This is a genomic window from Pseudomonas sp. GM79 (assembly GCF_000282495.1).
GTDB lineage: Bacteria > Pseudomonadota > Gammaproteobacteria > Pseudomonadales > Pseudomonadaceae > Aquipseudomonas.
Map to the genome: position 1 here is coordinate 1 of NZ_AKJE01000078.1, position 115,343 is coordinate 115,343.

100 protein-coding genes and 10 pseudogenes (1 of these 110 running past the window's edge) are annotated in these 115,343 nt (G+C 59.0%); 68 read left to right on the forward strand and 42 right to left on the reverse strand.

From position 1 onward, the window contains the following. The 5 genes and pseudogenes from PMI36_RS09110 to PMI36_RS09090 all read right to left on the reverse strand — a co-directional run. Window positions 1–182: pseudogene (locus PMI36_RS09110) on the reverse strand (electron transfer flavoprotein subunit beta/FixA family protein); the annotation flags it as partial. 37 nt (window positions 183–219) lie between these two features. After that, complete coding sequence (locus PMI36_RS09105; protein WP_008073699.1) at window positions 220–1,422, reverse strand: CaiB/BaiF CoA transferase family protein; 1,203 nt, start codon at window positions 1,420–1,422, stop codon at window positions 220–222. 19 nt (window positions 1,423–1,441) lie between these two features. Next, window positions 1,442–2,605, reverse strand: coding sequence for an acyl-CoA dehydrogenase family protein (locus PMI36_RS09100; RefSeq protein ID WP_008073701.1), 1,164 nt, complete (start codon window positions 2,603–2,605; stop codon window positions 1,442–1,444). 65 nt (window positions 2,606–2,670) lie between these two features. Further along, a complete protein-coding gene (locus PMI36_RS09095) occupies window positions 2,671–3,267 on the reverse strand; it encodes a thiamine pyrophosphate-dependent enzyme (protein ID WP_008073703.1) in 597 nt (198 codons plus the stop codon). Next, window positions 3,255–3,794 carry a thiamine pyrophosphate-binding protein gene (locus tag PMI36_RS09090; RefSeq protein WP_007896342.1) on the reverse strand — a complete coding sequence of 180 codons (540 nt, stop codon included), beginning with the start codon at window positions 3,792–3,794 and terminating at the stop codon, window positions 3,255–3,257. Before PMI36_RS09090 ends, PMI36_RS09095 begins: the two co-directional genes overlap by 13 nt. Window positions 3,795–4,359: 565 nt before the next feature. Between PMI36_RS09090 and PMI36_RS09085 the strand changes: the two genes are divergently transcribed. After that, window positions 4,360–5,664, forward strand: coding sequence for a dicarboxylate/amino acid:cation symporter (locus tag PMI36_RS09085; protein ID WP_008073707.1), 1,305 nt, complete (start codon window positions 4,360–4,362; stop codon window positions 5,662–5,664). A gap of 556 nt (window positions 5,665–6,220) precedes the next feature. Here PMI36_RS09085 and PMI36_RS09080 read toward each other — a convergent pair. After that, window positions 6,221–7,597 carry an MFS family transporter gene (locus PMI36_RS09080; RefSeq protein ID WP_008073708.1) on the reverse strand — a complete coding sequence of 459 codons (1,377 nt, stop codon included), beginning with the start codon at window positions 7,595–7,597 and terminating at the stop codon, window positions 6,221–6,223. Window positions 7,598–8,094: 497 nt separating this feature from the next. Here PMI36_RS09080 and PMI36_RS09075 point away from each other — a divergent pair, with 497 nt between their 5' ends. The 7 genes and pseudogenes from PMI36_RS09075 to PMI36_RS30845 form a co-directional block, all read left to right on the forward strand. Next, the gene (locus PMI36_RS09075) at window positions 8,095–9,036 is read left to right on the forward strand and encodes a LysR family transcriptional regulator (protein WP_008073710.1); all 942 of its coding nucleotides are present in this window, start codon (window positions 8,095–8,097) and stop codon (window positions 9,034–9,036) included. A 135-nt stretch (window positions 9,037–9,171) separates the two neighbouring features. Beyond that, a complete protein-coding gene (locus PMI36_RS09070; RefSeq protein ID WP_008073711.1) occupies window positions 9,172–10,281 on the forward strand; it encodes an MFS transporter in 1,110 nt (369 codons plus the stop codon). 165 nt (window positions 10,282–10,446) lie between these two features. Continuing rightward, window positions 10,447–11,256 (forward strand): annotated as a pseudogene (locus PMI36_RS09065) (CaiB/BaiF CoA transferase family protein); the annotation flags it as partial. Next, window positions 11,184–11,621: pseudogene (locus tag PMI36_RS0129750) on the forward strand (hydroxymethylglutaryl-CoA lyase); the annotation flags it as partial. The pseudogenes PMI36_RS09065 and PMI36_RS0129750, both read left to right, overlap by 73 nt. Continuing rightward, window positions 11,618–11,779 (forward strand): annotated as a pseudogene (locus PMI36_RS09060) (VOC family protein); the annotation flags it as partial. The pseudogenes PMI36_RS0129750 and PMI36_RS09060, both read left to right, overlap by 4 nt. A 14-nt stretch (window positions 11,780–11,793) precedes the next feature. After that, complete coding sequence (locus tag PMI36_RS32095) at window positions 11,794–12,111, forward strand: hypothetical protein (protein ID WP_238543585.1); 318 nt, start codon at window positions 11,794–11,796, stop codon at window positions 12,109–12,111. A 78-nt stretch (window positions 12,112–12,189) separates the two neighbouring features. Then, window positions 12,190–12,389 (forward strand): annotated as a pseudogene (locus tag PMI36_RS30845) (hypothetical protein); the annotation flags it as partial. Between the two features lie 159 nt (window positions 12,390–12,548). Here the strand turns inward: PMI36_RS30845 and fdhA are convergent. Then, entirely contained in the window at window positions 12,549–13,748 is a 1,200-nt protein-coding gene (fdhA, locus tag PMI36_RS09055; RefSeq protein WP_008073719.1) for a formaldehyde dehydrogenase, glutathione-independent, read from the reverse strand. Between the two features lie 387 nt (window positions 13,749–14,135). Between fdhA and PMI36_RS09050 the strand changes: the two genes are divergently transcribed. The 3 genes from PMI36_RS09050 to PMI36_RS09040 all read left to right on the forward strand — a co-directional run bounded on the left by PMI36_RS09050 (window position 14,136) and on the right by PMI36_RS09040 (window position 17,996). Then, window positions 14,136–15,398, forward strand: coding sequence for a serine hydrolase domain-containing protein (locus PMI36_RS09050; protein ID WP_008073721.1), 1,263 nt, complete (start codon window positions 14,136–14,138; stop codon window positions 15,396–15,398). A 117-nt stretch (window positions 15,399–15,515) separates the two neighbouring features. Beyond that, window positions 15,516–16,853: a hypothetical protein gene (locus PMI36_RS09045; protein WP_008073723.1), complete on the forward strand. Its 1,338-nt coding sequence runs from the start codon at window positions 15,516–15,518 to the stop codon at window positions 16,851–16,853. Between the two features lie 39 nt (window positions 16,854–16,892). Further along, window positions 16,893–17,996, forward strand: coding sequence for a polyamine ABC transporter substrate-binding protein (locus PMI36_RS09040; protein WP_008073724.1), 1,104 nt, complete (start codon window positions 16,893–16,895; stop codon window positions 17,994–17,996). Between the two features lie 91 nt (window positions 17,997–18,087). Here PMI36_RS09040 and PMI36_RS09035 read toward each other — a convergent pair whose 3' ends face one another. Continuing rightward, window positions 18,088–18,699 carry a TetR/AcrR family transcriptional regulator gene (locus PMI36_RS09035; RefSeq protein ID WP_032830547.1) on the reverse strand — a complete coding sequence of 204 codons (612 nt, stop codon included), beginning with the start codon at window positions 18,697–18,699 and terminating at the stop codon, window positions 18,088–18,090. Window positions 18,700–18,982: 283 nt separating this feature from the next. Between PMI36_RS09035 and PMI36_RS31515 the strand changes: the two are divergent. Together PMI36_RS31515 and PMI36_RS0129755 are read left to right on the forward strand one after the other, a co-directional pair. Continuing rightward, window positions 18,983–19,204 (forward strand): annotated as a pseudogene (locus PMI36_RS31515) (DUF1329 domain-containing protein); the annotation flags it as partial. Between the two features lie 152 nt (window positions 19,205–19,356). After that, window positions 19,357–20,514, forward strand: coding sequence for an MMPL family transporter (locus PMI36_RS0129755; RefSeq protein WP_008073729.1), 1,158 nt, complete (start codon window positions 19,357–19,359; stop codon window positions 20,512–20,514). Window positions 20,515–20,644: 130 nt separating this feature from the next. Here the strand turns inward: PMI36_RS0129755 and mhpT are convergent, their stop codons facing one another. Further along, entirely contained in the window at window positions 20,645–21,862 is a 1,218-nt protein-coding gene (gene mhpT, locus PMI36_RS09025) for a 3-(3-hydroxy-phenyl)propionate transporter MhpT (RefSeq protein ID WP_008073731.1), read from the reverse strand. Window positions 21,863–22,197: 335 nt separating this feature from the next. Here mhpT and PMI36_RS09020 point away from each other — a divergent pair, with 335 nt between their 5' ends. Continuing rightward, window positions 22,198–23,508 (forward strand): OprD family porin, encoded by a 1,311-nt coding sequence (locus tag PMI36_RS09020; RefSeq protein WP_008073732.1) that lies wholly within the window; start codon window positions 22,198–22,200, stop codon window positions 23,506–23,508. A 57-nt stretch (window positions 23,509–23,565) separates the two neighbouring features. Here the strand turns inward: PMI36_RS09020 and PMI36_RS09015 are convergent, their stop codons facing one another. Beyond that, complete coding sequence (locus PMI36_RS09015) at window positions 23,566–24,054, reverse strand: MarR family winged helix-turn-helix transcriptional regulator (protein ID WP_008073734.1); 489 nt, start codon at window positions 24,052–24,054, stop codon at window positions 23,566–23,568. A gap of 212 nt (window positions 24,055–24,266) precedes the next feature. Here PMI36_RS09015 and PMI36_RS09010 point away from each other — a divergent pair, with 212 nt between their 5' ends. The 5 genes from PMI36_RS09010 (at window position 24,267) to PMI36_RS08990 (ending at window position 30,735) form a co-directional block, all read left to right on the forward strand. Continuing rightward, the gene (locus PMI36_RS09010; protein ID WP_007895816.1) at window positions 24,267–25,097 is read left to right on the forward strand and encodes a p-hydroxycinnamoyl CoA hydratase/lyase; all 831 of its coding nucleotides are present in this window, start codon (window positions 24,267–24,269) and stop codon (window positions 25,095–25,097) included. 127 nt (window positions 25,098–25,224) lie between these two features. Beyond that, window positions 25,225–26,673: an aldehyde dehydrogenase gene (locus tag PMI36_RS09005; protein WP_008073737.1), complete on the forward strand. Its 1,449-nt coding sequence runs from the start codon at window positions 25,225–25,227 to the stop codon at window positions 26,671–26,673. A 143-nt stretch (window positions 26,674–26,816) separates the two neighbouring features. Continuing rightward, window positions 26,817–28,700: a feruloyl-CoA synthase gene (locus tag PMI36_RS09000; protein WP_008073738.1), complete on the forward strand. Its 1,884-nt coding sequence runs from the start codon at window positions 26,817–26,819 to the stop codon at window positions 28,698–28,700. After that, window positions 28,697–29,938, forward strand: coding sequence for a thiolase family protein (locus PMI36_RS08995; RefSeq protein WP_008073740.1), 1,242 nt, complete (start codon window positions 28,697–28,699; stop codon window positions 29,936–29,938). Before PMI36_RS09000 ends, PMI36_RS08995 begins: the two co-directional genes overlap by 4 nt. Before the next feature lie 83 nt (window positions 29,939–30,021). Beyond that, window positions 30,022–30,735, forward strand: a complete 714-nt coding sequence (locus PMI36_RS08990; protein WP_008073742.1) for a GntR family transcriptional regulator — start codon at window positions 30,022–30,024, stop codon at window positions 30,733–30,735. A 10-nt stretch (window positions 30,736–30,745) separates the two neighbouring features. Here the strand turns inward: PMI36_RS08990 and PMI36_RS08985 are convergent, their stop codons facing one another. Continuing rightward, window positions 30,746–31,696: a PDR/VanB family oxidoreductase gene (locus PMI36_RS08985; RefSeq protein ID WP_008073744.1), complete on the reverse strand. Its 951-nt coding sequence runs from the start codon at window positions 31,694–31,696 to the stop codon at window positions 30,746–30,748. After that, a complete protein-coding gene (locus PMI36_RS08980) occupies window positions 31,693–32,739 on the reverse strand; it encodes an aromatic ring-hydroxylating oxygenase subunit alpha (RefSeq protein ID WP_008073745.1) in 1,047 nt (348 codons plus the stop codon). Before PMI36_RS08980 ends, PMI36_RS08985 begins: the two co-directional genes overlap by 4 nt. Window positions 32,740–32,986: 247 nt before the next feature. On the opposite strand from PMI36_RS08980, the gene pcaQ reads away from it, so the two are divergent. From pcaQ to pcaG, 3 genes are all read left to right on the forward strand, one after another. Next, complete coding sequence (gene pcaQ, locus PMI36_RS08975) at window positions 32,987–33,916, forward strand: pca operon transcription factor PcaQ (RefSeq protein ID WP_008073747.1); 930 nt, start codon at window positions 32,987–32,989, stop codon at window positions 33,914–33,916. Between the two features lie 103 nt (window positions 33,917–34,019). Further along, window positions 34,020–34,739: a protocatechuate 3,4-dioxygenase subunit beta gene (pcaH, locus tag PMI36_RS08970; protein ID WP_008073748.1), complete on the forward strand. Its 720-nt coding sequence runs from the start codon at window positions 34,020–34,022 to the stop codon at window positions 34,737–34,739. 11 nt (window positions 34,740–34,750) lie between these two features. Further along, complete coding sequence (pcaG, locus tag PMI36_RS08965; RefSeq protein ID WP_008073752.1) at window positions 34,751–35,356, forward strand: protocatechuate 3,4-dioxygenase subunit alpha; 606 nt, start codon at window positions 34,751–34,753, stop codon at window positions 35,354–35,356. Between the two features lie 104 nt (window positions 35,357–35,460). Here pcaG and PMI36_RS08960 read toward each other — a convergent pair whose 3' ends face one another. From PMI36_RS08960 to PMI36_RS08935, 7 genes and pseudogenes are all read right to left on the reverse strand, one after another. Continuing rightward, window positions 35,461–37,884: a glucose/quinate/shikimate family membrane-bound PQQ-dependent dehydrogenase gene (locus tag PMI36_RS08960; RefSeq protein ID WP_008073753.1), complete on the reverse strand. Its 2,424-nt coding sequence runs from the start codon at window positions 37,882–37,884 to the stop codon at window positions 35,461–35,463. Window positions 37,885–38,129: 245 nt separating this feature from the next. Then, window positions 38,130–38,300, reverse strand: a pseudogene (locus PMI36_RS31520) (alginate O-acetyltransferase AlgX-related protein); the annotation flags it as partial. A gap of 35 nt (window positions 38,301–38,335) precedes the next feature. Further along, entirely contained in the window at window positions 38,336–38,554 is a 219-nt protein-coding gene (locus tag PMI36_RS08955) for a hypothetical protein (protein ID WP_008073754.1), read from the reverse strand. A 345-nt stretch (window positions 38,555–38,899) separates the two neighbouring features. Beyond that, window positions 38,900–39,100, reverse strand: a pseudogene (locus PMI36_RS30850) (methyl-accepting chemotaxis protein); the annotation flags it as partial. Window positions 39,101–39,267: 167 nt separating this feature from the next. Continuing rightward, complete coding sequence (locus PMI36_RS08945; RefSeq protein ID WP_008073758.1) at window positions 39,268–40,599, reverse strand: OprD family porin; 1,332 nt, start codon at window positions 40,597–40,599, stop codon at window positions 39,268–39,270. Between the two features lie 62 nt (window positions 40,600–40,661). Next, window positions 40,662–42,206 (reverse strand): MFS transporter, encoded by a 1,545-nt coding sequence (locus tag PMI36_RS08940; RefSeq protein ID WP_032830549.1) that lies wholly within the window; start codon window positions 42,204–42,206, stop codon window positions 40,662–40,664. 10 nt (window positions 42,207–42,216) lie between these two features. Further along, window positions 42,217–43,425 carry an aspartate transaminase gene (locus PMI36_RS08935; RefSeq protein ID WP_008073760.1) on the reverse strand — a complete coding sequence of 403 codons (1,209 nt, stop codon included), beginning with the start codon at window positions 43,423–43,425 and terminating at the stop codon, window positions 42,217–42,219. A gap of 310 nt (window positions 43,426–43,735) precedes the next feature. Here PMI36_RS08935 and nac point away from each other — a divergent pair, with 310 nt between their 5' ends. The 12 genes from nac to PMI36_RS08875 all read left to right on the forward strand — a co-directional run bounded on the left by nac (window position 43,736) and on the right by PMI36_RS08875 (window position 53,504). Continuing rightward, window positions 43,736–44,641: a nitrogen assimilation transcriptional regulator NAC gene (nac, locus tag PMI36_RS08930; RefSeq protein ID WP_008073761.1), complete on the forward strand. Its 906-nt coding sequence runs from the start codon at window positions 43,736–43,738 to the stop codon at window positions 44,639–44,641. Between the two features lie 114 nt (window positions 44,642–44,755). Beyond that, on the forward strand, window positions 44,756–45,184 hold the full coding sequence (locus tag PMI36_RS08925) for an acetyl-CoA carboxylase biotin carboxyl carrier protein (protein WP_008073763.1): 429 nt from the start codon (window positions 44,756–44,758) through the stop codon (window positions 45,182–45,184). 31 nt (window positions 45,185–45,215) lie between these two features. Beyond that, on the forward strand, window positions 45,216–46,568 hold the full coding sequence (accC, locus tag PMI36_RS08920) for an acetyl-CoA carboxylase biotin carboxylase subunit (protein WP_008073764.1): 1,353 nt from the start codon (window positions 45,216–45,218) through the stop codon (window positions 46,566–46,568). After that, window positions 46,565–47,236: a 5-oxoprolinase subunit PxpB gene (pxpB, locus tag PMI36_RS08915; RefSeq protein ID WP_008073765.1), complete on the forward strand. Its 672-nt coding sequence runs from the start codon at window positions 46,565–46,567 to the stop codon at window positions 47,234–47,236. Before accC ends, pxpB begins: the two co-directional genes overlap by 4 nt. Beyond that, window positions 47,233–48,204 carry a biotin-dependent carboxyltransferase family protein gene (locus tag PMI36_RS08910; protein ID WP_008073766.1) on the forward strand — a complete coding sequence of 324 codons (972 nt, stop codon included), beginning with the start codon at window positions 47,233–47,235 and terminating at the stop codon, window positions 48,202–48,204. The genes pxpB and PMI36_RS08910 overlap by 4 nt, the downstream gene beginning before the upstream one ends. Before the next feature lie 12 nt (window positions 48,205–48,216). Next, window positions 48,217–48,621 carry an acetyl-CoA carboxylase biotin carboxyl carrier protein gene (locus PMI36_RS08905; protein ID WP_008073767.1) on the forward strand — a complete coding sequence of 135 codons (405 nt, stop codon included), beginning with the start codon at window positions 48,217–48,219 and terminating at the stop codon, window positions 48,619–48,621. Between the two features lie 19 nt (window positions 48,622–48,640). Continuing rightward, the gene (locus PMI36_RS08900) at window positions 48,641–49,408 is read left to right on the forward strand and encodes a LamB/YcsF family protein (protein WP_008073768.1); all 768 of its coding nucleotides are present in this window, start codon (window positions 48,641–48,643) and stop codon (window positions 49,406–49,408) included. Between the two features lie 131 nt (window positions 49,409–49,539). Beyond that, window positions 49,540–50,292 carry an SDR family oxidoreductase gene (locus tag PMI36_RS08895; RefSeq protein WP_008073769.1) on the forward strand — a complete coding sequence of 251 codons (753 nt, stop codon included), beginning with the start codon at window positions 49,540–49,542 and terminating at the stop codon, window positions 50,290–50,292. A gap of 118 nt (window positions 50,293–50,410) precedes the next feature. Further along, window positions 50,411–51,112, forward strand: a complete 702-nt coding sequence (locus PMI36_RS08890; RefSeq protein WP_008073770.1) for an amino acid ABC transporter permease — start codon at window positions 50,411–50,413, stop codon at window positions 51,110–51,112. Between the two features lie 6 nt (window positions 51,113–51,118). Next, window positions 51,119–51,862, forward strand: coding sequence for an amino acid ABC transporter permease (locus PMI36_RS08885; protein WP_008073771.1), 744 nt, complete (start codon window positions 51,119–51,121; stop codon window positions 51,860–51,862). A 23-nt stretch (window positions 51,863–51,885) separates the two neighbouring features. Beyond that, complete coding sequence (locus PMI36_RS08880; protein ID WP_177319499.1) at window positions 51,886–52,614, forward strand: amino acid ABC transporter ATP-binding protein; 729 nt, start codon at window positions 51,886–51,888, stop codon at window positions 52,612–52,614. Window positions 52,615–52,670: 56 nt separating this feature from the next. Next, a complete protein-coding gene (locus tag PMI36_RS08875) occupies window positions 52,671–53,504 on the forward strand; it encodes an ABC transporter substrate-binding protein (RefSeq protein ID WP_008073773.1) in 834 nt (277 codons plus the stop codon). A 119-nt stretch (window positions 53,505–53,623) separates the two neighbouring features. On the opposite strand, the gene PMI36_RS08870 is transcribed toward PMI36_RS08875, so the two are convergent. From PMI36_RS08870 to PMI36_RS08860, 3 genes are read right to left on the reverse strand one after another with little or no spacing between them, the layout of a single operon-like run. Next, window positions 53,624–54,547 (reverse strand): sugar ABC transporter substrate-binding protein, encoded by a 924-nt coding sequence (locus tag PMI36_RS08870; RefSeq protein WP_008073774.1) that lies wholly within the window; start codon window positions 54,545–54,547, stop codon window positions 53,624–53,626. A gap of 48 nt (window positions 54,548–54,595) precedes the next feature. Beyond that, window positions 54,596–55,750 carry a phytanoyl-CoA dioxygenase family protein gene (locus tag PMI36_RS08865; RefSeq protein WP_008073775.1) on the reverse strand — a complete coding sequence of 385 codons (1,155 nt, stop codon included), beginning with the start codon at window positions 55,748–55,750 and terminating at the stop codon, window positions 54,596–54,598. Further along, window positions 55,747–56,595, reverse strand: a complete 849-nt coding sequence (locus PMI36_RS08860; RefSeq protein ID WP_008073776.1) for an SDR family oxidoreductase — start codon at window positions 56,593–56,595, stop codon at window positions 55,747–55,749. The genes PMI36_RS08865 and PMI36_RS08860 overlap by 4 nt, the downstream gene beginning before the upstream one ends. 136 nt (window positions 56,596–56,731) lie before the next feature. Here PMI36_RS08860 and PMI36_RS08855 point away from each other — a divergent pair, with 136 nt between their 5' ends. Then, complete coding sequence (locus PMI36_RS08855) at window positions 56,732–57,757, forward strand: LacI family DNA-binding transcriptional regulator (RefSeq protein ID WP_008073777.1); 1,026 nt, start codon at window positions 56,732–56,734, stop codon at window positions 57,755–57,757. Window positions 57,758–57,767: 10 nt separating this feature from the next. On the opposite strand, the gene PMI36_RS08850 is transcribed toward PMI36_RS08855, so the two are convergent. Genes PMI36_RS08850 through PMI36_RS08845 form a run of 3 tightly spaced genes read right to left on the reverse strand, consistent with a single transcriptional unit; the run spans window position 57,768 to window position 60,137 of the window. Next, window positions 57,768–58,835, reverse strand: coding sequence for a maleylacetate reductase (locus PMI36_RS08850; protein ID WP_008073778.1), 1,068 nt, complete (start codon window positions 58,833–58,835; stop codon window positions 57,768–57,770). Between the two features lie 4 nt (window positions 58,836–58,839). Continuing rightward, window positions 58,840–59,253, reverse strand: coding sequence for a nuclear transport factor 2 family protein (locus PMI36_RS30855; RefSeq protein WP_008073780.1), 414 nt, complete (start codon window positions 59,251–59,253; stop codon window positions 58,840–58,842). A 38-nt stretch (window positions 59,254–59,291) separates the two neighbouring features. Then, window positions 59,292–60,137 (reverse strand): dioxygenase, encoded by an 846-nt coding sequence (locus PMI36_RS08845; protein WP_008073784.1) that lies wholly within the window; start codon window positions 60,135–60,137, stop codon window positions 59,292–59,294. A gap of 171 nt (window positions 60,138–60,308) precedes the next feature. On the opposite strand from PMI36_RS08845, the gene PMI36_RS08840 reads away from it, so the two are divergent. The 11 genes from PMI36_RS08840 to PMI36_RS08790 all read left to right on the forward strand — a co-directional run bounded on the left by PMI36_RS08840 (window position 60,309) and on the right by PMI36_RS08790 (window position 72,760). Then, a complete protein-coding gene (locus PMI36_RS08840; protein WP_008073785.1) occupies window positions 60,309–61,223 on the forward strand; it encodes a LysR family transcriptional regulator in 915 nt (304 codons plus the stop codon). Window positions 61,224–61,442: 219 nt separating this feature from the next. Continuing rightward, on the forward strand, window positions 61,443–62,780 hold the full coding sequence (locus tag PMI36_RS08835; protein WP_008073788.1) for a carbohydrate porin: 1,338 nt from the start codon (window positions 61,443–61,445) through the stop codon (window positions 62,778–62,780). A gap of 166 nt (window positions 62,781–62,946) precedes the next feature. After that, complete coding sequence (locus PMI36_RS08830) at window positions 62,947–64,380, forward strand: sugar porter family MFS transporter (RefSeq protein ID WP_008073789.1); 1,434 nt, start codon at window positions 62,947–62,949, stop codon at window positions 64,378–64,380. 78 nt (window positions 64,381–64,458) lie between these two features. Then, window positions 64,459–65,355: an intradiol ring-cleavage dioxygenase gene (locus PMI36_RS08825; RefSeq protein ID WP_008073791.1), complete on the forward strand. Its 897-nt coding sequence runs from the start codon at window positions 64,459–64,461 to the stop codon at window positions 65,353–65,355. Window positions 65,356–65,406: 51 nt separating this feature from the next. Continuing rightward, window positions 65,407–66,279 (forward strand): sugar phosphate isomerase/epimerase family protein, encoded by an 873-nt coding sequence (locus PMI36_RS08820; protein ID WP_008073794.1) that lies wholly within the window; start codon window positions 65,407–65,409, stop codon window positions 66,277–66,279. A gap of 68 nt (window positions 66,280–66,347) precedes the next feature. Further along, complete coding sequence (iolG, locus tag PMI36_RS08815; RefSeq protein ID WP_008073796.1) at window positions 66,348–67,343, forward strand: inositol 2-dehydrogenase; 996 nt, start codon at window positions 66,348–66,350, stop codon at window positions 67,341–67,343. Between the two features lie 12 nt (window positions 67,344–67,355). Continuing rightward, on the forward strand, window positions 67,356–68,483 hold the full coding sequence (locus PMI36_RS08810; protein ID WP_274517748.1) for a Gfo/Idh/MocA family protein: 1,128 nt from the start codon (window positions 67,356–67,358) through the stop codon (window positions 68,481–68,483). 105 nt (window positions 68,484–68,588) lie between these two features. Then, window positions 68,589–69,659: a multiple monosaccharide ABC transporter substrate-binding protein gene (chvE, locus tag PMI36_RS08805; RefSeq protein WP_008073799.1), complete on the forward strand. Its 1,071-nt coding sequence runs from the start codon at window positions 68,589–68,591 to the stop codon at window positions 69,657–69,659. A gap of 39 nt (window positions 69,660–69,698) precedes the next feature. Then, entirely contained in the window at window positions 69,699–71,234 is a 1,536-nt protein-coding gene (gene mmsA / locus PMI36_RS08800; RefSeq protein ID WP_008073801.1) for a multiple monosaccharide ABC transporter ATP-binding protein, read from the forward strand. After that, entirely contained in the window at window positions 71,231–72,421 is a 1,191-nt protein-coding gene (gene mmsB, locus PMI36_RS08795) for a multiple monosaccharide ABC transporter permease (protein ID WP_008073803.1), read from the forward strand. Before mmsA ends, mmsB begins: the two co-directional genes overlap by 4 nt. Window positions 72,422–72,457: 36 nt before the next feature. Further along, on the forward strand, window positions 72,458–72,760 hold the full coding sequence (locus PMI36_RS08790; protein WP_008073804.1) for a Dabb family protein: 303 nt from the start codon (window positions 72,458–72,460) through the stop codon (window positions 72,758–72,760). An 820-nt stretch (window positions 72,761–73,580) separates the two neighbouring features. Here PMI36_RS08790 and PMI36_RS08785 read toward each other — a convergent pair. The 8 genes and pseudogenes from PMI36_RS08785 to PMI36_RS08760 all read right to left on the reverse strand — a co-directional run bounded on the left by PMI36_RS08785 (window position 73,581) and on the right by PMI36_RS08760 (window position 80,975). Beyond that, window positions 73,581–74,963 (reverse strand): LLM class flavin-dependent oxidoreductase, encoded by a 1,383-nt coding sequence (locus tag PMI36_RS08785; protein WP_008073806.1) that lies wholly within the window; start codon window positions 74,961–74,963, stop codon window positions 73,581–73,583. Between the two features lie 231 nt (window positions 74,964–75,194). Then, window positions 75,195–75,341 (reverse strand): hypothetical protein, encoded by a 147-nt coding sequence (locus PMI36_RS31525; protein WP_157214967.1) that lies wholly within the window; start codon window positions 75,339–75,341, stop codon window positions 75,195–75,197. A 59-nt stretch (window positions 75,342–75,400) separates the two neighbouring features. Beyond that, a pseudogene (locus PMI36_RS32100) lies at window positions 75,401–75,499 on the reverse strand (methyltransferase domain-containing protein); the annotation flags it as partial. 54 nt (window positions 75,500–75,553) lie between these two features. Next, on the reverse strand, window positions 75,554–76,492 hold the full coding sequence (locus PMI36_RS08780; RefSeq protein ID WP_008073808.1) for a carbohydrate kinase family protein: 939 nt from the start codon (window positions 76,490–76,492) through the stop codon (window positions 75,554–75,556). Between the two features lie 131 nt (window positions 76,493–76,623). Continuing rightward, window positions 76,624–77,262, reverse strand: a complete 639-nt coding sequence (locus PMI36_RS08775; RefSeq protein WP_008073810.1) for a nucleoside triphosphate hydrolase — start codon at window positions 77,260–77,262, stop codon at window positions 76,624–76,626. A gap of 164 nt (window positions 77,263–77,426) precedes the next feature. After that, window positions 77,427–78,353, reverse strand: a complete 927-nt coding sequence (locus PMI36_RS08770) for an ABC transporter substrate-binding protein (RefSeq protein WP_008073813.1) — start codon at window positions 78,351–78,353, stop codon at window positions 77,427–77,429. A gap of 43 nt (window positions 78,354–78,396) precedes the next feature. After that, window positions 78,397–79,419 carry an ABC transporter permease subunit gene (locus PMI36_RS08765; protein WP_008073815.1) on the reverse strand — a complete coding sequence of 341 codons (1,023 nt, stop codon included), beginning with the start codon at window positions 79,417–79,419 and terminating at the stop codon, window positions 78,397–78,399. After that, the gene (locus tag PMI36_RS08760; RefSeq protein WP_008073817.1) at window positions 79,416–80,975 is read right to left on the reverse strand and encodes a sugar ABC transporter ATP-binding protein; all 1,560 of its coding nucleotides are present in this window, start codon (window positions 80,973–80,975) and stop codon (window positions 79,416–79,418) included. Before PMI36_RS08760 ends, PMI36_RS08765 begins: the two co-directional genes overlap by 4 nt. 517 nt (window positions 80,976–81,492) lie before the next feature. Between PMI36_RS08760 and PMI36_RS08755 the strand changes: the two genes are divergently transcribed. From PMI36_RS08755 to PMI36_RS0129760, 4 genes are all read left to right on the forward strand, one after another. Further along, window positions 81,493–82,503 carry a LacI family DNA-binding transcriptional regulator gene (locus PMI36_RS08755; RefSeq protein WP_008073818.1) on the forward strand — a complete coding sequence of 337 codons (1,011 nt, stop codon included), beginning with the start codon at window positions 81,493–81,495 and terminating at the stop codon, window positions 82,501–82,503. Window positions 82,504–82,917: 414 nt separating this feature from the next. Then, on the forward strand, window positions 82,918–84,582 hold the full coding sequence (gene pgi / locus PMI36_RS08750) for a glucose-6-phosphate isomerase (protein ID WP_008073819.1): 1,665 nt from the start codon (window positions 82,918–82,920) through the stop codon (window positions 84,580–84,582). A 231-nt stretch (window positions 84,583–84,813) separates the two neighbouring features. Then, window positions 84,814–86,040: a maltoporin gene (locus PMI36_RS08745; RefSeq protein WP_008073820.1), complete on the forward strand. Its 1,227-nt coding sequence runs from the start codon at window positions 84,814–84,816 to the stop codon at window positions 86,038–86,040. A 234-nt stretch (window positions 86,041–86,274) separates the two neighbouring features. Further along, a complete protein-coding gene (locus tag PMI36_RS0129760) occupies window positions 86,275–86,484 on the forward strand; it encodes an NIL domain-containing protein (protein WP_177319498.1) in 210 nt (69 codons plus the stop codon). 7 nt (window positions 86,485–86,491) lie between these two features. Here the strand turns inward: PMI36_RS0129760 and PMI36_RS08740 are convergent, their stop codons facing one another. Next, window positions 86,492–87,730, reverse strand: a complete 1,239-nt coding sequence (locus PMI36_RS08740; RefSeq protein ID WP_008073821.1) for an acyl-CoA dehydrogenase family protein — start codon at window positions 87,728–87,730, stop codon at window positions 86,492–86,494. Between the two features lie 392 nt (window positions 87,731–88,122). On the opposite strand from PMI36_RS08740, the gene msuE (PMI36_RS08735) reads away from it, so the two are divergent. The 8 genes from msuE (PMI36_RS08735) to PMI36_RS08700 all read left to right on the forward strand — a co-directional run bounded on the left by msuE (PMI36_RS08735) (window position 88,123) and on the right by PMI36_RS08700 (window position 96,066). Then, window positions 88,123–88,686, forward strand: coding sequence for an FMN reductase (gene msuE / locus PMI36_RS08735; RefSeq protein ID WP_008073822.1), 564 nt, complete (start codon window positions 88,123–88,125; stop codon window positions 88,684–88,686). 45 nt (window positions 88,687–88,731) lie between these two features. Next, window positions 88,732–89,832: a dimethylsulfone monooxygenase SfnG gene (gene sfnG / locus PMI36_RS08730; protein ID WP_008073823.1), complete on the forward strand. Its 1,101-nt coding sequence runs from the start codon at window positions 88,732–88,734 to the stop codon at window positions 89,830–89,832. A 15-nt stretch (window positions 89,833–89,847) separates the two neighbouring features. Beyond that, the gene (locus tag PMI36_RS08725; protein ID WP_008073827.1) at window positions 89,848–91,011 is read left to right on the forward strand and encodes an AMP-binding protein; all 1,164 of its coding nucleotides are present in this window, start codon (window positions 89,848–89,850) and stop codon (window positions 91,009–91,011) included. 14 nt (window positions 91,012–91,025) lie between these two features. Then, a complete protein-coding gene (locus tag PMI36_RS08720) occupies window positions 91,026–91,817 on the forward strand; it encodes an ABC transporter ATP-binding protein (RefSeq protein WP_008073828.1) in 792 nt (263 codons plus the stop codon). A gap of 69 nt (window positions 91,818–91,886) precedes the next feature. Then, complete coding sequence (locus PMI36_RS08715) at window positions 91,887–92,768, forward strand: branched-chain amino acid ABC transporter permease (RefSeq protein ID WP_008073829.1); 882 nt, start codon at window positions 91,887–91,889, stop codon at window positions 92,766–92,768. 11 nt (window positions 92,769–92,779) lie between these two features. Then, window positions 92,780–93,847, forward strand: a complete 1,068-nt coding sequence (locus PMI36_RS08710) for a branched-chain amino acid ABC transporter permease (RefSeq protein ID WP_008073830.1) — start codon at window positions 92,780–92,782, stop codon at window positions 93,845–93,847. Window positions 93,848–93,925: 78 nt separating this feature from the next. Then, window positions 93,926–95,251, forward strand: a complete 1,326-nt coding sequence (locus PMI36_RS08705) for an ABC transporter substrate-binding protein (RefSeq protein ID WP_008073831.1) — start codon at window positions 93,926–93,928, stop codon at window positions 95,249–95,251. Between the two features lie 44 nt (window positions 95,252–95,295). Further along, window positions 95,296–96,066 carry an ABC transporter ATP-binding protein gene (locus PMI36_RS08700; RefSeq protein ID WP_008073832.1) on the forward strand — a complete coding sequence of 257 codons (771 nt, stop codon included), beginning with the start codon at window positions 95,296–95,298 and terminating at the stop codon, window positions 96,064–96,066. Between the two features lie 13 nt (window positions 96,067–96,079). Here the strand turns inward: PMI36_RS08700 and PMI36_RS08695 are convergent, their stop codons facing one another. The 3 genes from PMI36_RS08695 to msuE (PMI36_RS08685) are packed head-to-tail and all read right to left on the reverse strand — an operon-like array spanning window position 96,080 to window position 98,952. Then, window positions 96,080–97,183, reverse strand: coding sequence for a sigma-54 interaction domain-containing protein (locus tag PMI36_RS08695; RefSeq protein WP_008073833.1), 1,104 nt, complete (start codon window positions 97,181–97,183; stop codon window positions 96,080–96,082). Between the two features lie 8 nt (window positions 97,184–97,191). Beyond that, window positions 97,192–98,379, reverse strand: a complete 1,188-nt coding sequence (locus PMI36_RS08690) for an acyl-CoA dehydrogenase family protein (RefSeq protein WP_008073834.1) — start codon at window positions 98,377–98,379, stop codon at window positions 97,192–97,194. Between the two features lie 9 nt (window positions 98,380–98,388). Continuing rightward, on the reverse strand, window positions 98,389–98,952 hold the full coding sequence (msuE, locus tag PMI36_RS08685; RefSeq protein ID WP_008073835.1) for an FMN reductase: 564 nt from the start codon (window positions 98,950–98,952) through the stop codon (window positions 98,389–98,391). Window positions 98,953–99,844: 892 nt separating this feature from the next. Here msuE (PMI36_RS08685) and PMI36_RS08680 point away from each other — a divergent pair. Further along, window positions 99,845–100,471: a polysaccharide deacetylase family protein gene (locus tag PMI36_RS08680; RefSeq protein ID WP_238543587.1), complete on the forward strand. Its 627-nt coding sequence runs from the start codon at window positions 99,845–99,847 to the stop codon at window positions 100,469–100,471. An 88-nt stretch (window positions 100,472–100,559) separates the two neighbouring features. After that, window positions 100,560–100,918 (forward strand): annotated as a pseudogene (locus PMI36_RS30860) (Nramp family divalent metal transporter); the annotation flags it as partial. 71 nt (window positions 100,919–100,989) lie between these two features. Here the strand turns inward: PMI36_RS30860 and PMI36_RS08675 are convergent. The 4 genes from PMI36_RS08675 to PMI36_RS08660 form a co-directional block, all read right to left on the reverse strand. Next, the gene (locus PMI36_RS08675) at window positions 100,990–101,946 is read right to left on the reverse strand and encodes a 2-hydroxyacid dehydrogenase (protein ID WP_008073837.1); all 957 of its coding nucleotides are present in this window, start codon (window positions 101,944–101,946) and stop codon (window positions 100,990–100,992) included. 32 nt (window positions 101,947–101,978) lie between these two features. Next, entirely contained in the window at window positions 101,979–102,737 is a 759-nt protein-coding gene (locus PMI36_RS08670; RefSeq protein ID WP_008073838.1) for an SDR family oxidoreductase, read from the reverse strand. Between the two features lie 42 nt (window positions 102,738–102,779). After that, a complete protein-coding gene (locus PMI36_RS08665) occupies window positions 102,780–103,472 on the reverse strand; it encodes a fumarylacetoacetate hydrolase family protein (RefSeq protein ID WP_008073839.1) in 693 nt (230 codons plus the stop codon). A gap of 99 nt (window positions 103,473–103,571) precedes the next feature. Next, a complete protein-coding gene (locus tag PMI36_RS08660) occupies window positions 103,572–104,921 on the reverse strand; it encodes an MFS transporter (protein ID WP_008073840.1) in 1,350 nt (449 codons plus the stop codon). 585 nt (window positions 104,922–105,506) lie between these two features. On the opposite strand from PMI36_RS08660, the gene PMI36_RS08655 reads away from it, so the two are divergent. The 8 genes from PMI36_RS08655 to PMI36_RS08620 all read left to right on the forward strand — a co-directional run bounded on the left by PMI36_RS08655 (window position 105,507) and on the right by PMI36_RS08620 (window position 115,078). Further along, window positions 105,507–106,439, forward strand: a complete 933-nt coding sequence (locus PMI36_RS08655) for a helix-turn-helix transcriptional regulator (RefSeq protein ID WP_008073841.1) — start codon at window positions 105,507–105,509, stop codon at window positions 106,437–106,439. 332 nt (window positions 106,440–106,771) lie between these two features. Further along, complete coding sequence (locus PMI36_RS08650) at window positions 106,772–108,049, forward strand: cystathionine gamma-synthase family protein (RefSeq protein WP_008073842.1); 1,278 nt, start codon at window positions 106,772–106,774, stop codon at window positions 108,047–108,049. Between the two features lie 150 nt (window positions 108,050–108,199). Continuing rightward, the gene (locus tag PMI36_RS08645) at window positions 108,200–109,630 is read left to right on the forward strand and encodes an amino acid permease (protein ID WP_008073843.1); all 1,431 of its coding nucleotides are present in this window, start codon (window positions 108,200–108,202) and stop codon (window positions 109,628–109,630) included. Window positions 109,631–109,688: 58 nt separating this feature from the next. Next, a complete protein-coding gene (locus PMI36_RS08640) occupies window positions 109,689–110,579 on the forward strand; it encodes a LysR substrate-binding domain-containing protein (RefSeq protein WP_008073844.1) in 891 nt (296 codons plus the stop codon). Between the two features lie 16 nt (window positions 110,580–110,595). Then, window positions 110,596–111,975 carry a threonine synthase gene (gene thrC / locus PMI36_RS08635; protein ID WP_008073845.1) on the forward strand — a complete coding sequence of 460 codons (1,380 nt, stop codon included), beginning with the start codon at window positions 110,596–110,598 and terminating at the stop codon, window positions 111,973–111,975. A 22-nt stretch (window positions 111,976–111,997) separates the two neighbouring features. Beyond that, complete coding sequence (locus PMI36_RS08630) at window positions 111,998–112,435, forward strand: Lrp/AsnC family transcriptional regulator (RefSeq protein WP_008073846.1); 438 nt, start codon at window positions 111,998–112,000, stop codon at window positions 112,433–112,435. Between the two features lie 176 nt (window positions 112,436–112,611). Beyond that, on the forward strand, window positions 112,612–113,655 hold the full coding sequence (locus tag PMI36_RS08625) for a homoserine dehydrogenase (RefSeq protein WP_008073847.1): 1,044 nt from the start codon (window positions 112,612–112,614) through the stop codon (window positions 113,653–113,655). Window positions 113,656–113,665: 10 nt separating this feature from the next. Then, the gene (locus PMI36_RS08620) at window positions 113,666–115,078 is read left to right on the forward strand and encodes an aldehyde dehydrogenase family protein (RefSeq protein WP_008073848.1); all 1,413 of its coding nucleotides are present in this window, start codon (window positions 113,666–113,668) and stop codon (window positions 115,076–115,078) included. 121 nt (window positions 115,079–115,199) lie between these two features. On the opposite strand, the gene PMI36_RS30865 is transcribed toward PMI36_RS08620, so the two are convergent. Continuing rightward, window positions 115,200–115,343, reverse strand: partial view of a LysR substrate-binding domain-containing protein gene (locus PMI36_RS30865; protein WP_274517747.1) — the end only. It continues 180 nt past the right edge of the window; the window shows 144 of its 324 coding nt (coding positions 181–324); its start codon lies off the right edge, out of view; its stop codon occupies window positions 115,200–115,202.

A 115,343-nucleotide genomic window follows, 5' to 3' on the forward strand; every position in this document is an offset into this window, starting at 1 on the left:
ACGACGACGATTTCAGTCGCAATACCGTTCTCTTTCAGGCGTACGGCTTCTTCCACGGCGATTTCGCAGAACGGGTTCATCGACATCTTGACGTTAGCGAGGTCGACACCGGAATTGTCCGCCTTGACGCGAACTTTCACGTTGTAATCGACCACGCGTTTCACAGCTACCAGGATCTTCATTGGGCAGTGTTCACTCGAAAATAGTTGATCGTTGCTGTCAGATAGCCCCGGCTGCGCGCATTTGTTCAATGCGGTCCGTCCCCAGCCCCAGTTCCCTGAGCACCTGTTCGGTGTGTTGGCCAAGGCCCGGCACAGCATCCATACGCGGTTCAAAAGCGCTGTTGCTGCCGGGCGGTAGCAGACTTGGGACGCTGCCGGCAGAGGTCTCGACTTCCCGCCAGCGATCACGTGCCTGGAGTTGTGGATGGTCCCAAACACCCTGCATGTCGTTGACCCGGGCATTGGCGATCTGCGCATGCTCCAGCCGATCGAACACGGCATCGAAGTTGAGCGTGGAGAACGTTTCAACGATGAGTTGTCGTAGCGCGTGACGGTTTTCGACACGTTTGAAGTTGGCCGAGAAACGCTCGTCTTTGGCCAGTTCGGGCGTAAGGAGCACTTTCTCGCAAAACAGCTGCCATTCACGCTCGTTCTGCAAACCCAGCATCACGGTAGTGCCGTCGCCGATAGGGAAGGGGCCGTAGGGATAAATAGTGGCGTGCGCGGCGCCGGCGCGAGGTGGTGGAGGGGCGCCGTCGTAGGCGTAGTACATCGGGTAGTTCATCCACTCGACCAGGCTTTCCAGCATCGACACATCCAGGTGACTGCCTTCGCCGGTACGTTCACGCAACAACAGCGCCGACAGAATTGCGGTGTAGGCGTACATGCCGGCCGCGATGTCGGCGATCGAGCAACCGGCCTTGGCCATTTCTTCCTCGCCCGGGCCGCCGGTCACCGACAGAAAACCACCTTCGCTCTGAATCAACAGGTCGTAGGCTTTCTTCTTTTCATAGGGACCACCGACGCCATAGCCGGAAATGTCGCAGACAATCAGCCGCGGAAAGCGCTGATGCAAAGCCTCGAATGACAGCCCCATTCGCGCGGCCGCACCGGGTGCCAGGTTCTGCACGAGCACATCGGCGGTGGCCAGCAAACTGTCCAGTACCTCGGTGGCCGAGTCTTGCTTCAAATCCAGGGTCACACTTTCCTTCGAACGATTGGTCCAGACGAAGTGCGAGGCCAGGCCGTTGACGCGTTGGTCGTAACCCCGGGCGAAATCGCCTGTGCCGGGACGTTCGACCTTGATCACGCGGGCGCCAAGGTCGGCCAGTTGTCGGGTGCAGAAGGGTGCTGCAATGGCATGCTCAAGGCTGACGACGGTAATGCCATCGAGCGGGCGGGTGCCTTTGGGCTGGCTCATGGTGTTATCTCTCTTGTTATTAGAAAGAGCGCGGCAGCTCGAGCAGGTGTTCGGCTACGTATGACAGGATCAGGTTGGTGGAGATGGGCGCGACCTGATACAGCCGGGTTTCACGGAATTTGCGCTCGACGTCGTACTCGCAGGCGAAGCCAAAACCGCCGTGGGTCTGCAAGCAGGCGTTGGCGGCTTCCCATGAGGCTTTTGCCGCCAGGTACTTGGCCATGTTGGCGCTGGCCCCGGCGTTGATGCCGCTGTCGTATTCCTCGCAGGCACGCCAGCGCATCAGGTCGGCCGCTTCGATCTCGATGTGCGCTTCAGCGATCGGGAACTGCACGCCCTGGTTCTGTCCGATCGGGCGCCCGAACACCTCACGGTCGCGGGCATAAGCGCTGGCCTTCTCGATAAACCAGCGACCGTCACCAATGCATTCGGCAGCGATCAGGGTGCGTTCGGCATTCAGGCCGTCGAGGATGTACCGAAAGCCTTTGCCTTCCTCGCCGATCAGTGTGTCAGCGGGGATTTCCAGGTTGTCGAAGAACAACTCGTTGGTCTCGTGATTGACCATGTTGGCGATCGGCTGCACGGTCATGCCGTTGCCGATGGCCTCGCGCAGGTCCACGAGGAAGATTGACATGCCTTCGGATTTTTTCTGTACGTTGGCCAACGGTGTGGTGCGCGCCAGCAGGATCATCAGGTCGGAATGCTGGATGCGCGAGATCCATACTTTCTGCCCGTTGATTACGTACTTGTCGCCTTTGCGTACGGCGGTGGTCTTGATTTTGGTGGTGTCGGTTCCGGTGGTGGGCTCGGTCACGCCCATCGATTGCAGGCGCAGTTCACCGCTGGCGAGTTTCGGCAGGTAGTAGCTTTTCTGCGCTTCGCTGCCGTGTCGCTGCAGGGTGAACATGTTGTACATCTGCCCGTGAACGGTGCCGGAGTTCCCGCCGCAGCGGTTCACTTCTTCCAGGATCACAGAGGCCTCGGCCAACCCAAGGCCAGAGCCGCCATATTCGGTCGGGATCATCGCGGCCAGCCAACCGGCGTCGGTCAGGGCCTTGACGAAGGTTTCCGGAAAGCCTTTTTCTTCGTCGACTTTACGCCAGTAGGCGGCATCGAATTCCGCACACAGGGCGCGTACGCCTTCGCGGATGGCATTGAGTTCTTCAGCGTTGCGGTCGGTCATTATTATTCTCCTCAGTGCGTCACGCACGGCTTTTGCCCTGCGTGACCGGGTCCGGCATAGAGCAATCAGATCGGGTTGAAACCCAGGGCAGCACGAAAGCGATTCTTGATGTAGTGACCATCGCGCGGAGGCAGCACCCGCGGCGGGTTTTCCGCTTTGATCTTGATCGTTGCGAGCTTGACGCCATCGCGGGTTGCAAAGCGCTCGCGCAAGTTGTGTAGGCCTTCCATGTCGCGGATTTCATCGGTCCAGCTGAAGCCGCAAGTCTTCGCCACCTGGTCCAGGGAGATGCCAAATCCGGCGTGGCTGACCTGCATGCCGGTTTCGCCAAAGTGACCGTTGTCCAACACAGCAATGGTCAAGTTGGCGGGCTTTTGCAGCGCGACGGTCGCCAGTGCGCCGAAGCCCATGAGCAACTCACCGTCACCCGTGACGACCACCACCGACTTGTCCGGCTGGGCATTGGCCAGGCCCAGGCCCACCGTGATCGCACTGCCCATAGCGGCCCAGAGGTAGTAGTTCAGATCGTTGTCACCGGCCGCCATGACGTCATAGGACGCCGATCCCAGGCCGGTCACGACCAGCACGTCTTTGCGGTCGGCCAGCAAGGCCTTGACCACTTCGCGACGGCACAAAGTGTGGTTTGCGCTTACTTGACCCATTTCTTTTCTCCAATCAGGCGCTGGCCGAGCAGCAGGGCAGTGGCGGAATCACCGTTGAAGGCCATGGTCGCGGCACCGTGCAGCAATGGGGCGACGTCTTCGGGAACGTCGGCACGCCAGGTCATGACTTTCATCAGGTTCAGGGAGGCTTCGGTGGCCTGACCCATGGGGTTCTGCCACGCGTTGAATTCGGCCCAGTCACCGCGCATGGTGACCACCATCAACAGCGGAAAACCGGCACAGACTTGAAGGGCCAGAGTGTTGATGCAGTTACCGACACCGCTGGACTGCATCAAGAGGGCGCCGCGCTCACCGCCCAACCAGGCGCCAGCGAGGTAGCCGATGCCTTCTTCCTCAGTGGTGAGGACAACGGCCTTGATGTCCGGGTCTGCGTACGACATGCGGATCGCCGCCGAATGGCCTGCATCCGGTACGAAGACCACGTGTTTGACGTCGTGGGCCTTGAGCACGCGGAACACGTCCTCCTGCCAATCCTGCCCCACGGTTTGTTCAGCTTCTGTTGACATGCCTATCTCCCAAGCAGTGCTGCTTTTGTGTTTTCACTCATTCTGGGAGTGCTGGAGGAGAACGACGACTACCGTTTTTGTCTTTGAGATATGCCCGTTTTGTATAGCTGGACGGCGGATGCGTGCACAGCAGTGAGCGGCGATAACTGCGAATTATGGGAAGAGGAAAACTGAGTGTTTGCCATTCACGAAAACGCTGAGCTTGAGCACGGCGCCATAGCTTTTGGGCATATCTGGTAGAGCGCGATCGGCTCTTATTGGGGAAACAGGACTAGCGTAGTTTTCCGGTTACGTCGGTACAGCGCGTAACCGACGCAACCACAACTATAAGATCCGAGGATTGCACCTATGTATGACAGCTTCCTGCAGTTGGCTTGCCCCGTCCTGTCCTCTGTCCATGACCTGTTCCACCCGCATCCATCCTCGACCTGCCGTTACAGGCACTTTGCACTTGCCTTTTTCATTCCGTAGCACGGCGGCTGACCCTGCGTTTTTCAGCGCCATCGCGTGATCACGCGGGCGCTTGTCCAGGCTACTTTCCAGAAAATACGACAACAGGTGCGTTATGAAAAACAGGCTACCGGCTGCGGCAGGCATCTTGATCGCCATGCTGCTGGGGATCGTTATCGGCTACATGATTTTCCTCAACTTCCCGGACAAAGCGGCGGCGACCCGAGTCGCCGGTTACATCTCGATCATCTCCGATATTTTTCTACGTCTGATCAAAATGCTCATCGGCCCCTTGGTGTTTTCGACGCTGGTGGTGGGCATCGCTCACATGGGCGACGCAAGCGCTGTGGGCCGGGTCTTTTGCAAGGCGCTGGGCTGGTTCGTCACCGCGTCGTTGATTTCGCTGTCGGTGGGGTTGGTCATGGCCAACCTGCTGCAACCCGGTCACAACCTGGGCTTGCCATTACCAGAGGTGACGAGTGCGACCAACCTGCAAACGTCAGTGTTCACCCTGAAGGATTTCGCGACGCATTTGGTGCCCAGGTCTTTCGCGGAGGCCATGGCCACTAATGAAATTCTGCAGATCGTGGTGTTCTCGCTGTTTTTTGGCGTGGCGTTGGCCTCTCTAGGCAAGAAGGCCCAAGGACTGATCAATGTCATAGAGGATTTGTCTCACGCGATGTTGAAAGTCACCGGTTACGTGATGAAGCTCGCGCCGCTGGCGGTGATGGCGGCCATGGCCGCGACCGTGGCGGTCAACGGACTCTACATTCTGGTGAAGTTCGCGGTCTTCATGCGTGACTTCTATTTCGGGCTGATCGTGCTCTGGGCAATGCTGATGTTTGCCGGTTGGATGTTCCTGGGGCGGCGCGTGTTCAAACTGGTGGTGCTGATCAGGGAAGCTTTCCTGCTGTCTTTCGCCACGGCCAGTTCCGAGTCGGCTTACCCGAAGATTCTTCATGCGCTGGATCGTTTTGGGGTCAAGCGCAGGATCTCGAGTTTCGTCATGCCCATGGGTTACTCCTTCAACCTCGACGGCTCGATGATGTACTGCACGTTTGCCGTGCTGTTCATTGCTCAGGCCTACGGCATCGAGATGTCCATCGGTACGCAGATCACCATGTTGTTGACGTTGATGCTGACCTCCAAAGGCATGGCCGGCGTGCCGCGCGCTTCGCTGGTAGTGATTGCCGCGACCCTGACCCAGTTCGATATTCCTGAAGCCGGTTTGCTGCTGATTCTGGGAATCGACACCTTCCTCGACATGGGCCGCTCGGCCACCAACGCGGTGGGCAACTCCATCGCCACGGCGGTGGTGGCCAAATGGGAGGGCGAGTTGGTGAGTGAGGACGAGGCTGAGCGTCATGCCGCTGCGCTGGATGTTCAGGGTGACACAGGAGAAAAACCGCTGACGGTCTGACCTGTTATCGGTGAGTCTTCAAGATCAAGGGGTGAGCATTCACACACGTGGCTGCTCACCCTTTGTCGTTTATTCGAACGTAAGGGGCGGCCACTTGTTTCGCAAAGGCGCTGGATGCAACAGCACATAAAAAACCGGGCTGGGTACCAATGCCGGTAAGTTAAGACGCAGAACCTGTGGGAGCGTGGCTTGCCCGCGAAGAACGATGACGCGCAGTACCTGAAAGACCGCGGTGCATTCTTCGCGGGCAAGCCACGCTCCCACAGGATTTCGTCGCGTCTTAACTTACCGGCATTAGGCTGGGGGACCGCTTGGATGGCGCTGTGGAGTCTGTGCGGAAAGTGATTTGCGAAGGTGTCAGTTCGCCAGGCTGGCCTTTTCCAGCACCTTGTCCAGCCATGACTGGTCGATGGCGCCAGCGATCATCACTCGGGCTCAGTTGAGAAAAAGTGCTCCATTAATGACTAAGAGCATCGAGTTAGCGCGACTGACAAACAGCAAAACCCGGCCATGGCCGGGTACCCGATGGGTGCTTTTCAATCTGCTGTTGTAATGGTCAGACCCTGGCGGCACTCGGTTTTGAACAACTCTTTAGCCCTGTGCGCTCTTCGATCTCACCGCTACCGCTGATGTACCCATAGCGAGACAGATTCGGCATCAACATCGCAGCGATGAAGGTGATGGTCACTACCGCCGCAACATAGAAGAAAAAATACGCCTCGACACCCTGTGATCGGAGCGACAGGGCCACGTACTCGGCAGTGCCACCGAATGCCGCGTTGCCGACGGCATACGGAAAGCCTACGCCCAGCGCACGCACCGCAGGCGGGAACAGTTCAGCTTTGACGATCCCGGCAATCGGGGTGTAGAGCGACGCAATGGCCAGGCCGCCAAACACCAGCAGGAACGCCGTAAACGGGCTGCTGACTGACTGCAGCGAATAGAGCAGGGGGATCACCAGCAGCATGGCCAATCCGGAAAACATCAGCATGTGCGCTTTGATCCCGATACGGTCAGCGAGCAAGCCAAACAGTGGCTGGCAGAACATGAAACCGACCAGGGCTGCCGTCATGATGAAGCTGACTGTTTCCGGGCTGAAGCCAGCGGAGATCACCAGGAACTTCTGCATGTAGGTGGTGAAGGTGTAGAAATACAGCGAACCGCCGATGGTGAACGCCACGACCAGGGCGACCGCCCGTTTGTGTTTGAACATGCCGCGCAGAGAGCCGGCGTCTTTGCGGTTCATGTCTTTTTTGGTCGCGGTTTCATGCATGGCGCGCCGCAGATACACCACCACGATCGAGCTCAGGGCGCCGATGAAGAACGGAATCCTCCAGCCCCATTCGCGCAACTCTTCGCCGGTCAGGGTTTGCTGGAGAATGACCACAGTCATCAAGGCCAACAACTGCCCGGCAATGATGGTGAAGTATTGAAACGATCCATAGAAACAGCGGCGGCCCGGTGTCGCGATTTCGCTGATGTAGGTGGCGCCGGTGCCGTACTCCGCACCGACGGACAGGCCCTGGATCAGCCTGGCCACCACGAGCAGAATCGGTGCCGCGACCCCTATAGTCGCGTAGGTCGGCATGACGGCGATCAGCAGCGAGCCAGCGCACATCATGAACACCGAGATGATCATGGAAACCTTGCGGCCGCGAGTGTCGGCGATCCAGCCGAAAATCCAGCCACCGAGCGGGCGCATGAAAAAGCCGACGGCGAAAACCCCGGCAGTTGCCAATAGTTGGCTGGTGGTATCCCCCTTGGGGAAAAACGAAGCGGCAAAGTAAATGGCGGTGTAGGCGTAAATGAAAAAATCGTACCACTCCACCAGATTGCCCGAGCAGGCACCCATGATGGCTTTTACGCGGTTTGGCGCTTTCATCGGAGCGGTTTCGGCGGTGTGATCTTTGGCGTCTGTGATTGATGCGGACATGCTGTTCACCCTTTCTTCAAGGCGAGGCGATACGAGGAGCACGCTGATGCGCGTCCGACGTGACTGGCTCGATGGGTTGTTGGGCTTAACGAAGAGGCGTGAACCCGCCCACGGCCGGTTTTTCGGAAGAGAAGGGGGAGGGAGGATGCACGAGCGTGGCGAGCTGTACGTGGCCCGGGGAAATCGGACTGGTCAGGTAAGACGAAGCGTTGAATATCATGGCACGAGCCCTCGAATCTTATTCTTGTAGTGAGTCGAGCGCTCTTTGGCGTCGACGTTGATTGCACGCTACCGCAGAGTGAGGAGGGTAATAAGCCGTCAGGCAGGCCTAACTGATATACCTAAATTCTATAGCTTGGCGTGCAGCCCCGGCGGGCTGGGGCATACAGGCAGCTCGAAAGCCTTGAGGCCTCACGACACGCGGTTCGCGGGGCATTCCAAGGTGCGCAAATGCGATTACACTCACAGCACTTTCGACGCATATCGCGCCGACCTCGATGCTGACTGGCCTGGTAATGGATGTCGTTCAACTCAAAACCCTGATTCATGTGGCCGAACTCGGCAGTCTCAGCAAGGCCTCGGATCGGCTTCACATCGCGCAACCGGCCCTTAGCCGACAAATCAGAATGTTGGAGAAAGAGCTCGGCGCCTACCTGTTCGAACGACACGGGCGCGGGATGGAAATTACCGACGTCGGTCGGGAAGTGCTGGCTCATGCCACCCGAATCATGGAGGAAATGGAATCCATCAGAAGCTCGGTTGTCGGTGGCCGATCGTCTTTTCGTGGAACGGTGGTCATCGGTACGACGCCGACGGTTGCCGAGATTGTCACCGTACCGTTGGTGCGCAAGATCCGCGAGGCGCATCCCAATCTGGCCGTCCGATTTTCCTCGGCCTACAGCGGCTATCTGCTGGATTGGGTGCAGCGCGGCGAATTGGAACTGGCCATTTCCTACGATCCGCAACCCCTGCATACGCTCAGGATTGTGCCGGTGATGATGGAAAACCTGATGCTGGTCGGCCCCGCCAGTGCCAACCTGCGCATCGACACGCCGGTAACCTTTGCCTCCCTGGCCGAGCAGCAACTGGTATTGCCAAGCGCCCGACATGGCCTTCGGGTCATTCTGGATAACTGTGCCAGAGAAGTCGGGATCAAGCTCAAGACCAGTGTTGAGGCCGACTCGTTCGGCGCGATGATCGATCTGGTCCGCAATGGCTTCGGTATGACGGCGTTACCACTGGCGTCGATTTACGCCCAAGTCGAAGCCGGCGTGCTGTGTGCGGCGCCGCTGATCGATCCGGTGCCCATGCGCAAACTGGTTCAGGTTTTTCCGGCGGACAGGCGCGTCAGCCCGGCTGCCAAATTCGTCGGAGACGCCTTCATCGAAATTGCTGCCGACCTGGTCAATCGCAAGATCTGGGCTGGACACCTGCTTTGAACCATTGGCCAATCGGTTAACCCCTACCCGTAGTTGCGCAACTGCTCACGACTTCTGCTTTTTCTCACCACTGATGACACTGTCTTGAACCATCAAACGCGACTGCCAAGCGTATTCGGCATTTTTGTATTGGGGATGCTGCAAGTGCTGGTCTGGGGAGGTTCGTTCTTCCTGATGGCCGTCATGGCCGATCCGATCATGAGAGAGACCGGTTGGGCCAGCCAATGGGTGTATGGCGCGCTGTCGCTGAGCATCCTGGTTTCCGCGATGCTGGCGCCATTGACCAGCCGGCTTATTGCTCGCTATGGCGGCCGCCCCATCCTGGCCAGTAGCGGCCTGGGCGTCGCCATCGGGTTGTTTCTGATGGCGAGTTCGACCTCGTTGCCGATGTTTCTTTTGTCTTGGGCAGTGATTGGCGTCGGTATGGCGTTGGGGCTGTATGAAGCGCTATTCGCCGCTTTAGGTTCTCTCTACGGGGAGCGGGCGGGCAGTGCGATTACCGGGATCACGCTTATTTCAGGGTTTGCGACAACGCTGTCATGGCCTGCGGTCGCGCTGGTCATCGAGCACATTGGCTGGCGCGCGACGTGCGTGGCTTATGGGGGGCTATTGGTCATTGCCGTGGCACCGCTTTATCTCTGGGTGCTGGCGCCTGGCGCGGGGCAACTCGCAAAAAGCCATGCCATGAGTGATGAAAACCTCTCTGTCGACCGGCGGATCTACCTGTTGCTCACGCTGATTTTTGCGTTGGGTGCAGTGATCATGACGGCGATATCTGTCCAGCTGATTTCATTGTTACAGGGGCAGGGCTACTCGCTTGCAGCCGCCATCGGACTGAGCGCCTTGCTCGGTCCGAGCCAGGTCGGCTCACGCGTTCTACAAGTGTTTTCGCGAAAGCGACACCCTATCTGGACGACGTTGATCAGCGTGGTATTCGTGGCAATCGGTCTGTTGCTGGTGACCATCGCGCCGGCAATGACTGCGCTGGGGCTGGTGATCTACGGCGCGGGTAATGGTTTGCGGGCGATCGTGCGAGGCCTGCTGCCACTGGCCCTGATGTCGTCCACCCATTATGTTTTGCTGATGGGACGCATGGCTCGGCCTTCGCTCATTGGACAAGCCTTGACTCCCCTCGCGGGCGGTTATCTGTTGCAGACCTGGGGCGCTAGCGGTGTGCTAGCGGGCCTGAGTTCGCTGGCCGTATTGAATGTGCTTTTGGTGTTTTTGCTCATTCGGCTGGTGTGAAAAGAACAGCGCTGCCCCTGCGACAGTATCAGCCATGCACGCTGGTCAGATACTCAAACAGCTTGGCCGCTTCCGGCGCCAGTTGCGCCTGACTTGCGACCCCCACGAACAAGGTGCGATGAGCCCAGTCATCGCTCAAGTCGACAGCGATCAGGCGGGTGCCGAGCAGTTCGGCAGCTGCGGCATCTTTCCGGCGAGCCCGGGCGCACGCCGGTCAGGGTGGGCGTTTCCATTGGCGACTCGTTGTCGGCCTTGCACGGGGTGATCGGCATTTTGCTTGCCCTGCGTCATCGCGAGCAGAACGGCGGTGACGGCCAACAGATCGACGTGGCGCTGTACGAGTCGGTATTCAACATGATGGAAAGCCTGTTGCCCGAATACTCGGTGTTCAATGCCGTTCGTGAGCCCGCCGGCAGCAGTTTGCCGGGTATCGCCCCGACGAATGCCTATCGCTGCCGTGACGGTGGTTTTGACTTGATCGCCGGTAATGGCGACAGCATCTATCAGCGCCTGATGGAAGTGATTGGTCGCCGTGATCTGGGGGCCGATCCCGAGCTCGCGCAGAACCACGGCCGAGTGCTGCAGGTCGAGCGCATCGATGCCGCCATCTCCGAATGGACCGCGCGGCTCAGCCTCGACGAAGTCTTGTCGATCCTGACCGAGGCGCGCATTCCGGCCGGCAGGATTTACAACGCTGCCGACATTGCCCAGGACCCGCATTACCGGGCGCGCGACATGCTGCTCGATAGCCAGCTGGACGACGGCACGCCGGTGACCTTGTCCGGCATCGTCCCCAAGCTGGGTACCACGCCTGGCAGCGTGACGCGCTCGGCGCCGACCCTTGGCCAGCATACCGCCGAGATTCTTGGTGAGCTTGGCATCGACGCTGCGCAGCAAGCCGTGGCATGGCGTACCCAAGTCAGGTCGAGGCGCTGTCCCGGGCAGTCCGTGAGCGTTTTCCGGCGCTGCAACTGACCCTGCATTTCCACAATACCCGTGGCATGGGCCTGGCCAATGCGCTGGCGGCCATCGAGGCCGGGGTCGATCGTTTCGATTCGTCCCTTGGCGGCCTGGGCGGTTGCCCTTATGCGCCGGGGGCCAGCGGCAATGTGTGTACCGAAGACCTGTTGCACATGCTGCAGTTGATGGGCTTCAACACCGGGGTAGATCTGGACCGGGTGCTGGCAGTTGCCGCGCAGTTGCCGGGTTTGGTCGGCCACGACATTCCCAGCCAGATCCTCAAGGCCGGCAAACGACTGGACTTGCACCCGATACCCGCCCACGTCGCCAGCCTGGAAAAACAGGTGCCGTCGGCCCGCACCCCGGAGCTGCACCCATGATCGATCATCTCGACCACCTGGTGCTGACCACTATCGACCCTGTGGCTGCCGAGGATTTTTACGTGCGGGTCATGGGCATGCAGGTGCAAACCTTCGCCGGTGGGCGCAAGGCGTTCGCTTTCGGTCAGCAGAAAATCAACTTGCACGTGCGTGGCCACGCGACAGCCTGCCCGTGAGCATTGCTCGCCCGGCCTGGGTCACGGACTGGCAGGACCGCCCCGACACGACGCCGGAACAAGTGGTGGACGCCGCCCGGGATGCCGATGCCGTGATCACCAACAAGGTGCGTATTGGCCGGGCCGAGCTTGAGCAACTGCCGAACCTGCGATTCATTTGCGTCGCGGCCACCGGTTACCCGGTTTATTTCCGAGGGCGGGGCGTTGATCAACGTCATCGGCAACGGAGTTGCCACGCTGTTCATTGCCAAGTGGGAAGGGGCGCTGGACGAAGGGAAGCTGGCGGCCGAATTACACAAGGGGTGTGCCCGTGAGCTAGAGGCACAACACTGAACGAGTTGTCGCAAGACAGCCCCAAGACCACTCAGTCCACGAAAGCTGAGTGGTTTTGGGTTTCTAAAGAGCTGCCGGGCGCGGAGTTGAAGGTGTGCCTCGAAAGGACAACTGCTGCACCGCTGCCTCGAAACTGCAAGGGCAAATCGAGCTTGCCCGGTTGAATCTGGAGCAGGGGCGTGAACATCCATTGTTCATCTGCGCCCGGCAGCGCGATCAATCCCGAGTCTGGACCTCGGCGCTGTTTCTTACGTTATAAGCGCTCACGCCCCGCGACGTTTTCCTCGAATGTTCGGCGACTGCTTACTGATCCCATTGGGGTGCATGACATAGGTCTCCCGTCCTGAAACAGGTTCAGGACGGGACACTCGGCCATAAACAAGGGCAGCTCAAGGCTGCCCTTTTCCCAACCTGTTCCCTAGGCCGCGGTAAACAGCTTGTGCGGATCCATGACGAATTTCTTCGGCGCCCCGGCATCGAACTCGTGGTAACCACGCGGCGCGTCGTCCAGGCTGATCACCTGCACGCCGACGACCTCGGCAATGTTGATCCGGTCCCACATGATCGCCTGCATCAGCTGACGGTTGTACTTCATCGTCGGGGTCTGGCCGGTGTGGAAGCTGTGGGATTTGGCCCAGCCGAGGCCGAAACGGATGTTCAGGCTGCCATGCTTGGCGGCTTTGTTGACCGCACCCGGGTCTTCGGTGACATACAGACCGGGGATACCGATATTGCCGGCGACCCGCACCACGCCCATCAGCGCGTTGAGCACATCGGCCGGGGCCTCGTGCTGCGCGCCGTCATGGCCGTGGCCGCGGGCTTCGAAGCCGACCGCATCGACCGCACAATCGACTTCCGGCTCACCGAGCATGTTGGCGATTTGCTCGTGCAGCGGAGTGTCCAGGGTCAGGTCGGCGATCTCGAAGCCCTGGGCCTTGGCATGCGCCAGACGCAGCGGATTGACGTCGCCGACTATCACCACCGCCGCACCCAGCAGACGGGCGGAGGCGGCAGCAGCCAGTCCGACCGGGCCGGCACCGGCGATATACACCGTGCTGCCAGGGCCGACGCCGGCGGTCACCGCGCCATGGTAGCCGGTCGGCAGGATATCGGAGAGGCAGGTCAGGTCGCGGATTTTCTCCATTGCCTTGTCGCGGTCGGGCAGCTTCAGCAGGTTGAAGTCGGCATACGGCACCAGTACGTATTCGGCCTGGCCGCCAACCCAGTCACCCATGTCCACATAGCCATAGGCCCCGCCGGGGCGCGCCGGATTGACCGTCAGGCAGACGCCGGTGTGCTGTTCCTTGCAACTGCGACAACGGCCACAGGCAACGTTGAACGGCACCGATACCAGGTCACCGATCTGCACGTTTTCCACGTCACGGCCCTTCTCTATGACCTCGCCGGTGATCTCATGGCCAAGCACCAGCCCGACCTGGGCCGTGGTCCGGCCACGTACCATATGCTGGTCGGAGCCGCAGATATTGGTCGAAACCACGCGCAGGATCACGCCATGGTCAATGCGCTTGCCGCGCGGGTCTTCCATTTTTGGATAGGGGATGGTCTGCACCTCGACCTTGCCTGCGCCGAGATACACGACACCACGATTACCAGACATGATTTCACCTCGCTTTTGTTGTTGTGAGAACACGGCCCTTGTACTGCGAAGGGTCGCGCGGCCTTACAGTGCGGCGGTAAATGTCTTGCGTTTGCGCGTGAATGCAGATTGGTTGGAAGTCACCTTCCAACGACGCGTGATTAGCAGTCATCGTATCGATCCTACGCCTGGTATCAGTACTCCGCGAGGGCATCTAGCGCCCAATCACCATCCCGGTTGGCAGGGCTGGCGCAGGAGCAACGGGCGCTGAGTGCCGTGTTTGCCCCCATCAAAACACAGTGGTAATAATTTTAATCTGCAAAAAAGTTTTATTGACTAAAAAATAATACCGAGTAATTATTTCCCTGCATCTGCTTTCACGCAGAGTCATTTTGCAGGGGAAACCCGATGAGTCAGAACACCGTGCCGTTGCTGGCCAGTCTTTATATCGAGACGAATGAATCGTCACTCGACAGGCGCTTGGCGCCTTTGTTTATGCAGGGCTTTCCGGCCGAGCCAAAACGCCGCGTCACCTGGAACAACTGGATGCGTCCACCGTTCAATCAGTGGGGGTTCCGTAATCTGGCGCGCCTGCGTCCCTCCATTGATGTGGAGGCGGGTAGCGGACCCGTCAGTGTCCTGAAGGAAGCTCCGCAAGCGCTGGATGAACTGCACTTCGACAGTGAATGTGGTCTGAGCGTCAGTGTCATCGATCACCTGGTGGCCAGTCAGACCGACGCCTTCTTGGTGATGCAGGGCGACACCGTGCTGTTCGAGCGTTACTTCAACGGCCAGCGTCCCCGCGACCGGCACGTCATGTTTTCGGTGACCAAGTCGCTGATCGGCACCCTGGGGGAGCAACTGGTCTGCGATGGCATCCTCAATCCGCAATTGCCGGCGGCGTATTACGTGCCCGAACTGTTGGGCAGCGCGTTTGGCGATGCCACGGTGCGCCAGCTGTTCGACATGGCCGTGGGCATCGACTACAGCGAAGTCTATGACGATCCCAACTCTGAAAGTTCGCAGTACGGCTACGCCTGCGGTTTCCAGCCGGCACCTGCGCAGTACGCTCAGTTCGAGTCGCTGTATCAGTACCTGCCGTCGCTGAAAAAACGCGGCAGCCACGGCGGCTTTTTCCATTACGTGACCGCCACCACCGAAGCCCTGGCCTGGGTCATGGAGCGCGCCTCGGGCAAGGCCTGCAATCAATTGCTGCAAGACCTCTGGAGCCAGTTGGGGTGTGAGCGCGACGGCTACTTCATGGCCGACCCTTGGGGGCGTAGCGTTGCCGGTGCCGGTTTCAACGCCACCTTGCGAGACATGGCGCGGTTCGGTCGGCTGCTCGCCAACGACGGTCGTCATGATGGGCTGCAGTTGCTGTCGACCGAGACGGTTGCACGCATCGCCGCCGGCTCCGATCCGGCGATCTACGCCAAAAACTCCGAATTCTCCGGCTGGACCCCCGGCGCTTCCTACCGCAGCCAGTGGTACGTCTTCAACGACCACAGCCAGGCGGTCATGGCCGGTGGCATTCATGGCCAATACCTGTTCGTCGATAAGCCGTCCGGTGTGGTGATCGTCAAGCAGTCATCGCTGACCGAGGCCGTCAGCCTGTTCGATGCTGACAGCGTGCGCATGCTGCGTGCTATCGCCGCGCATCTTAGCCACTGAAACGCCCCATAAAGACAAGAATTTTGCGTCCTTTTCACCTGGCTCGGCCAGGTGTTGGCGGCGCTCTGCGCCGCCATTCACTGCCCTGTAACAACAATAATCACACAGGAGCTTCATATGGTTTTCATGACGCGTTTCTCTCGAGCGCTCTTAGCGGTCGGCTTACCCCTGACCGCCCAAGTCGCGCTGGCGGGCTACACCTTCGAGGATGGCAACCTCAAGGGTGAGGTCAACTTCACCGCCGGCGGTGCGACCCTTTCCACCCGTAACGTCAACTTCGGCAGCGGCCGCGTCGATGCGCGCAGTGGCAAGAATGGCGGTACGAAAATCGACTGGCAGGAGTTCTACGTCAAGCCCGGCGTCAAGCTGGAATACGCCCTGCAGCCAGACTTCAGCCTGTTGGCTGGTGGCTCGCTGGTGGCGGCAACCACCTTTGGCGATGGCGATGCCGGCGGCTTCACCCGAAGCTCTGATGGCGACGTGGCCACCGAAGAACTCTACGGCGGTTTCCGGGCCGGCGAGTGGACGCTGACTGCCGGTCGCCAGAACTACATGATCGGGACGGGCTTCATCGTCATGGACGGTAACCTCGACCAACTCAAGGACGGCGCCTACTGGCTTGGCCCCAGAACCGCCTTCAAGGATTCGGCCATTCTGGCCTGGGATCATGGCGCGTTGAAGACCCAGGCCTTCACCTTGCGCACCGACGACGATCTGGGTGATTTCCGCATGACCGGCGTCAACCTGGATTACAACCTCGACGATCAGGTGACGCTGGGGGCCATGGCGATGAAGGTCAATGCGCTGGGGCCCAAGGGCAGTACACTGCCACGACGCCGGGACGGGATGCAGGTGTACAACGTGCGTGCGTTGAAGGCCAAAGTACCGGGCGTGCCGGACCTGACGCTGAATGCCGAATACGCCGTGGAGCGGGGCAGTGGTGAAGGCGTGGATTACGATGCCAACGCCTGGTACGGCCAGGCGGAATATGCCTTCAACACGTTACCGCTGACCCCGGTGCTCGGCTATCGCTACGCTAGTTTCTCCGGCGACGACAACCTCACCGACAACCGGCAGAAAGCCTGGGACTCGCTGAGCAAGGGCTTCGTCGACTGGAGCACCTGGCTGGTGGGGGATGTCGTCGGCAACTACCTGCTGTTCAACAGCAACGAAAACGTTCAACAGTTCTCGCTCAAGACCCACCTCAATGAAACGCTGACTCTCGGCGCGATCCACTATCAGTTCTGGCTGGACGAGAAAAACTACATGGGGGCACCCGTCAGCGATCGACGCTTTGCCGATGAGAGTGTGGTTTTCCTCGACTGGACCCCGACGCCGTCGTTCTATACGTCGCTCTCCTATAACTGGGTCAAGCCACTGGCCGCTGCCAAGCAGGTGTTCGGCGATGACCAGAATTTCAGTGCGCTGGAACTGTATTTCACCTACCGCTATTAAGTGCCGCGAGCCTTCGCGGCCGCGCAGGAGTGCTTAACCATGAACACGTTTTTGCGTAACACCTTATTGGGCGCTGTAGTGTCGTTGCTGGCCAGCGGTGTGTGCCTGGCTGAAGAACGCACGGTGCGGATCTACAACTGGATCGAGTACCTGCCACCTGAAGTGCTCAAGAGCTTTCAGGAGGAAACAGGCATCCGTCCGATCTACGACGTTTTTGACAGTGTCGAAACCCTGGAGTCCAAACTGCTGACCGGCAATTCCGGGTATGACGTGGTGTACCCGGGCAGCGCCAACCTGAGTCACCTGATCGCCGCTGGTGCGGTCCAGCCGCTGGACCGCAGCCAGCTGCCGAACTGGCAGCACCTGGACCCGGAATTCATGAAAACCCTGGAAGCTGCGGGTGACACGGGCAACCGCTACGCGGCACCGTACTTGTGGGGCACCACGCTGATTGGCTACAACGTCGACAAGGTTCAGCAAGTCTTGGGCGCCAATGTGCAGATGAACACGTGGGACATGATCTTCAAGGAAGAGAACCTCGCCAAGCTGGCCAGTTGCGGTGTCGGTTTCCTCGACGCGGCCAACGAAATCGTGCCCATCGCCTTGCATTACAAGGGCCTCGACCCTAACAGTCAGAAGCGCGAGGACTACCCGCAGGCTCAGGCGGTGATGATGAAGATTCGCCCGCACATCACCTACTTCAACTCCTCACGCTACGGCATGGACCTGGCCAACGGTGACATCTGCGTAGCCGTGGGCTGGTCTGGGGGCATCGCGTTGGCCAAGCAACTGGCCGATGCCGCTGGCAAGGGCGTCAAGGTGGAGATGGCGTTACCCAAGGAAGGCGCGCCGATGTGGTCGGACGTGATGATGGTGCCGGCCAACGCCCCCCATACCAAAGAGGCCTATGAGTTCATCAACTACATCCTGCGCCCTGACGTCATTGCCCGGATCAGCAACAAGATCGGTTACCCCAATCCGAACAAGGACGCCACCGCGCTGGTGAACGCCGACATCCGGAATAACCCCAACATGTATGTGCCGGACGAAGCGCGCAAAACACTGTTCGCTCTGCAGCCCATGCCGGCAGCCGTGGAGCGGATCCGCACCCGCACCTGGACCACCATCAAGACCAACCGCTGATCATCGTGGCCCGGCGTCGTGACGCCGGGCTCGCCAGCAACGACCCGTCTCGGCTAGAGCATGAAGCCAGTCTGGGAGGAGGCTGGCGTTCTCAGGCCTGCATTCCGTAAAAGAGCAGCTCGGTGATACGCCTTACCTGAGCGGAGTGTGACTCGATGTCCGGCTGTTCCTGGTTGACCAGCCTGAACAACTGCAGGTGTGAGTAGTCGTTCAACAGGAAGGCGGCCAGTTCGACGTTGAGGTCGGCGCGCAGCTTGCCGGCCTGTTGCAGTTCTCTGAGCAAACCGCTGATTTCGGCCCTGAGCGCATCGTTCATGGCCCGATAACCTTCGGGCAGTCCGTTATCACCACCAAACAGAATCAACGGCAGCAGTTCACGCCAAAGACTGGGATGCATGACTTCCAGGGCGTAACCGGTCAGCAGGCGTTCCAGGTAGCACAGGGCGTCGACCGGATCCTCAATTTCAGGGATCTGGTTGCGGGTGTCCTTGAGGGCGCGCTGGTCGGCGTCGTGCAGGATTTCCAGGATGATTTCCTGCTTGTTGCCGAAGTACTTGAACACGGTGGGCGCCGACACCCCAGCCTGGTTGGCGATCTGTTCGATGGTGGTGTTCTGGAAACCTTGACGCTCGAACAGTTCGATCGCCGCCTTGCTGATGGCTTGGCGTCGTTCGACTTTCTGGCGTTCACGCAGTCCGCTCACGGTAGATCCCTTGTCGCTATGAATAAAGGGGGCGCATGTCGCCCAATCATCCATGCAAAATACTTAATCGGGTAAAATTTTTAAAGCGCTAATTTCTGTAGTGCGCTTTTATCCCGGAAGCGAGAAGTCTCGTTGACGGGTGGCGAGAGTCCTCAGGCTTTATAGTTAATTTTATTAATCTTTTGCGCGCTGTTCAGCGTGCATTGGTCCGCCTGAATCAAGCCGATGCCTGTCGGTATTTTTTCAGTCGATAAGCAAACTGCGCACGACTCAACCCCAGCAGTCGCGCGGCAAACTGGGTCGGCAGATGTATTCGCTGACGCTGTTGGCACCGGACCTGCCGGCACTCACTGCGCAAGTCATGTGGGGCAGCTACAACCTCGATACCGGCGCCTACTTCCTTAACTCTTCGAGCAACGATCTGGCGGTCCAGTACCAGACGATCGCAAAACCTTCGGCTTCCTTTTACACACCGGATGCCATGGCCAACGAAAACATGCGTTGAACCATGGAGCGCCGTGACGAGCGAAAAACTCGTCGCGGTCGCTGGCGATTTTCCAGGCGGGATAAATACATGAACGTTGAAAAAATCTTTGCGAGTACGGTCTGCGATGGAGTGCCTGCGCGCTGGCGTTGTGTCTGTTGGTGAGCACGTCCATGGTTGCGCAGGCCGCAACGTTTGCTGTGCTACAGCAGCCGGCACTGTCGGCCGCCAAGGCCGCGCGCGCGGTATTGCTTGGGCTGGCCCGGGCTGGCGAGCGCCTGGTGGCGGTCGGCGAACGCGGCATCGTGTTGCTCTCGGATGACTTTGGAATGACTTGGCGCCAGGCCCGTGTGCCGGTCAGCGTCAGCCTGACCGCGGTACAATTCGTCGATGCCGAGCAGGGCTGGGCGGTCGGTCATCTGGGGGTGGTGTTGCACACCGAGGACGGTGGCGAAACCTGGCACAAGCAACTCGACGGTGAGCGTGCCGCCGCGCTGGCAGCGCTGAGCAAAATCGCCACGGCCGGTTACAACGAAGGCAACTTCAAATGGTATGAGCTGATCCCTAATGACGGCGCGCTGGGCGCCGTGCAGACCCGTGCACCGCGAGAGCTGTTCAATCAGGGCTGTTCGATGCTGTCGCTGTACGTTTACCTGTCTGATCACAAGGCCGATACCTTGAATCGGGTGGTGCAGGCCAGTGAGAAATTCATCAGCGAGCATCAGGTGCCAGAGGTCAAATTCATGCTGGCCGCCGGCAGCGCCGGTATCGAAGCCGCGACCAATATCGTGGTGAAAAAATCCATGTACGAGATGCTGTTCTGGGTCTACGGCGCGGTCAGCCTGCTATGCCTGCTGACTTTCCGTAGTTGGCGTGCAACCCTTTGCGCAATGCTGCCGCTGATGCTCACCTCGATTCTGTGCGAGGCGCTGATGGTGGGTCTGGGAATGGGAGTAAAAGTGGCGACACTGCCGGTCATCGCGCTCGGCGTGGGCATTGGCATCGACTACGCGCTCTATGTCTTGAGTGTGATTCTGGCTCGAATGCGTGCCGGTGACACCCTGGCCCAGGCCTATTACCAAGCGCTGTTGTTCACCGGCAAAGTGGTATTGCTGACCGGCATGACACTGGCGGTCGCGGTATCGACCTGGGCCTTCTCACCGATCAAATTCCAGGCCGACATGGGCATCCTGCTGGCCTTCATGTTCTCGGTGAACATGCTTGGCGCCTTGATCCTGCTGCCGGCACTGGCCTGGCTGCTGCTGCCGCAGAAGGTCTTCGCAAAAAAGCCTGAGGCGAGTTTGCTTGTGGAGTGGGTCAAGGAGGGCTGAAGGGCTGTAGGGCTCGGCACGCCGGACCCTGTGGGAGCGGGCTTGCTCGCGAAGACGGAGTGTCAGACGACATCAATGTTGCCTGTACCGCCGCCTTCGCGAGCAAGCCCGCTCCCACAGGTCTCGCACATCAGGCCTTGGCCTTTTCCATCAATACAGCCAGTGGGGCCGACCGGGCAATCACGCTGATGATGGTCAGTGCTGCAATCACCAACCCGGGGGAGGTCGCCAGCAATACGCCGGTGGTGCCGGCCCCGGCCGCCAGAATCTGCCCAGCGGCCAAGGGCCCGGCGACTGATCCCAGGCGCCCGATGGCCACTGCCGCGCCGACGCCGGTGGCGCGCACCGAGGTCGGGTACGACGGCGGTGCCAGGGCATAAAGCACCAGTTGCGCAGCCATCACAAACAACCCGGCAGCAAACCCGGCGATGCCCATTGGGACAATGCCCACCGACAGGCCGACTCCGGCCAGCGCCACCAGCAACCCGGCATAGACAAACAGCACCACCTTGATGCCGTTGCAGCGATCCAGCAGCAGCCCGCCGAGCAGGGAGCCGAGGGCGCCGCCGATATTGAACAGCATCTGCACCAGGCCCGCCTGGGGTTTGCTGAAGCCCTGTTCCAGCAGCAGTGATGGCAGCCAGTTGAGCAACATGTACATCACGGTCAGGGTGAAGAAGTAACTCAGCCATAACGCCAGGGTAACGCGAGCCCGGCCTTCGCCGAACAGTGCCTGGCCGGTTGAAGCGCGCGCCACATTGACAGTCCCTTGCTGCTGGCGAAAGGCGCTGGACTCGGGCAGCAGCAGGATCATCAGCGGCACCACCAGCAGCGGTGCGAGACCGCCGATGATGAAGGTCGCTTGCCAATGATCGGTGAACAGCATGGCGACCACCGCCGCCAGTGCTCCACCCAACGGCACGCCGGCATACATGATGCTGATGGCGGTACCCCGGCGCTGCTCACCCACGGCTTCGGCACACAGGGCGATCAGGTTGGGCAGGGCGGCGCCCAGGCCCAGACCGGTCATGAAACGCGCCAGCAGCAGGCTGGAGAATGTGCTGACGTAGGCAGTGCTGAGCGAGAACACGCCGAACAGCAACACGGCGCCGATGAGGATTTTCTTGCGACCGATGCGATCGGCAATCCAGCCGCCGAAGAAGGCGCCCGGCAGCAAGCCGATGATGCCGGCACTGAACACCCAGCCCATCATTTTCGGGTCCAGGGCAAAGGTTTGACGCAGGCCCGCGGCAGCAGTGCCGGCAGCTTGCAGGTCGAAGCCTTCAATCAGTGCAACGATAAAACACAGGGCGATGGTCAGCGTCGTACGACGTGATGGGGTGTCCATGGCGAACCTCATTTATTGTTTTTGTGGGTGTGCTGACGGGTGAACGCGAGCCTGCTCGCCTCAAGCGGTGACAGGTTGGAATTAAGATTAACAAAGATAACTAAAAAATGAACGGTCAAGGATATTCACTAGAAAAAGTCATTAATTCCATTTAAATCAATGAGATGACGTATGGCTTAAGATGGATCTAAAAAATAGATAATAATATTAATGTTCGTTTATCGGTCATTGTGGATTGACGCCACCCTCAGCTCTTTCCATTCTCTGGCCTGAGATCCCTGGGGCAACCTTGGCGATCCCGTTCAAAAAACAACAACAATAAGTGGACATCGAACATGCCAAAGCTCCCTTGGAACGCCCTTGCGGCGACTTCAGCCTTACCTGTTCGCGCACCCCGCCTGGTCCTGTTGGGCTTGAGTGTGATTGCCACCCCGGCGTTGGCTGAAGGCTTTATCGACGACAGCCACGGCACCTTGACCTTGCGCAATTACTACCTGGATCGCGACTACAAGGATGACGGGGCGAAAACCGCGGCCAGGGAATGGGCTCAGGGTTTCATCATGAATGTGGAGTCGGGCTTTACCCCGGGGACTGTCGGCTTCGGCCTGGATGCCCGCGGGCTGATGGGGGTGAAGCTGGACTCGTCGCCGGACCGCAGCGGCACCGAGTTGCTGCCGGTGTCCGCCAGTGACAAGCGCGCGGCGGACGAGTATTCGCGCCTGGCCATGACCGCCAAGATGCGTTTTGCCCAGACCACAGTGAAGACCGGTGATGTATCGATTTTTCTGCCGTTCGCTTTCGCCAGCCCGTCGCGGCTGTTGCCGCAGACTTTTCGCGGCACCACCCTCAGTTCCAAGGACATCGAGGGACTGACCCTCAACACCGGCTACATCGATCGCATCAACAAGCGTGATTCCACTAACTACCAGCCGATGAGCATCGCCTCCCCGAACCGGCGTTTCAACGGCGCGGCCACTTCATCGCACATGGCCTATGTCGGCGGTGATTATCAGGTGAACAAGGACCTCAGTCTGCGTGCCTATCACGCCGAAGTGGCGGACCTGTACCAGCAGAACACCCTGGCCTTGCTGCACAATCTGCAGGTGGGCGAGGGCACGCTGACCACCGATCTGCGCAGTTTTTTCAGTGACGAAGATGGCAGCGCCAAGGCCGGCAAGGTGGATAACCAAAACCTGTCGGCGCTGTTCGGCTATCGCTTTGGCGGTCATCGCCTGAGCCTGGGCTATATGCACGCCAGTGGCGACACAGCAACGCCTTATGTGTCGGGCACCGAGTTGATGGGCATGAGTGAGCTGACCATGAGTTCGGACTTCCTCAATGCCAAGGAGCGGACCTGGCAAGCGATGTACGACTATGACTTTGCCGCCGTCGGGGTGCCCGGGCTGAAGAGCCGGCTACGTTATGTGCGCGGTGACCATATCGAGCTGACGGCGCTGAATGCCGACGACCGCAAGGAGCGAGAATTCCAGATGGAGCTGGGGTATGTCATCCAGAGCGGTCCGCTGAAGAACGTCGGGCTGATGGCGCGCAAGTCGATCTATCGCAATGACTTCCCCGCTGGCGCAGCGTTTCGCGATGAAAACCAGACCCGCTTTCTGGTGCTCTACACCGTACCGATCTGGTAAGTCGTTTTACCTGTCACGAGGCCGGCCGTTCCCCTGGAGCGCGCCGGCGTTGGCGCTTCAGACCTGGTAGACCTTTTTCAACAACCTGAGCAGTTCTTCGCGTTCCTGGCTGTCGAGGTTGGACGTTGCATCCATGTCGCTCTCGGCCGCGATCAGTTTCAGCTCCTTGAGCAGGGCTTCGCCGGTCTTGCTGAGGAAAATCCCGTAGGAGCGCTTGTCCGGTTTGCAGCGCACTCGCACCGCCAGTGCACGGCTTTCCAGTTTGTTCAGCAGTGGCACCACTTGCGGTGGCTCGATGGTCAACGCCTTGGCCAGGTCGGCCTGCATCAGCCCGGGATTCTGGTCGATGATCGCCAGGGCCGAGAACTGCGCCGGTCGCAAGTCATGGGCCGAGAGCCGGCCAATGAGGTTCTGGAACAGTTTCAGCTGCGCTCGGCGCATGGCGTAACCGATCAGATCGTCCAGGGCGGAGTCCAGCGGCGCCTGGGTTTCGGCGCTGTCGGCAGGGGCCTCGGGGGCGGCGGCAATCTTGGAAGACTTGGCCATTGCAGGGTGAATCCTCAGGCTGGCGGTTAAGAAGACTATCTAGTTTGCCGAGATTGGCCGGGGATAGCCATGACCTCTTTCAGATCTATGGGCGTTGCGCCTGTTTTCGGGACAAAAAATATTCGGTTAATCTCATTAATAGTTAATTGACATAACTAATATTGGGGTTTAGTTTTTACCCATCGTCAAGCCAAGAACAAGAGAGCAACGCCATGAGCAATTACGAAGGTCGCTGGACAACGGTCAAAGTGGAAATCGAGGAAGGCATTGCCTGGGTCATCCTCAATCGCCCGGAAAAACGCAACGCCATGAGCCCGACCCTGAACCGCGAGATGATCGACGTTCTGGAAACCCTGGAGCAGGATCCAGACGCCGGTGTACTGGTGCTGACGGGGGCGGGTGAAGCCTGGACCGCGGGCATGGACCTCAAGGAATACTTCCGCGAAGTGGACGCCGGCCCGGAAATTCTTCAGGAAAAAATCCGCCGCGAAGCCTCTCAATGGCAATGGAAACTGCTGCGCATGTACGCCAAGCCGACCATCGCCATGGTCAACGGCTGGTGCTTCGGTGGCGGTTTCAGCCCGCTGGTGGCCTGCGATTTGGCGATCTGCGCCGATGAAGCGACTTTCGGCCTGTCGGAAATCAACTGGGGCATTCCACCGGGCAACCTGGTGAGCAAGGCCATGGCCGACACCGTGGGCCATCGTCAGTCGCTGTACTACATCATGACCGGCAAGACCTTCGGCGGGCAGAAAGCCGCCGAGATGGGCCTGGTCAACGAAAGCGTACCCCTGGCGCAACTGCGTGAAGTGACGATCGAGCTGGCGCGTAACCTGCTGGAGAAAAACCCGGTGGTGCTGCGGGCGGCCAAGCACGGCTTCAAGCGTTGCCGTGAACTGACCTGGGAGCAGAACGAAGATTACCTGTACGCCAAGCTCGATCAGTCGCGCCTGCTGGACACCGAAGGTGGCCGCGAGCAGGGCATGAAGCAGTTCCTCGACGACAAGAGCATCAAGCCCGGTTTGCAGGCTTACAAACGCTGAACCCCGCGTTGAGATCAAGGCGAGCTGGCTGGGCGATCGAGCGTCCGCCAGCTGTTCGCCCCGGCGCCCAGGCGCTACTGTGAACCCTCGACTGTATTCCCGATAAAGACAACAAAGAGGAATCACCATGCTGGACGTGCCCCTGCTGATTGGCGGCCAGTCGTGCCCCGCCCGAGACGGTCGAACCTTCGAACGGCGTAATCCGGTGACCGGAGAAATCGTGTCACGGGTTGCCGCTGCCACCCTGGAAGATGCCGACGCCGCGGTGGCTGCGGCCAAAGCGGCATTCCCCACCTGGGCGGCCCTGGCCCCTAATGAACGACGCACCCGGTTGCTGCGTGCGGCCGAGCAGTTGCAGGCCCGCAGCGCGGAATTCATCGCCGCCGCCGGCGAGACCGGTGCCATGGCCAACTGGTACGGTTTCAATGTGCATCTGGCGTCGAACATGCTGCGTGAAGCGGCATCCATGACCACCCAGATCACCGGCGAAGTCATTCCCTCCGATGTACCCGGCAGCTTCGCCATGGCCCTGCGTCAACCGTGCGGCGTGGTGCTGGGCATCGCGCCCTGGAACGCCCCAGTCATCCTCGCTACACGCGCCATCGCCATGCCGTTGGCCTGCGGCAACACCGTGGTGCTCAAGGCGTCGGAACTGAGCCCGGCGGTGCACCGGCTGATCGGCCAGGTGTTGCAGGACGCCGGCCTCGGTGACGGCGTGGTGAACGTCATCAGCAACGCGCCCCAGGATGCCGCGGCGATTGTCGAGCGGTTGATCGCCAACCCGGCGGTGCGTCGGGTCAACTTCACCGGCTCGACCCATGTCGGGCGCATCGTTGGTGAATTGTCGGCGCGTCATCTCAAACCGGCGTTGCTGGAACTGGGCGGCAAGGCGCCGTTCCTGGTACTGGAGGATGCCGACCTGGATGCAGCGGTGGAGGCCGCAGCCTTCGGTGCCTTCTTCAATCAGGGGCAGATTTGCATGTCCACCGAGCGCCTGATCGTCGATGCCAAGGTGGCCGATGCCTTTGTCGCCAAACTGGCGGCGAAGATCGCCACCTTGCCCGCCGGTAACCCCAACGCCGAAGGTTCGGTGCTGGGTTCCCTGGTGGACAGCAACGCTGGCGAACGGATCAAACTGCTGATCGACGATGCCCTCGACAAGGGTGCAACCCTGGTCGCGGGCGGCGGGCTTTCGGGCAGTATTCTGCAGCCGACGTTGCTCGATGGCGTCACCGATGCCATGCGCCTGTACCGCGAAGAGTCCTTTGGCCCGGTGGCGGTGGTGCTGCGCGGTGTGGGCGACGAAGATCTGCTGCGCCTGGCCAACGATTCCGAATTCGGCTTGTCAGCGGCGATCTTCAGTCGCGACACCGGCCGCGCGTTGGCCTTGGCCCAACGAGTCGAGTCGGGCATCTGCCATATCAACGGCCCGACCGTGCACGACGAGGCGCAGATGCCCTTCGGCGGGGTCAAGTCCAGCGGCTATGGCAGTTTTGGCGGCAAGGCGTCCATCGAGCATTTCACCCAGTTACGCTGGGTGACCTTGCAGAACGGCCCGCGGCATTACCCGATCTGAGCAGTTGTCGCCGCGTCGGGCGACGCACGCTTGAGAGCGATCGTCGCCCGCGCGCAGGCCAGACATAACAATAACAAGGCTGCCATGCCCCAGTTGACCGCTTTGCAGCGGACCGGTGGCGTGCCTTGATGGAGAACAAGCACGTGAGTTCCGAATTCAGATCGCCACCTCAGACCAAAGCCAGTGCACCGCGCTATCGGCAGGTATCCATCGGCCGTCCTGCGATCGAGGTCAGCGAAGAGCAGGGCATCCTGCATATGCGCTCTCTGGAACCCTTGGCCGAGTTGCCCGTACGTTTGCTCGATCGCCTGGTGCATTGGGCCCGGGTGCGCCCGCAACAGACCTTTATCGCGGCTCGCCAGGAGGGCGGTGACTGGCGCCGGGTGAGTTACGCCGAGATGCTGACCAGCGTCCGCGCCATTGCCCAAAGCCTGCTGAGTTATGGCCTGTCGGCCGAGCGACCGCTGGCGATCCTCTCGGGCAACGACATCGAGCATTTGCAGATTGCCCTGGGCGCGATGTACGCCGGCATTCCCTATAGCCCGATTTCCCCGGCCTATTCGTTGTTGTCCCAGGATTTCGCCAAGCTGCGGCATGTCTGCAATCTGCTGCAACCGGGCCTGGTGTTCGTCAGCGACGCTGCGGCCTATCAGCGGGCGATCGATGCGGTGCTGCCGGCCGAAACGCCGCTGATCACCGTGCGCGGTCAAATTCCTGGCCGCAATCAGGCGAGCTTTGCCAGCCTGCTGGAACAACCCGGCAGTGCCGAGGCCGATTGCGCTTTCACGGCTACCGGGCCGGACAGCATCGCCAAGTTCCTGTTTACCTCAGGCTCCACCAAATTGCCCAAGGCAGTGATCACCACCCAGCGCATGCTCTGCGCCAACCAGCAGATGCTGTTGCAGACCTTCCCGGTGTTCGGCGAAGAACCTCCGGTGCTGGTGGACTGGCTGCCGTGGAATCACACCTTCGGCGGCAGCCACAACGTCGGGATCGTGCTGTACAACGGCGGTACTTTTTATCTGGACGACGGCAAACCGACCGTCCAGGGGTTTGCTGAAACACTGCGCAACCTCAAGGAAATATCGCCCACCGCCTACCTGACCGTGCCCAAGGGTTGGGAAGAACTGGTCAACGCCCTGGAGCAGGACGGCGAGTTGCGCGAGCGTTTCTTCTCGCGCATGAAGCTGTGCTTTTTCGCTGCCGCCGGTTTGTCGCAACGGGTCTGGGATCGCCTGGACCGGGTCGCCGAACAGCATTGTGGCGAACGCATTCGCATGATGGCCGGGCTCGGCATGACCGAGGCGGCCCCGTCCTGCACGTTCACCACCGGGCCACTGTCCATGGCCGGTTACATTGGCCTGCCGGCTCCCGGTTGCGAAGTGCGGCTGGTACCGGTGGACGGCAAGCTGGAAGGACGTTTTCGCGGGCCGCATATCATGCCGGGCTACTGGCGTGCGCCGCAGCAGACCGCCGAGGTGTTCGACGAACAGGGTTTCTACTGTTCCGGCGATGCGCTGAAACTGGCTGACGCCCGTGATCCGCAACTGGGACTGATGTTCGACGGGCGCATTGCCGAGGACTTCAAACTCAGTTCCGGCGTGTTTGTCAGCGTCGGCCCGCTGCGCAATCGCGCGGTGCTCGAAGGTTCTCCTTATGTTCAGGACCTGGTGGTGGCCGCGCCGGACCGCGAGTGCCTGGGGGCGCTGGTCTTTCCCCGGTTGTTTGAATGCCGACGTCTGGCCGGTTTGAGTGTCCACGCCAGCGATGCCGAGGTTCTGGCCAGCGCGCCGGTGCGTCAGTGGTTCAGCGATTGGCTGCAACGGCTCAACCGTGACGCCACCGGTAATGCCAGCCGCCTGGAATGGATCGCGCTGCTCGACGAACCTGCTTCCATCGACCGTGGTGAAATCACCGACAAGGGCTCGATCAACCAGCGTGCGGTGTTGCAGTGGCGCGCCGACAAGGTCGAGGCGCTGTATCGCGGCGAGGAACCTTCCATCCTGCGTGCCGGACCTCTGCCGTGAGCGGCGCGGGGCAGTATTCGAGCTTTGGCGATGTCGCCATTTACGAAGCCCTGCGCACGCCTTGGGTCGACCTCGGCGGGGCCTTGGCTCAGGTCTCGCCGATCGATCTGGGGATCAAGGTCGGGCGCGAGGTATTGGCCCGCGCCGCTGTCGATCCGTCCTCGGTGGACAGCGTGCTCGCCGGCTCCGTGGCTCAGGCCAGTTTCGATGCTTACCTGCTGCCTCGGCATATCGGCCTTTATAGTGGCGTGCCGCAAGAGACTCCGGCGCTGGGGGTGCAGCGCATCTGCGCCACCGGTTTCGAACTCTTGCGGCAGGCCGCCAGGCAGCTGGATGACGGCGTGCAGCTGGCCCTGTGTGTGGCGGCCGAATCGATGTCGCGCAACCCGATTGCCGCCTACACCCACCGCAGCGGTTTCCGGCTCGGTGCCGAGGTGGCGTTCAAGGACTTTCTCTGGGAAGCCCTCTACGACCCGGCCCCAGGCGTAGACATGATCACCACCGCCGACAACCTGGCCCGGCGGCATGGCCTGAGCCGTGAAGAGGTGGATCGCTACGCGCTCGGCAGTCATCAACTGGCGTTGCAGGCGCAAACCGACGGCTGGTTGGAACCGGAATTGGTGGCGGTCGACAATGAGTGTTTTGATCTGGCCGGCTATCAGCCACGAAGTATTCAGTTGCCACGGGGCGTGGACCGCGTGACGCGCGACAGCCATCCACGGCCTACAGATCTGGACGCCTTGCGCCGATTGCGGGCGGTGCATGCCGGCGGTGTGCAAACGGCCGGCAACAGTTGCGCGGTGGTCGATGGCGCGGCGGCCGCGCTGGTGGGGCGAGCTTCTGCGGCGCGGCGTCCGGTGTTGGCTCATTTGCTGGCCAGTTCCGTGGTGGGCGTGGCACCGGAGTTCATGGGCATTGGACCTGCACCCGCTATCCAGTTGCTGCTGCAACGCAGCGGGCTGGCTCTTGGCGACATCGGCTTGCTGGAAATCAACGAAGCCCAGGCGGCTCAGGTGCTGGCCGTAGCGCAGGTGCTGGAACTGGACGGCGACCGGCTCAACCGGCGGGGCGGCTCAATCGCCCTGGGGCATCCCTTGGCCGCCAGTGGATTGCGTCTGGTGCTGACCTTGGCCAGGCAACTGCGCGAGGGCAATCTGCGTTATGGCATAGCCGCCGCCTGTGTCGGCGGCGGACAGGGCATGGCGCTGCTGATCGAGAATCCGGCCTATCAAGGCTGAGGCAGAACGCCGCGACCTCTGCCCAAACCTGGCGTCACTATCTTGCGTTACTATGCAGGCCCACCTTTCTGGAAGTTGCCTGGATGAGTAAGCCCGGTCAAACGGTGCTGGTCGCATTGCGCAAGATGATCGCCTCGGGCGAGCTGGCGGCGGGCGAGCGGTTGATGGAAATCCCCACGGCGCAGCTGTTTGGCGTCTCGCGGATGCCGGTGCGCATGGCGTTCCGCACGCTGGAGCAGGAAGGCTTGCTGGTGCGCTTTGGCGGGCGTGGGTTTCAGGTGCGTTCGGTCAGCCCCGATGACATTGCCGGTGCGGTCGAAGTGCGGGGCGTACTCGAAGGCCTGGCGGCGCGCCAGACCGCCGAGCGCGGGCTCTCGGACGAAGCCCGGGCGACCCTCGAACAATGCCTGGTGCAGGGTGATCAGCTGTTCGACAAAGGGTACGTGACCATAGAAGACCTGGAGGTCTATCACGACCTCAACATGCGTTTTCACGAGGTGATCGTCGAAGGCAGCCACAACCCGGCGATCGCCGACGCACTGGCACGCAACGATCATTTACCCTTCGCTTCGGTGACCGCCCTGGCTGTGGACCGCAACGACATGGTCCGGGAATACCGACGCTTCAACTATGCCCACATGCAACACCATTCGGTGTTCGATGCCTTGGTCAATCGCCAGGGCGCGCGTGCCGAATCGATCATGCGCGAACACGCCAATGCCACGTTGCGCTATGCCGAGGTCTTCGGCTCAGCGAAGGCTGACGAGCGGATGAAGGTCATTCTCCGCTCGGAATAAGCGTGGTTTATCAGATATCCAGCACCAGCAGCGGCGTTTTCGAGCGCGAGCAGCAAGGGGTGAACTGGTCGTTGCAAGCCTGTTCATCCTCGGTGAGGAACAGGTCGCGATGTTCCGGCACGCCCTCCAGAACCCGAGTCAGGCAAGTGCCACAAATGCCCTGTTCGCAGGAAATGGCGATCTCGATGCCCTGGTCTTGTAGCACTTGCACCACGCTCTTGTCGGCCGGCACCTCGAAGACCTGGCCGCTGCTGGCGACCTTGATCGAGAAACTGCCATCGGCGCCAGTGTCGACGGGCAAAGCGGCGAAGTACTCGCGGTGCAAGCATTGCTCGTGCCAGCCCTGCTTCTTGGCCGTGTCCAACACGTGCTGCATGAAGCCGCCGGGGCCACACACATATAAATGAACGTCGCTCTGAGGCGTGGCCAGAACCTTGGCCGCATCCAGCGCGGTGTCGGGTTCCTGATCGAAATGCAGGAATACCCGGTGGGCAAAAGGCGAGTGTTGCAGGCGTTCGACAAAGGCTGCACGGTCCCGTGATCGGGCACAGTAATGCAGCTCGAAATCCGCGCCGCTGTGGGCCAGTCGCTCGGCCATGCACAGGATCGGCGTGATTCCGATACCGCCCGCAAACAGCAGACTGCGCCTGGCCTCATGGACCAGCGGGAACAGGTTGCGCGGTTCACTGATCGGCAGGCGCGTGCCGGGGTGGATCTGCTCGTGCATGGCCAGTGAACCGCCCCGGGAGGTTGGGTCCTTGAGCACGCCGATCAGGTAGCGATGGCGTTCTTCGGGGTGATTGCACAGGGAATATTGCCGGATCAAGCCGCCGGGCAGGTGCACATCGATATGCGCACCGGCGCTGAAGGCTGGCAGCGGTCGGTCATCGACACTGGCCAGCTCGTAGCTGCAGATGTCTTGGGCTTCGTTGTTGCGCGATACCACCAGCACTTCGATCATGCCATTGACTCCTGCGTGGCCCGTTCCTTGGCGATCAGGCGCTCCAGAATGCGACGCGACTGCACGCCGCCAGCGTCGATATTGAGCTTGAGCAAGTTGCGCGCGGGATGGCTGAGCAGGTTCTGTTGCTGGCGTTCGAGCATCTCCAGGTCCTCGCTGAAAATCTTGCCCTGTCCCTCGCGAATGCTCGCGGTCAAGGCTTCATCCTGCGGATTGAAATTGCGCGCCATGCCCCAGAAGTACCAGATCGAGGTCTCGGTTTGCGGCGTGATGAAGTCGACGACGATGCTCGACGCCTTGAACTGCCGGGGAGCGTGATAACCGCCATGGCCGGCATGGGCCACGCCGACTTCGATCAGCACATGGCTGGGTGGGGTGAAGCGGCAGATCTGCCAGCGGTCCACCGGCACATCGTCGGCCAGGTTGTTGCCGCGCAGGGCCATGCGCCAGAAGGGCGGGGGCATGATGTTTTCCATGTGGCGGGCAGTGACCACCTCGTCGCCGTCGACCGTGGTCACCGGCGGCGCTTCGTCGATTTCCTTTTGGCCGATGCTGGACGCATGAACGTAGGTTTCATGAGTCAGGTCCATCAGGTTGTCGATCATCAGGCGGTAGTCGCACTGGATGTGGAACAGGCCGCCGCCATAGGCCCACTCGTCACTGACCGCCCATTCCAGATGATGGATCAGCGCCGGGTCGGCCAACGCCTGATCGCCGGGCCAGACCCAGATAAAGCCGTAGCGCTCGACCACGGCGAATGTCTTGTTGCACGGGAAACCGCGAACCCGCTGCCCGGGCATTTCCACGGTCTTGCCGTCGCACCCCATCACCAGTCCGTGATAGCCGCACACCAGATTGCCGTTTTCCACGTAGCCCAAGGACAGCGGCGCGCCGCGATGAGGACAGAAGTCCTCGACAGCCGCCACCTTGCCTTCGTGGCCGCGGTAAAAAACCATCTTTTCACCACAGATCTGGCGGCCCAGCGGCTTTTCGGCGATTTCATCGGGCGTGCAGGCGACGTACCAGGTGTTCTTGGGGTACATGGAGATTCTCCAAGGTTGTTTGTTGTTATTTAGTGGATCCATTAGTGGTGATTTTTGGCGGTATTGTCAAATTAATTCTGCTTGTTAATGATTTAGTGGATCCATTGTAGGTTTGTGAGCGCTCCCGGATCAGTTCCGGCGGGAATCTCTGAAATCCAGCACCATCCGGTCGCCAGGAAATTGAGCGCACGCTAAGATCGCCTGCAAACGTTTCGACGCCATCGAGGCACTTTCACGGGGCTCTGTAGTGAACATCGACACCCGCATCAAATTCCGTCACCTCGTGTGCTTTCTTGAAATGGCTCGTCAGGGCAGCCTGGCGCGGGCGGCGGATACCTTGGCAGTGAGTCAGCCAGCGATGTCGAAGACGCTCAAGGAGCTGGAGGAGCTGCTGGCGGCAAGCCTGTTTATACGCAGTAAAAGTGGTGTGAACCTGACGGAAGCCGGGGTTGCCTTTTTGCGTTATGCCGGGCCTTCGGTGCAGGCGCTGCGTGATGGGGTGAATACCTTGCGCGGTGGCGAATACGCGGCGGGCAAGGTTCGACTCGGCGTGTTGTCGACAGTGGAAAGCTTGCTGGTGCCTGAGGTTGTACGGCGCTTGCACAAGCGCCATTCGGCACTGGTGGTGAGTGTGGTGACCGGGCCAAGCGCCTATTTATTGTCGCAGTTGCGGGTGGGCGACGTGGACCTGGTGGTCGGTCGTATGACCGATAGCCCGGAGATTCAGGGTCTGACCTTCGAGCATCTGTACAGTGAATCCATGACGCTGGTGGTGCGCCCCGATCATCCCTTGCTGGCCGAGCCACCGGAGCGTAGCGCTCTGGAAGATTTCCCGCTGGTGCTGCCGCTGGCAGGGACGACGATTCGCAAATATGCCGACAGCCTGTTCGTGCAATGCGGCATCAGCCAGTCGCGGCAGCGTCTGGAAACCTTGTCCGTGGCCCTGAGCCGTCGTTATGTGTTGTCCAGCGAGGCGATCTGGATCGCGCCACTGGATGCAGTGCGCCTGGATCTGGCAAGCGGCGAACTGTTTGAGATCAATCTGGGGCAGCGCGAACCGGGTGGTTCGGTGGGGATTTCCAGTAACGCCAGCTTGCCCTTGTCCCTGGCGGCCCAGTGGTGTGTCGAGGTGCTGCGCGAGGTAGGGCAGGCGTATCGCGAAGGGCTTTATCCATAACCGTTTGGTTATGTATTGAAGGTGGCTTTTCAATATTCCCCAGCCTTCTGTTGTTTGAAACTGCGCAGGCAGTACTCCATAAATCAAACAACAGGAGATCGACATGTCTGATGCAGACAGCAGTCGTTTCGTTATTCGTGACCGTAATTGGCACCCCAAAGCCCTGACCCCTGATTACAAAACCTCTGTCGCCCGTTCTCCACGCCAAGCCTTGGTGAGCATTCCCCAGTCGGCCAGCGAAACCAGTGGCCCGGATTTCTCTCACCTGAAGATGGGGCGGTTCGATAACGACTTGCTGCTAAATTTCAACAACGGCGGTTTGCCGGTGGGCGAGCGCATCATCGTTTCCGGCCGGGTCTGTGATCAATATGGCAAGCCAATCCCACATACCCTGGTGGAGATGTGGCAGGCCAACGCCGGTGGTCGCTACCGGCACAAGAATGATCGTTACCTGGCACCACTGGACCCGAATTTCGGCGGTGTCGGCCGGGCTCTGACCGACCGCGATGGCTACTACAGCTTCCGCACCATCAAGCCGGGTCCTTACCCATGGCGTAACGGCCCGAATGAGTGGCGTCCGGCGCACATCCACTTCTCTATCAGTGGGCCATCGATCGCCACGCGCCTGATCACCCAGCTGTATTTCGAAGGCGATCCGCTGATCCCGATGTGCCCGATCGTCAAGTCGATCGCCAATCCAGAGGCGGTACAGAGCCTGATCGCCCGGCTCGACATGGGTAATGCCAATCCGATGGATTGCCTGGCCTATCGCTTCGACATCGTGCTGCGCGGCCAGCGCAAGACCCACTTCGAAAACTGCTGAGGAGTCCGTCCATGCCTATCGAACTGCTACCCGAAACCCCTTCGCAAACAGCCGGCCCTTACGTACATATCGGTCTGGCCCTGGCGGCTGCCGGCAACCCGACACGGCCGGAGGAAATCTGGAATCAGATGGCCAAGCCGGGTGCCGAGGGCGAACAGATTTTGCTGATCGGTCATGTCTATGACGGCAACGGTCACCTGGTGCGAGACTCATTTCTGGAGTTTTGGCAGGCCAATCATGAAGGGGTTTACGACCCGGTCTTCGACTCGGAAAAAGCCTTCAACAGCTTTGGCCGAACCGCCACCACCTTCGATGCAGGGGAGTGGACACTCAATACCATCAAGCCTGGCGTGGTGAAGAATGCCGCCGGGGTGCCGATGGCGCCGCACATCAATGTGTCGCTGTTTGCCCGCGGGATCAATATTCACCTGCAAACCCGGCTGTACTTTGCCGATGAGCCACAAGCCAACGCGAAGTGCCCGGTGCTTAATCTGATCGAGCAACCGCAGCGTCGAGAAACGCTGATAGCGCAACGTTGCGAGGTGGATGGCAAGGCGGCTTATCGTTTTGACATACGTATTCAGGGGGAGGGTGAAACGGTGTTCTTCGATTTTTAAATCCGCTTAGTGCCGAGTCAGTGAGTTCAACGAACCAAGCATGCAGACAACAAAAAGCCGCTGCCACCCTCACAGGGCGGCAGCGGCTTTCAGGTGTTACGGGGTTACTGGCTATCAGGCAGCGCGTAAGCGATCACATAATCGCCGCGATCGGGCGACTGACGCGCACCACCTGCGGTGATGACAACGTACTGCTTGCCTGTTTTCGGCGACACATACGTCATCGGGCCACCCTGGCTACCCACGGGTAGCCGGGCTTTCCAGGCCTCTTTTCCGTTGGCGGAGTTGAAGGCGCGCAGGTAGTAGTCCTGTGTACCGGCGATGAACACCAGGCCGCCCTGGGTGGAGAGCGTACCACCCAGCGTCGGCATGCCGATCGGCAACGGCAGATGCATCTTGATACCCAATGGGCCAGTATCCTGGACGGTGCCAACCGGCACTTGCCACGCGACTTTCTGGGTTTTCATGTCGATCGCGGTCAGTGTGCCAAAGGGCGGTGCCTGGCAAGGGATACCGGCGACCGACAGGAAGCGGTTCTTGTTCACTGCATACGGGGTGCCTTTGAGCGGTACCGCGCCCATGCCGGTGTTCAGTGCTTCACCACCGGAAGAAGCCTTGGCATCTTTCTTCGCCGCAATCATCTGGATCCACAGGCCCAGACGCATGTCGTTGACGAAGATAAAACCGTGTACCGGGTCAGTCGAGATACCGCCCCAGTTCATCCCTCCCAGCGAACCCGGGAAGCTCAGCGAGATATCGGTGCCTGGTGCGGTGTACAGCCCGTCGTAACGCATTTTCTTGAACGAGATACGGCAGAGCAGTTGATCGAACGGCGTCGCCCCCCACATGTCCGACTCGGTCAGCGTCTGTGCGCCGATCTCTGGCATGCCCACCGATTTCGGCTGAGTCAGCGAGTAAGGTTCGTTCGGGATGTTCGACGTTTTGACCGGAACCTCTTCCACCTTGGTCAGCGGTTTGCCGGTGGCGCGGTCAAGCACGAAGATCTGCCCGGCTTTGGTGCCGATCACGACGGCGGGCACCTTGCTGCCGTCAGCTTTGGTGAAGTCGATCAGGCTTGGCTGCATGGGCAGGTCGAAGTCCCACAGGTCGTTGTGGACGGTTTGGTAGACCCACTTTTCTTCGCCAGTGGTTGCGTTCAGTGCAAGAACGGAAGCGCCGTACTTGTGGTTCAGTGCCGTACGTTCCACACCGTAGATGTCGGTGGACGAACTACCCATCGGCAAGAACACGGTGTTCATCGCCGGGTCGTAAGACATCGGTGCCCAACTGTTGGGGGTGCTGCGCACGTACGTGCTGCCGGCAGCCGGAGCTTGCTTGTCTTCGGGGTTGCCCGGGTCGAATGCCCAGCGCATCTCGCCGGTGACGACGTCGAAACCACGGATCACGCCACCTGGCATGTCGGTCTGGACGTTGTCGGCGACACGGCCGCCTACGACCACGGTGGTCCCGGCCATCAGCGGTGCCGACGACAGCTGGTAATAGGAGTCAGGGACGTCGCCGAGACCGGCTTTCAGATCAACCTGGCCATTGTTACCGAAGCCCTGGCAGAACTCCCCTGTGTCGGCGTCCACTGCGATCAGGCGCGCATCGATGGTGTTGGTCAGCAGACGGCGCTGGCAGTTGGCGCCGGCCGGTATCGACACTGGCTTTACAGGTGTGCTGCCGTCAGCAGGCTGGGCGAGCGCGGCGGTAGCGTCGAAGTAGGCGACACCGCGGCAACGTTGCCAAACACGGGTCTTGGCGTTGATCTCATTTTTCCACAGCTGTTTACCGGTATCGGCATCCAGTGCGATGAGGTTGTTGTGCGGGGTGCAGATGAACACCTTGTCGCCAACCTGCAGCGGAGTCATCTGATCTTCGGCGCCATTGCCGTCGCTGATCGCGATGTCCCCGGTATTGTAGGTCCATGCCGGCACCAGCTTCGAGACGTTGCTACGGTTGATCTGGTCCAGAGCGGCGAAGCGGCTGCCACCTTCGTCGTTACCGTAGTGTTCCCAGTTTTTCTGGGCCTTGGCAGGGTCGACCGTTGTCAGGCCTGGGCCGTCACCGGTCGGCGAGACAGGGGCATGGGGGACGAACATACCGGCTCCACCTGCAACCACGGCGATTGCCAGCACACCGCTCAGAGCGTAGTCACTGCGACCGCTGGCCAGGCTATTGGCCTTGCGCAGATGGGGGTAGACCAATGCCACCAACAGGCTCAGCACGCCCAGGGCGAACAAGCGAGAGATCAGTGGCCAGAAATTCAGTCCGACATCGGCCAGCGCCCAAATCACGGTCAGCACCATCACCGCCGCGAACAGCCAGGCACCTTGCAGACGCTGCTTGAAGAGCAGTACGGCAGAGACGAGCAAACCGAAACCGGCGAGCAGGAAGTACCAGCTGCCACCCAGCGTGGCGAGGTAGCCACCACCCGTTGCGAAGAATAATCCAAATACCAGCACACCGAAGGCGACGACCCAGATGGGCCAGCGGCTGACGGATGCCGAAGGTCGAGACTTAGTCATGTTGCATGATCCTACTGACGCATGAACGTTTGTGGGGAGGGTTAAGAGTAGTGAAGGCAAGTCTGAAAATAGTTGTTAACTATTTGGTTAATTGCTCAAAGATATCAAAAAAAGCGAGCCCTGCGACAAATTGTCATTTGCCGGAAAGGAGAAACACTGTTGCGGCGATGGTAACAATCGAGAGGAATGACCCTAAATACGCGGGGCGAGCTTGCGAAGATTGCCTTCGGCCAGATGCGATTGGCCTACCGCAACGAGCAATAGGCAATGGGGTCGATGTAAGCCGACTGCAGGTCCCGCACCGGGATCTCCCAGATGATTTGCTTTGGCGGCGTTTCTTTGTAGGCCGGGTTGTTGAGGTAGCTGTTTGCCACGCCAGAGAGCGCTCCGCCGTCTTTGGCGAAGTTACCCACGGGGGGCGCCCAGTGCCTGTCGATGCCCGCTGCTTTGATCAGTGTGGGCCTTGGGCTCTCAGCTTGGCCAAGCCCTGTGTGATGTGTCCGGCGTTCTTACCGATCGTTTGGAGCGCGCCGCGGACCTTGTCGCCAGCCGCGGCATGGCCTTGTTTCTCAACCAGTGAGGTCAGCTCCATCAGCGCAGCCTCCAGGGCGAGTTGGTTGTGATGCAGGCGTTCAAGAGCATCGGGGAGAGAGTATTCAGGGGAGGGCATCGCTTCGACTCCATTCGAGGGAGTGGAGAGCTTAGCAGCGGGAATGGCTGACAACAAAAAGCCCGCAAATGGCGGGCTCTCTGTATGGGGTCAAATCCTTTTGTCCGTTCAATCTGCGCTCCGTTCTGTGAGCACTTCGTGAAAAGCATGTCGCTGGAACGAAAAAAACCGGCACTTGGCCGGGCTCCCTGTCGATGGGGCCAAATCCTTTTGGCTGACCGCATTGTGCATAGTGGGTGTGACGAAGGTATGACAGGGCGGATACGAAAGCGCGGGCAAAAGCCCGCGGGCGGGCCTCTCCATGAGGATTGATCGGTTATCGGTTAAACCGTTCAACCAATGAGTACTGATGCCCACCAATGCCTTGTCTGCCTCAAGTACCCAGGTCACACCTTCTTGGGCCTGACGATGACCACTCTCCATGGTCTGCACGGCATTGTTGGATGATGTCTGGAGCTTGGTGATCAGGTCATGGATCTGGGTGGTGGATTGCGAGGTGCGCTGGGCCAGTTGGCGAACCTCATCGGCCACGACAGCGACCCCCCTGACCACGTTAATGCGGCACGATCCAGCGGTAAAAGCGTCCCCAGAAGCTTTGTTATGATCCCTTTCTCTGCCATCTGCAGCTGTGTGGCCTGTATCACCAGAGCGCCGGACCGCCGGACCGCCGGAGCACACTGGATGACGATGCTTATCACCCAGTGTGTCGTCTTTTACAGAATGTTCAGCGGGTAGCTGATGATCACTCGATGCTCATCGCTGTCCCGTTGTGTGGACACTTCGGTGCGCAGTGAGGCGTGGCGAAGGGCAACGCTCAGGTCCTTCAGCGGACCCTGCTGAATGACATAGCTCACCGTCAGGTTACGCTCCCACTCGCTTTTGTCGCCTGTGGGGGTACGGATGTTCGAGCCGCTTTCGTACATGCCAAGGAAACTCAAACCCGGAACCCCGACCCTGGCGAAATCATATCCGTAGCGAACCTGCCAGGTGGTTTCTCCGGCGCGCTGGAATTTTCCGATCATCGACTCCGTCATGAAATAGGCGGTGGAGCCGTCACCCTGGTTCAACCAGACCGCGTCGCTGTCGCCGCTAACTTGCTGCAGTCCGGCGGCGAAGGTGTGGCCGTTCAGCAGGTAGGTGAATTGCGCGCTGCTCAGGCGACTGTCGACCTTGCCTTTGGTCACACCGTTGCCGTAGTAGCCAAAGGTGTAGAAATCCGGGTCATGGCCGTTGGCTCCATCGGAGCGGTTGTCGAAGTGGCGCAAGTCGGTACGCAGGGTGCCGGGGCCGACCTGCCAGTCGTATTTGAGACCGAGGAAGTTCTGTTTGTAGAAGTCCTGCAAGTTGCCGTAGTAGTACTGCAAGGTCAGGTCTTTGGTCGCTTTGTAGTCCACGCCGCCGTAATAGAACTTGTTAACGAACTCGCCCGTCTGCGGGTTGTTTGCACCGGGAATGGACATGCCCATCTGGTTGCTTGAACCGCGGCCTTTGACATGCTCCAACTGGCCGAGGGTGAAGGTGACGTTCTCCAGGTCCTTGGACTGGAGCTGCCCGCCATTGAAGGTTTGTTGCAGCATGCGGTCGGTGGACATCACCACCGGCAACATCGGTACCAGCGTGCCGTACTTCAGTTCGGTGTTGGAGAACTTTGCCTTGGCCGTCAGGCCCAGGCTGCCGAACTCATCCACGGCGCGCCCGTCACTGTCGGTCGGGAAGATGTTGCCGTTGAAGTTTTTGCTTTCGGGGTTGTAGTGCCGGCCCTTGCCGGAGTCCAGCCGAATACCGTACATGCCAATGGCGTCCACACCAAACCCCACCGTACCTTGGGTGTATCCGGACTGAAAGTTGGCGATGAAACCCTGGCCCCATTCCTGTGTGTAATTGGGGGCGGCCGCGCCGCTGCGGTTGTCGGCATTACTGAAAAAGTTGCGGGCCAGCACACTGAGCTTGCTGTCTTCTACCAGGCCGGCGGCGTAACCCTGTTGAGCGATGATCAGGCCGCAAATGCCGGCCACTACTTTAGGTGCGCGATTGAAAAGCTCCATCGGAGTCATCCCCATGAGTTGTCGAAAGTTGTGAGAGGCAGTCAAAAGCGGCAGTAAAGTTTTTATTGTTTTTCAGGAGCAGCGGTGGCCGGCAAGACGTGCAGTCTCACGGGCGGCAGGCGGTACAGGATGAACAGCGCGAGCACGCCGAGGCCGGCGCAAAGCAGCAGGCCAACGCCCACCGACTGAGCCAACGCATCGCGTGCAAGGCTCAGCCATTGCGGGTGTTCGAGCAGGGCGGCATCGGGGCGCAGAAGGACCTGCGGGTCGGCGTACAAGGCCAGTCCATCAGCGTGCCCTTTGGCGATAAAAAGACGTTGCAGGTTGGCGCTGTAAAGCAAGTTGACCAGCACACCCATCGAAGCGGTTCCCAGCAGCCCACCCACCAGGCGCAACGATTGGGTCAGTGCGGTGGCGATCCCGAGGAACTGACGCTCGGCAAGGGTCTGGGTGAAGACCGTCAGGTTGAGCAGGATGAAGCCCAGGCCAAGACCTGCCAGCAGGATCAAGCCGAGCAACGCATTGAACGAAGCACCGCGTCCGGCGATGGCCAAGCCGAGGCATGCCAGCAGCAACGCGACAAAACCGCACAGCGGCAACAGGTTTGGATTACGCAAACGGGTGACGATGCGACTGTTGACGATGGCGCCCAGGGTGATGCTCAGCGCGAGTGGCGTAATCAACAGGCCGGCATCCTGCGGTGAGTAGCCATAGCTGCCTTGCAGCAATAAAGGCAGATAGAACAACAACGTAAACATGATCGCCCCGGCGGCCATCGACAGCAGAAACAGCAGGCGCATGCTCGGCAACCCGAGTAAAGCCGCCGGCAGCAGTGCGTGCTGGCAGCGTCGCTCCCAGCGCCATAAGGCCAGGGTTGCTCCGACGCAGCTGACTCCCAGCGCCGCACTCAGCATCAGACTGGAATGCCCCAACCACTCGACGAACAATTGCAGGCAGCCCAGTGCCATGGCGATCAACAACGCGCCGGGCCAGTCGAGGCTGATTTTCGCCCGTTGTTGCGGGCGGTAATAAGGCAGGTAGCGCCAAGCGAAAAACAGCGCCAGACAACCCAACGGCAGATTGATGTAGAACACCGAGCGCCAACCGTAGGCGCCTGTCAGATAACCACCTAAACCCGGACCTATGGCGTTGACCACGCTGAACAGGGCACTCAGCAGCATCTGCCAGCGCAGACGTTGTCGGGTCTCAGGAAACAGTTCCGGAATGCAGGCGAACGCCGTGCCGATCAACATGCCTCCACCGACACCCTGCAAGGCGCGACCGATCACCAGCAACAGCATGTCTGTGGCCACGGCGCAGGCCAGCGACGCCAAGGTGAAGATGAGGGTGGCGGCGATCACAAAGGGCTTGCGCCCGTAGTAATCCCCCAACCGGCCGAAGATCGGGATGGTGACGATGGAGGCCAGCATGTAGCCCGTGGCGACCCAAGCGTAAAGCTCAAAGCCCTTGAGCTCGGCGACGATGCTGGGCAAGGCGTTACCGATCACCGTCTGGTCGAGTGCCGAGAGCATCAGCACCAGCGAGATGCCAAGCATCGCAAGCAAAGCCTGCCTGAAGCTCAGGGGAGGGAGGGTCGCTGCCGTCATCATCTGTTCCTCAGCTCAACGCCGCAACGGCAGCGGCAATCCGTGAGCAACCTTCGTCGAGGGTCTTGATGTCGGTGGCGATCGACATCCGGAAGAACGGCGCCAACCCGTACGCGGTACCGGCCACCACAGCCACACCCTGGCTTTCCAACAGGTACATGACCACGTCGTAATCGGTGTCCAGGCGTTTGGCTTGAGTCGTCGATTTACCCAGCAAACCCGCGCAGTTCACATAGAGATAAAACGCCCCATCGGGTTTGCGGCAACTCAAACCGTCGATGGCGTTGAGTAGGTCCAGGCAACGATCACGGCGTTGCTGATACACCGCCACGCTTTCCTTGACGAAGGCCTGGTCGCCGTTGAGCGCTTCGACCGCTGCAGACTGGCTGATCGAGCAGGCATTGCTGGTCGATTGCGATTGCAGGGTTGCCATCGCGCTGATCAAATCGGCCGGGCCGGCGGCGTAGCCGATCCGCCAGCCCGTCATGGCATAAGTCTTGGATACGCCGTTGACTACCACGGTGCGTGCGGTCAGCGCCGGTTCGATGGCGAGGATGTGCGGGTTGTCCAGGCCTTCATAGCGGATGTGTTCGTAAATGTCGTCGGTCATCAGCAACACCTGCGGATAGTCGAGCAGCACATCTGCCAGGGCGCGCAGTTCGGCGGCGCTGTAGCTGGCACCGGTCGGGTTGCTCGGCGAATTGAGCAGCAGCCAGCGAGTGCGTTCGGTGATTGCGCCGCGCAATTGAGCCGGGGTCAGCTTGAAAGCGTTTTCTTCCGGGCAGGCGAGGGTTACGGGTTCACCTTCGCAGGCCAGCACCATGTCGGGGTACGACACCCAGTACGGCGCCGGAATCAGCACTTCATCGCCCGCGCCCAGGGTGGCGGCGAAGGCATTGAAAATCGCACTCTTCGCCCCGCTGGTGACCAGGATCTGATTCGCACCGTAGGTCAGGCCGTTTTCCCGTGCCAGCTTGTCGACAATCGCTTGGCGCAGCTCCGGGGTCCCGGCATTTTGCGTGTAACGCGTCTCGCCGCGTTCGATGGCGGCGTTGGCCGCTTGTCGAATGTGCACGGGTGTATCGAAGTCCGGCTCGCCGACAACCAGATTGATGATGGACTTGCCTTGTCGGCGCAGTTCGTTCGCACGGTCAGAAGCGGCGCTGCTGGGCGATGGTTTGATACGTTGCACACGGGCGGCGATGCGGGAGGCGGTCACGTGTCGTTCCTCGTTGATGACGTTGACGAGGCCCTACAGTACGAGCCACCACCCAGGCAGCCATAAGACGAGATCGTTCTGGTCGGATAGGAATCGCTTATGGCTGGAACTGGACAGTGTTCGCACCAAGGTGGTGCGATCAAGCCTGTATGCCCGTGGCGGGGGGCGATCAAGGCCGTCACGATCCAGCCATAGCAAAGGCTTATGGTTGAGCCTTGCCCTTAACCACGCGCGCGATGTCTCGGGGCTGGCCTGGCTCTTGCTAAAGCCTATGGGCTGACTCCCTTTTTTGAGCAAGAGCACCGCCACCGTGAACCTGCGCCGTTTGAAGTATTTCGTGAAACTCGTCGATATCGGCAGCATGACCCAGGCCGCCGATGTGCTGCATGTCGCGCAACCGGCACTCAGTCAGCAACTGGCCACGCTGGAAGCGGAGTTGCAGCAACAATTGCTGATTCGGACCAAACGCGGGGTCACCCCAACGGAGGCGGGCAAAGTCCTTTACGGCCATGCACAAATCATTTTGCGCCAGTGCGAGCAGGCTCAAAGCGACATCAATGCCACGGGGCAGGCGTTGTCCGGACAGGTGTCAGTTGGTCTGGCGCCTGGCACCGCCGCATCGACGCTCTCTTTGCCGCTATTGCGTAGGGTGCGCGAACGCCATCCGGGCATTTTGCTGTACGTCAATGAAAACTTCGGCACCACCTTGAGCGAGTTGATCATGAATGGCCGGATGGACATGGCCGTGCTCTATGGCGGGCGCGAAGTCCATGGCTTGAGCTTCGTCTCGCTGCTGCGCGAGCACCTCTATCTGGTGAGTGCCGATCCTGCTGTCAGCGCTCTCGACGAGATCCCTCTGGCCGAACTGGCGGACATGGACATGCTCCTGCCGCGTCCCTACAACGTCATGCGTCGACTGGTGGATGAAGCCTTCCTGCGCATCGGCCTGAGTGCGCGGGTGGTGGCTGAAATCGAATCTTCGATCACCCTGACCGCTGCGGTCGCCGAGCACTTCGGTTCGACGATCCTGCCCGAGTCCTCGGCGCGGGTGATGGTCGCCGCCACCTCGATGCACATGTGTCGCATTGTCGAGCCCGAGGTCGAGGCGCCACTGGCGCTGTGTCTGTCCGGTCACCTACCGCTGTCGGTGCCCGCGCAGGCGGTCAAGGCGATCCTGCTGGAACTGGTCGCCGAGATGCGCGGCAGCTTGATCTGATTGGTCATAAGGACGGCTTATCACCCCAAAGCCAAAGCGTCTTGGTCGTCGTTCGGCGGGCTCGCTACATTGACCCCATCCACTTAAGACAGCTCGACAGGTAGGGGCTCACGCATGGATTCAGAACGCATCAAGGGGTTGATCGATTTGCTCGCTGAATCCGATCTGCTCGAACTGAGTCTGACCGAAGGTGACAGTACGGTTCGTCTTTTCAAGCAGGCCGGAAAGGTTTTGACCGCAGAGCCGTTGACCGGGCAATCGCCGGTATCGGCACCGCCGCCATCCACGGCAGATACCCCGACGGTGCAGGCCATCGAGGTCAAGGCCAGTCTGTACGGCGTGCTGCATCTGACGCCCGCGGCAGGGGAAGCACCGTTTGTCACGGTCGGCGAGCAGGTCGAAGCCGGGCAGACCCTGGCGGTCATCGAGGCGATGAAAATGTTCCACCCGGTCAAGGTCAAAGCCGCCGGACGGATCGCTGCGATCCTCGCCCAGAGTGGCGCCGAAGTCGAAGCCGGTCAGTCGCTGTTCCGTCTTGACTGATCCCAAGCCCATCCTCTTTCAGGTGAATTCAATGTTCGACAAAGTGCTGATCGCCAACCGTGGCGAAATCGCCCTGCGCATTCAGCGTGCCTGCCGTGGCCTGGGGATACAGGCCGTGGTCGTGCACTCCGAGGCCGATCGCCACGCCCAGTACGTGCAAAACGCCGATCAGGCCCTGTGCATCGGGCCGGCGTCACCCGGTCAGAGTTATCTGAACCAGGCTGCGCTGCTGTTCGCGGCCAAGGTCAGCGGCGCTCAGGCGATCCATCCGGGTTATGGCTTTCTGTCGGAAAACGCCGGGTTCGCTGAACGTATCGAAGCGGCCGACCTGACCTTTATCGGGCCGAGCGCCGAATGCATTCGCACCATGGGCGACAAGGTCGCCGCCAAACGGGCGATGCGCGAAGCCGGCGTACCTTGCGTGCCGGGTCCGGACTCGGTGATGCCCACCGACGATGCAAGCATCCTGGCCATTGCCCGTGAAATCGGTTACCCGGTGATCGTCAAGGCAGCCGGCGGTGGCGGTGGGCGGGGCATGCGTGTGGTGAAAGAAGAGAGCGAGTTGCTCGATGCCATCGCGCTGACCCGTGAAGAGGCGCGGCTGGCTTTCGGTAATCCGGAACTGTACATCGAGAAGTTTCTCGGCCATCCACGGCATGTGGAAATCCAGGTGTTGTGCGATGCCCATGGCCACGCGATCTGGCTCGGCTGCCGCGATTGCTCCTTGCAACGTCGGCACCAGAAAGTCCTGGAAGAAGCGCCGGCACCTGGCATTGATCCCGAGCTTATCGCCAAGGTCGGCGAACGCTGTGCGCAGGCTTGCCGACAGATCGGCTATCGCGGCGTCGGTACTTTCGAATTTCTGTATGAGGACGGCGAGTTCTTCTTCATCGAGATGAACACGCGGCTGCAAGTCGAGCACCCGGTGACGGAGATGACTACTGGCATCGATATCGTCCAGCAGCAACTGCGCATGGCCCGAGGCGACGTGCTAGAGCTGCGCCAGCAGGACGTGCAGCTCAACGGTCATTCACTGGAATGCCGGATCAACGCAGAAGACCCAATCACGTTCATGCCGACACCGGGGTTGATTCAGCGCTGGGAAGTCCCGGGTGGCTTTGGTGTGCGGGTCGACTCCCACGTCACCACCGGGTATCGGGTGCCGCCGTATTACGACTCGATGGTGGCCAAGGTCATCACCCATGGCGCCACTCGTGATGAGGCGATGGCGCGGATGCGCCTGGCCTTGAGTGAGCTGGTCGTGGAAGGCATCTCGACCAATATTCCCTTGCACCGCGACATCCTCGAAGACCCGGCGTTCTGTGCCGGAGGCGTGGACATTCATCACCTGGAGCGCTGGCTGCAACAACGGAGTCCGACATGAGTACTGCATTTGTATCGCCGCGTCCGCACATCAGCCTGCTGGGGTCCACGGCTTTATTGTTCGAAGCCCCCGGCGAGCTGGATCTGGCGCCGCAACAACGCATTTGGAGCCTGGCCTTGCAGGCCGGGCAATGGGCCGACATACACGAAGCGGTCCCCGGCATGAACAACCTGATGCTGACCTTTATCAAGCCGCCGCGCGATCTCAATGAGCTGTGCGAGCGATTGCTTGAGGCCTGGGAGCAGAGCCAACCGCTGCCACTCGAAGGGCGCATCGTCGAGTTGCCGGTGGTGTACGGCGGCGAATTCGGTCCGCACATGAGTGATGTGGTGGCGCACACCGGGCTGGATATCGACACCATTGCCAACCTGCATTGCGAGCCGCTATACCCGGTGTATGCCTTGGGCAGCCATCCGGGTTACTGCTACCTCGGCGGCATGGATTCACGCCTGGCCACACCACGGCGCCAAGTGCCGGTGATCAGCATTGCCGCCGGCTCGGTGTCGATCGGCGGGGTGCAGACCGGTGTCTCCGCATCGGCCGGTCCCAGCGGTTGGAACACCATCGGCCGCACCGAAATGTCCTTTTTTGACCCGACCCGAAACCCGCCGGCCATGCTGCGGCCCGGCGATATGTTGCGCTTGCGCATCGAGAGGATCATTCGATGATCGAGATTTTATCGGCCACCGCCCTGGCCACCGTGCAGGACTTCGGCCGCTTCGGCAGCCTCGGTTACGGCGTCGGGACTTCCGGCGCGATGGACCATTTGGCGCTGGCGTTGGGCAATCTGCTGCTGGGTAATTCCAAGGGGGCGGCGGCCATCGAAATTCCGCTGTTTCCATTCGAGGTGCGGTTTGTTCAGGACTGCGCCTTCGCGGTGACCGGTGCGGCTTGCGAAGCCACCCTCGACGGTCAGCCATTGTTGCCATTCTGGGTAGCGCAGGCTCGGGAAGGCCAGGTGCTGAGCCTCGGCTATCCAACCTCCGGCAGTCGCGCTTATCTGTGTCTGGCCGGCGGTGTCGACGTGCCGCAGGTGCTCGGCTCGCGCAGCACGCAATTACGCGGTGAGTTCGGCGGCTTGCAGGGGCGGGCGTTGCAGCAGGGTGACCAGGTCTCGGCGTTGCGTCCCGGCATGAGCGCGCTGCCCACGGATTTTGGGGTCGTGTCACCCAGTCAGGCCTTGCCATTACAACGCGATGGATTGCCCGCGATGCGGGTACTTCCGGCGGCCGAATACGAGTGTTTTCTGGATGAATCCCGGGCGGCATTCTGGTCCGGCGAGTGGAAGGTCACGACCCAGAGCAACCGTTACGGCTACCGGCTCGAAGGCGCGCCGATCTTGCCCAAGGCGCCGATGGAAGTTCGCTCCCACGGCATCGTCCCCGGTGTGATTCAGGTGCCTCACGGCGGGCAACCGATCATTCAGATGCGCGACGCTCAACCCAGTGGCGGTTACCCGAAATTCGGCACGGTGATTGAGGCCGACCTCTGGCGCCTGGGCCAGGCGCCGATCGGCAGCAAGGTGCGCTTTATCGAGTGCAGTTACGCCGAAGCTGTCGCAGCCCTGGAAGACAATTCGCGCTATCTCGCGGAGGTCGGCCGCTTGGTTGACCTTCACGGGCTGGCCTCGCGTTAAGGACATTCAGACATGACAAATCAGGAAATCCGCCAGTTGGCGGTGTGGCTCAAGGAGACTCACCTGGCTGGCGCGGAAATTCGTCGTCCGGGGCTGCATCTGGTGCTCAAACGTAGCGTCGACGAAGTCGCGGAACCGGTTCAAATCGCCACGCCAGAGACATTAAAGGCACCGGAGGAGCAGCTGTTAAAGACTCCAGGTCTGGGCCGGTTGCTGCTTAAGCACCCGCAACAGAGCGAGGTGCTGGTATCGGTCGGCAGTCGAGTGGAGCGAGGGCAACTGGTCGCTTTGCTGCAAGTTGGCGATCTGCTGTTGCCGGTCCGCAGCGAGAAGGCCGGACGGCTGGCGGCGGTATTGACGGTGTGTGGCACGACGGTGGGCTTTGGCGAGGCGTTCATGCGCCTGGACGCGGCATGAGCGGGCGAGGAAAGAAGCAATGAAAATTGATTTGAACGCTGATCTGGGTGAAGGCTTCGGCCCTTGGCGCATGGGCGAGGATGAAGCGTTGATGAGTCTTATCTCATCGGCCAATGTGGCATGCGGCTTCCATGCCGGTGATCCGCTGATCATGGACAACACCGTGCGCCTGGCCAAGGTCGGTGGCATCGATCTGGGCGCCCATGTCGGCTTCCCCGACTTGATGGGCTTCGGTCGACGGCAGATGAACATCGAGCTCAAGGAACTGGCGACCTATGTGGTTTACCAGCTCGGCGCGCTGGCCGGAATGGCGGCGGTCAATGGCCACCGTATGACGCACATGAGCTTTCACGGCGCGCTGGGGAACATGGTCGCGGCCGACTCGGCACTGGCGGAGCCATTGGTGTGTGCGGTGGCGGCGTTCGACCCGACGCTGATTATCAGTTCATCGAGCAGTCGTGCCATCGAAAACGCCGCGGACAAATGTGGGCTGCGGGTCGCCACGACGTTTCTGGCCGACCGCGCCTACGACGATGACTGCCTGCTGGTGCCGCGCAAGGTCCCGGGGTCGGTGATCAAGGAGCCGGCGGCCGTGCTGCAACGGGTTCGGCAGTTGTTGGAGGAGGGCACCGTCACCAGCCTGAATGGCAAGCACATCAAGGTGCCGGCGCATTCGATCCTGTTGCACGGCGACACGCCTGGTGCCGTGGAACTGGCCCGCACCATCCGTCGAGAAATCGAGCTGGCGGGCGGTTGCATCACACCGATTTCGCAGCTGTTGGCGTAACGGTTGCACGGTCATAAGCAGGGCTTATTGCCACACAGTCATTCCGTCTTGGTCCACGGCTTCAGGGCTGGATAGAGTCGAAGTCATCGCGATCACCGAGTGATCCGCACACGTAATACGAGGACAACTTCATGTCATTTTCAGATTACAAAACCGCGCTGGTGACCGGCGCTTCTTCCGGAATTGGCGCCGCCGTCGTCGAGCGCCTGTGCCAGGAAGGCGTGCAGGTGCATGCCTTGGCTCGCAGCGCTGACAAGCTCGAAGAACTGGCCGCGAAAACCGGCTGCATCGCACACGCCATCGACGTCACCGACCTGGCCGGGTTGACCCGTCTGTTTGAAACCCAGCAGTTCGACATTTTGGTGAACAACGCCGGGGTCGATAAACCGGGTTCGATTCTTAAGGCTGACGCCGAAGGCATCGACTTGCTGATCGACGTCAACCTGCGGGCGGTGCTGCACCTGGCGCGCCTGGCGTTGCCGGGGATGGTCGAGCGTGACTGCGGCCACATCATCAACATCAGTTCGATTGCTGCGGCGTACAACTTCGGTGGCAACTCCACGTACCACGCGACGAAAGCCGCCGTGAGCATGCTCTCGCGGCAGTTACGTATCGATGCCTTCGGCAAGCGGGTCCGGGTCACCGAGATCTGTCCGGGCCGAGTGGCTACCGACATCTTCGCCCACGTCCACGGTGACTCCGAAGAGACCTACAAGCGCTTCGTCGAAGGGTTCGAGCTGCCTCAGGCCAAGGACATCGCCGACGCCATCGCGTTTGCCATCGCCGCACCGATAGCGGTCAACGTCGGGCACATGGAAATCACCCCGACCTTGCAAGTGCCCGGTGGTCTTTCCACGGCTCGCCCGCAGGATTACCAGGGCTGAGCGTTTCCCTGCGAAGCACGCACCAGAAGAACGGATCAATCCGTCACACGGTACCCACGTCATGGCTCGCCAGACGCTTTTTATTTCTGCCCTAGCCCAATGCCCGTAGGGATTGACCATGAAGCATGACTTCGATTTGGCCGCGGTTCTGCAAGGCGAATATGCCGAGCTGATCGTCAAGGGCATCGAAATAACTCTACAACTGGCGCTGTTCGCCTGGCTGCTGGCGATGGCCCTGGCTCTGTTGCTGGTGACCGTGCGCCTGACCGGTAACAAGCTCGCTGATCGTCTGGTGGCGGGTTACGTGTCTTACCATCGCAATGTTCCGACGCTGGTGCAGTTGATGCTCTGGTACTTCGGTGTGCCGACCTTGCTGAGCGAATCCACGCAACTCTGGCTGGCGAACTACAGCACCGAATACCTGTTCTCGGTGATTGCGCTGGGGCTGTGTCAGGCGGCGTATTTCTGTGAAGACATCCGCAGTGGCCTGCGCGCCATACCGGCGGGGCAGACCGAAGCCTCCCGGGCGCTGGGGTTGGGGTATGTACGTTCGATGCGCTATGTGATCCTGCCGCAGGGCGTGCGTAATTGCCTGCCGTCGCTGATCAACCACACCGTGCTGTTGTTCAAGAACACCAGCCTGGCGATGGCCATCGGCGTGGTCGAGCTGACCTACGCCACCCGCGAAGTTGAGAACTACACCTTCCGCACGTTCGAGTCCTACCTGGTCGCCACGGTGTTCTACCTGGTCTTTTCACTGCTGTTGATGGGGCTCGGCGCGCTGTTGGCGCGACGCTTCAACAAAGCGCTGGCGAGGTAGGCGGCGATGTTCGATCTTTTCTCGATTGTGCAGCAGAACTGGACCCTGTTTCTGATCGGCCAGTACCCGCACGGCCCTCTGGGCGGGTTGGCGAGTACGTTGATTCTGGCGGCATTGGCGCTGTTGCTGGCGTTCCCTTTCGGCTTGCTGCTGGCGTTGGCTCGGGTGTCGCCGTGGACCGGACTGCGCTGGGCTGCCACGGTCTGGGTGTATGTGCTGCGGGGCATCCCGCTGCTGATGGTGATCTTCTGGACCTACTTCCTGGTGCCGTTGTTGATCGGCCACAACATAACCGGGTTCGTCACCATGCTCTGCACGTTGGTGATTTACCAGAGCGCCTACCTGTGCGAAATCATTCGCGGCGGCATTCAGGCGCTGCCGTCGGGTCAGTACGAAGCGTCCCGGGCCTTGGGCCTTGGGTATCTGCGCACGACGATCTGGGTGATCTTGCCGCAAGCGTTGTACAACGCGCTGCCCAGCCTGATCAGCCAGTTCATCTCGATCATCAAGGAAACCTCCCTGGGTTATGTGATCAACGTCCAGGAAGTGACCTTCGCCGCCAACCAGGTCAACAACCAACTGCTGACCAAGCCGTTCCAGGTGTTTTTCATCCTGGCGATCATCTACTACCTGCTCTGTTTCGGCCTGACCCATCTGGCCGGCTGGGTGGAACGCCGCATCGCTCGCAAGCGTCTGGGCAACGGCGGCACGGCCGTGGCTGCCGACCCCTTGCTGGCCATTGATAATTGAAGAGGGTTGCGTCCATGCATCCAATGATCATGTTTTCGAACATCAACAAGTGGTACGGCGAGTACCACGCACTGACTGACATCACCGCCGAAGTGAAACACGGTGAAGTGGTGGTGTTGTGCGGCCCGTCCGGTTCCGGAAAATCGACGCTGATCCGCACGGTCAATCGCCTGGAAGACATCCAGAAAGGCCAGATCCTGTTCGACGGCCAGGATGTTCACGGCACTGACGCTCACATCAATCGACTGCGCAGCCGGGTGGGTTTCGTGTTCCAGAGCTTCAATCTTTTTCCGCACCTGTCGGTGCTGGAAAACATCACCCTGGCGCCCAGCAAAATCCGCAACCTGAAAGGCTCGGCCGCCAAGCAGCAAGCCATGCAATTGCTGGATCGGGTTGGCCTGGCCCACAAGGCCGGGGCCTATCCGGCGCAGTTGTCCGGCGGTCAGCAGCAACGGGTGGCGATTGCCCGGGCGCTGGCGATGGAGCCGCCAGTGATGTTGTTCGATGAACCCACCAGTGCCCTTGACCCGGAAATGGTCGGTGAAGTGCTGAGTGTGATGAAAGGCTTGGCCAAGGAGGGCATGACCATGATGTGCGTGACCCACGAGATGAACTTTGCCCGTGAAGTCGCCGACACCATCTGGTTTATGGACGCGGGTCAGATTCTGGAAAAGAGCACGCCCGAGAATTTCTTCAGCCAGCCGACGCATCCACGCGCACAACGTTTTATCGCCGATTTGCGCGCTCACTGAGTCGCAACGGTTTTGCTTCTTCTGCCATCCGACTTTCCAATCCCAGGAGTTTTTTCATGCGTATGAAGTATCTGTTTGTCTCGCTGGCGTTAGGTCCTTTGGCTGTTGCGGTCGCGCAGGCCGATCAATTGAGCGACATCATGGCCAGGAAGTCGTTGAGCTGTGGGGTGTACGCCGACGTGCCACCGTTCTCCGCCCCGGATCCGAAAACCCGCGAATTGGTCGGGATGGACGTCGATTTGTGCAAGGCCTTGGCCAAGACCATGGGCGTGGAACTGGAGCTCAAGCCGCTGTCCGTCGAAGCACGGATTCCTGAAGTGAAAATGGGGCGCGTCGACGTGATTTTCGCCAACCTGGCCTACACCAAGACCCGGGCGGACCAGATCCAGTTCAGTGATCCGTACTACATCGCCAAGGAAACCCTGGTGGTGCGTGCCGCCAACGCTGAGCAGCCGAAAAGCTTCTTCAAGGACAAGCGCATCAGTTCCACCAAAGGCTCCACGTCCGAGCAGTCGATCAGAATGGCCGGGGCCACGCCGGTGACATTCCAGGACACCGGCTCGGCCTACATGGCCTTGCAACAGAACAAGGTCGTGGGTCTGGTAACCAACACCATGACGGCCTTGAAGTTGGTCAATCAAGCCAAGGCTAGTGGTGTCGAATTGGCACTCGCCAAGGAACCGATGGCGCTCGAACCGATTGGCGCGGGCATGCGCAGGGATGAGCCGGCGTTCCTCGCCAAGGTCAACGAATCATTGGCGACGATGGAAAAAGCCGGGGAGATCGACGGGATCTGGGATCGCTGGATCGGCCCAAATACCGAGTACAAAATGGTTCGTGAGGACAAAGTACAGAGCCTCAATGACTTGAAGTTCGATCCCCTGCCTTAGATCTCATACACCGCGGTGGACGGGTTTTTCGAGACCCGTTTTGCGCTCTCTCGGCAGCGGGTTCCCGCACGGCGTCAGTTGACCCGCCGCAAGAGGGAGGCGGTGCAGTCTCGTCCCATTCAAGGGTTAAGGAAGTCCTGATAGTTGGCCTTGGTAATCAGCTGATAGGGAATGGTCAACTGTGCCGTATAGGGTTCTTTCCTGATCATCTTCAGTGCAAGGTCGATCGACCCGATGGCCTGGCCTTTGTTGTCCTGGTAAACGGTCACCAGCAGTTGATCCTTCTTGATCGCGTCCAGGCCAGCGGGCCCGCCGTCGCTGCCACCGACCAGGATGTCCTTGCCTGAGCGCATGCCTGCCTGGTTGATGGCCATCGCCGCGCCGATCGCCATTTCATCGGCGTTGGCGGCCACGGCATCGATTTTCTTGCCCGAGACGATCCAGTTGTTCATCAGGTCCATGGCCTTGCTGCGCTGCCACTCGGCGCTTTGTTCTTCAACCACGTGGATATCCGGATAGCTTTTGAGCACTTCCTTCACCCCTTGAGTGCGGTTGTGGGTGGCGTTGTTGGAGAGCAGACCGAGCATGATCGCCAGATTGCCTTTGCCACCCATTTTTTCCGCCAGGTAGCGCATTTGCATTTCGCCGGCCTTGATCTCGTCCGAGCCCACGTAGCCGACACCCGGCGGCAGTTCGGCCTGATCGGGGCGGCGGTTGACGTAGACCAGCGGCACGTGGGCACCTTGCGCGTCGGCCGTCATCTTTTGCGTGGCGGCGGTGTCCACCGGGTTGACGATGATCGCGTCCATGCCCTGGGCAGTGAAGTTCTGCACTTGGTTGAGCTGGCGCACCACATCGCCTTGGGCGTCTTCGAATTGCAGAGTCACCCCCGGCAGATCCTTGGCGTGGGCGGCCATGTAGTCGCGCATTTGCGCCAGGAACACATCGTCTACCTGGGCGATGCTGACGCCGATGCGGATATCGGCGAGTGCCAAGGGGGTGAAGAGGGCGGCGAAGAGGTAGGTCAGGAGTCGTTTTTTCATGGTTTCAGTCCGGTTTTGTTGTTGTTTTTGAACACGTTTGAAATTGGCTCATGCCTGGCGCTTGGCGCTCATCTGCGTTACGCGCTCGGCAAAGGTCGCGTAGGTCCAGCGTTCCGTCAGCGCTTGCAGCATGAGTTGCTGCCCGGTCTGCGGGGCCAGGCCGTGCAGGGGCGGATCGGTGTCCAGGTTGGTGGGAAAGGCGTAGCCGTCGGCGGTGCAGGCAATCACAGCGTCCAGCTCTTGCGCGTCCAGTACCTGATCCGCCAGCCGCTGCAGCAGGCAGGGGTAGAGCGCCAACATCATGCGTTCGCGGTCCACGGTTTCCATGGGCTTGCCGAATGCCGAGGAGATTTGCAACAGGTTGGCCATGCGCTGGCGATCCGGCGTGTGATTGGTGCCGGCAGCGTGAAACAGCGCCGGGTTGAAGAACAGCAGGTCGCCCTTGTTCAACGGCAGCTGTACGGCGTGATGCTGGAAGTAGTCGATGAATTCGGCGCGGCGCCAGGCCAGGTAACCCAGCGCGTATTGCTGGGAAAACGGCAACAGCAGGGTGGGTCCGGATTCCAGCGGCATATCGGAGTGGGCCACGGCCCCTTGCAATGTCAGGTACTGCGACAGCGCATGCAGGGGCAACGGGAAGCGCTCGACCACGTCCTCTGTCTGGAAACCCAAGTGATAGTCACGATGGGGCTGTTGCGCCTGGCCGCCCGGGTGCACCACGTTGACCTGTGCCGTGATTTGAAAGCCGGGGCCCAACCAGGCCTCGGCAATCAGCGCCAGTAGCGGGTTGGCGTAGTACTCGACAAAAGACGACGGCGATTGCAGCGCCGCTTTTTGCAACGAATTCCAGATGCGCCCGTTGCTGCCGGCCTTGGCGAAGTGATCGGCGGTGAGGCCCTGGGCGGCTTCCTTGGCGAAGATTGCTTCGAACACCTGACTGTGGCGATCGACCACGCCCAGGTCTGCATAGCCCTGGCGTACAACCATGACCCCGGGGCCGTCGCGAAACAGTCGGTGCAACTCGCTCTGCACCTCTGCGCGATTGCCATCGCGCAAGGTCTGCGCGTGATAGATCGGCACATTGTTTTGTACGTCGCTGCAGTGGGCATAGTCCTCGGCTTTGACCTGTTGTTCGCAGAGTCTGGCGAAGTCCTGCAACTGCACTGAATCGGCACCCACAAACGCTGACAGCGGCTGATTCATAGCGCGTCTCCCGTCAGGCTCAGCGGGTTGGCGGGCCGTGGGGCGGTGTCGTCGCCGCAGCCGATCACGCCTTGTTCCAGGTCGATGACGGTGCCGGTCATCATTCCCGATTCGCGCGACAGCAGGAACGCAACGCTCTGCGCCACTTCCTCGGGTTTGAGCAGGCGACCAAAAGGTTGCGCGCGCTCGACAGTCGCCAGCCAGCCATCCTCGGCACCATGGTAGCGGCGCTGGATCTCGTCTTCATGGGGCGTGTCCATCCAGCCGATGTTCAGGCCGTTGACCCGGATGCGGTTGTGCAGGGCGCTGAAGGCCACGTTTTTGGTCAGGATCGCCAGGGCACCCTTGGACGCCGAGTAAGCGGTCAGATACGCCGGCCCACCGTGGCTGACGATGCTTTGGATGTTGACGATGGCGCCTTCCACGCCTTGGCTGATCATCAGTTTCAGCGCTTCCTGCATGAGGAAGAACGGTGCTCGCACGTTGACCGCGAACAGGCGATCGAACAGTTCAGGGGAGGTGTCGAGGATGGTGCCGCGGTCCGACATGCCGGCGCAGTTGACTAGCCCATGGAGGGTGCCGAAGCGGGTGCGGGCGGCGTCGATCACTGCACGGCAATCCTCGACTCGCTCCAGGTCGGCCTCGACGAAAAATGCCTGGCAATCGAGTTCCGCCAACTGGCGCACCTGGGCCTGGCCCTGGTCTGCGCGGCGCCCGCAAATGATCAGACCGGCGGCGCCCCGGCGCGCCAGAGTGTGGGCGACCGCTGCACCGAGGCCTTGGGTGCTTCCGGTGACGACAAAGTACTGGTCACGGAACGAGGTAGTGAGGTCGGTTTGAGGCATGTGGTTCTCCTGGCTTCTTGTTGTTATGAGCGTTGTTGTCCTTGCGCCGGCTCGACGCCTGGCGAAACTGAGACTAGCATTGGCAAAACCTCAGTAATGCCCAAAAAAACCTCAAGAAAACCTCAGGCTTAAAACGATGCTCGAACGTGCCAAACACTTTTCCATCAAGCAGATCGCCACCCAGGCGGGCGTCAGCAAGGCGACGGTCGATCGCGTGCTGCACCAGCGCGGCAGCGTGCATTACCAGACCCACCGCCGCATCGAGCAGGCCCTGAACGAATTGGAGGCTCAGGAAAAGAATGGGCTGGCGGCAGGGCGTACGTTCCATGTCGACGTGATCATGCACACGCCGCAACGCTTCAGTGCGGCGGTGCAGGCGGCGATGACCGCGCAATTGAGCAGCCTGGCGCCGTTTCGCATCGCGCCGCGGTTTCACCTGTTTGAAGAAATCGAGCCACAGGCGATGCATGACCAGTTACTGCGCTGCGCAAGTACCGGCAGCCAGGGCGTGGTGCTCAAGGCCGCCGACGAGCCGGCGGTAAACCGGGCGATCAAGCAATTGGCCGCGGCTGGTATTCCGGTAGTCACGCTGGTCACGGACCTGCCGCACAGCGAGCGCATCGGCTATGTCGGCATGGACAACCGCACAGCCGGGCAGACCGCCGCGTACCTGCTGTCGCGGTGGCTGGCGCCACAGCCGCAGGACGTCGCCGTGGTGATCGGCAGTGAGCTGTTTCGCGGTGAAGAAGAGCGAGAGATGGGTTTTCGCATGTGGCTGCGCAGCCGTGCCGCCCATTTGCGAGTAATGGATATCAGCGGTGGCTACGGGGTTTACGATCGCACCTTCGAGCGCGTGATCGAGGCGCTGAAACAGCACCCCGATCTCAAGGCGGTCTACAGCGTGGGCGGGGGCAACCGGGCGATTGTCGACGCGTTCGCCGCACTGAATCGGCCGCTTGAGGTGTTTATCGGCCACGACCTCGACGAGGAAAACCGGCAGCTACTGGCCGAGGAAAAAATCGCCGCGATCATCGATCACAATCTGCAGATCGATGCTCGCCACGTGTTCCTGCATATCCTGCAATTTCATCGCCTGTGGAAGGCCGGGCCGATTGCATCTTCACAAGTGCAGATCGTCACGCCGTTCAATCTGCCTTACTGACTCATCCTGTTTATGCCGGGCGAACGCCCTCGTACGCATCTTGCAGCAGCTGCCGGATGGCCTTTGCTTCAATCGGTCGAGGGTTCCAGTAGGGGTTGGACAAGGCAATGTCCGTCGCTCGATCGAGGTCGGCCTCGGTCAAGCCCAGGTCCTTCAGCCGGGTCGGTGCGCCCAGTGAGCTGGACAGGTCGAACAGTGCCGCCGCCGGGCTGCAATCCTCAACGTTCAACGCTCGGCAAATGCGCGACAAGGCCGGAGCGGCAGACTGGTTGTAGGCAATAGCATGCGGCAACACGATGGTATGGGTCTGAGCATGGGGCAAGTTGAAACTGCCGCCCAGGGTGTGGCAAAGCTTGTGATGCAACGCCATGCCGACGTTGCCGAGCACGGTACCGCAGAGCCAGGCGCCATACAGGCAGTCATCGCGGGCGTCGAGATCGCCCGGGTTTTGACGGATGGTTTTCATGCCGGCGGCAAGCGCCCGAATGCCTTCCTCGGCCATCAGCGACATCACCGGGTTTCCGTCCTGGGCATACAAGCCTTCGGCGGCGTGGGCAATGGCGTTCATGCCGCTGGTGATGGACATGTCGACGGGCAGGCTGACGGTCAGTTCCGAGTCGTAGATCACGGTTTTTGGAAGCACGCGCGGATCTTTGCCGGTGCGCTTGAGGCCGTTTTCGGTCAGGCCGAATACCGGCGTCATCTCAGAGCCGGCATAAGTGGTAGGAATCGCCAGGATAGGCAACCCGGAGTCCATCGCGATGGCCTTGCCGAGACCAGTGGTTGAGCCGCCGCCAATGGCCACCGCGCAATCGGCGCCCAGCTTGCGTGCCAGTTCGCGGGCTTCACGAGCCGTTTCGATGGGCACGTGCATGACGGCTTTGTCGAAAATCTCCGCTGCACGGCTGCCGAGTAATTGGGCAATATTTTCGGCTTGGGGGCGTTGTTCTGGCGTGCAGAGGACTAGCGCACGCTTGGCGCCCAGTCGATCGATTTCCGCTTCCAACTGTTGCAGCGAACCTTGGCCGAAGATGACGCGCGATGGTTGGCCGTTATAAATAAAAGGGGACGTGGGCATATGTCTATTCTCCGCAAACAGGTAGGGATGATGAACGGGTGGCGATAGGGGTCGGTTGATAGGCAAACAATTGCCAATTCATTCCTGTCCTCAGCCAGACATTTAACGTTCGGTTTTGGATCGTTTTAGCCACGCCATGGGAAGTGATATCGGCAACCATTTCGCCAAAGACGATGGCGGTGTCTCCTGATTGATAAACCTTATGAACAACGTGTTGAATTCGGTGATAGACAGAAAGTCCATCACGCAAGTTCTTCAAAAAACTGTCGCAGTTATCCACTTTGCCACTGGAGTGGACATAACTGAGTTCGGGATGAAGTAAACGCTGAATGTTCTCCAGATCATTACTTTGCATCGCTTGATAACGCAGTTCTTCCAACGATGAAATTAATTCAGTAATGGACGGCTCGGTGCTCATGGGACTCTCGGGATTGGCATTGACAATGGAATTGACGACTACGCCTTCGCCAGGAAGAAATCGAATTGCAGGGTATAAAACGGATCGCTGCTGACAGTCCCGTCGGGAGTTTCGCCGGGAGGTTGTTGAGCCCAGTGGGTGATCAGTGACGAGCGCACGCCGAACACAGCATCGGAATCAAGGTAGGGATCACCTTCGCGGAAAACGTGGGTGACCAACCGTTTGTAACCGGGGGCACTGATCACGAACTCCAGGTGTGCCGGGCGCCAGGCGTGGCGATTGAGTGCGGTGAGCATCGTGCCGACAGGGCCGTCATGGAGTACGCAGTGACTTTGCGGCACAACGGTGGAAAAAAAGTATCGGCCGAGCGGGTCGGCTTGTAGCAAGGCGCGCTCGGTATCGCTCGTCACAGGATTATTCAAGTCGCCACCTGCCTGGCTGACCTGAAGGGTAGCGGACGGCACCGGATTGCCTTTGGCGTCACGAATGGTGCCACGCATGTACCCTTTGGCGCCGTGGAGCCCGGCACTGATGTCGGCGCCCAGGTCATACACCGTGGAGTTGTGAATCTGTTGCACGTCGAAGGCTGTCGCCTCAGTGCAACCCGACGGCTTCCTGTCATTCTGAGCCAGCACCAGGGTCGACAGACCCAACGTGTGTGACAGCAGCACAAACTCCTTGCGGTCGGACGAGCAGGCTTTGCCCACTTGTTCGAGAAAATCGATGCCGCTTCGCCATTCTTCTTCCGTGAGTTTGATATCGCGAGCGAAGGCATGAAGATGTTGTACGAGGCTGGTCATTACCTCGCACAAGCGCGCATCAGCGGTGCTGCTATTACGCGCCAATACGGCTTGTGTAATGGTCGCTTCGTCCAGATTTCGCATCTTGACTCCTTGATTTTCTTAAGCCCAAGCACGCTCGGCGATTGGCGAGAAACGTCTTGGGCCGCTCTTTTCAGGTCATAGCGCTGCACGTTATAGTTCCGCACAGCGTTGAAAAAGGCCGTCTACGAAATTCTTTATTTCATATATGAAAAAATAAAAACGGAGCACTGAATGGATCGGCTGACCGAGCTGGAACTGTTTGTCACCACGGCAGAGGTCGGGACTTTGACCAAGGCGGCAGAAATACTTGGATTATCCAATGCCGCTGCAAGCAGGCACCTGGTGGCATTGGAGCAACGGCTCAACGTCAGGTTGATCGACCGCAACACGCGACGCCTGGCTCTGACCAACTCCGGTCATCAATTTTATGCGAGCTGCAAGAGCCTGCTCGGTGAGTTGAAGGAAGCCGAGGCTTCGCTCAGCGAATCGCTGGTGCAGCCGGTCGGCACCCTGACGATTACCTCTTCAATCTCGTTCTGCATGCTGCATATCGCGCCGCTGATCCCGGCGTTTCGCAAGAAGTACCCGCATATCACCGTCAAAGTGCTGGGTGAAAACCGCTATTACGACATTATCGACAGCGAAATCGATCTGGCGATCAGGACCAAGGAATACGAGCCGGATTCCAACATCACCATTCGCCGTCTCGCTGAAACGCGTCGGGTGCTGGCCGCTTCACCCGGTTACCTGCAGCGCAAGGGCACGCCGCAGACCATCGACGATCTGGCCAATCACGATCTGTTGATTTACAGCCACGCCAACCAGCCCCGGGTCATGCGCTTTACCAAAGGCGATGAAGAACGGGTGGTCAAGGTCGACCCTATTCTGGAAACCAACGACGGCCAGATTGTCCGCGCGGCGGCCTTGGCCCATGGCGGCATCCTGGTGCAACCGAAGTACATCATCAATGCCGACCTGGTAGCGGGGCGCCTCATCCCGGTGCTGGATGATTGGGACTTGCCGCGCCTGACCATCAACATGGCTTTTCAAAGTCGTCGTTACATGCCAACCAAGCTGCGCGTATTTATCGATTTTCTGCTCGCGGACTTTGTCGAGCACGAGTACGAACGCTACTGGACGCGCTAACGCAGTTTCTCGCTGGACGGAATACACATTTATTTTTTTGATGGTATTCAGTGCAGCAAGTGCAAACTATGCTCCGTTCCGCTTGATCGGTTGAACTTCTCTTGTTCAAAGAGAAGTTGCTCCCTCCGTTTGAATAGTGCTCAACAACACGACAATAAAGGCGTCTGCGTTCGCCTGCGCGTTTAAAAACAAATCTAATAATAAGGAAACGTTAAGCCCATGAAAAACTTTGCCAAGTGCACGGTTGCGGTCAGCTTTTGCCTGCTGGTTCCCAATTTATCAAATGCCGCCAATGAAGCCTTTTCCAGTGATTCGCGCTGGATGACCGGTGACTGGAATGGCGTGCGCAGTGACTGGCTGGACAAGGGACTTGATATCGAGTTGGGTTACACCGGGGAAATGGCCGTCAACATGCGCGGCGGTTATGACAAAGATCATACGGCGCGCTGGACCGAGCAATATGCGCTGGGTTTCAAGGCCGACCTGCAAAAAATCCTCGGTTGGGAAAATTCGCAGTTCCAGTTCACCGTCACCGAGCGTGACGGACGCAACCTGACCAACGATCGCATCGCTGATCCGCGAGTGGGAGGCTACTCCTCAAGCCAGGAAGTTTACGGTCGTGGGCAAACCTGGCGCCTGACGCAAATGTGGCTCAGTAAAGGCTGGCTGGACGGCGCGCTGGACCTGAAGTTTGGCCGCTTCGACGAAGGCTCGGACTTCAACAGTTTCCCGTGCGACTTCCAGAGTACGCCGTTCTGTGGCGCCCAGGCGGCGAACTGGATTGGCGACATTTGGTACAACTGGCCTGTCAGCCAATGGGCCCTGCGCGCACGCTACCAGTTCGCTCCCGAATGGTATGCACAGGTCGGGGTCTTCGAGCAGAACCCCTCGTACCTGGAAACCGGTAACGGCTTCAAGCTCAGTGGCAGCGGCACCAAAGGCGCGCTGATACCGGTTGAGTTGGTCTGGAGCCCCACGGTCAATTCGCTGCCCGGAGAATATCGGCTGGGCTATTACAAGAGCACGGCCAACGCCGATGACGTATTGGAAGATCGCAATGGCAACCCCCAGCCCTCCACTGGCGATCAGTTCAAACAGCACTCCAGCCGTCACGGTTACTGGTTTGTCGCCCAGCAGCAATTGACCGCTCGCGACGGCGACAGCCAGCGTGGACTTTCGGTGTTTGCCAACTTCACTGCACACGACAAGGCCACCAGCCGGGTCGATCATTTCGTTCAGGCGGGCATCGTCTACAAGGGGCCGTTCGATGGCCGGCCAAAAGATGATCTGGGCGTGGGCATCGCGCAGGTCCACACCAACTCGGACTTCCGCCAGCGTGCACGCCTGCAGAATGAACAGAACGGCATTGCCGATTACGAGGATCCCGCCTATCTGCCCCTGCAGTACAACGAAGTGAGCAGCGAGATCTATTACGGGTTCCACGTCACCAACTGGCTCACCGTACGGCCTAACCTGCAGTACGTGAAATACCCCGGTGGTGTGCGGGAAATCGACGCTGCAGTGATCGCCGGTCTCAAGGTCCAGGCGAAGTTCTAGCCCGGCAATGCCCCGCCACGATCAATGGACCCGAACCGTGGCGGGGCTGACTACAGTTTTCCACCCAGCGGAAAACACATTTGCCATAGAGGCATTTTTTTTCCGTTTCAATGGCAGTAGTCTCAATTCCACTGAGCGTACAAATAATTTCAATAAGGTTGACCTCATGTCCAACAATCAAAATGCCTCCAGTGCTTCGTCAAAGATTCTTTGGCGTATCGCAGCCATCACCACCATGGGGTCGCTGGGATTTGGTTACGACACCGGAGTGATCTCCGGAGCGCTGCCGTTCATGACGCTTGATGTCAGTCAAGGAGGCCTTGGCCTGACGCCCATGACGGAAGGGTTGGTGGCGTCCTCGCTGATATTTGGTGGCGCTTTCGGCGCACTGTTCGCGGGTCAATTATCCGATCGCTATGGTCGCCTCGGTGTACTCAAGGCCCTGGCCATATTGTTTGCACTGGGTGCGCTGGGTACGGCTGTAGCGCCTGATATCTGGACCATGGTCATCACCCGTTTCATTCTGGGTATTGCCGTCGGCGGCGCGTCATCGACCGTTCCGGTATTGATCGCCGAGTTGGCGGCCCCTAAACACCGCGGTCGGCTTGTCTGCCAGAGCGAGTTGATGATCGTTTCCGGACAGTGCCTGGCCTACATCACCAGCGCCGGCCTGGCGCATCTGTTCGACAGTCCGTTCATCTGGCGCTACATGCTCGCCATTGCGCTGATCCCGGCGGTGCTGCTGTACGTCGGGATGCATTTTGTGCCGACCTCACCCCGTTGGCTGGTAAGTAAAGGTCGTATCGCAGAAGCCAAAACAACCTTGGCTGGTATCCGTGACACCCAGCGCGAGGCGGACCGTGAGCTGAAGGAAATCATTGCCCAGTGCAACGTCGAACGGCACCACACCGGCGTGCTCGGCAAGCTCAACGAACCCTGGTTGCTCAAGCTGCTCGCCATTGGTATCGGCCTGGGTTTCGTTATCCAGTTCACCGGCGTCAATGCGTTCATGTACTACACGCCGATGATCCTCAAAGAGACCGGCATGGGCACTAATGCCGCACTGATCGCCACCATCGGCAATGGCGTGGTTTCGGTGATCGCCACCTTGATCGGCATGTGGGTGATCAACCGCATGGGTCGTCGCTCGATGCTGCTGCTGGGGCTGACCGTCGTGGTACTGGCGCAAATCTTCCTTGGTGTCGTGCTCAACTTCATGCCGCATTCGCTCGTGCAAAGTTACCTGGCACTGTCCGGCGTGCTGGTGTTCCTGTTCTTCATGCAGATGTGCATCGGCCCGGTGTATTGGCTGTTGATGTCGGAGCTGTTTCCGACCCACGCCAGGGGCTTGATGAATGGCATTTCAGTGAGCGTATTCTGGATCTTCAATGCCATCGTCGCCTTCGTCTTCCCGGTTCTGCTGAGTGTGATGGGTGGCATGACCTTCTTCCTGTTCGCCGTGGTGAACATCGGCTCGATCGTCTTCTGCACGCTGTGGTTGCCGGAAACCAAGGGGCTGACCCTGGAAGAAATCGAACAGCAAATGAAGCAGCGCTTCAACGGCCGTAAATGGCGTGCTCCCGAAGTGCAAGCGTATTGAGAACTGCCATTGCGCATGCCGGCGCCCAACCTTAAAAGCCGGCCGGCCTTCAAGAATAACGATCAAGGATCTCGAATCATGACTGCTCACCTGGACACCGACATCGCCATTGGCGGCCTTTTCGAAGAGGAACATTCCGCCGAAATCGTCAATGCCCGCATCTCTGCTGACGCCAACCCGCGCCTGGCAGAAGTCATGGCGGTGCTGACCCGGCATTTGCATGCAGCCATCAAGGAAATCGAACCCAGCCACGAGGAGTGGTTCAAGGCCATCGAGTTCCTGACTCAGACCGGTCAGATGTGCACCGACTGGCGCCAGGAGTACATCCTGCTGTCGGACGTGCTGGGTGTGACCATGTTGGTCGACGCGATCAACCATCGCCGGCCCAAGGGTGCCACGCCCAATACCATTCTCGGTCCGTTCTATGTGGCCAATGCGCCGCACTACGAGAATGGCGCGAACATCTGCCTGGACGGCAAGGGTGAACCGACGCTTGTCAGCGGACGGGTGCTGGATACGGCCGGCCGGCCGATCGCCGGTGCCACCCTGGATATCTGGCAGACCAACGACGATGGCTTCTACGACGTGCAGCAGAAAGGTGTGCAACCGGACTACAACCTGCGCGGGCTGTTCACCACCGATGCCGATGGCTATTACGCGTTCCGCACCGTCAAGCCGCGCCATTACCCGATCCCTGCCGACGGTCCCGTAGGCAAGCTGTTGGGTGATCTGGGCCGGCACCCGAATCGCGCAGCACATCTGCATTTCATCGTAACCGCCAACGGATACGACCAGGTCATCACACATATCTTCACGCCCGACTGCCAGTACTTGCACGAGGACACCGTGTTTGGCGTGAAGAAAGAATTGATCGCCGAGTTCACCACTCAAAGCGACCCGGCTATCGCCGAACGTTACGACCTGCCTGTGCCGTTCCTGGCGGTCAACTGGGATTTTGTTCTGACCCCGCTCTGATTAACCGACAACTGTCTTTGACCGTTCTCAAACCACTCATAAGTGATCGTCATGCCCACTAAAAATATCGAACTCCTTGCTGCCTATTGGACCCTCGCTGGCGATACCTATCCAGGCGCTCCCAGCGAAATCAGCCCGTTCTCCCTGCAGGATCGAGCGCAAGCCGCCTCGAAAGCCGGCTGGCGCGGCATGGGGTTCGTCCATGCCGACCTGCTGCATAACGTCGACAAGCTGGGCATTTCAACGGTGCGCAACATTCTCCAGGACAACGGCATCAAACACGTGGAAGTCGAGTTCCTGACCGACTGGCACCTGGACGGAGAGCGCCGCGCGGCGTCGGACAAAATGCGCGACGAGCTGCTGGAAATTGCCGGCGAACTGGGCGCGCGCAGTCTCAAGGTCGCCGGTGGTCTGTTCGAAGACGGGCCGCCTGATGTGCCGCGCATGCGCGAAACCTTTGCCCTGTTATGCGACCGGGCTCAACCCTTCGGCGTCAACGTAGTGATCGAGTTTCTGCCGTTTTCCAGCGTCTGCACCATCGACCGCGCTATTGCAGTGACCGAGAACGTGCGCCCTAACGGCGGCCTTCTGGTGGACACCTGGCACGTAGCGCGTGGCGGCATGAGCTTCGATGAAATCGCCAAGATCCCCCTGGAATTGATCAAGTCCATCGAGCTGGATGACGCCAACCACGCCATCGTCGAAACGCTGTTCAACGACTCGACGCACCACCGCAAACTCTGCGGCGAAGGTGTATTGGATGTGCCGGCGTTTATCCAACAAGTGGTCAATGTCGGCTACCGCGGGCCTTGGGGTGTCGAGCTGATTTCCGCCGAGTTGCGCAAGCTGCCCCTGGAAGTGGCGGCAAAGAGAGCCTTTGACACCACCCTGGCGCAATTCGAAGGTATCCAGTTCCCGAATTGATGCGCCGAAGCACGCTGACGTTTCGCTCGTCTAAAACATCGAACAATAGAGTTTCAAGGAGATAACAAATGGTAGGTATCGCAGTTCTCGGCGCCGGTCGTATCGGCAAGATTCACGCAGCCAACGTGGCTGCCAGCAAGTTCGCCAAGCTGGTTGTCGTGGCGGATCCGTTCGCCGATGCCGCTCAGAGTCTGGCCGACGCCTTCGGCACCGAAGCGATGCTCGACTGCGAAGCGGCGATCGATCGCGACGACGTCCAGGCCATCATTATCGGCACCCCGACCCACACCCATATCAGCCTGATGCTGCGTGCCGTGCGCCAGGGCAAAGCGGTGCTGTGCGAGAAGCCGATCGACCTGGACATGGCCAAGAGCCTGGCCGCGGTAGAGGAAGTGGAGCGCCTCAATGGTCGGGTCATGCTGGCGTTCAACCGCCGCTTTGAGTCCACGTTCGCTGAAATGCGCGCAGCCATCGATGCCGGCGATATCGGCGAAGTGCGCCAGGTGATCATCAGCAGCCGCGATCCTGGTCTGGCACCTGAAGACTACATCCAGCATTCGGGCGGTATCTTCCGCGACATGACCATCCACGACCTGGACATCGGTCGCTGGTTGCTGGGCGAGGAGCCGGTCGAACTGACCGCCATCGGCAGCCGCCTGATCGATCCGCAGATGATGGAAAAGTACGACGACTACGACACCGCCATGGTGCAGATGCAAACGGCGTCGGGCAAACAGTGCCATATCAACAACTGCCGCCAGGCGGTCTATGGCTACGACCAGCGCATCGAAGTGTTCGGTTCCAAAGGCATGTTGCAGATGGATAACCTGCGTCCGACGACAATCCGTCGCTGGAACCAGGACGTCACCGATGCGCGCGAACCCCTGCTGAACTTCTTCCTTGAGCGTTATCAGCAAGCCTACAAAGCCGAACTCGATGCCTACATCGAAGCGCTGGTGAAGGGCACTCCGATGCCGACTACCGTGCAGGATGGCCTCAAGGCTCTGCAACTGGCCGATGCCGCGGTCGAATCGGTCAAGACCGGGCGCGCGGTCAGGCTATGAGCTTGAACGGTCATTGGCTATCTCGGACAAGAACACCTGGAGAACATCATGTCTTACAAGCTTGAGAGTGGCGCCACTATTGGTGTGGCCTGCCTGGGGATTACCCACCCACACACGTCGGGCCGCGTCAAAGCCTTCAAGCGCATACCCGGCGTGCAGTTCCTTGGCGCCTACGACGACAGCCCTTTGCTGGAGCCGTTCTGCGATGCGCTGGACTTGCAGGCCCGCAGCAAGGAAGAAATCCTCGCTGACCCGAACGTGCACGTCGTATTGGTGCACCCCAAAAGCTACCTGATGGCTGATTGGGCCATCGAAGCGCTGGAGGCCGGCAAGGCGGTGCTCTGCGAAAAACCGGCGGGCCGCGGTACCATCGACACCACTCGCATCGTCGACGCGGTCGAGCGTACCGGCGGGTTGTTCCAGGTCGGCTACTGCTGGCGCTACGCACCGTCGGTGGAAAAAATGCAGCAGGTTCTGCAAAGCGGTGAAATCGGCAAGGTGCTACAGGTTCGCGCGCACGCTGGCTGTTCCCACGATGAGGCCGACACCAACCACATGAAACAACCGGGCGACCGTGGCGGTGCCTTTTATGTGATCGGCTGCCACACCATCGACCGTTTGCTGTTGCACTTCGGCATGCCCAAATCGGTCAATGCGCGGATTACCAAATTCGCTGGGCAGATGAGCGATTCGGCGCGCGAGGACGCCGTGGGTGCGGTGCTCAACTACGACGATAAGTTGATCACCATCGATTTCATGTCCTGGGACCCGATGCCCTGGACCGAGAGCTGGGACATTACCGCCTACGGTACTCACGGGGTGATGCATTCCACGCCGATGCCGGCGTCATACAAGCTTTACCACGATGGCAAGAACGGCCATCAGCAAGGCTGGACGCACTGGAACGAGAACAGCTTTCCGGAGATCTGGGCGGTGCGTAAAACCGTCTATTCCCCGGAAATTGCCGAGATCGGTAACCCGGTGTATTTCGACCGTGAAGCCGCTGCCTTCGTCCAGTCGTTGCGCACCGGAAGCCCTTCGACGGTGCCGGCCAGCCAGGCGCATAACATCAACGTGATACTCGAAGCGCTGTTCGAGTCCGCTGAGTTGAATGGCCAGGAAGTCATCCTGGCTCAATAGCGACATGTAGTTCTGTAGGCGAAATGACCCCGCCGGCTCTGTAAACAGAGCCGGAAGGGCAGTTGCATCCCCGAGAAATGCCAACAACAAAAAGAAGAGGACACTATGCACAAGATCATCAAGGTTGCCGCGGCAGTATTGTTGGGCCTGGCCGTCAGTGCCTGCTCGAAAAATGAGACCAGCACCAAGGGCACGATTGGCATTGCCATGCCCTCAAAAACCGAAGCGCGATGGGTTTCAGACGGTAGCAGCATCGTCGATTCATTGAAGAAACTCGGTTACGACACCGACTTGCAGTATGCCCAGTACGAAGCGCCGACCCAGCTGTCGCAAATCGAAAACATGATGGTCAAGGGCATCAAGGGCCTGATTGTCGCGCCGATCGACGGTACGACCATGGCCGATGTGCTCAAGCAGGCCAAGGAGAAAGGCATCAAGGTCATTTCCTATGATCGCCTGATCCGCAACACCAAAGACTTCGACTACTACGTCACCTTCGACAACTACCGCACCGGCGTGCTGCAGGGGCAGTCCATCGTCGACAAGTTGCAGCTCAAACAGGGCAAGGGCCCGTTCAACCTGGAAATCTTCGCCGGCTCCACGGACGACAACAATGCCCACGTGGTGTACGCGGGAGTGATGTCGCAGCTCAAACCCTACATCGACAGCGGCAAGCTGGTCATTCGCAGCGGCCAGCAATCCATAGACAAAGTAGCCACTCCAAACTGGGACGGCGCCCAAGCCCAGGCGCGTATGGATAACCTGCTCAGCGCCTTCTACGGCACCGCCCACCTGGACGCGGTCCTGGCCATGAACGATCAGATCGCCACTGGTGTGGTGTCTTCATTGCGCGGTGTGGGCTATGGAACGGGTAAGGCAGCAATGCCTATCGTGACCGGCCAGGACGCCGAGATTTCCAGCATCAAGTCGATCATACGCGGCGACCAGACCTCCACCATTTTCAAGGACACCCGCGCCCTCGCCGATGCCGCCGCGCAAATGATGGATGCGACCTTGAGTGGCAAGACCGTCGTGGTCAACGACTCCACGTCCTACGACAACGGCTCGATGATCGTGCCGACCCAGCTGCTGACTCCACAACTGGTTGATGGCAACAACTGGCAGAAAGTCCTTGTCGATGACACCAAGTTCTACACGCCTGAGCAGTTGCGCTGAGGCAACCCGAGATCGGTGTGTGCTGGCAGGAGAGAAAAAATGACAAAAACAATTCTCGATATGCGTGATATCCAGAAATGCTTCGGCCCGGTGAAGGCGCTGAGCCGGGTCAACCTCAAGGTCGGCGATGGCGAAATCCATGCGATCTGCGGTGAGAATGGCGCTGGCAAATCGACCCTGATGAAGATCCTCAGCGGCGTCTATCCGCATGGCACCTTCACCGGTGAAATTGTCTTTGATGGCGCGCCGCGAACGTTCCAGGGGTTGCGCGACAGTGAGGCGCTGGGCATCTGCATCATCCACCAGGAATTGGCCCTGGTGCCCATGCTGTCAATCACCGAAAACCTGTTCCTCGGAAACGAGATAGCCCGTCATGGCGTGATTGATTGGGATCAAGCGCACCAGCGGGCCCGCGAGTTACTCGCGCGGGTCGGCCTCGATGCCCGGCCGCAGACCCTGGTGGGCAACCTCGGGATTGGCCAGCAGCAAATGGTGGAAATCGCCAAGGCTCTGGCCAAGGATGTGCGCCTGCTGATTCTTGACGAGCCGACCGCGAGCCTCAACGAAAAAGACAGCGACACCTTGCTCAAGCTGATGCTCGAACTCAAGGGGCGTGGCATCACCTCGATCATCATCTCGCACAAGCTCAATGAGATTGGGCGGGTGGCGGACGAGATCACCGTGATCCGTGACGGCAGTACCGTCGATGTCATCGACTGTCGTGCCGAACCTATCGATGAAGGCCGGGTGATTCGCTCCATGGTCGGCCGCGAACTCTCGGACCGCTATCCGAAGCGCGTTCCTGACATTGGCGAAAAGCTGTTCGAGGTTGAAGGCTGGTCGGTCGGCGACCCGGAGCACTCTGGACGTGACCGCATCCGCAACATCAATTTCCACGTGCGTCGGGGCGAGGTGGTGGGCATCGCCGGGCTGATGGGCGCTGGCCGTACCGAATTCGCCATGAGTGTATTTGGCCGCTCCTATGGCTCGAACATCCGTGGCAAGGCGCGTCTCGAAGGGCGAGACGTTGACCTTGGCACCGTGCGCAAGGCCATCGATCACGGTTTGGCCTACGCCACCGAAGACCGCAAGGGCGCCGGCCTGGTATTGGGCGAGAGCATCACACGCAACACCAGCATGGCCAACCTGGCCGCCGTGTCCAAACGCTGGGTGATGAACGAACTGGCAGAGACTTCGGTGGCGGTCGATTTCCAGACGCGTCTGCGCATTCGTAGCCCGGACGTCCTGCAGACGGTGGACAAGCTCTCCGGCGGTAACCAGCAGAAGGTCGTGCTGGGTAAATGGCTGTTTTCCGACCCCAAGGTTTTGATCCTGGACGAGCCCACTCGCGGCATCGATGTCGGGGCCAAGTACGAGATTTACGCGGTGGTCAATCAGGTCGTCAGCGAGGGCAGAGGCGTCGTCATGATCTCCTCGGAAATGCCTGAGTTGCTGGGTACCTGTGACCGAATCTATGTAATGAATGAAGGACGCTTTGTCGGCGAGTTTCCAATCGCAGAGGCATCGCAGGAAAAAATCATGCACGCAATCATGAAAAATGAGGTGATCCAGTGAGCGAAGTCAGCGTACCTCTCACATCCAAACCAACGGCGCTCACGTCATTCAAGCGCGGCGCGCGAGAATACGGTCTGCTGGCATCGTTGATCGTCATCATGGTGTTCTTCCAGGTGGCTACCGGCGGGGCGCTGATGCAGCCGCTCAACCTGACCAACCTGTTGTTGCAGAACAGCTACATCGTGGTCATGGCGCTGGGCATGCTGATGGTGATCGTCTGCGGCCACATCGACCTCTCGGTCGGTTCGGTGGTCGGCGTGATCGGTGCGCTGGCCGCCGTGCTGATGGTCCAGTATCGATTGGACTTCTTTACTGTAACGGTGATCTGTCTGGCGGTGGGTGCACTGATTGGCGCGGCGCAGGGTTACTGGGTGGCGGTGTGGGGCATGCCGTCGTTCATCGTCACCCTGGCCGGCATGTTGATCTTTCGAGGCGCGACCATCGCGATTTCCCAAGGACAGTCGATCGGGCCGTTTCCGCCAGCCTTTTCCGCGATCAGTTCGGGCTTCATCCCGGATGTCTTTGCCAACGAAAACCTGCGCATTACCTCGTTGCTGCTGGGGATCGCCGTCGCAGCAGCGTTCTGGGTGGTCGAGTATCGGAGTCGTAAACGCACCCTCAAGAGTGGCGGCAATGTCGCCCCCATGACCCTGTTCGCGCTGAAGAATGGCCTGGTCGCGGCGCTCATCGTGTACTTCTGCTACCTGCTCTCGACCTACCGCGGCATCCCTACGGTGCTGGTGATCATGAGTGTGTTGATCGGCGTGTACACCTTCATCATGAACCGCACCGTGATCGGCCGCTGGATCTACGCGGTGGGTGGCAATCTCAAGGCCGCCAAGCTGTCGGGGATCAACACTTCGCGAGTGACGTTCTTCGCCTTCGTCAACATGGGCGTGCTGGCGGCGGTGGCCGGGCTGATTTTCGTCGCTCGCCTTAACAGCGCGACACCGCGGGGCGGCACCGGGTTTGAGCTGGATGTTATCGCCGCGGTGTTCATCGGTGGTGCCTCGGCGTCCGGCGGAGTTGGCAAGGTGGTTGGCGTGGTGATTGGCGCTTTCATCATGGGGGTGTTGAACAACGGCATGTCGATCATGGGAATTGGCATCGACTACCAGCAGATGATCAAAGGCGCTGTGTTGCTGGCGGCGGTATTCGTGGACGTATATCAGAAGAGCAAAGGTTGATATGGCAGGCATGATTGGCACCGCAGGGAGACAGCGATGATCAAGCACATTGTGATGTGGAACCTGGAAGGTGAAACGCCTGAACAGCACAGGCAGGCTTGCTTGTTCCTCAAGGAGCAGTTTGAAGGGCTGGCCGGGTTGATACCTGGACTTTTGAAGATTGAGGTCGGCGTGGATTTGAGTCGAATCGACTATGCCTGCGACGTGGTGCTCTACAGCGAGTTTGATTCGCAGGAAGCTCTGGATGCCTATGCCTCCCACCCTGAGCATTTGCGGGTGAGGGGCGAGTTGGGGAACTCACGCATCGCGCGGCATCAGGTCGACTATTTGTCCTCGTAGGCGACGGTAGGAAGTGATGAGGGTGGCGGGAGGGGCCAGAAAGTTTGCTCCCCCACCTTCCACCTTTGACCTATTCCGACGATTCGGACGCGCTTTAGCATTAGTTAAATTGAACGCGTGGGTGCTGAGGACATCCACCCTCACACACGAACTGTTGGGGCACGATGAAAGAAGCGCAAAGAAGATTGGCTAATGCACTCAGAGAACTCAAGGCCCCATTCTCTCGATGAGGACTTATCTCAAGTCGATCCTGCGCAATTGATACCGCCAGCTTGATGACATTCCTCCAACTGGCTATGGGCAGACCCCAGTAGTGTGCCTTGGAATGATTCCCTTTTTTGCTCTTGATGCACCCAAAAAACAAGTCCAGAATCAAGTCCATTCCTGCTTAAGGAATTAAATAAACCCCTTATATTTCAATGGGTCGGACGCTAGATGCGAGTCTCGTTTCCCGCTCCAAATATTAAAAAATGGACCTCTGAAAAGAGGTCCATTTTTTTGCGTCAAAGAAAATCCCAGGCCTGCATCTTCCTTGGCATCGACGGCCCTCGCTTTTTCGTTAACACGAAAGGTGCGAATCAGGGCGACCTGTTAGTTCCAACGAGTGGGAATTTCTGATGACTACGTTCTCTGACGGCACTGACACAGCTGAATCTGCAGCCGGGCCGTGAGCATCCATTGTTCATCTGCGCCCGGCAACGCGATCAATCCCGAGTCTGGACCTCGGCGCTGTTTCTTACGCTGTAAACGCTGATCCCCCGCGACGTTTTCCTCGAACGTTCGGCGACTGCTTGATAACGCTTGAGCAGTCGCCTTCGGGCTAAAGCGCCTTGCCGAAGCGGAATGAAGCGCCATAAGCCGAGTCGGGTAAATGGCTGCTGCCATCTTCCCTTAACCTGGACCTGAAGGTACCGCTTTGCGGCTGGGTCCTGTAGAGGCCGCGCTTCTGTAATTCGGGAATGATCAACTCCACGAAATCTTCGAGTGTGCCAGGGCTGATCAACGGATTGATCATGTAGCCGCTGGTGCCGCTAATGCGTGCGTGTTCTTCGATCCGGTCGGCTACCTGTTGTGGGGTGCCCACCAGGATCAGGTCGCTGCCGCGGGTGACCTTGGCAAAACGTTGCTTCACATCCCCGGCGGTCAACGGCTTACCACTGCCATCGGGGTGCATGACATAGGACGTCAGCCCTTCGGTGTGGGTCGACAATGCATCGCTGTCGGCATAGCGACTGATATCGATGCCCGTGTCGCCCGCATAACTGACCAGTTGCGCTTGAAGATGGTAGTTGCTTTGCAACGCGTCATATTTGCGCTGCGCTTCAATTTCGGTTTTGGCGGTGACGATGCGCAATACGGTCAGGGACTTCACATCCTCACGCTGGCGACCGAGAGCCTGGGCCTTGGCCCATATGTCCTCCAGGCCCTGACGGATTTCCTGAGGGTTGGACTTGGCAATGAAGATCAGTTCGGCATGCTTGGCGGCGAACTCGCGACCGCGACCCGACCAGCCCGCCTGGATCAGTAGCGGTGTGCGCTGCGGCGACGGTGAGGTGAGGTGCGGCCCGGCGACTCGATAGTGCTCGCCCACGTGGTTAATCGGCCGTACCCGATCACCCCGGGCATACAGCTGATGAGCTTTGTCCGCGACCACCGCATCGTCGGCCCAACTGCCTTCCCACAGCTTGTACACCACATCGAGAAATTCTTCGGCGCGTTCGTAGCGGTCATCGTGTTTGATCATCTGTTCAAGGCCGAAGTTACGCGCGGCGCTGGACAGGTAAGAGGTCACGATGTTCCAGCCCACCCGCCCGTTGGTGAGGTGGTCCAGGGTGCTGAAACGCCGAGCGTGGGAGAAGGGGTGTTCATAGCTGGTGGTAACCGTGACGCCGAACGCAAGGTTTTCGGTGACCGCGGCCAAGGCGGGAATGATCATCAACGGATCATTGGCCGGAGCTTCCACAGCCCATTTCATTGCGGCATCGGCATTGCCACCAAAGACGTCGTAGAAACCCAGCACGTCGCCGAAGAACAGCATATCGAGGTTGGCCTGGTCGGCAATGCGTGCCAGGTTCGACCAGTAGCCCAACGAGTTGATTGCCAGGCGCTCGTCAGCCGGATGCGTCCAGAGGCTCGGCGCACCTCCACAACCCACACTGGCTTGTTCGTAGAGTGCAAACAACAGAGGTTTTGGATCGGACATCATGGCTCCTGAACAAATTTGAAGGGGCGTTTCTGTATCAACTTCAGCGCATAGATTGAAACGCACTATAAAAACAAAATGTAATTATTTAATGGAATAAGAGCCTTGTATCAGGCTATATGGAACCTAAGCCTCAGGCGCCATCCTTACCGGGCTCGGCATCGCTCAGAATGAATGGCTGCACTTCGAAATACCTGCGATCTTTTGTTCTTGCTCTACGCGCCAGAGGAGTCAGAACGCGTATTGCAGGCGGGTGTAGTAGTAACCGCCGGTGAAGCCGAAGGGTGAAAAACTGCCCCAGTTATCGCCGAACGAAGAGTTGCTTACGCCGATATGGTCCGGGTACTTGTCGAACAGGTTCTGCGCGCCGACGGCCACGGTCAGTTGTTTGTTGAGCGCATAGGCATTGTACGGTGGTCCTCGCGCTGCCTCGACCAGGTCGCGTCGCCATCTACGCCGATTACTTTGATAGTCTGTTCAGCCAGCGCCCGCAACAGCCAGCCTTCGCCACAGCCCAAGTCAAGCGGGGGTGGGGGACCCCACTTGCTCGCGAAAACTGCAATGCCCGCGATACAGATTCTGACCAGATATCAATCCAACTGATGCCGATAAGGTAAGTCCGGCCCGGTCTTGCCGCAGGTCAGGGCGGCGGCGCTGACGGCGAAGGTGAGCATCGCGTCGATCTGTTCGTGACTCAAGCGCTGCAAACCCTCCACCGAATCCAGCTGCTGTTCGGTCAGCCAGGCGATCAACGCCGCTTGGAAGGTGTCGCCGGCGCCCACGGTATCAGCCATCACCACCGCGCAGGCCGGCGCCGACCAACTGCCATGGCGGCGGCTGAATACCGTTGCTCCCTGGCCGCCACGGGTGAGGAATACCAGTTGGCAGCGGTGTTCCAGCCAGCCATGGATCACGCTCTGCGGATCACGCTCGGGGTAGAGCAGGTTCAGGTCCTCGTCGCTGACCTTGATCAGGTCGGCATGCTCGACCAGAGTGTTGATGCGTTCGCGCCACAGTTCGATATTCGGTTGCGGGTTGAGTCGCACGTTGGGGTCGAGGCTGATCAGGCGTTTGCCGCTTTCCCGGCGGACCAGGGCCAGCAGGGTGTCGGCAATCGGCTGCACCACCAGCGAGAACGAGCCGATATGCAACCCACGCACCTCAGCGCCTAACTCAGGTAAATGCCCCGGCAACAGCTGGCGATCGGCACAGCCTTCGCCTCGGAAGCTGTAATGCGGCGAGCCGTCGGCACCGACGGCGACCATCGCCAGGGTGGTCGGTGCGTCGAAGTCCTGCAGGTAGTCCGGGCGCACGCCTTCCTCCTGCAGCACTTGCTGTAAACGCCGGCCGAGGTAGTCGCTGGACAGCCCGGCGAACAGCGCGACGTCGATGCCCAGACGGCGCAAGCCGACGGCGACGTTGAACGGCGAACCACCGGCAATCGCTTTGTAGTTCACTTTTGAAGCTTGAACGTTGACGTCGTTTTCACTGAAGAAATCGAACAGCGCTTCACCACATACCAGATACATAGTCATTCGCTCTTTAAAGGTTCGCTACAAGTTGTTAATAGCGTTCGTAGGCCTGTTAGCGTTAAAAATCTAGCCAAGCAAAACGCTTGGTTAACGGCGTGATTCTTTCTCAAAAGAGAGGAAGTGGGATCTTAATTTGTGATCGTGAAGTCAGCGATATTGCTGGCCGAAATCACAATGTCGGCATTCGGAAGGTCGTTGCGATGAACTTTTTCATAGGAAGTGGCCTCATCGAAACCCAATGATCGCCATCGATCAAGCAGGCGCGCTTCCAGGGTTTTGCGGTCAGCCTGCAGCATTATGGTGGCGTCAAAACAGTCTATTAAGGACGACCATGGGGCGAGGTCTAATAGAAGGTAGTTTCCTTCCACGATGAGATATTTCACGTCAGAGGAAATCAATTGTCCTGCAGCACGGGATATCTCCAGGATTCGATCGAATACCGGAACGGCAACCGCTGGTTCGTTGTTCGCACGAAGCCGTAGCAGCAGACTCCTGAAGCCACCCACATCGAATGTATCAGGTGAGCCCTTACGATCTAAAAGGTTCAAGGATCCAAGAACCGCATCATCGTAATGAAAGCCATCTCCGGGAACAACAGCTGCGCTCCCCGGCATAACGCTATTAAGAGCCTCTACCAAGGCCTGAGAGACGGTGGACTTACCGGCACCAGGCGGCCCCGCTAGCGCAACGACAATTCGATTCCCAGACAGGGCCTTAACGTAGTTAAGTAGCTCTGTACTTACTATTGTGTTTGTTTTGGTAAACATGCCAAATCTCTCCTCAGCAGCCGTCGCTCAGGTTTCCCGTAGGTTCGCCCCTCTAGGGGTTTTCATGCCGTTCGGCCGCTGCGAGCAACTCGCAGCAGCCATTCCCCGCATTAAAGAGGTGGGACCCCTATGTCATTTGACTCAATCGCTCAGTGGTCAATTGGTCAGTGGTCAGCTTGCCAGCCTTTGTACTCCATGACGTTGGCTCGTGTTACCAGTGAGGGTTGAAGCAGTACCGTTGTGCTTTCCAAAGATTTGCCATTCAACAGGTCATAACCCATCGTTACGGCCTGTTGTGCCTGGCCCCAAGGGGATTGAGAGGCGGATGCCTGGATCTGTGTATCGCTTTTGAGCGCAGTCTCTATATCGGGAGCTCCATCCACCGATGCGATAATGATGCCTTTGCGCTTGAGTTGTTTTGCTGCCAGGTCTGCACCTATGGCCTGGGGATCATTGATCGCGAACACCGCGTCGACTTTTGCAAAGCGAGTCAAGTCGCCTTGCATCACGCTGTAGCCACCTTCACGCGAGCCTTTGGCATCCTGATTATCAGACAGTACTTTGATATCAGGTGCCTGCGCGAAAACACTCTTACAGCCATTGACTCGGTCCAAGACTGCTGAGGTCTGCGTACCATTCTGGATAATAACGTTACCCTTGCCACCCAGCTTCTCAGAGATGTACTGACATACAATCCTGCCGGCTTCGACGTTATCGGTCTGTACCGTGGCGTTGGCACCTTGCACCATGACATCTACGCCCACAACCACTATGCCTGCCTTCCTTGCTTTAGCAATCGCAGGCGCGATTGCGACAGGGTCGACGGCGTTGACAAGAATCAAGTCTACGCCCGAAGAGATGAAGTTATCGATTTGAGTGAACTGCTTATTCAAGTCGTAATCCGCCGACACTGAGATAAATTTTGCGGCGGGATTGATATGCAGTGCCTCGGCTTTGGCGCCATCTACCATCGCTACAAAATAAGGATTACCCAGCGAGCCAACAGTTATCCCGACGGATTTCAACTCTCGCGCTTGAGCGCTGCTAAATGCCAGTAGTGTACAAACAGCGGTAAATATTATTTTTTTCATGAGCACTGTCTCTTGTTATTGGAGTGTGGGGGTTATATATGATTCAGGTTCGTGCACCTGACTGCCGAAAGCGATCGAGGGCTACCGCGCCGATGATGACAACACCTTTGATAATGTATTGCCAGATATCCGAAACTCCCAGCAATATCAGGCCATTGGAAAGTGTAGCGATAATCAGGGCGCCAATTAGCGTGCCGACGATAGTGCCGACGCCTCCTGTAAAGCGCGTGCCTCCCAGAATAACGGCGGCGATAGCGTCGAGTTCATAAGACTGTCCCATTTGCAGTCCGTTAGCAGCCATCAGTCGAGCGGAAGTCATGATAGCCCCCACACCCGCCAACAAACCGGATAGGGCATAAGCAAATAACAGGACTTTCCAGACTTTGATTCCCGACAACCGTGCGGCCTCAGGATTGCCGCCCACTGCGTAAATCTGTACGCCTAACACCGTACGTCGAAGAATAAGCCACGAAAGAGTAACCACGACTACCGCGATTACAACCAGCCATGGCACCCCGAACAACGTATCGTTTCCAATGTAAGCAAAGGACAGGTCGGGATTGAAGACCGTTTTGTCTTCGCCGATGAGGCGTGCGATTCCACGCATCGCAGTCAATCCGCCTAGCGTGACGATAAATGCCGGTAGCTTTCCAAAAGCGACCAATACACCATTGACGAGCCCTAGTAGCAGTCCGACTCCAAGCCCCGCAGCGATGGCCAGGGGAGCAAACCCCGGAACTTGCGATACCAATAGCGCCACTACTGCGGAAACAGCCAGAATCGAACCAACCGAAAGGTCGATTCCTCCGGTCAAAATCACAAAAGTCAGACCTGACGCCAATACCACATTGATAGAGGCTTGCTGACTGATGATCGAGAAATTCTGAACCGAGAAAAAGCTCTCGCTCATCAGGCCAAAGCCCACACAAAGGAGTAACAGTACGGGCAGCATGCCCGCCACTCTCATTAGTTGGCGCATTTTATCCTGGGTGGAAGCTCCGGCGATGCTTCGTACACCAGGCGTGGTGAAGTCACTTGCTACTTTGCTTTGCAGTGGGGAAGTCATTGGACTAAGTCTCCGTTGGCTAGAGTCAACCTGTCGCTGCCTGTGGCAGACGCGATAATGGCTTCAGGTGTGATATCAAGACCGCTGTGGCCACCGAGTTCGGTGACAAGTTTACCTTCACACATGACCAATACACGGTCGGCAATTCCAACGATCTCTGGTAGTTCACTTGAAATTATCACTACGCAAACGCCGGATGCTGCTAATGCATTGATGATTTTATATATTTCTGATTTAGCCCCAATGTCGACACCCGATGTAGGCTCGTCGAGGAACAATACTCTGGGCTTCATCTCCAGCAGACGAGCCAACAAAACTTTTTGCTGGTTACCTCCGGACAGTGCTCCAACATTGATATCTGAAGACGCTTTGATATTGAGTGCCTGGATTGCTTGTTCGGTACGTCCAGTTCCGGCCGTTCGGTCCACAAACCCCGCAAATCGAGCATCACTTCCCACAACACATACATTGATATTGTCGTGGACACTCATGTCGAGAAAAAGGCCCAGTGCTTTGCGGTCTTCTGTCAGATAGACGATGCCTGCGTTACCTGCATCGCGAGGAGAGCGTATGACTACAACTTCGCCGTCCATCTCAATCTTTCCGCCTGAGTACGCATCGACGCCTGCGATTAATCGGGCAAGTTCGGTTCTTCCAGAACCCACCAGTCCTGCAATCCCGAGAATTTCGCCGGCGTACAGATCGAAACTGCAATCCTGAATTTTGAAGTCATCTGTAAGATTGTTAACACGTAGTATCGGTTGCTCGTAAGAGCACAAAGAACGCTCATGGGCGTAGAAGCCGGAAACATCGCGGCCAACCATCATCCGGACCAGGGTTTCAGCTGACAGCGTGACGCGATCCAGCGAACCAACGTAACGACCGTCCCGGAGCACCGAAACACAATCGGACAATGCGTATATCTCGGCCATTCGATGGCTGATATAGATGATCGCGACGCCATCATCACGTAGCTGCCGAATCAATGTAAAAAGGCTTTCGGTCTCTTTTGTGGATAGCGGCGTTGTAGGCTCGTCCATCACCAGGATTCGCGTATCGGCATGAATTGCACGCGCGATTTCAACAAGTTGTTGGTCCGCAATCGACAAGGTGCCGACCAGTGCGTGTGGATCAAATGTGACGCCAAGTCGCTTTAGTACTACGAGCGCGCCTTCGGTCATTGCCTTGCGGTTTATAACTCCACATCGACGAATCTCTCTACCCAGGTAGATGTTCTCCACCACGCTCATATTTGCGCACAAGCTGAGCTCTTGATAGATGACGGATATGCCATGGCGCTTCGCATCGTTCACGCCATAGTTTCGAATATCACATCCGTCGATTCGTATAGTGCCACTGTCGGCGACATAGGCCCCCGATAGTATTTTCATCAGAGTGGATTTTCCGGCGCCGTTTTCGCCCATTAGCGCGTGGATTTGTCCAGGGAAAATACTGAGGTCAATGTCATGCAGGACGCGCACCCCATTGAATGACTTCGAGATGGAATGCATTTCCAATAGGGCAGGAGGGGGGCTTTCAGATCCAGTGCTCAGCATAGCTGTTAACTCCTTATCTACCGATTTGAGAGGCAGTTGAAACCTCCCATCGGTGTTCTTGTTTGAGCAACATAGTCGAAAGGAAAGCGCTTGCGCAAGCGCTTTCCTTTTCGTTCGAGGAATTCTCAAAAAAGCACTTCAACGTCCATCCCCTAGGGAAGCCCCGATCAAAGAGCACATGAAAAGGATGTTAGAAAAGCGCTTGCGCAAGCGCTTTCGTCTCGGCTATGCTTTTTTCAACAAGCGCTGCTGCGTCCATCAATTGGTTCGCAGGATGATCGCTACGATAATAAAAAGGAGTGCCCGGCTATGCTGCATAGCGGATTCCACCATCTCGATTCACAGACTTCAGATGCGCTGCGCATCTCGCTGGGTCTTTCACGAAATTGCGGGCTCGCCCCGGCATCAATTCCGAGAGCCATCGACGCATTTTCTCGCCGTGAGCTTTACAATAGGTAGCAACTGGACATGAGTTCAGCGCTATCCATCAAATCACGTGAGAAAGGAGTGATGCACAGTGGGTGCAAAGATGAGCGATGTCGCGAGAGCCGCGAACGTATCAATGTCTACGGTATCTCATGTTCTCAACGGTACTCGTAAAGTACATCCTGACACCGTCCGTAGTGTGAATCAGGCTGTAGAGTCCGTAGGCTATATTCGAAACTCACTCGCTCGGTCTCTGGCTCGCTCCTCTTCGGGTTCGGGTGCTATCGGCGTGGCGATTGCTACGCTTTCAAACTATTACTTCAGTGAAACAGTACGTGCCATCGAAGCGGCATGCGCGAAAAGCGGATTGATGATGATACTGGTCAATACGCAAAGAGATCCGGAACAGGAACTCAAAGCGGTCAAGGCACTGCATGAGCGACGTGTTGACGGGATTGTACTCGCTTCGGAATATGATCCAGAAAATCGAGTATTTAATTACTTAAAAGCCAACAAGATACCCACGGTTCTCATCGATCGACTTCTCTCGACGTCTTTTGATCAGGTGGGGGTAGAGAATAAGCACTCCTCTCAAGAGTTGATTGCACATTTGATTAAGCTGGGTCATCGGCGTATCGGGATGGTATCCGGACGATTGACTCAGTCTTCTTCTCATGAGCGAATTGACGGCTACCGTGCGGCTTTAGCTGACGCTGGAATTGAGTACGAAGATCAATTGGTTTGCTGTGGTGAATCGGCGATTGCGCCGGCAATGGAAGCCACGCGCCGTTTGCTATCGCTAGAGCACCCGCCCACCGCAATAATGACTGCAAACAACTTGATGACCATTGGTGCAATGCAGGCTCTTCGTGAAGCGGGGCTTGAGGTGCCAAAGGATATCGCGCTGGTTGGCTTTGACGATTTCGACTGGGCGGATGCTTTTAGCCCAAGACTGACAGTTGTAGCGCAACCTCTCGAGGAGCTCGGAGCCCAGGCTGTGAAGCTTTTATTGAAGCGTATCAAGCAACCTGAGGGTAGACGTCAGACTATTAGATTGAAACCCTCTTTAATCCAGCGAGATTCTTGCGGCGCTCCAAAATGACTGTACTCAGGGTTTCGTCCTGAGGATCTAGCGGTGCAGACGTGAATTATTTGATGCTTGTCCACGTCTCGCCGCCTGGATAACTTTGAAACTAAATGACTGGCACCTGGTTTCCATTTGTCATGCACGGATATGCATGTTTGCAGTGTTTTCTGCTTGAGTGCCCCCGCGTTCGGTTTTGTTTTCTTCAGGTTTCAATGATTTCGTTATAGAGATAGACATTTATTTGAATCGCGATGGAGAACGCTAGCCCTCGCGGGAGTAAATCCGATAATGGGTCGTAACTGCACAATGCAGGGCTTATTCCTGTGATGGCGCTTCTGCGTTTGCAGAATTACAAAACGCCCACATTTGAATGGCAAGAAAAGAGTTGATTGAGACGGCACAAGCCGTATTGGCGAAGAAGGGCTGAGCATGAATAACTACAACAAAACGAATGATGTGACTGCACTGCCGGCATGGCGCAATCTGCTCGACCATCGGGAGAGCATGAAAAATTTTAGTATGCGCGATGCCTTTCGAGATAACAGTAAACGCTTTCAAGACTTTTCCTTGGCGGGCTGCGGGCTTTTTTTGGATTACTCCAAAAACCTCATCACTCACGAAACGCGTTCATTGCTTGTAAACCTTGCTCGCGAGGCAGGCGTGGAACAGGCCGCGCGTGCCATGTTCAGTGGAGAGAAAATCAACTGCTCCGAAGGGCGTCCAGTGCTGCATACGGCGCTGCGGCGACCAGTGGGGGACGCTTTGATGGTCGATGGTCGCAACTTGATGCGCGATGTGCATGGAGCCCTGGCGCAGATGACTGACGTTGTGAGTCGTATCCATAACCATCTGTGGCGTGGTTACAACGACAAGGTCATCACCGATGTCGTAAACATTGGTATTGGTGGCTCATTTCTGGGCCCGGAGCTTGTCTCTGAGGCGCTGGCGCCTTTTGCTCGGCATGGGGTGCGGTGCCATTATCTAGCTAATATCGACGGCAGTGAGTTCCGAGAGGTTACAGCCGGACTGAACGTAGAAACAACGCTGTTCATCATCTCCAGCAAAACCTTCGGTACTCTTGAAACCTTGAAGAATGCACAAGCTTCTCGTAGCTGGTACTTGGCTAAGGGCGGGACGGAAGAGAAGCTATATCGCCATTTCATTGCTGTGACCAATAATCGCCAGGCAGCGCTGGATTTCGGCATCCGTGAAGCAAACATTTTTCCTATGTGGGACTGGGTCGGTGGCCGTTACTCACTATGGTCTGCAATTGGCCTGCCGATTGCGCTGGCCATTGGCATCGCTAACTTCAAGGAACTGCTATCCGGCGCGTACGCTATGGATCAGCATTTCCTGAACGAACCATTGGAACAGAACCTTCCTGTTCTTTTAGCGGTACTCGGCGTTTGGTATCACAATTTTTGGGGTGCGCAAAGCTATGCTTTCTTGCCCTATGACCATTACCTGCGCAACTTCGTTAAGCATCTGCAGCAGATGGACATGGAGTCAAATGGTAAAAGTGTTCGTCATGATGGCACGTCAGTGTCTTGCACCACGGGCCCGGTAATCTGGGGCGGCGTGGGGTGTAACGGACAGCACGCTTACCACCAGTTGCTGCATCAGGGAACGCCTCTGATTCCAGCTGACTTCATTGTGCCTGTGGTCAGCCACAATCCAGTGGCTGATCATCAGGAATGGCTGTATGCCAATTGCTTGTCTCAAAGCCAAGCGCTGATGTGGGGCAAAACCCGCAGTGAAGCTGAGGCAGAGCTAAAAGCCAAAGGCCTTTCATCCAGTGAGATTGAACGACTGGCACCGCATAAAGTGATCCCCGGTAACCGGCCAAGCAATACAGTTGCTCTTGAGATCATCAATCCACATAGCCTTGGTGCGCTGATCGCGCTTTATGAGCACAAGGTCTTTGTCCAGGGCGTAATTTGGGGAGTCAATTCGTTTGATCAATGGGGCGTGGAACTGGGCAAGGAGCTAAGTAACAGCGTGCATAGCCTCCTGACTCGCTATGACGCGCAACCGGCTGATGATTCCTCGACGCAGGGTCTTATAGATTTCTTCCGAGGACGTCATCGGGGGTAGAGCCTCATAAGATTGGACGGGACTAATGCCTTATCGTTAGCTCGTCTGGTCACTTTGCGCCGGCAATGCCTGGATTCTTCTCATTGGTTCAGCGGTGCCTTTTCTATTCGATTTAACTTGGTATTTCCCTTTCGAAAACCGGTGCGTGGGAGTTAACCGTGTACTTTGATTAAAAGCGTGCTGTTCGCGTCGACCTTATCCAATAAATATAACAAACAAAAGGTGTTATGAATGAACGTTAAAACTCTCAGCGCAGTTCTGGGTGCGTCCTTTGCTGTCGGCTTTTTGCCCGTTGACGCGTATTCAACAGACTTCAGTGGTTATTTCAGAACCGGAGTTGGAGATTCGACTCAAGGAGGGAAACAGTCGTGTTTTCAGCTACCGGGCGCGCAATCCAAATACCGTCTTGGCAACGAATGTGAGCAATATCTGGAGCTGGATTTGCGCCAGGATCTGCTTTCACTGGACGACGGCTCGGTGGTCAGCGTGGAAGGCATGGCACAGTTTTATAACGAGTATGGCCATGAACCAAAATTTGACGGGGAGCACGGCTATACGCGGATGAGTCAGCTCTACGCTGAGTGGAGCAAGATGCCGGCATTGAATGGCGGTTCTTTCTGGGCGGGCCGTCGTTACTACAACCGAAACGACATCAATATTTCCGACTACTTCTACTGGAACCAAAGCTCAACAGGCTTTGGGTTCGACCAGGTCGCATTGGGAGATCTGAAATACAGCTACGTGTTCTCACGCAAGGACAACGTCTTTCAAAAGGATTTTGTTACCCGTCAGGATGTGACCGTCAGTGGATTCAACACAAATCCCGGTGGCGAGGTTCAACTGGGCGTCAGTTATCTGGACAAGCCGAGCCGCGAGAATGCTCATCAGGGCTGGTCAGTGGTTGCCCAGCACAAGCAGGTCGCGTTTCTTGGCGGAGTCAACAAGTTCGCTGTTCAATACGGCCGAGGGCCGGGCACCGCATTGGGCTACACCGGTGATACCACGTTGGATGAGAGCAACAAGAGCTGGCGGCTCGTGGAGTTTTTCGACTGGCAAATGACTCATGCTTTTAGTGGTCAAGTTGAATTGGTCTATCAAAAAGACACGCGCCCTGATGGTGATGATCAGAACTGGTTATCCATTGGTGTTCGGCCAATTTATGCGTTCACGGACCAGTTCAAGTTGATCACCGAAGTTGGGCGCGACCAGGTTGAAGCTGCAGACGGTACCCGAAAACTCACTAAGTACACCATCGCGCCTACCTGGTCACCGAAGGGCCCGGGATTCTGGGACAGGCCGGAATTTCGTCTGTATTACACCTACGCTACCTGGAACAAGGCTGCGCAACGCGCCGCCAGCTTGCAATCTCCGGGATCGGCGTTGTCTGATACCGGTGCGTTTGGTACAGACCTGCAAGGCTCCAACGTAGGTGTTCAGATCGAGTATTGGTGGAAATAAATCCTGAAATGACAGGGCTGACAATCAGCCCGGATCTGCTTCAACAACGGCGGATAGCGAGGGCAATCCAACGCTTCCTCTCAAACAGGAAGGGTGTGGTGAACCGCGAGAGGAAGTGAGCGAGTCAGATGATGCTGAACGTTGTGACGTTCAGCACCATAGTCGCTCGAACATTGAAATCCTATTCGAGTTGGAATGTGAAATAGGGCGTTGCGTTAGATGGAAATATACGAAATGCGCACCCGTCTCTTTGAGAGTGCGCTTGCCGTCGGCCAGGCACTGGGTGGGCAGGTCAGCTTGCTGCATGGCGGTATCGAGCGTATCCAGAGCCGCGCCCAGGGACGTTGGTTCCTGGGCGTAGCGACGAGCCAGGGGCCAGACGCCAGACGCGTTGCTGGCCCGTGCTTCGTCGCTGGCCGATCAGGTGCAGGTGCTGGGGCGTGATGTCGGCTTACTTCGATCCAGCGCCGATCTGCCAGACGTAGGGCGGTTCGGTGCTGTTGATTTCCCAGTCGCCGATAATGCGTTCCTTGTAGATGAGGGGGTTGTGCGAGGCCGCGGTGCGGGCGTTGCGCCAGTGACGATCGAAGGCCTTGCCGGTGCTGGTGGCCGAGGCGCTGAGGGCGTTGAACAGGTCACTGGTGGCGCGCAGCACAAGGTCAGCGATCACCACTTGGGCCTGGGCCGATTCCAGTTCGGCGGCGATGTTGGCCTCGCGTTCGGCGACTTCGTCATGGGCGAAGCGGCTTTCGTACGCCACCTGCAAGGCGGTCGCCGCGCGCAGGGTGGTGGCGTGTGCGGCGTAGACCTGCGCCGATGCCTTGCCCACCACTTGCTGCACCTGGACGTCCTGGCTGACGTGGCTGGCATTGCCGGTGCTGAAGATGCGCGTGCGCTTGCGCACTTCTTCCGTGATGTCGTGCACCGCGGCACGGCCGGCACCGGTCTGAACCGCCAACAGCACCAGTTGATAGAAGGCCGTCTGGTACTTGAAGCGGGTGGCGAAGTCGAGCAGGTTTTCAGGCTCCACCACGGCGTTTTCGAATACCGAGGTGCCGCTACCGGTGGTGCGCTGGCCAAAGCCATCCCAATCGTCACTCTGCGAGATGCCCGGTTGTTGCACGCGGACGGCGGCAATCACGTCGGCACCGTTGTCATCGCGCTGGGCATAGAGGTCGATCCAATCGGCGAAGATGCTACCGGTGCTGTAGTACTTGGTGCCGTTGACTACCCAGTGTTCGCCCAGACGCGAGACGCGAGTGCCGACCTGGCCGATCTTGACGCTGCCGATTTCGGTCCAGGCATTGCCCACCAGATCACCCTCGACAAAACGCTTGAACCAGGTGTCCTGTGGTGCGTCAGCCTGGGCATTGAGGCGGTCTTCGACAAAGGCAAAGTGACCGCGCAACGCCTGTGGCAAATTGGAGTCCGCTTCGGCCAATTCGATCAGTAACTCAAACAGCTGGGGCAGGGAAGCGCCAGCGCCACCGTACTGGATCGGCACACGCACGGCGCCAAAGCCGGCTTCCTTCAGCCATTTCACTTGTTCAAAGGGCAGGCTGCGGCTTTGCTCGCGCTCCAGTGCGCCGGCGGCGATGCGTGCAAAGATCGGCCGGAAGCGCTCGGCCAGGGCCTGGTAGTCGGTACCGGTGGAGAGGGGGTGTGGCAGGTGTTGTTGCTGGACTGTCATGGTGCAGCTCCTTATGGAAGGCAAGAGAAGCAACAGAGCGGTCGATCTGCTGCGTACTGCTGTCAGTGCACAGGTCGTGCCTGGCGCTGTAAAAAGCCGTTTTACAGGGCGTGCGGGGTGTCGACGGCGCTCACTCCTGTCGCCTGCCGGGCAACTTGTTGAAGCGCTGACCGCCCGACAACAGCGGCCCGGGCGGGGCTTCGTGCCAAACGCCACGAGACAACTGTTGTGAGTGCAACAGTTGATCAACAGCCTGTCCGTTGGACGACACTGCGGCGTTTTACGAAAACTGTATAACTAATTGATTCATATTGAATTATTGAAGTGGCACGGTTGCTGCTCTAGTCCTTGTGCAGGTGCCGCGGTGGCCTCTGCCACCACGAGGACGGGCAATGGGCAATACACTGAAAGTGGTCGCGGTATCCGGGAGCGTGCAGCGGCCTACGCGCACCCTGGTGCTGCTCAAGGCGCTGATCGCCGGTCTTGCGCAACAACTGCCGATTGAACTGCACCTGATCGAGTTGTCCGAGGTCGGCCCGCAGTTTGCCGGGGTGCTGCGCCGTGAAGACTTGCCCGCTGCGGTCGAGGCCGATCTGCAGGCCATTGAAACGGCCAACCTGCTGATTGCTGCCAGCCCGGTATACCGCGCCTCGTACACTGGACTGTTCAAGCACCTGTTCGATTTCGTCCATCACCAGGCGTTGAACAACGTGCCGGTGTTGCTGGCCGCCACCGGTGGCTCGGACCGTCACGCCCTGATCATCGATCACCAGTTGCGCCCGCTGTTCGGCTTTTTCCAGGCCCTGAGCTTGCCCATCGGTGTGTATGCCGCCGAAGCCGATTTCACCGATTACCAGATCACCAGCCCGCAGTTGCTCGAACGCATCGAGCGCGCTGTCGAGTCGGCGGTACTGAGCCTCAATCCGACTGTTCAACCGGACACCAGCGCAGCCTGACGTCCCGGGTCAACCCTCATTTCAACGAATCATGGAGTACATGCAATGAGCCAGAACAACATCAAGTTTGCCTACTGGGTTCCCAACGTCAGCGGCGGCCTTGTGGTCAGCAAGATCGAACAGCGCACTAGCTGGGACATCGATTACAACCGCAAGCTGGCGCAAATCGCCGAAAAGGCCGGCTTCGAATACGCTTTGTCACAGATCCGCTTCACTGCCGGTTATGGCGCCGAAAACCAACACGAATCGGTGACCATCAGCCACGCACTGTTGGCCGCCACCGAGAAGCTCAAGGTGATCGCGGCCATCCTGCCTGGCCCATGGAGTCCGGTGCTGGCGGCCAAGCAGCTGGCCACCATTGACCAGTTCACCAACGGTCGCGTTGCGGTGAATATCGTGTCGGGCTGGTTCAAGGGCGAATTCCGCGCCATTGGCGAACCATGGCTGGACCACGATGAGCGCTATCGTCGCTCGGAAGAATTCATCCAGGCGCTGAAGGGCATTTGGACCCAGGACAACTTCAGTTTTCATGGCGATTTCTACCGCTTCCACGACTACACCCTCAAACCCAAGCCACTGCAGCAACCGCACCCGGAAATCTTCCAGGGTGGCAGCTCGCGCGCGGCGCGGGACATGGCTTCGCGGGTCTCCGATTGGTATTTCACCAACGGCAACACTGTCGAAGGCATCAAGGCCCAGGTCGACGACATTCGGGCCAAGGCCGCGATCAATGGCCACTCGGTGAAAGTTGGGGTGAACGCCTTTGTCATCGCCCGTGAAACCGAGGCTGAGGCCCGCGCGGTGTTGCAGGAAATTATCGCCAAGGCCGACCCCGAGGCCGTCAACGGTTTCGGCAGCGAGGCGAAGAACGCCGGTGCCTCCAGCCCGGAAGGCGAAGGCAACTGGGCCAAGTCCACCTTCGAAGACTTGGTGCAGTACAACGATGGTTTCAAGACCAACCTGATCGGTACACCTCAGCAGATTGCCGAACGCATCGTCGCACTCAAGGCGGTGGGCGTGGACCTGGTGCTCAGTGGCTTCCTGCACTTTCAGGAGGAGGTGGAGTACTTCGGCCGCAAGGTGTTGCCGCTGGTGCGTGAGCTGGAGCGCGAGGCTGTGGCGACCAAAGCTGCGGCACTGGTGTAAGGGACGGGAAAGGTCATGCCGACATTCATCGATAACCCGCAACCCGTCGCGGGTACCTTGCCGCAGTGGCTGCAACATCAGGCACGTCAGCAAGGGACGGGCATCGCCCTGCGCCATAAGCGCCTGGGGGTGTGGCAGGTGCTTACCTGGCGCCAACTGGCCACTGAGGTTCAACGCCTGTCCACGGCCTTGCAGGCGCGTGGTTTTGTGCCTGGTGCGACTTTGGTGATTGTCAGCCGCCCGCGGCCGGAGGCATTGATCGCTGCCCTGGCGGCACAGTGGTTGGGCGGCGTGGCCGCGCTGTTGGATCCGCTGGAGGCTGCGGCCGCACAGGTGCCGCTGTTGCGTGAGCTGCACAGTGAATGGGTGTTCGCCGAAGGCCATGAGGAGATTCAGCGCCTGCGCGCCGCCGGACTGGCGCCCAGGCTGCTGATGTACGCCGACGGCCGCGGCCTGGCTGAGGTGAGTCAGGCCGGTGACACCCTGGCGTTCGCACAACTGCTGCAGCAGGGTAGCGATCACCGGCTGGAACCCCAGGCCCGAGCCGAGCGCACAGCCTTTGCTTTCTATCGTTTGGACGCGGTGCAGGGCATCGAGCAGCAGCGCATCAGCCACGCCGAGTTGCTACTGGAAGGCCGGCGCCTGGTGCACAGCGAGCAGCTGGGGCGGCAGGACGAAGCCCTGGCGGCGCGAGCGTTTGCCGCGGGTGGTCAAGCGCGTTATTTGCTGGCGCCTTGGTTGATTGCCGGCTTTCGCCTGAATTTTCCGGAAAATCTGGAGACCCGCGATCAGGACCGGCGCGAGCTGGGCCCGACGCTGGTGGCCGGCACCCGGGAAACCTACGAGCGCCTGCATACCCAGGTCCTGGCCCGCTTGCCGGAGCCAGGCAGTTGGCGCCGGCGTCTGGTGGATTGGGCGCTGGTGGCGCACCCCGGTGCGCTGCAACGGCACCTGGGGTACTGGCTGATCCGCCGGCCGTTGCGCGATGTCCTCGGCTTTTCTCGTACCCGTGCGCCGTTGCTGGTGGGCGAGGCACTTGCACCGCCAGCCCTGGCGTTTTTCCAGGCGTTGGCTATTGAGGTACGCACCTGGCCGGATCCGGCACAGTGGCACCGCCCCGCGCCGTGGCCAGCTCCGCTGGTCAACGGCTGGATCGAAGACAGCACGCAACCGGCCTGACAAGGACATGATTCATGGCACAAACACAGGCGACAAAGGTTGAACATCTGCTAGTGCTGGAAAACATCGGTTTGTCGTTCAAGGGCGTCAAGGCGGTGACCGACATCAGCTTTGCTGTGGCAGCCGGGGAGATTTGCGCCTTGATCGGCCCCAACGGTGCGGGAAAAAGCTCACTGCTGAATGTGATCAACGGCGTGTACCAGGCCCAGCAGGGACGCATACGCTTTGCCGGAGAAGAGCACCGGCACATGCGCCCGCATGATGTGGCGGTGCGCGGTATTGCCCGCACCTTTCAGAACATCGCCTTGTTCAAAGGCATGAGTGTGCTCGACAACGTGCTCACCGGACGCACCCTCAAGCGTCGCAGCAGCTGGATTGAGCAGGCCCTGCGCATCGGCCGCGCTGCGGGCGAAGACGACCGCCAGCGGGAGGCGGCCGAACGGGTCATCGATTTTCTGCACATCCAACAGTGGCGCGACACCCTTGTCGGCAAGCTGCCCTATGGCTTGCAGAAACGGGTGGAACTGGCCCGTGCCCTGGCCTCCGAACCGCGCTTGCTGTTGCTGGACGAACCGATGGCCGGGATGAACGCCGAAGAGAAGCAGCAGATGAGCCGGTTCATCGTCGACATCAACCGTGAGCTGGGTACCACCGTGGTGTTGATCGAGCACGACATTGGCGTGGTCATGGGCATTAGCGATCACGTTATGGTACTCGACTACGGCCTCAAGATCGGCGACGGCCCGCCCGATGAGGTGCGGCAAAACCCCGAGGTGATTGCCGCTTATCTCGGCACGCGCCACTAACCCCCGAGTCGACAGCGCCGCCAGCTATCGGGTGGCAGGGGACTCTTTGCCCGCAAAACAGGAAGGCTCATGGAATTTTTCTTCGAGGTGCTGATCGGCGGGCTCTTGGCCGGGGTGATGTACGCCCTGGTGGCCATCGGTTTTGTCCTGATCTACAAGGCGTCCGGCGTCTTCAACTTCGCCCAGGGCGCGATGGTGCTGTTTTCGGCGCTGACCTTTGTCAGCCTGCTGGAGCGCGGGGTGGCGTTTTGGCTGGCGTTTGTCATCAGCCTGTCGGCGATGGTGCTGCTGGCGGTGGCGGTGGAGCGGGTGGTGTTGCGCCCGCTGGTCAACCGTTCACCGATCACCTTGTTCATGGCGACCCTCGGCTTGTCCTACGTGATCGAAGGGTTCGCCCAAGTGCTGTGGGGCGCCCAGGTACATGGCCTGGAACTGGGCATCAGTGACGAGCCCCTGGAACTGGGCGGCATGCTGCTGTCGCCGTTCGACATTTTTGCAGCCGTGACTGCCGCGTTGCTGGTGTTGGCACTTTCGCTGCTGTTTAACAAAACCCGTATCGGTTTGTCGTTGCGTGCCGTGGCCGATGACCCGCTGGCGGCGTTGGCCGTGGGCATCCGTCTGCAACGGGTCTGGGTGTTGGTGTGGGCGGTGGCCGGGTTTGTCGGTCTGGTGGCCGGCCTGCTCTGGGGCGCGCGGCTGGGGGTGCAGTTTTCGCTGTCGCTGGTGGTGCTCAAGGCCTTGCCGGTGCTGATCATCGGCGGCTTTACCTCGATCAGTGGCGCGATTGTCGGCGGGTTGATCATCGGCGCCTCGGAGAAGCTGGCCGAGGTATACCTGGGCCCCGTCATCGGCGGTGGTATCGAGAACTGGTTTCCCTATGTGCTGGCGTTGCTGTTCCTGCTGGTGCGGCCGGCCGGGTTATTTGGTGAACGCGCAATCGAGCGGGTTTAAGGAGAGGCGTGATGTTTTATCAGGAAGCCGGTCAGTTCAGTACTCGCTATGCCCAGGACCGCCGGGTATTTTGCCTGCGCCAGGACCGTTACGGCTTGGTCGGCTTGCTGCTGTTGGCCTTTGTCGGTGTGCCGTATCTGGGTAACGACTATTGGTTCAGCGCCATTCTGATTCCGTTTCTGGTGCTGTCACTGGCCGGGTTGGGGCTGAACCTACTGACCGGCTACGCCGGGCAGTTGTCGCTGGGCTCGGCGGCCTTCATGGCGGTGGGCGCCTTTGCCACTTACAACGTTGAGCTGCGGGTGCCGGGCTCGCCGTTGTTGTTCAGCATGACCCTGGGCGGGGGAGTGGCAGCGCTGGTGGCGGTGCTGTTCGGTCTGCCCAGCCTGCGGATCAAGGGTTTCTATCTGCTGGTGTCGACCCTCGCCGCGCAGTTTTTTGTGACCTGGGCGCTGACCCGCTTCAGCTGGTTTTCCAATAACAGCGCTTCGGGGGTGATCAGCGCACCGCGCCTGGAGATTCTTGGTGTGGATCTGAACTCGCCGGTGGGGCGTTACCTGCTGACTCTGGGCGTGGTGGTGGCGTTGTTCTGGCTGGGCAAGAACCTGGTGCGCAGCGAGCTAGGGCGTAACTGGATGGCGGTGCGTGACATGGACACCGCTGCTGCGGTGATGGGCATTGCGTTGTTCAAGACAAAGCTGCTGGCGTTTGCCATCAGCGGGTTCTTTCTCGGGGTGGCCGGGGCGCTTTGGGCCTTCACCTACCTAGGGACCGTGGAGCCCCACGGTTTTGACCTGAATCGATCTTTCCAGATCCTCTTTATCATCATTATCGGCGGCCTGGGCAGCATCCTCGGCAACTTCCTCGGCGCGGCGTTCATCGTGTTGTTTCCGGTGCTGCTGTCGAACCTGGTGGCCTTGTTGCCGGCCGGGCTGATCGATGCCGGACAGATAGAAAACCTGCAGAAGATGGTATTTGGCGCCCTGATCATTGTGTTCCTGATCAAGGAGCCGGAGGGCCTGGCGCGCCTCTGGCAGAAGTTCCGCGAACGCGCTCGGTTGTGGCCGCTGCGCTACTGAGCGACTCGGCGTAAGTGCCGATTGCTCTGTATCCCTTTGGTTGACCCTTCACTTGATTACTTGATAAGGAAAACATTGATGTTGAAACGATCTCTACTAAGTAGCCTCGCCCTGGCTGTCAGCCTGAGCACTGCCACGTTGACCGCGCAGGCGGATAACGAACAGTACTTCCCGCTGCAGAGCTATCGGGTCGGTCCTTATGCCGCCGGTGGTACCGGGTTTTTTGGTGGTTTTATCGACTACCTCAAATACGTCAATGCCAATGGCGGGGTCAACGGCGTCAAGCTGACCTGGAGTGAGTGCGAAACCGAGTACGTGGTCGAGAAGGGCGTGGAGTGCTACGAGCGTCTGAAAAAAGGCCTCAATGGTGCGCCGGCTGCCGCCACTAACCCGCTGTCGGTGGGCATCGCCTATGCCACCCTTGAGCGTTCGACCGCGGACAAACTGCCGCTGATCACCATCAACCACGGCCGCACCGACTCCACTGACGGCAGCGTTTTCCCCTACGCCTTTCCCTTGCAGCTGAACCCGTACTCCGAAGTCTCGGCGATCATCAACTACATCGGCCAGCAGGCCGGGGGGCTGGACCAGCTCAAGGGCAAGAAGATCGTCACCCTGTATCACGGCTCGCCCTACGGCAAGGAAACCAATGAGGTGTTGCAGACCCTGGCCGACAAGTACGGGTTCAAGCTGACCCTGCTGGAAGTGCCCCATCCGGGTAACGAGCAGCAGTCGCAATGGCTCAACATTCGCCGGGAAAAACCCGACTGGGTGATTCTGCGCGGCTGGGGCGTGATGAACCCGGTGGCGTTGAAAACCGCGCAGAAAGTCGGCTTCCCGGTGGATCACATCATCGGCAACATCTGGAGCAACTCCGAGGACGATGCCGCCCCGGCCGGTGCCGCCGCCAAAGGCTTTATTGCGATCACCACGCACCCCTCGGGCACCGATTTCCCGGTCTTGCAAGGCATCCAGCAGCAGGTGGTGGCCAAGGGCAATGGTGACCTGGCTGATCCGAAACGCTTTGGCACCGTGTATTACAACCTGGGGGTGGTGAACGGCATTCTCAACGTTGAGGCCGTGCGCATTGCCCAGGAAAAATTCGGCAAGCAGCCGCTCACCGGCGAGCAGGTGCGCTGGGGCTTCGAGCACCTCAAGCTGGACGATGCCCGCCTCAAGGAGCTGGGTGCACTGGGCCTGGTGCAACCCTTGCAGCTGTCATGCTCGGACCATGAAGGGGGCGGTGCGGTGCGCTTCCAGCGGTGGGATGGCAGCCAGTGGAAACTGATCAGTGACTGGGTGCAGGCCGACCGTGCCTTGCTCAGACCGATCATCGAAGCCTCGTCGCACCAGTACGCCAAGGAAAAGGGCATCACACCGCGCGATTGCAGTCAGGACAGCTGAGATGTGAATCGGGAGGCGTCCCGGTTTTTTTGGGGGAGAGCAACATGAACCAAGTACCGATCTTGCAGATCGACGCGATTGAAGTCCTGTACGAACAGGCAATCCTCGCCGTGCGCGGGGTATCCCTGGCGGTGCCGCAAGGACAGATCGTGGTGTTGCTGGGGGCCAACGGTGCTGGCAAAAGCACCACCTTGAAGGCCGCCGCCAATCTGGTGAGGGCCGAGCGGGGCGAGGCGGTGCAGGGGCGGATTATTTATCGAGGCGAGGATGTCACCCGCAGCACGCCCCATAGCCTTGTTGCCAGCGGCCTGGTGCAGGTACTGGAAGGCCGGCATTGCTTTGCCCAACTGACAGTGGAGGAAAACCTGCTGACGGGTGCATTTGCGCGTCAGGTGTCCCGCGGGCAACTGAAGGCCGATCTGGAACGCATCTACAGCCAGTTTCCGCGCCTCAAGCTGCGGCGCAAAAGCCTGGCCGGCTACACCTCCGGCGGTGAACAGCAGATGGTTGCGCTCGGGCGGGCGCTGATGGCCCGGCCACAGCTGGTGTTGCTGGACGAACCTTCGATGGGCCTGGCACCGCAGATCGTCGAGGAGATCTTCGAGATCATCCATCAGCTCAATCGGCGCGACGGCGTGAGCTTCCTGATTGCCGAGCAGAACATCAACCTGGCTCTGCGTTACGCCCAGTACGGCTACGTGCTGGAAAGCGGCCGGGTCGTCAGCGAAGGCACGACCGGGCAGTTGGCCGCGCGCAGTGATATTCAGGACTTCTATCTGGGGGGCGGGACAGCGGGTAAAGGAGCAGCTGCTTGACCGCTAGCACCAGTCAGATCGACAGGTTGACCACTTTGACCGTCCGGGCGTCTTGTGCCGGGCGGCGTTTGTTCACCACCAGCTCACCAACCTTGATCAGCATCGCGCGGGTGATGTTGCGACTCAGCCCCAGCAGGCTGGCGGTGTGTACCTGGTTGTAGTGGCTGAAGCGATAGGCCGCGCGCAGCAGCGCTTCCTCGACCCGCTCGTGGAGGGCGCCGCTTTCTTCCTCGAACAGCTTCTGGAAGGCTTGCTGCAACAGGGCGTCGGCACTGTCGTCCTGGACGGTATTGCTGGCGTCCTGGCGTTCGATACGCAGGTTGGACAGGTGCAGGTCCTGGACACGGATCAGATTGTTACGGCAGATCAACAGGGTGTGGTGAATGACGTTTTCCAGCTCGCGAATATTGCCCGGCCATGAGTAATTCACCAGCTTCTGTTCGGCTTCGGTATCCAGCACCACTTCGCCATAACCCAGCCGACGACTGTACTCGGCGATGAAGTGGCGGATCAGCGGCAGGATGTCGCCCGGTCGCTCGCGCAGCGGGCTGAGCTCCAGGCTGACCACGTTCAGCCGGTAATAGAGGTCTTCGCGAAAGTGCCCGGCGTTGATGGCTTTTTCCAGCTGCACGTTGGTCGCAGCCAGCACCCGTACATCGATGGGGATGCTTTTGCGTGAACCCAGGCGAACCACTTCACGCTCCTGCAGCACCCGCAGCAACTTGACCTGGATCGGCATCGGCAAGTCACCGATCTCGTCGAGGAACAGCGTGCCGCCGTTGGCTTCCTCGAACCAGCCGGCCTTGGCGCTCAGGGCGCCGGTGAAGGCGCCTTTTTCGTGGCCGAACAGTTCGGCCTCCACCAGGCTTTCGGAAAACGCGCCGCAGTTGACCGCGATAAACGGCTTGTTGCGACGGGCGCTGAGGTTGTGCAGATGACGGGCCACCAGTTCCTTGCCGGTCCCGGTTTCGCCGATGATCAACACGCTGGCGTCACTGGGCGCGACCTGTTGCAGGTGCGCCAGCAGCGCCTGTGATTTCGGGTCTTCGAAGACTTGCGCAGTGGCGCGTATCGAGGTGGCCAGGGCTGGTGAGGGCGGCAGCGTGAGTAGTTGCATGGTGGGGCCTATGAGTAAAAGGACGGAGTGGGTAGCGTCTTGTTGAGCGCCCAGTCACCCAGTTCATGGAGCTTGTAGTCCACGGGGTCGTGCAGGGTCTGGGTGCGCAGGTTGCGCCAGTGACGATCAAGGCGCAGCGCGGCATGGGTGGCGCGGGCGCCAGTCACTTCAAACAGGCTGCTGGTCAGGTCCAGGCCGGTGCGGGTGGCGGCGACCTTGGCGGTGGCAATGGCCAAGGCCAGTTGGCCACGCTCCTCGGCGCCGAGCCGGTGCTCCTTGCTCCAGGCTTGGTCGAGCAGGGCGTTGGCGCGTTCAGTGAGCAGGCGCACGCTTTCCAGCCCGACCCAGAATTCGCCATAATGGCGCAGGACATAGGGGTCCTGATTGGCCTGGCTGACGTTGGCCTTGAACCAGGGGCGCGTTTCCTTGAGGGTGTAATTGCGGGCCTCTTCGAACGCGCCCTCGGCAATGCCGAGGAAGATATTGACGAAGGTCAGTTGGGCGATCAGCGGGCGCAGGCAGGCAAAGGGCGTGCTCAGCGGGCCGGGATCTAGCAGCAGTTCATTCTCTTCCACGCGCACCCGTTCGAAGGTGGCGCTGCCGCTGTCGGTCTGCCGTTGGCCGATGTTGTCCCAGTCGCCGTGCAAGGTGATGCCGGTGCGATGACTGGGAATGGCGGCGATCAACAGCTTGCCGCTGGTGGATTCATCCAGCGCCGAGGCAATCAGCATTTCCGAATCGGAGGCGCCGGAGCAGAAACTCTTGCGCCCGGAAAACTCGCGATAGCCTGCAAATTTTTTTGACAAGGTGCGGGTGTCCAACGGGTTAAGGGCATTACCCCAGAACCAGTTGTTGCGCGCGGTCTGTTCGAACCAGGGCTGCCACTGTTCGGGCCGGGAAAACAGCCGTACCGTGGCCAGCATCAAATGCTGGAAGCCGAACACATGGGCGATCGAGCTGTCGACCCTGGCGAACTCGCGCACCACTTCCAGGGTGTCGCTCCAGCTGGCGCCAAGGCCACCGTATTGCTGGTCAATTTTCATCGCCAGCAGACCGCAGCGGCGCAACTCGTCGCGCTCGGCTTTCGGCGTGCCGCCCAGATGGTCGCGTTCGGCGGCGGTTCGGGAAAACTCGGCGGCGAGCGTCCGGGCGATCTGCAGCGGGGTTTCAAGTCTGGATGTATGGATAGCGGTCACAGGCTGTCCTCAGGCTGTTTTCCGCAAGTCGGCGGCATTGGCGGTGAACAGCGGTGCGGCCCGTTCGACTGCCAGGCGGATGCGTGTTTTCAGCGCTTCGCTGCTGATCTGGTAATTCGTGAAATCGGCCTCCGAGGCATACACGCCAAGGGGCAGGGTCACCGACTGGAAGAAGCTGAACAGCGGGCGCAACTGATGATCGATTACCAGCGCATGCCGGTCGCTGCCACCGGTGGCGGCCAGCAACACCGGGGTGTCGATCAATGCGTCCTGGCCAATCAGGTCGAACAGGTGCTTAAACTGGCCCGGGTAGGCGCCACGGTAGACAGGTGCGGCCACAACCAGCAGGTCTGCCGACTCAATCGCACTCAACTCGTACTCAACGGTTTCCGGCAGCTCCTGACGGGACATGGCGCTGCCCAGTGGGCGGACAATGTCGCCCAGTTCGATGATGCGGCTTTCGATTGGCAGGTACTGGCTCAGCTCGGCAACGATGGCCTGGACCAGCACCAGGGTGCGCGACGGACGATAGGTTCCACCGGAAACGGCGACGACTTTAAGTGGGGTGCTCATGGGGTCTGTTCCTGTTCGAGTTGCGGGATGTGCAGCCATCAGAGCAAGAGTTGTTCCAAGGTTAAAATAACTATTAAAAACAATAAGATGGATTAACATGTTATCTCGGCTGCTGTTGCCCGGGCAGCTAACTGTTGAGCGACTGTTGCCTGAGCAACAATGGCGCTTCTGTTTACCGGGCAACACTGCCGCATCCATGAATTAAATGTAAATGATCTAAAAAACATCAAGTAAATACTTTTTGGTTATTAGCTTAAGGCTTTGTCTGGTCGCCAGTGCCGGGTGAGTCGCCTTTGGCTGGCCTTGGCAGGCCGATATCAGCGGGGAACGCCTCTCGCTGCGGCAAAGTGTTGCTCAGCCAATAGCGGTTCAGCATCACTGTTGGGCGGGCGACAGTGCAGTCGACCCAGGCCGCCGACGCCGAATCGAGCCAGTTGCCGAGATATCACTGACCCAGTCTGACTCTTCGCGTACCATTGCCTGTGCTGTATTTGTGCCGATTTGGGGGGGCATCCTTGCGTCGGCACGTGGGTCAATTCGGCGTCGGCGTCTACAGTTGGGGATTGATCACGTCGACCGCCCTGAGTTTGGTTTTCGTTCCGGTGGTGTTCAGTTTTATGGACGATTTGCGAAGATATCTCGCGGAAAAACGAGGGCCATTATTGACCGTTCCATTGCTTCGGTTCGTCCTCAGTATCTTTCCGATCCCGCAGCCTTAACATGCGCACTGATGCACCGGCGCGAAAGTCACCTAGGCCGCCGCTTCGTCGCTTCTTGCAGCTGCATTCGGAAGTATCAGCTCAAATATTCGTCCAGGTTGCTGGATTCTTCTGCAAAGCGCTCGATCAGAAATTCGAGAAGGGCGCGTACGCGAGGTGCCATATACCGGCACATGATCGGCGAGGCCGCTCGGCGGCATCCCGAAATCGCAAGAGAGATCGTTGCGCGCGGCCATGAAGCGGCCGGACACGGTCCTCGCTGGAGTTCCCAGTATGCGATGAGCCGCGAGGAGGAGAAGCAGTTCCTCATCCAGGCAGCCAGCATGGTCGAAGAAGTCACAGGCCAGCGACTGATAGGCTACAACTGCAACTGGCTGCGGCGTGGTCCGAACACGTTGTCGCTGCTACAAGAGTTGGGCTACGTCTACCACATCGACGATCTGAGTCGCGATGAGCCTTTCATCGAACAGGTCAACGGCAAGGACTTCGTCGTGGTGCCATATACACTGCGCAATAACGACATCCTGCTAATTGAAGGCCGCAACTATTCGCCGACCCAGTTCCTGGAGCAGATCAAGCTGGATTTCGATCAACTCTACGAAGAAGCCTGCACACGCCGTCGCATGATGTCGGTCAGCGCTCATGACCGCATCAGCGGCTCGCCGCAGATGGTGAGGGTCTGGGACGAGTTTCTGCGTTACGCCAAGAGCCGGCCGGGGGTCGCATTCATGCGCAAGGACGAGATTGCACGCTACATCCAGAACAGCCCGCTGACTCCGCGCGAAGCTGAAACACTATAAAAACATGCTTTCTGCCAGCGGCGCTTTGGACAGCGGAGTCAAATGTCCGCTCTTGGGATCTATACGGTAGCCCAGCACCTGAAACGGCTTGTTTGCCAGCATTTCAGGCAAGATTACCGCGTTCCCGATGCTGATTACCGATGCCTTCCAACACGTTCGTCCTGAACGTCGCGAAAAGTACGGCAAAGAGTTTCATCATGATCCGATGCACAAATGGTTCATGCTTTTTATCCTCGTCACGCCGTTGATCTGGTCGTTGCAAGGCATGCCGGATTTCGTGACCTGACCATTGGTGTCAGTGCGTTGAACATTATTGGCTTGCCGGTCATTTCCCTGGGCCTGCTGATCATGTCCAACCAGAAGACACTGCTGGACAAGAAATATCGCAACAACCTGTTTGAAAACATCGCGCTGCTCTTTGCTACAGGCCTCGCACTGTGGGTCGCCTGTTGGGCGTCGATCTGTTTACCTGACACCGAGCCGCCAAGGGGACGCAACGTCTCCTCGGCGGCCAACGTTCAGTCAGTCACGGAACCCTGCGGTATTCTCCCGGCGAAACTGTCCACCAGGCTCGCCACCACCATCTCTCCCATCCGCGTGCGGGTCTGCAGCGTCGCACTGGCGCGATGGGGCTGCAGTACCACGTTCTCGTTGCCGAACAGTGTCTCGGGGACGTTCGGTTCATCGACAAACACATCCAGTGCCGCCCCCGCGATCTCTCCAGCGGCCAGTGCCGTCACCAGATCGACCTCGTTGACCAGCTTGCCCCGCGCCACGTTGATCAGATACCCGTCCTTGCCCAGCGCCTGCAGCACATCGGCATTGATGATGGCTTCAGTCTTGTCGGCAGCAGCCGCGAGAATCAGCGCATCACTGTGGCTGGCCAGCTGCTTCAGATCGGCGATGAAGGTGTGGTTCACGTCGCTCATGGGTTGTAAATCGGTGTAGCTGATCGGGCAACCGAACGCCGCGGCTCGGGTCGCCACTGCACGGCCGACCCGGCCCATGCCGACGATCCCGATGCGCATGCCCGACACCTGACGCGCCAACGGCAACGGGGCCAACGGCGTCGGGCTATGGGGCCATTGGCCCGAACGCACGTAACGATCACTGGTGCACAGGCCTCGGCACACGGCAATCAACAAACCGATGGCCAGGTCGGCGACATCTTCGGTCAGCGCCCCGATGGTCGCGGTCACGCGGATCCCGCGATCCCTGGCGTAAGCCAGGTCCACCGCATCCGTGCCCACGCCGTTGACCGCCACCACTTCCAGTTTCGGTAGCTGCGCCATCAGCGCCTGACTGATACCGGTATGCCCGCCGGTGATCACCCCGCGAATGTTCGCGCCGTGTTCCTGCAAATAAGCCTGCTTGTCGGCCTGCTGGAAGTAGCGTCTGACGGTAAACAGTTCATCGAGCCGCGCGTTGATTTCGGGGATCAGGATCGGGCTGAGCTGCAAGATTTCTGGTTTCATGTAAACCTCCCGTAACGGAATAAAGAGCCGGTTCAACCGCGACCGGCAAACGGCATGGCGCTGGCCATGACGGTCATGTTCAGGACGTTCGCCTCCAGTGGCAGACCGGCGATGTAGCGCACGGCGTCGGCCACATGCTTGACGTCCACCATCGGCTCCACGGCGATGGTGCCGTTGGCCTGGCGCACGCCTTTGGTCATGCGCACCGACATCTCGGTCAGGGCGTTGCCGATGTCGATCTGGCTGCAGGCGATATTGAACTCCCGCCCGTCCAGGGCCAGTGATTTGGTCAACCCCAGCACCGCGTGTTTGCTGGCGGTGTAGGCGCTGCTGAAGGGGCGCGGGGTATGGGCCGAGATCGAGCCGTTATTGATGATGCGTCCACCCTGTGGCTGTTGCCGGCGCATCAGCCTGAAGGCACCACGGGCGCAGAGGAAAACGCCGTTGAGGTTGGTGTCGATCACGTTTCGCCACTGCTCGAACGTCAGCTCATCGAGCGGCACTGCCGGGGCGTTGACCCCGGCGTTGTTGAACACCACATCGAGTCGCCCGTATACCTCGGTGAGGGTGGCAAACAGCGCATCGACACTGGCCGGGTCGCGCACATCAGTCGGCACCGCCAACGCTTCGTGTCCTTCGCTGAGCGCCCATTCGACCAAGGCCTGCAACGGCTCCGGCCGACGTCCGGCCACTACCAGGGTGAATCCGTCGGCCATCAGCGACAGGGCCACGGCGCGGCCGATTCCGCTACCGGCGCCGGTGACCAGGGCCACTTTCAAAGGACTGTTCATGTTGTTATCTCCTTTCTCAATTCACGAGGGCGTGAGCCGGGTTCAAGATCGTGGACCGACGCGCATTTCCAATTGGCCGATGCCGTCGATCCCGGCGTTGATGATGTCGCCCGGTTGCAGCACATCGACGCCTGCCGGGCTGCCAGTCATGATCAGGTCACCGGCCCGCAGCGCTACCGACTGTGAGATGCGGCTGATGATTTCACTGACCGACCAGATCTGGCTGTCGAGGCTGTCGCGCTGGCGCTCTTCGCCGTTGACGTTCAGCCACAACTCACCATCGGGATGTCCTGCCCGCGTGATCGGCACGATGGCGGTCATTGGCGCGGCGCCGTCGAACACCTTGGCACCTTCCCACGGCAAACCATTGCTTTTGGCCGCGCGCTGGACATCACGACGGGTCAAATCAAGGCCGGCGGCATAGCCCCAGACATAGGCCAGCGCCTGACTCTGCGGAATATTGGCACCGCCTTCACCGATGGCCACGACCAATTCGATTTCGTGGACAAACTCTTCGGTCAACGGCGGGAAAGTCACTTCACCCGCCGCATCCACCACGTTGCTCGCCGGTTTCATGAAGAACACTGGCGGTTGGCGGGACTGGCCTTGGGTATCTGGCCAAGGGTAGTTGCGGCCGACACAAAACACCCGGCCAACGGGAAAGCGCTGCTGGCTGCCAGCAACCGGCAAGGTCACGGGCAGATCCGGGGTAAACACATACTCGGTCATCGTCATTTTTGTAGTCGTCCTGTTAGAAGCGTCAGCGTACGGCGGCAATCTTTTGCGAAGTTGGACGAAAGCCGCCTTGTGTTGGAGAAAAACGGTTTTTTTGACTCAGCGCGCCTTGAGTTCGATGCGATACAAGCGACCGAGCAGCAACGAATAGGACAAGGTACCGACCAGCGCCACGCCGCCGATGAACCAGAAGGCGTAGGCAAAGGAGCCTGTCGCGTGGACGATGCCGCCAATCACAATCGGAGTGACGATCCCGCCGATGTTGGCGGCCAGGCTGGTGACTCCGCCGGTCAGTCCGATCAATTCCTTGGGCGCGACTTCCGACACCGCCGCCCATGACGACGAAGCAATTCCTTGGGCGAAGAAGGCAATGGTCAGCACGGCAATGCAGATCACGTTCGAGTCGGTGAAATTCACCAGCACAATCGACATCCCCAGCATCGATCCGACTACCAAAGGCAACTTGCGAGCGAAGGACATTGAATAGCCACGGCGAATCAGCAAGTCGGAGATGATGCCGGCCAGCAGAATGCCGACCGTTGCACCCACGAACGGCAGCACCGCGAAGATCCCGGCCTTGATCATGGTCAGCTTGCGTTCTTCGATCAGGTACGTCGGGAACCAGGTCAGGAAAAAGTACAACGCCGAGGTGCTGGCGAACTTGCCGATGCAAATCGCCCAGATCTGCCGATAACTGAACAGCTCGGCGATCTGCCGCCAGTTGAACCGGGTGCGTTCCTGACTGCTCTTGACCAGTCCGCCACCGGCTTCGATGTACTTCAGTTCTTCCTGGCTGACGTTCTTGCAGCTCAGCGGATCGCGGTATACGTAGAGCCAGATCACACCGAACACAATGCCGAGTATCCCGGTGCTGTAGAAAACATGGCGCCAGTCATAGGTCGTGGCCAGCCATAACAGCACGCCGGTAAACAGCGCCGTGCCCAGATATTGGCCGCACACGTAAATGCTGCTGGCCAGGCCCCGTTCGCGGGCCGGGAACCATACCGTCACCGCACGGCTGTTGGCCGGAAACGCTGGAGCCTCCATGGCGCCGACCGCCAGGCGCAGCCCGAACAGCGAAGCGAATCCTGTGGCAAAGCCCTGGCACACGGTGACCGTCGACCAACTGATCAGCGATACCCCGTAGGTGAAGCGGGAACCGAAGCGATCGGCAATAAACCCCGCAGGCACCAGGGCGAGGGCGTAAGTCCAGGCAAACGCGGAAAAAATCAGGCCCATTTCGATCTTGTCCAGGCCCAGGTCCTTGGCGAGGAACGGTGCGGCAATCGAGATGTTCACGCGGTCGATGTAATTGATGATGGTCGCAATCAGCAGCAATGACAGCATGAACCAGCGCCGACGCGTCGGCAGTCGCTGAGGCAACAGGGCGTCCCGGGCGCCGGCACTCACCGACGGCGCGGTGGACGGAGAGGTTTGCGAGTTCGACATGAGTAGACCTTTTTATTGTTAGAAGAATCGAGATGTTCGCGCGCAGCCGAAGCCGTGCCCGCAGTGCCGGGGCAGAGCAATCGCTACTTGAATGAGAGGCGCGGACAGCCGCTGTCAGGCGCTCAAATACGCCTTCGGACTGGCTCGATCGGGGGAGGGTTGGCGAGAGGGAAAAACAGGTTCATCACTTGCGCACCTTTTGATTGTTTTTGGAAGGTTCGGGCTGCATTGGCTATCACAGTGGTCGTACAACTTCTCAAAATCAACGGAGGCGTTAGATCGTTTTTTCTTCTAAAAAAGGCGATGAATACAGGTGTCCAAGAAAAAACAAATCAGCGTATTTCCTTGGTTATGCTTTATTTGTTTCATAAGTTAATGTTTTTAAATGATTAATTATCTTTGTGTGCATGTAGATTTTTTGGACAGGCGACACATCACACACGGATACAATTAATTCTCTATATTGCATTGTCATCCTATGACGTGTTGAAGCCAGCGGTGTCTGCCTTCACAATCACCGCGGTCGCCGCCTGCATCGCGGCGCGACGACAATCTGTCCATGTACCTGTAGAGGATCCTCAGGCGATGTCGTCACCGAGTCGAGTGCCCACTTACGTCATGCAGCAACGCAGCGAATTGACGGACTTTTACATCCGCGACAAAAAGGGCCGGCACGCCGAAACCAGTCCGCATCGCCATGAGTATTTCCAGATCCAGATTAACCTCGGTGGCGATACCGTGCAGCACATCGGCAATGTCGAACGTCCGTTTCCGCGCAATACGCTGGCCTTCATCCTGCCGCATCGCGTGCACGTGATTCCGCATCCGGCCGACAGCAATTTCATGGTGATCAATTTTTCCCAGACCTTCCTGCTACCGCACTTGCAGTGTGACCCGATGGATCTGGAGGAGGTCTCGATTCTGCTGGCGCCGGAGTTGTCGCCGTTTCGCTTTCAGGAGCATCTGGATTTCATTCTGGCCGATGAAGACTTCAGTAAAGTCTGTGCCCTGATCGAGCAGATGCGAGTCCTGGATGAGAACCGTCAATTTGGCACTCGCGAGATGCTCAAGGGGTTGTTGCTGCAACTGGTGGGGAGCGTTTGTGCCTTGTATGCCGAGCCGCTCAAACGACTGGCCGAAGAGAATGCCGCCGAAGTAAGCCGGCGCGACGCGCTGAGCAGGATGTCCGAATACTTGCGCAAGAATATTGCCGACCCCGATCTCAACCTGATCAAGGTGGCTGCTGCGACCTACCTGTCACCGACGTATCTGACGCACTGGTTGCGCAAGGAAATCGGCAAGACTTTCACTGAGCTGGTGCTCGAACGCAGGATGCACGCGGCACGCAATTATTTGCTCAATGGGACACGACCGGTGGGGGAGGTGGCGAGGTTGTGCGGTTTCGCTGACGAAGCTTATTTCTCCCGACGCTTTCGCCAGATACATGGCCAGCCTCCCGGGCAATTCAGACGTCAGCAACTCAATCCCGATACTCCGCAGTCACCGTCCAACACGTGATCGACAGTTGTAGGTGATGTGGCGGTAGCTACGAGGTCGATTTGGGCGCACCGGATTGGCCGAAATCGGAGCAGGTACTCAGGCGCTAGATTGGTATTGCATCCATCCAGTCCAGTTTGTCGTTACGCGAGGTCAAGACCAGTAGCCGTCAAAGTCCAAAAAAAATAGGCCCTGAGAAAATTCTTCGCCATCGCTTAATACGTTCAGCCATTAAAAAAAGCAGCCCTTTGGCACCGATAACATCGTTTCTCGGGCGTACCGTTTTTCAATATATTGGTCGCCAGATCTGGTGAATGACTAAACATTCACCACCCTCAGTGCGAGTAGTCTTAATGAACAATAAACCTGACAAAGCAGGGCTAGATAACGCCGGAGCGGGGACCCGAGCGGTCTGGGGTGGGGAGCAAGTCAGGCACCCCTACAACGCCACTCAAACACCGATCGTGGTCAGCGCCGCTTACGGTTATGACGACATCGACGTCTGGTACGACGTTGCGTTGGGCAAAACGCCGGGCTTTATCTACAGCCGCATGAGCAACCCGACGGTCGAGACCCTCGAAGCAAAAATTCGCGAGTTGGAAATGGCCGAGTCCGCCGTGGCCTTCAGCAGCGGCATGGCGGCAATCAGCAGTGTACTTTTCACCTTCCTGGCCAATGGCGATCGTGTGGTGTCGACCAAGGACAGCTACGGTGGCACCAACAAGATTTTCGAAGAATTCCTGCCGCGCACGGGCGTTGAGGTGACCTTGTGCGAGACGTTCGATCACGAGGAGATCGAGCGTGAAATTGCCAAAGGCTGCCAGTTGTTGTACCTGGAAACGCCGACCAACCCGACCTTGAAAATACTCGATATCCAGCGTTTGGTGGCTGCGGCCAAGCGCGTCGGTGCCGTGGTGGTGGCGGACAACACCTTTGCCACGCCGCTGAATCAGAACCCCTTGGCGTTAGGGGTGGACGTGGTCATCCACAGCGCGACCAAGTTCCTCAGCGGTCATGGCGACGTGCTTGGCGGCCTGGTTTGCGGCAGCGAATCCTTGATGGCCAAGGTTCGTCATTATCGGGAAATCAACGGTGCGACGCTCGATCCGTTCTCGGCCTACATGATTATCCGGGGCATGAAAACGCTGGTGCTGCGCATGCGTCAACAGCAACGCAGTGCCCGTGCTCTGGCGGAGTTCCTCTGCACCGAACCGCTGGTGGAGTCGGTCAATTATCCCGGCTTGCCCGGTCATCCGAACCACGCTGTGGCGTGCACGCAAATGTCCGGCTTCGGCGCCATCGTCAGTTTTGTTCTGGTCGGTGGGATGGACACGGTCAAAGTGCTCTTGCCACGTCTGCGATTCGCCCACTGCGCGGGCAATCTCGGTGCAGTGGAAACCATTTACGGCCCGGCCCGGACCACCAGCCATGTCGAGAACACGCTGGAGGAACGACTGGCTCTGGGTATCTCCGAAGGACTGGTGCGGGTCTCAGTCGGCATTGAAGACACTGACGATCTGCTCGACGATTTAAAGCAGGCGTTCGCCTTTGTCAGGTGTTCGCGCGATGAGCTGGCACAGGCAAACACACAGCACTCAAACAACAAAACGTGCATCGAGGCAGCAAGCTGAAGTTTTAACGTTAGTACCTCACGACAAGGCCGTTAGTGAGGCGTTCATGAAGTGGAATAATAATAAAACCAGTGGCGACCTGTTTTGACTCTGCCCCGTGACTCATCGCAGACGTTATTGCGCGCCCTAACAACTTTCATGAGAGCAACCATGTCCATAAAAGAAGAACAACTCAACACACGTACCGGCTTTAAACAGGAAATGCAGACGCGCCATATTGTCATGTTGGCATTGGGTGGCGTCATTGGTACCGGGCTGTTTCTCACGTCCGGGTACACCGTTAACCAGGCCGGTCCGTTGGGTGCGGTCATCGCTTATATCATCGGCGCACTCATGGTTTACATGGTCATGATGTGCTTGGGCGAATTGGCAGTGCAGATGCCGGAAACGGGTTCGTTCAGCACCTACGCTACGCGTTTTCTCGGACCCGGCACCGGCTACACCGTGGCGTGGTTGTATTGGCTGACCTGGACTGTGGCAATCGGCTCTGAATTTACCGCCGCCGGTATTTTGATGGCGCGTTGGTTTCCGGATACGCCTGTATGGATTTGGAGTGCGCTGTTCGCAGGCTTGGTGTTTCTGACCAACGTGATATCGGTGCGCTTGTTCGCTGAGACTGAATTCTGGTTATCACTGGTCAAAGTGGTGACCGTGGTGGTGTTTCTGCTAATCGGTGGTGGCGCGATTCTCGGCCTGCTGCATATCGATCAGGCTCACAGTATCGGGCTGAGCAACTTCACTCGCGAGGGGCTTTTCCCTACCGGTTTCATGTCAATTGCCATGACGTTACTGGCGGTCTCCTTTGCGTTCTCCGGCACTGAATTGATTGGCATCGCCGCGGGTGAAACCAAGGACCCCCAGCGTAATGTGCCGCGTGCCATTCGCACTACAGTGCTACGCCTGGCAATCTTTTTCGTGGGGACCATTTTTGTCCTGGCGACCTTGTTACCCCGTGAACAGGCCGGGCTCGTAGAGAGTCCGTTCGTCACCGTGTTCACCTACATCGGGATTCCGTACTCCGCAGACATCATGAATTTCGTGATCATCAGTGCCTTGTTGTCGGCTGCCAACTCCGGTTTGTACGCTGCTTCACGGATGCTCTGGACCCTGAGTGACCAAGGTCACCTGCCCAAGCAGTTCTCGGCCCTGACCCGCATGGGCACACCACTCAACGCCATTATCGTCAGCATGGCCGGTGGCGCCGCATCGTTGCTCAGTAGCGTGTTTGCCGCCGATACCATCTATCTGGCACTGGTGTCGATATCTGGGTTGGCGGTGGTGGTGGTGTGGATGAGCATTGCCGCGAGCCAGATTGCTTTTCGCCGTCACTATGTAGCCAATGGAGGCGATGTCCGCGATCTTAAGTTTCGCGTCCGGGGTTATCCGTGGGTGCCACTGGGAGCGCTAATCTGCTGCAGCCTGGCGTGTGTCGGGATTGCTTTCGACCCTGAACAGCGGGTAGCTCTGTACTTCGGTTTGCCATTCATCGCCTGGTGCTATTTCGTGTATTACATTACCCGCAAAAGCCGCGAGCGACGCTTGTCGGTTACCCCCTTGGCACAACCTTCCGATGCGTACTAGGCACTGTCGACGGGGTGGGCAAGCGTGCTCGGTGGAGGGGGGCATTGAGGCTCAGACCATGAAGCAAAAGACGTTACCCCCATTGAACTGGTTGCGGGCATTCGAGGTGTCCGCCCGTTGCCTGAACTTCACTCACGCTGCCGAAGAACTGTTTTTGACCCAGGGTGCGGTAAGCCAGCAGATCCGCCAATTGGAAAACCATCTGGGGGTGGCGCTGTTCAAGCGCTTGCCCCGTGGCCTGGGGCTGACCGAGGAAGGACAGGCCTATCTGCCGGTTGTGCAAGATGCGATCACTCGACTGGCGGTAGGGACCAACGAAATTTTTGGCCAGCACAAACGCCGGCCGATCAAGGTGCGCGGCAGCCTGGCGTTTTTCGTGCACTGGCTGGCGCCCAAGCTGGTGGGCTTTCGCCAGGCCCATCCACAGGTCGACATCCGCTACATCAGCAACATCTGGGTCAAGGAACTGGATGGTGAGGATGACATGGAAATTCGCTGGGGCCATGGTCAATGGCCCGGCCTGGTGTCGCAGCGCCTGACTTGGGACACCCTGTTTCCGGTCTGCTCGCCAGCCCTGATGGCGAACTCGCCGCTGACGGTGCCGGCGGACGTGGCGCACCATCCGTTGTTGCATGTCCTGGGTTACGAAGAGGGTTGGGGTTACTGGTTGAACATGGTCGGTGCGGATACCGTCGATTCGTCGACAGGCATGCAGTTCGACACACTGATTTCCACTTTGCGCATGGCCGAGTTGGGACAGGGGATTGCCCTGGCCCGGTCCTCGATGGTTGATGAAATGCTTCAGGACGGGCGACTGATCGAACCCTTCGACCAGCGCATCGAAGCCAGCGAGTCGTTTTACCTCGTACGCGGTTCCGGGGCCGACCAGCACCCCGACGCGGTCATGTTTTCCACCTGGCTGGTCGAGCAGGCACATCGTTTCAAATGAATGGCCGGAGCCAACCATGCGCTATGTAAGTACCCGAAATTCGGCCGTTCAAGTCGATTTCGAAAGGGTCGTGTTGTCTGGGATTGCAGAGGACGGTGGGTTGTTCGTGCCGCTCGAACTGCCACTGTTCGAACCGCAGGACATCGCCAACTGGTCGACGTTGCCCTATGACGAACTGGCCTATCGAGTGATGAGTCCGTTTGTTGGCGAGACGATCTCCGAGGCGGACCTCAAATGCATGCTCAAGGAGGCTGGCAGCCAATTCAGCCATCGGTCCCTGGCACCTTTGCATCAGGTAGATCGCAACGAATGGGTGCTGGAGCTGTTCCATGGGCCTACCCGTTCCTCGAAAGATTTTGCCGCCCAGTTGCAGGCACGGCTGGTGCAGTACTTTCTGCGCAAACGCGGGCGCCGCGCGGTGGTGCTCGGTGCCACCAACGGCGATACCGGGCTGGCGGCCATCGAGGCATTCAAGCACTGCGACGAAACGGATGTGGTTGTGTTTTACCCGGAGGCAGGTGTACCGCAAGACCAACTCCAGCACCTGCAAGCGGTGGCGCATCCCAAGGTTCATCAGTTCGCTGTGAATGGCAGCTTCGATGAGTGCCAGACCATCGTCACCCGGCTGTTCCTGCAGTGGCCGTGCATGCAGCACGAGGCGATTAGTTTCAACTCCAGCAACTGGGTCAGTGTGTTGGCACAACTGGTGTTTTATTTCCACGCCGTGCTGCAACTGGGGGGCGGTCAGCGTCCGATCGGTTTCAGCGTGCCAGCCGCGAGTTTTGCCGAGGTCTATGCCGGCTACATCGCGCAAAAAATGGGCTTGCCGATCATCCAGATGATCGTTGCGACCAATCAGAATGACGCGTTGCATCAGTTGTTTCTGAAGAACCACTACTCCCGGTTGCCAGCCAACAAGACCTTGTCGCCGGCCATGGACCTGTCGATCTTTTCTAACCTGGAACGTTTTCTCTGGGAGCTCTACGGGCATGACGATCGGGCCGTGAGCGCGCTGATGGCAGCGTTCGAATCCAACGGCGAGATGACCATCGCCAACGAGTTCTGGTTACAGGCGCGGATGATCATCGACTCTTACGCGGTCAGTGATGAGGAGACGCTGAAGGAAATCACCTCGCTGTATCACGACACCGGTTACGTTATTGACCCGCATACCGCCACCGGTGTCCTCGCGGCCAGGTTGTATCGCCGAAGCCTGGTGGCGCCGATGGTTACCCTGGGTGAAATCTCGCCGGCCAAATCGGCGGTGCTGCTCGGCGAGTTGGGGATCAGCACGCCGGCGCAACACAGCCCGGTCGCGAAGCAAGGGCCGGCGCAGCTTTACCGGATTAAACCGGACGACCTCGACACCATCCATCAGCTGCTCGGCGCGCTGTGAAGGCGCGGAAACAGGAGGCCAAGTGAAGCGAATTCTGGACCCTCTCGATGAACACATCATCGCGGAACTGCGGCTCAATGCCCGGGCTGCCCACGCCGAGCTGGCGGCGAAGGTCAATCTGTCGCGCAATGCTGTGCGTCAGCGCATCGAACGGCTTGAGCGCGACGGGGCGATACAGGGTTATACGGTACGCACGGGGGAGGGGCGACAAGCTTCTTCGAACATCAATGCGGTGATTTTTGTCTACCGCTACGACCGCATGCGCGGCGCGGAAGTGCTGCAGGCCCTGCGGGCAATACCGGAAGTCATTCAGTGCGATGTGATGAGTGGCGAGTTCGATCTGATGCTGCGGGTCGGCGCTGCCAGTCCGGAGCGGGTGCATAAGGTCTGGAATGAAATCTCCGCGTTGCCCGGGGTGGAAAACACCGTGACCTCATTCGTGCTGTCGTCCGTCGTCTAACCTTTTTATCGTTCTGAAAAAAGCCAACCTGTGTTGGCTTTTTTTATGCTTGGCGTTTTGCCCGGGTGCAGGTCATAACGCCCACAAAATAGAGCAAATTGGCCTATTCCACTGCCCTGGTCGCGCCCCTAACCTAGAGCCCAACAACCCATCACCCGGATCAAGGGCATAAAAAAATGACTGAATACAAACTGGCGCTTGTCGGCTTCGGCGGTGTGAACCGGGCATTGGCTCAGCTGATTGCCGAACGTAACGAAAACTGGAAAACCGAACTGGGTTTCACTCTGAAAATCGTTGGCGTGACCGACCTGTTTCTCGGTTCGGTGATTGGCCGCGAAGGGCTGGACGCCGCGTTGCTGACCAAGCTGCCGGCAGTCAAAGGTGCATTGGCGCAGCTTCCGGGTGGCGAAGCAGATGCCCTCAACGAAGCGGTGATCAAGGACTGCGGCGCAGACATCATTGTCGAAGCCACTTTCACCAATCCGGTAGACGGCGAGCCGGCCACCTCCTTCTGCCGTTGGGCGCTGGAACGGGGCAAACATGTAGTCACCACTAACAAGGGACCCATTGCCTTGCACGGCGCCGAGCTTAATGAACTGGCTCGATGCAATAACGTCGCCTTTGAATACGAAGGTGCGGTGATGAGTGGTACGCCGGTTATTCGCCTAGCCAAGCAGTCGTTGGCAGGCAGTTCGATAATCGGTTTTGAGGGGATTCTCAACGGCACGTCCAACTTCGTTCTCACCTGCATGGAAGGCGGCCTGGGGTTTGCCGATGCGGTCAGCAAAGCACAGGACCTAGGGTATGCCGAAGCCGATCCGACTGCGGATGTCGAGGGGCATGACGTGCGCCTCAAGGTGGTGATCCTGGCCAATGAACTGCTGGACGCCAAGCTGAACGTCAGCGATGTCAGGTGCAGCGGTATTTCCTCACTCGACCTTGGCGACATTGAAAAAGCCCGGCAGGACGGGGCTCGCTGGAAGCTAATCGGCGCAGCCATGCGTCATGCCGATGGGGCGATCAGTGCCAGTGTCGAACCGCGTCTGTTGAAACACGATCATCCGCTGGCCGGTATTTCCGGTGCCACCAATGCCGTGTCGTTTACCACCAATCTGCTCGGCGCGGTGACGGTTTCGGGGCCGGGGGCAGGGCGCATGGAAACAGCGTTTGCGCTGCTTTCGGACATCATCAGCATCCACCAGTCTGTTGCGTGCAACTAGGAGAAAGCCTGTGAATCTATCACGTCTGTCCCTGGCTATTGTGGAGCCGAAAATCGAAGTCTTTAACCCCTTTGACGGCACCGTCATCGGGACCGTCGCGGATGTCTGTGCGTCGCAAGTGCCACAGCTGCTGGAGACCGGACGCAGCGGTGCGCGGGTGTGTGCCGGGTTACCGCGTCATCGTCGGGCACGCATTCTCGAGCAGGCTGCATTGAACATCGAGCTTGATGCCCAAGCGTTTGCCCGGCTGATCGTCGACGAAGCCGGGAAGACCCTCAAGCAGGCAGAAAAAGAAGTCAAACGCTGCGTCAACACCCTCAAGCTTTCTGCCGAAGAGGCCAGGCGTAATGCCGGGGAAGTGGTGCCTTTCGACGCCTATGAGGGTTCTGAGTCGCGCCAGGGCTGGTTTTCCCGCGAACCCCTGGGGCTGATCGTCGCGATTACCCCGTACAACGATCCGCTGAATCTGGTGGCGCACAAGCTCGGTCCCGCCATTGCCGGCGGCAATGCGGTGATTCTCAAACCGTCTGAGCTGGCGCCGTTGTCGGCCATCAAATTGGTGTCGTATCTGGTCATGGCAGGGTTGCCCGAATCGGTGGTCACGGTCGCCACTGGGGGGGCGGAACTGGGCAAGGCCTTAGTCGCATCCCGTGAGGTGCGGATGATTTCCTTTACGGGCGGCTTCGTCACCGGGGAGCAGATCGCACGCACCGCCGGCCTGAAGAAACTCGCCATGGACTTGGGCGGCAATGCGCCGGTGATCGTCATGGGCGACTGCGACCTTGAATCTGCCGTCGAGAGTTGCCTGTCGGGAGCCTTTTGGGCGGCGGGGCAGAATTGCATCGGTACTCAGCGCCTGCTGATTCAGGCACCGATTTATGAAGCGTTCCGTGAGCGTTTCGTCAACCAGGCCAAGGCGCTTGTGAACGGCGATCCTATGCGTGCCGACACTGATATCGGCCCGATGATTACCCCGCAAGCCGCGCAGAATGCCGAGCAAGTGGTGAACGACGCGTTGCAAGAGGGCGCCACATTGCTCTGCGGCCATCGGCGCCAAGGCTCGTGCTACGCCGCTACGGTATTGGAAAACGTCGATCATTGCAGTCGGCTGTGGCGCACCGAAGTCTTCGCGCCGGTGGTGGTTTTGCAGCTTTTCGAAACCTTCGATGAGGCCATCGCATTGGCCAACGAGCCCGAATACAGCCTGCATGCGGGGATCTTCACCAATGATCTGGCCACGGCCATGAGCGCCGCACGAAGAATCGAAGCCGGGGGTGTGATGATCAACGACTCCTCCGATTACCGCTTCGATGCAATGCCGTTTGGCGGCTCCAAGTATGGAAGCCTGGGCCGGGAAGGAGTGCGCTTTGCCTATGAGGAAATGACCCAACCCAAGGTGGTGTGCCTGAACACGCTGGGTTAATCGATTTGAGGAACATCTCATCAGGTCGTTTTGCATTGGGAAGGTCTGGTCACCCGCCCAATGCATTTTTTCTGGCGTTAGCTGCATTCAGTCGGCTCCCATGCCGGCGCAGAGCGTGTGGTTAACTGACTGCACAATTAAAGTTCTGCAGGAAAATCGAGTTGTCACTGCGACGCCAGGCGAGTGTCAGCCGGGCGATGGGTGATACATCATTTATCTCTTTGAAAACCACCCCTGCGGCATGCACTTGCTGCATCGAAGCCGG

Coding starts and splice junctions, on each gene's coding strand:
- PMI36_RS09105 (WP_008073699.1), bottom strand. CDS start 1,422: ATGAGCCAGCCCAAAGGCACCCGCCCGCTCGATGGCATTACCGTCGTC.
- PMI36_RS09100 (WP_008073701.1), bottom strand. CDS start 2,605: ATGACCGACCGCAACGCTGAAGAACTCAATGCCATCCGCGAAGGCGTA.
- PMI36_RS09095 (WP_008073703.1), bottom strand. CDS start 3,267: ATGGGTCAAGTAAGCGCAAACCACACTTTGTGCCGTCGCGAAGTGGTC.
- PMI36_RS09090 (WP_007896342.1), bottom strand. CDS start 3,794: ATGTCAACAGAAGCTGAACAAACCGTGGGGCAGGATTGGCAGGAGGAC.
- PMI36_RS09085 (WP_008073707.1), top strand. CDS start 4,360: ATGAAAAACAGGCTACCGGCTGCGGCAGGCATCTTGATCGCCATGCTG.
- PMI36_RS09080 (WP_008073708.1), bottom strand. CDS start 7,597: ATGTCCGCATCAATCACAGACGCCAAAGATCACACCGCCGAAACCGCT.
- PMI36_RS09075 (WP_008073710.1), top strand. CDS start 8,095: ATGCTGACTGGCCTGGTAATGGATGTCGTTCAACTCAAAACCCTGATT.
- PMI36_RS09070 (WP_008073711.1), top strand. CDS start 9,172: ATGCTGCAAGTGCTGGTCTGGGGAGGTTCGTTCTTCCTGATGGCCGTC.
- fdhA (WP_008073719.1), bottom strand. CDS start 13,748: ATGTCTGGTAATCGTGGTGTCGTGTATCTCGGCGCAGGCAAGGTCGAG.
- PMI36_RS09050 (WP_008073721.1), top strand. CDS start 14,136: ATGAGTCAGAACACCGTGCCGTTGCTGGCCAGTCTTTATATCGAGACG.
- PMI36_RS09045 (WP_008073723.1), top strand. CDS start 15,516: ATGGTTTTCATGACGCGTTTCTCTCGAGCGCTCTTAGCGGTCGGCTTA.
- PMI36_RS09040 (WP_008073724.1), top strand. CDS start 16,893: ATGAACACGTTTTTGCGTAACACCTTATTGGGCGCTGTAGTGTCGTTG.
- PMI36_RS0129755 (WP_008073729.1), top strand. CDS start 19,357: ATGGTTGCGCAGGCCGCAACGTTTGCTGTGCTACAGCAGCCGGCACTG.
- mhpT (WP_008073731.1), bottom strand. CDS start 21,862: ATGGACACCCCATCACGTCGTACGACGCTGACCATCGCCCTGTGTTTT.
- PMI36_RS09020 (WP_008073732.1), top strand. CDS start 22,198: ATGCCAAAGCTCCCTTGGAACGCCCTTGCGGCGACTTCAGCCTTACCT.
- PMI36_RS09015 (WP_008073734.1), bottom strand. CDS start 24,054: ATGGCCAAGTCTTCCAAGATTGCCGCCGCCCCCGAGGCCCCTGCCGAC.
- PMI36_RS09010 (WP_007895816.1), top strand. CDS start 24,267: ATGAGCAATTACGAAGGTCGCTGGACAACGGTCAAAGTGGAAATCGAG.
- PMI36_RS09005 (WP_008073737.1), top strand. CDS start 25,225: ATGCTGGACGTGCCCCTGCTGATTGGCGGCCAGTCGTGCCCCGCCCGA.
- PMI36_RS08990 (WP_008073742.1), top strand. CDS start 30,022: ATGAGTAAGCCCGGTCAAACGGTGCTGGTCGCATTGCGCAAGATGATC.
- PMI36_RS08985 (WP_008073744.1), bottom strand. CDS start 31,696: ATGATCGAAGTGCTGGTGGTATCGCGCAACAACGAAGCCCAAGACATC.
- PMI36_RS08980 (WP_008073745.1), bottom strand. CDS start 32,739: ATGTACCCCAAGAACACCTGGTACGTCGCCTGCACGCCCGATGAAATC.
- pcaH (WP_008073748.1), top strand. CDS start 34,020: ATGTCTGATGCAGACAGCAGTCGTTTCGTTATTCGTGACCGTAATTGG.
- pcaG (WP_008073752.1), top strand. CDS start 34,751: ATGCCTATCGAACTGCTACCCGAAACCCCTTCGCAAACAGCCGGCCCT.
- PMI36_RS08960 (WP_008073753.1), bottom strand. CDS start 37,884: ATGACTAAGTCTCGACCTTCGGCATCCGTCAGCCGCTGGCCCATCTGG.
- PMI36_RS08955 (WP_008073754.1), bottom strand. CDS start 38,554: ATGCCCTCCCCTGAATACTCTCTCCCCGATGCTCTTGAACGCCTGCAT.
- PMI36_RS08945 (WP_008073758.1), bottom strand. CDS start 40,599: ATGGAGCTTTTCAATCGCGCACCTAAAGTAGTGGCCGGCATTTGCGGC.
- PMI36_RS08940 (WP_032830549.1), bottom strand. CDS start 42,206: ATGACGGCAGCGACCCTCCCTCCCCTGAGCTTCAGGCAGGCTTTGCTT.
- PMI36_RS08925 (WP_008073763.1), top strand. CDS start 44,756: ATGGATTCAGAACGCATCAAGGGGTTGATCGATTTGCTCGCTGAATCC.
- accC (WP_008073764.1), top strand. CDS start 45,216: ATGTTCGACAAAGTGCTGATCGCCAACCGTGGCGAAATCGCCCTGCGC.
- pxpB (WP_008073765.1), top strand. CDS start 46,565: ATGAGTACTGCATTTGTATCGCCGCGTCCGCACATCAGCCTGCTGGGG.
- PMI36_RS08910 (WP_008073766.1), top strand. CDS start 47,233: ATGATCGAGATTTTATCGGCCACCGCCCTGGCCACCGTGCAGGACTTC.
- PMI36_RS08905 (WP_008073767.1), top strand. CDS start 48,217: ATGACAAATCAGGAAATCCGCCAGTTGGCGGTGTGGCTCAAGGAGACT.
- PMI36_RS08900 (WP_008073768.1), top strand. CDS start 48,641: ATGAAAATTGATTTGAACGCTGATCTGGGTGAAGGCTTCGGCCCTTGG.
- PMI36_RS08895 (WP_008073769.1), top strand. CDS start 49,540: ATGTCATTTTCAGATTACAAAACCGCGCTGGTGACCGGCGCTTCTTCC.
- PMI36_RS08890 (WP_008073770.1), top strand. CDS start 50,411: ATGAAGCATGACTTCGATTTGGCCGCGGTTCTGCAAGGCGAATATGCC.
- PMI36_RS08885 (WP_008073771.1), top strand. CDS start 51,119: ATGTTCGATCTTTTCTCGATTGTGCAGCAGAACTGGACCCTGTTTCTG.
- PMI36_RS08880 (WP_177319499.1), top strand. CDS start 51,886: ATGATCATGTTTTCGAACATCAACAAGTGGTACGGCGAGTACCACGCA.
- PMI36_RS08875 (WP_008073773.1), top strand. CDS start 52,671: ATGCGTATGAAGTATCTGTTTGTCTCGCTGGCGTTAGGTCCTTTGGCT.
- PMI36_RS08870 (WP_008073774.1), bottom strand. CDS start 54,547: ATGAAAAAACGACTCCTGACCTACCTCTTCGCCGCCCTCTTCACCCCC.
- PMI36_RS08865 (WP_008073775.1), bottom strand. CDS start 55,750: ATGAATCAGCCGCTGTCAGCGTTTGTGGGTGCCGATTCAGTGCAGTTG.
- PMI36_RS08860 (WP_008073776.1), bottom strand. CDS start 56,595: ATGCCTCAAACCGACCTCACTACCTCGTTCCGTGACCAGTACTTTGTC.
- PMI36_RS08855 (WP_008073777.1), top strand. CDS start 56,732: ATGCTCGAACGTGCCAAACACTTTTCCATCAAGCAGATCGCCACCCAG.
- PMI36_RS08850 (WP_008073778.1), bottom strand. CDS start 58,835: ATGCCCACGTCCCCTTTTATTTATAACGGCCAACCATCGCGCGTCATC.
- PMI36_RS30855 (WP_008073780.1), bottom strand. CDS start 59,253: ATGAGCACCGAGCCGTCCATTACTGAATTAATTTCATCGTTGGAAGAA.
- PMI36_RS08845 (WP_008073784.1), bottom strand. CDS start 60,137: ATGCGAAATCTGGACGAAGCGACCATTACACAAGCCGTATTGGCGCGT.
- PMI36_RS08840 (WP_008073785.1), top strand. CDS start 60,309: ATGGATCGGCTGACCGAGCTGGAACTGTTTGTCACCACGGCAGAGGTC.
- PMI36_RS08835 (WP_008073788.1), top strand. CDS start 61,443: ATGAAAAACTTTGCCAAGTGCACGGTTGCGGTCAGCTTTTGCCTGCTG.
- PMI36_RS08830 (WP_008073789.1), top strand. CDS start 62,947: ATGTCCAACAATCAAAATGCCTCCAGTGCTTCGTCAAAGATTCTTTGG.
- PMI36_RS08825 (WP_008073791.1), top strand. CDS start 64,459: ATGACTGCTCACCTGGACACCGACATCGCCATTGGCGGCCTTTTCGAA.
- PMI36_RS08820 (WP_008073794.1), top strand. CDS start 65,407: ATGCCCACTAAAAATATCGAACTCCTTGCTGCCTATTGGACCCTCGCT.
- iolG (WP_008073796.1), top strand. CDS start 66,348: ATGGTAGGTATCGCAGTTCTCGGCGCCGGTCGTATCGGCAAGATTCAC.
- chvE (WP_008073799.1), top strand. CDS start 68,589: ATGCACAAGATCATCAAGGTTGCCGCGGCAGTATTGTTGGGCCTGGCC.
- mmsA (WP_008073801.1), top strand. CDS start 69,699: ATGACAAAAACAATTCTCGATATGCGTGATATCCAGAAATGCTTCGGC.
- PMI36_RS08790 (WP_008073804.1), top strand. CDS start 72,458: ATGATCAAGCACATTGTGATGTGGAACCTGGAAGGTGAAACGCCTGAA.
- PMI36_RS08785 (WP_008073806.1), bottom strand. CDS start 74,963: ATGTCCGATCCAAAACCTCTGTTGTTTGCACTCTACGAACAAGCCAGT.
- PMI36_RS08780 (WP_008073808.1), bottom strand. CDS start 76,492: ATGTATCTGGTATGTGGTGAAGCGCTGTTCGATTTCTTCAGTGAAAAC.
- PMI36_RS08775 (WP_008073810.1), bottom strand. CDS start 77,262: ATGTTTACCAAAACAAACACAATAGTAAGTACAGAGCTACTTAACTAC.
- PMI36_RS08770 (WP_008073813.1), bottom strand. CDS start 78,353: ATGAAAAAAATAATATTTACCGCTGTTTGTACACTACTGGCATTTAGC.
- PMI36_RS08765 (WP_008073815.1), bottom strand. CDS start 79,419: ATGACTTCCCCACTGCAAAGCAAAGTAGCAAGTGACTTCACCACGCCT.
- PMI36_RS08760 (WP_008073817.1), bottom strand. CDS start 80,975: ATGCTGAGCACTGGATCTGAAAGCCCCCCTCCTGCCCTATTGGAAATG.
- pgi (WP_008073819.1), top strand. CDS start 82,918: ATGAATAACTACAACAAAACGAATGATGTGACTGCACTGCCGGCATGG.
- PMI36_RS08745 (WP_008073820.1), top strand. CDS start 84,814: ATGAACGTTAAAACTCTCAGCGCAGTTCTGGGTGCGTCCTTTGCTGTC.
- PMI36_RS0129760 (WP_177319498.1), top strand. CDS start 86,275: ATGCGCACCCGTCTCTTTGAGAGTGCGCTTGCCGTCGGCCAGGCACTG.
- PMI36_RS08740 (WP_008073821.1), bottom strand. CDS start 87,730: ATGACAGTCCAGCAACAACACCTGCCACACCCCCTCTCCACCGGTACC.
- msuE (WP_008073822.1), top strand. CDS start 88,123: ATGGGCAATACACTGAAAGTGGTCGCGGTATCCGGGAGCGTGCAGCGG.
- sfnG (WP_008073823.1), top strand. CDS start 88,732: ATGAGCCAGAACAACATCAAGTTTGCCTACTGGGTTCCCAACGTCAGC.
- PMI36_RS08725 (WP_008073827.1), top strand. CDS start 89,848: ATGCCGACATTCATCGATAACCCGCAACCCGTCGCGGGTACCTTGCCG.
- PMI36_RS08720 (WP_008073828.1), top strand. CDS start 91,026: ATGGCACAAACACAGGCGACAAAGGTTGAACATCTGCTAGTGCTGGAA.
- PMI36_RS08715 (WP_008073829.1), top strand. CDS start 91,887: ATGGAATTTTTCTTCGAGGTGCTGATCGGCGGGCTCTTGGCCGGGGTG.
- PMI36_RS08710 (WP_008073830.1), top strand. CDS start 92,780: ATGTTTTATCAGGAAGCCGGTCAGTTCAGTACTCGCTATGCCCAGGAC.
- PMI36_RS08705 (WP_008073831.1), top strand. CDS start 93,926: ATGTTGAAACGATCTCTACTAAGTAGCCTCGCCCTGGCTGTCAGCCTG.
- PMI36_RS08700 (WP_008073832.1), top strand. CDS start 95,296: ATGAACCAAGTACCGATCTTGCAGATCGACGCGATTGAAGTCCTGTAC.
- PMI36_RS08695 (WP_008073833.1), bottom strand. CDS start 97,183: ATGCAACTACTCACGCTGCCGCCCTCACCAGCCCTGGCCACCTCGATA.
- msuE (WP_008073835.1), bottom strand. CDS start 98,952: ATGAGCACCCCACTTAAAGTCGTCGCCGTTTCCGGTGGAACCTATCGT.
- PMI36_RS08680 (WP_238543587.1), top strand. CDS start 99,845: ATGATCGGCGAGGCCGCTCGGCGGCATCCCGAAATCGCAAGAGAGATC.
- PMI36_RS08675 (WP_008073837.1), bottom strand. CDS start 101,946: ATGAAACCAGAAATCTTGCAGCTCAGCCCGATCCTGATCCCCGAAATC.
- PMI36_RS08670 (WP_008073838.1), bottom strand. CDS start 102,737: ATGAACAGTCCTTTGAAAGTGGCCCTGGTCACCGGCGCCGGTAGCGGA.
- PMI36_RS08665 (WP_008073839.1), bottom strand. CDS start 103,472: ATGACGATGACCGAGTATGTGTTTACCCCGGATCTGCCCGTGACCTTG.
- PMI36_RS08660 (WP_008073840.1), bottom strand. CDS start 104,921: ATGTCGAACTCGCAAACCTCTCCGTCCACCGCGCCGTCGGTGAGTGCC.
- PMI36_RS08655 (WP_008073841.1), top strand. CDS start 105,507: ATGTCGTCACCGAGTCGAGTGCCCACTTACGTCATGCAGCAACGCAGC.
- PMI36_RS08650 (WP_008073842.1), top strand. CDS start 106,772: ATGAACAATAAACCTGACAAAGCAGGGCTAGATAACGCCGGAGCGGGG.
- PMI36_RS08645 (WP_008073843.1), top strand. CDS start 108,200: ATGTCCATAAAAGAAGAACAACTCAACACACGTACCGGCTTTAAACAG.
- PMI36_RS08640 (WP_008073844.1), top strand. CDS start 109,689: ATGAAGCAAAAGACGTTACCCCCATTGAACTGGTTGCGGGCATTCGAG.
- thrC (WP_008073845.1), top strand. CDS start 110,596: ATGCGCTATGTAAGTACCCGAAATTCGGCCGTTCAAGTCGATTTCGAA.
- PMI36_RS08625 (WP_008073847.1), top strand. CDS start 112,612: ATGACTGAATACAAACTGGCGCTTGTCGGCTTCGGCGGTGTGAACCGG.